The organism is Martinezella rhizogenes (assembly GCF_000799715.1).
Lineage (GTDB): Bacteria > Pseudomonadota > Alphaproteobacteria > Rhizobiales > Rhizobiaceae > Rhizobium > Rhizobium rhizogenes_C.
Genome location: NZ_JUHG01000013.1, coordinates 457221 through 572563 on the forward strand (window position 1 = coordinate 457221; position 115343 = coordinate 572563).

Annotated in this window: 106 protein-coding genes and 1 pseudogene (2 of these 107 cut by a window edge); 43 read left to right on the forward strand and 64 right to left on the reverse strand. The window is 59.4% G+C overall.

What is annotated here, in order from left to right:
- Positions 1 to 382, reverse strand: the 5' portion of a protein-coding gene (locus EX00_RS14055) for a GlcG/HbpS family heme-binding protein (RefSeq protein ID WP_047458707.1). 38 nt of this gene lie to the left of the window's left edge; only the first 382 of its 420 coding nucleotides appear in the window; it begins with the start codon at positions 380 to 382; its stop codon lies beyond the left edge, outside the window.
- A 78-nt stretch (positions 383 to 460) separates the two neighbouring features.
- On the opposite strand from EX00_RS14055, the gene EX00_RS14060 reads away from it, so the two are divergent.
- A complete protein-coding gene (locus tag EX00_RS14060) occupies positions 461 to 1351 on the forward strand; it encodes an SMP-30/gluconolactonase/LRE family protein (RefSeq protein ID WP_047458709.1) in 891 nt (296 codons plus the stop codon).
- Positions 1352 to 1407: 56 nt separating this feature from the next.
- Here the strand turns inward: EX00_RS14060 and EX00_RS14065 are convergent, their stop codons facing one another.
- The 6 genes from EX00_RS14065 to EX00_RS14090 all read right to left on the reverse strand — a co-directional run bounded on the left by EX00_RS14065 (position 1408) and on the right by EX00_RS14090 (position 8917).
- A complete protein-coding gene (locus EX00_RS14065) occupies positions 1408 to 2322 on the reverse strand; it encodes a homocysteine S-methyltransferase family protein (protein ID WP_047458711.1) in 915 nt (304 codons plus the stop codon).
- Between the two features lie 42 nt (positions 2323 to 2364).
- Positions 2365 to 3975: an ABC transporter ATP-binding protein gene (locus EX00_RS14070; RefSeq protein WP_047458713.1), complete on the reverse strand. Its 1611-nt coding sequence runs from the start codon at positions 3973 to 3975 to the stop codon at positions 2365 to 2367.
- Entirely contained in the window at positions 3968 to 4798 is an 831-nt protein-coding gene (locus tag EX00_RS14075) for an ABC transporter permease (protein WP_047458715.1), read from the reverse strand. The genes EX00_RS14070 and EX00_RS14075 overlap by 8 nt, the downstream gene beginning before the upstream one ends.
- Positions 4795 to 5775 (reverse strand): ABC transporter permease, encoded by a 981-nt coding sequence (locus tag EX00_RS14080; protein WP_047460307.1) that lies wholly within the window; start codon positions 5773 to 5775, stop codon positions 4795 to 4797. The genes EX00_RS14075 and EX00_RS14080 overlap by 4 nt, the downstream gene beginning before the upstream one ends.
- Positions 5776 to 5963: 188 nt before the next feature.
- Complete coding sequence (locus EX00_RS14085) at positions 5964 to 7547, reverse strand: ABC transporter substrate-binding protein (RefSeq protein WP_047458717.1); 1584 nt, start codon at positions 7545 to 7547, stop codon at positions 5964 to 5966.
- Positions 7548 to 7732: 185 nt separating this feature from the next.
- On the reverse strand, positions 7733 to 8917 hold the full coding sequence (locus EX00_RS14090; RefSeq protein WP_047458719.1) for a M20 metallopeptidase family protein: 1185 nt from the start codon (positions 8915 to 8917) through the stop codon (positions 7733 to 7735).
- Between the two features lie 290 nt (positions 8918 to 9207).
- Here EX00_RS14090 and EX00_RS31985 point away from each other — a divergent pair, with 290 nt between their 5' ends.
- Positions 9208 to 9384, forward strand: a complete 177-nt coding sequence (locus EX00_RS31985) for a siderophore-interacting protein (RefSeq protein ID WP_309546368.1) — start codon at positions 9208 to 9210, stop codon at positions 9382 to 9384.
- Positions 9302 to 9709 (forward strand): siderophore-interacting protein, encoded by a 408-nt coding sequence (locus EX00_RS14095; RefSeq protein ID WP_309546364.1) that lies wholly within the window; start codon positions 9302 to 9304, stop codon positions 9707 to 9709. Before EX00_RS31985 ends, EX00_RS14095 begins: the two co-directional genes overlap by 83 nt.
- Here the strand turns inward: EX00_RS14095 and EX00_RS14100 are convergent.
- A complete protein-coding gene (locus EX00_RS14100; RefSeq protein ID WP_155294067.1) occupies positions 9691 to 9960 on the reverse strand; it encodes a hypothetical protein in 270 nt (89 codons plus the stop codon). The two genes, EX00_RS14095 and EX00_RS14100, sit on opposite strands and share 19 nt — an antisense overlap.
- 291 nt (positions 9961 to 10251) lie before the next feature.
- On the opposite strand from EX00_RS14100, the gene EX00_RS31070 reads away from it, so the two are divergent.
- Positions 10252 to 10560: an ArsR/SmtB family transcription factor gene (locus EX00_RS31070; protein ID WP_080761244.1), complete on the forward strand. Its 309-nt coding sequence runs from the start codon at positions 10252 to 10254 to the stop codon at positions 10558 to 10560.
- A 69-nt stretch (positions 10561 to 10629) separates the two neighbouring features.
- On the opposite strand, the gene EX00_RS14105 is transcribed toward EX00_RS31070, so the two are convergent.
- The 3 genes from EX00_RS14105 to EX00_RS14115 all read right to left on the reverse strand — a co-directional run bounded on the left by EX00_RS14105 (position 10630) and on the right by EX00_RS14115 (position 13601).
- Positions 10630 to 11289: a DUF3313 domain-containing protein gene (locus EX00_RS14105; protein ID WP_047458723.1), complete on the reverse strand. Its 660-nt coding sequence runs from the start codon at positions 11287 to 11289 to the stop codon at positions 10630 to 10632.
- A gap of 210 nt (positions 11290 to 11499) precedes the next feature.
- Positions 11500 to 12882: an ATP-binding protein gene (locus EX00_RS14110; RefSeq protein ID WP_047458725.1), complete on the reverse strand. Its 1383-nt coding sequence runs from the start codon at positions 12880 to 12882 to the stop codon at positions 11500 to 11502.
- A complete protein-coding gene (locus EX00_RS14115; RefSeq protein ID WP_202903713.1) occupies positions 12879 to 13601 on the reverse strand; it encodes a response regulator in 723 nt (240 codons plus the stop codon). Before EX00_RS14115 ends, EX00_RS14110 begins: the two co-directional genes overlap by 4 nt.
- 282 nt (positions 13602 to 13883) lie before the next feature.
- Between EX00_RS14115 and EX00_RS14120 the strand changes: the two genes are divergently transcribed.
- Positions 13884 to 14234 (forward strand): GFA family protein, encoded by a 351-nt coding sequence (locus EX00_RS14120; protein ID WP_047458730.1) that lies wholly within the window; start codon positions 13884 to 13886, stop codon positions 14232 to 14234.
- 34 nt (positions 14235 to 14268) lie between these two features.
- On the opposite strand, the gene EX00_RS14125 is transcribed toward EX00_RS14120, so the two are convergent.
- The 5 genes from EX00_RS14125 to EX00_RS14145 are packed head-to-tail and all read right to left on the reverse strand — an operon-like array spanning position 14269 to position 19378.
- Positions 14269 to 15006 (reverse strand): ABC transporter ATP-binding protein, encoded by a 738-nt coding sequence (locus tag EX00_RS14125; RefSeq protein ID WP_047458732.1) that lies wholly within the window; start codon positions 15004 to 15006, stop codon positions 14269 to 14271.
- Positions 15003 to 15848 carry an ABC transporter ATP-binding protein gene (locus EX00_RS14130; RefSeq protein ID WP_047458734.1) on the reverse strand — a complete coding sequence of 282 codons (846 nt, stop codon included), beginning with the start codon at positions 15846 to 15848 and terminating at the stop codon, positions 15003 to 15005. The genes EX00_RS14125 and EX00_RS14130 overlap by 4 nt, the downstream gene beginning before the upstream one ends.
- On the reverse strand, positions 15835 to 16737 hold the full coding sequence (locus tag EX00_RS14135; protein ID WP_047458735.1) for an ABC transporter permease: 903 nt from the start codon (positions 16735 to 16737) through the stop codon (positions 15835 to 15837). The genes EX00_RS14130 and EX00_RS14135 overlap by 14 nt, the downstream gene beginning before the upstream one ends.
- A complete protein-coding gene (locus tag EX00_RS14140) occupies positions 16734 to 17762 on the reverse strand; it encodes an ABC transporter permease (RefSeq protein WP_047458738.1) in 1029 nt (342 codons plus the stop codon). The genes EX00_RS14135 and EX00_RS14140 overlap by 4 nt, the downstream gene beginning before the upstream one ends.
- A gap of 20 nt (positions 17763 to 17782) precedes the next feature.
- Complete coding sequence (locus EX00_RS14145) at positions 17783 to 19378, reverse strand: ABC transporter substrate-binding protein (RefSeq protein ID WP_047458741.1); 1596 nt, start codon at positions 19376 to 19378, stop codon at positions 17783 to 17785.
- Positions 19379 to 19509: 131 nt separating this feature from the next.
- On the opposite strand from EX00_RS14145, the gene EX00_RS14150 reads away from it, so the two are divergent.
- The 4 genes from EX00_RS14150 (at position 19510) to EX00_RS14165 (ending at position 23453) form a co-directional block, all read left to right on the forward strand.
- On the forward strand, positions 19510 to 20220 hold the full coding sequence (locus EX00_RS14150) for a FadR/GntR family transcriptional regulator (protein WP_047458744.1): 711 nt from the start codon (positions 19510 to 19512) through the stop codon (positions 20218 to 20220).
- Between the two features lie 68 nt (positions 20221 to 20288).
- The gene (locus EX00_RS14155; RefSeq protein WP_047458748.1) at positions 20289 to 21263 is read left to right on the forward strand and encodes a mannonate dehydratase; all 975 of its coding nucleotides are present in this window, start codon (positions 20289 to 20291) and stop codon (positions 21261 to 21263) included.
- 38 nt (positions 21264 to 21301) lie between these two features.
- Positions 21302 to 22210 carry a 5-dehydro-4-deoxyglucarate dehydratase gene (gene kdgD / locus EX00_RS14160; RefSeq protein WP_047458750.1) on the forward strand — a complete coding sequence of 303 codons (909 nt, stop codon included), beginning with the start codon at positions 21302 to 21304 and terminating at the stop codon, positions 22208 to 22210.
- 70 nt (positions 22211 to 22280) lie between these two features.
- Positions 22281 to 23453: a lactonase family protein gene (locus EX00_RS14165; RefSeq protein ID WP_047458753.1), complete on the forward strand. Its 1173-nt coding sequence runs from the start codon at positions 22281 to 22283 to the stop codon at positions 23451 to 23453.
- A 57-nt stretch (positions 23454 to 23510) separates the two neighbouring features.
- Here the strand turns inward: EX00_RS14165 and EX00_RS14170 are convergent, their stop codons facing one another.
- The 21 genes from EX00_RS14170 to queC form a co-directional block, all read right to left on the reverse strand.
- Entirely contained in the window at positions 23511 to 24758 is a 1248-nt protein-coding gene (locus EX00_RS14170) for an SfnB family sulfur acquisition oxidoreductase (protein ID WP_047458756.1), read from the reverse strand.
- 29 nt (positions 24759 to 24787) lie between these two features.
- Complete coding sequence (locus EX00_RS14175; RefSeq protein WP_047458759.1) at positions 24788 to 25582, reverse strand: ABC transporter ATP-binding protein; 795 nt, start codon at positions 25580 to 25582, stop codon at positions 24788 to 24790.
- 90 nt (positions 25583 to 25672) lie between these two features.
- Positions 25673 to 27007: an ABC transporter substrate-binding protein gene (locus tag EX00_RS14180; RefSeq protein WP_047458762.1), complete on the reverse strand. Its 1335-nt coding sequence runs from the start codon at positions 27005 to 27007 to the stop codon at positions 25673 to 25675.
- A gap of 86 nt (positions 27008 to 27093) precedes the next feature.
- A complete protein-coding gene (locus EX00_RS14185) occupies positions 27094 to 28137 on the reverse strand; it encodes a branched-chain amino acid ABC transporter permease (protein ID WP_047458765.1) in 1044 nt (347 codons plus the stop codon).
- 2 nt (positions 28138 to 28139) lie between these two features.
- Complete coding sequence (locus EX00_RS14190; RefSeq protein WP_047458768.1) at positions 28140 to 29036, reverse strand: branched-chain amino acid ABC transporter permease; 897 nt, start codon at positions 29034 to 29036, stop codon at positions 28140 to 28142.
- Positions 29036 to 29953, reverse strand: a complete 918-nt coding sequence (locus EX00_RS14195) for an ABC transporter ATP-binding protein (protein WP_047458771.1) — start codon at positions 29951 to 29953, stop codon at positions 29036 to 29038. Before EX00_RS14195 ends, EX00_RS14190 begins: the two co-directional genes overlap by 1 nt.
- Before the next feature lie 125 nt (positions 29954 to 30078).
- Positions 30079 to 31188: a dimethylsulfone monooxygenase SfnG gene (gene sfnG / locus EX00_RS14200; RefSeq protein WP_047458774.1), complete on the reverse strand. Its 1110-nt coding sequence runs from the start codon at positions 31186 to 31188 to the stop codon at positions 30079 to 30081.
- 270 nt (positions 31189 to 31458) lie between these two features.
- Positions 31459 to 32538, reverse strand: a complete 1080-nt coding sequence (locus EX00_RS14205; RefSeq protein WP_047458776.1) for an ABC transporter ATP-binding protein — start codon at positions 32536 to 32538, stop codon at positions 31459 to 31461.
- Positions 32535 to 33335, reverse strand: coding sequence for an ABC transporter permease (locus EX00_RS14210; protein ID WP_047458779.1), 801 nt, complete (start codon positions 33333 to 33335; stop codon positions 32535 to 32537). The genes EX00_RS14205 and EX00_RS14210 overlap by 4 nt, the downstream gene beginning before the upstream one ends.
- Before the next feature lies 1 nt (position 33336).
- A complete protein-coding gene (locus tag EX00_RS14215) occupies positions 33337 to 34209 on the reverse strand; it encodes an ABC transporter permease (RefSeq protein WP_047458782.1) in 873 nt (290 codons plus the stop codon).
- A gap of 114 nt (positions 34210 to 34323) precedes the next feature.
- Complete coding sequence (locus EX00_RS14220) at positions 34324 to 35334, reverse strand: ABC transporter substrate-binding protein (protein ID WP_047458783.1); 1011 nt, start codon at positions 35332 to 35334, stop codon at positions 34324 to 34326.
- A gap of 40 nt (positions 35335 to 35374) precedes the next feature.
- Positions 35375 to 35707, reverse strand: a complete 333-nt coding sequence (locus EX00_RS14225) for an NIPSNAP family protein (protein ID WP_047458786.1) — start codon at positions 35705 to 35707, stop codon at positions 35375 to 35377.
- Positions 35708 to 35712: 5 nt separating this feature from the next.
- A complete protein-coding gene (locus EX00_RS14230) occupies positions 35713 to 37176 on the reverse strand; it encodes an aldehyde dehydrogenase (RefSeq protein WP_047458788.1) in 1464 nt (487 codons plus the stop codon).
- Between the two features lie 5 nt (positions 37177 to 37181).
- Positions 37182 to 38222, reverse strand: coding sequence for an LLM class flavin-dependent oxidoreductase (locus EX00_RS14235; protein ID WP_047458791.1), 1041 nt, complete (start codon positions 38220 to 38222; stop codon positions 37182 to 37184).
- The gene (locus tag EX00_RS14240) at positions 38219 to 39154 is read right to left on the reverse strand and encodes a flavin reductase (protein WP_047458794.1); all 936 of its coding nucleotides are present in this window, start codon (positions 39152 to 39154) and stop codon (positions 38219 to 38221) included. Before EX00_RS14240 ends, EX00_RS14235 begins: the two co-directional genes overlap by 4 nt.
- Positions 39151 to 39996, reverse strand: coding sequence for an alpha/beta fold hydrolase (locus EX00_RS14245; protein WP_047460310.1), 846 nt, complete (start codon positions 39994 to 39996; stop codon positions 39151 to 39153). Before EX00_RS14245 ends, EX00_RS14240 begins: the two co-directional genes overlap by 4 nt.
- A 17-nt stretch (positions 39997 to 40013) precedes the next feature.
- Positions 40014 to 40616: an amino acid synthesis family protein gene (locus EX00_RS14250; protein WP_047458797.1), complete on the reverse strand. Its 603-nt coding sequence runs from the start codon at positions 40614 to 40616 to the stop codon at positions 40014 to 40016.
- Positions 40617 to 40979: 363 nt separating this feature from the next.
- Complete coding sequence (locus tag EX00_RS14255; protein WP_047458799.1) at positions 40980 to 41675, reverse strand: GntR family transcriptional regulator; 696 nt, start codon at positions 41673 to 41675, stop codon at positions 40980 to 40982.
- Between the two features lie 173 nt (positions 41676 to 41848).
- Entirely contained in the window at positions 41849 to 42586 is a 738-nt protein-coding gene (queE, locus tag EX00_RS14260) for a 7-carboxy-7-deazaguanine synthase QueE (RefSeq protein ID WP_047458803.1), read from the reverse strand.
- A complete protein-coding gene (gene queD, locus EX00_RS14265) occupies positions 42583 to 42939 on the reverse strand; it encodes a 6-carboxytetrahydropterin synthase QueD (RefSeq protein WP_047458806.1) in 357 nt (118 codons plus the stop codon). The genes queE and queD overlap by 4 nt, the downstream gene beginning before the upstream one ends.
- Positions 42939 to 43649: a 7-cyano-7-deazaguanine synthase QueC gene (queC, locus tag EX00_RS14270; protein WP_047458810.1), complete on the reverse strand. Its 711-nt coding sequence runs from the start codon at positions 43647 to 43649 to the stop codon at positions 42939 to 42941. Before queC ends, queD begins: the two co-directional genes overlap by 1 nt.
- 474 nt (positions 43650 to 44123) lie before the next feature.
- Here queC and EX00_RS14275 point away from each other — a divergent pair, with 474 nt between their 5' ends.
- The gene (locus EX00_RS14275; protein ID WP_047458812.1) at positions 44124 to 45221 is read left to right on the forward strand and encodes a branched-chain amino acid aminotransferase; all 1098 of its coding nucleotides are present in this window, start codon (positions 44124 to 44126) and stop codon (positions 45219 to 45221) included.
- 243 nt (positions 45222 to 45464) lie between these two features.
- Positions 45465 to 45791, forward strand: coding sequence for a hypothetical protein (locus EX00_RS14280; protein WP_047458814.1), 327 nt, complete (start codon positions 45465 to 45467; stop codon positions 45789 to 45791).
- Positions 45792 to 45926: 135 nt separating this feature from the next.
- Here the strand turns inward: EX00_RS14280 and EX00_RS14285 are convergent, their stop codons facing one another.
- Both EX00_RS14285 and EX00_RS14290 read right to left on the reverse strand, forming a co-directional pair.
- Positions 45927 to 48383 carry a beta-glucosidase gene (locus EX00_RS14285; RefSeq protein ID WP_047458815.1) on the reverse strand — a complete coding sequence of 819 codons (2457 nt, stop codon included), beginning with the start codon at positions 48381 to 48383 and terminating at the stop codon, positions 45927 to 45929.
- A 73-nt stretch (positions 48384 to 48456) separates the two neighbouring features.
- Positions 48457 to 49746, reverse strand: a complete 1290-nt coding sequence (locus EX00_RS14290; RefSeq protein ID WP_047458817.1) for an MFS transporter — start codon at positions 49744 to 49746, stop codon at positions 48457 to 48459.
- A 124-nt stretch (positions 49747 to 49870) separates the two neighbouring features.
- On the opposite strand from EX00_RS14290, the gene EX00_RS14295 reads away from it, so the two are divergent.
- Positions 49871 to 50521, forward strand: coding sequence for a TetR/AcrR family transcriptional regulator (locus EX00_RS14295; RefSeq protein WP_047458820.1), 651 nt, complete (start codon positions 49871 to 49873; stop codon positions 50519 to 50521).
- A gap of 13 nt (positions 50522 to 50534) precedes the next feature.
- Here the strand turns inward: EX00_RS14295 and EX00_RS14300 are convergent, their stop codons facing one another.
- Positions 50535 to 51590: an AraC family transcriptional regulator gene (locus EX00_RS14300; RefSeq protein WP_047458824.1), complete on the reverse strand. Its 1056-nt coding sequence runs from the start codon at positions 51588 to 51590 to the stop codon at positions 50535 to 50537.
- Between the two features lie 120 nt (positions 51591 to 51710).
- Here EX00_RS14300 and EX00_RS14305 point away from each other — a divergent pair, with 120 nt between their 5' ends.
- From EX00_RS14305 to EX00_RS14320, 4 genes are all read left to right on the forward strand, one after another.
- The gene (locus EX00_RS14305) at positions 51711 to 53156 is read left to right on the forward strand and encodes an APC family permease (protein WP_047458827.1); all 1446 of its coding nucleotides are present in this window, start codon (positions 51711 to 51713) and stop codon (positions 53154 to 53156) included.
- Positions 53153 to 53338: a hypothetical protein gene (locus tag EX00_RS14310; RefSeq protein ID WP_047458830.1), complete on the forward strand. Its 186-nt coding sequence runs from the start codon at positions 53153 to 53155 to the stop codon at positions 53336 to 53338. Before EX00_RS14305 ends, EX00_RS14310 begins: the two co-directional genes overlap by 4 nt.
- Before the next feature lie 75 nt (positions 53339 to 53413).
- The gene (locus EX00_RS14315; protein ID WP_047458832.1) at positions 53414 to 55399 is read left to right on the forward strand and encodes a primary-amine oxidase; all 1986 of its coding nucleotides are present in this window, start codon (positions 53414 to 53416) and stop codon (positions 55397 to 55399) included.
- A gap of 765 nt (positions 55400 to 56164) precedes the next feature.
- Complete coding sequence (locus tag EX00_RS14320) at positions 56165 to 57040, forward strand: glycosyltransferase family 4 protein (RefSeq protein ID WP_234709016.1); 876 nt, start codon at positions 56165 to 56167, stop codon at positions 57038 to 57040.
- A 154-nt stretch (positions 57041 to 57194) separates the two neighbouring features.
- Here the strand turns inward: EX00_RS14320 and EX00_RS14325 are convergent, their stop codons facing one another.
- The 5 genes from EX00_RS14325 to asnB are packed head-to-tail and all read right to left on the reverse strand — an operon-like array spanning position 57195 to position 63042.
- Positions 57195 to 58199 carry a thioesterase domain-containing protein gene (locus EX00_RS14325; RefSeq protein ID WP_047458835.1) on the reverse strand — a complete coding sequence of 335 codons (1005 nt, stop codon included), beginning with the start codon at positions 58197 to 58199 and terminating at the stop codon, positions 57195 to 57197.
- A 21-nt stretch (positions 58200 to 58220) separates the two neighbouring features.
- Positions 58221 to 59219 (reverse strand): NAD(+) synthase, encoded by a 999-nt coding sequence (gene nadE, locus EX00_RS14330; protein WP_047458838.1) that lies wholly within the window; start codon positions 59217 to 59219, stop codon positions 58221 to 58223.
- Positions 59216 to 60769: a class I adenylate-forming enzyme family protein gene (locus EX00_RS14335; protein WP_047458841.1), complete on the reverse strand. Its 1554-nt coding sequence runs from the start codon at positions 60767 to 60769 to the stop codon at positions 59216 to 59218. Before EX00_RS14335 ends, nadE begins: the two co-directional genes overlap by 4 nt.
- 21 nt (positions 60770 to 60790) lie before the next feature.
- Positions 60791 to 61066, reverse strand: coding sequence for an acyl carrier protein (locus EX00_RS14340; RefSeq protein ID WP_007690557.1), 276 nt, complete (start codon positions 61064 to 61066; stop codon positions 60791 to 60793).
- Between the two features lie 14 nt (positions 61067 to 61080).
- Complete coding sequence (gene asnB / locus EX00_RS14345; protein WP_047458845.1) at positions 61081 to 63042, reverse strand: asparagine synthase (glutamine-hydrolyzing); 1962 nt, start codon at positions 63040 to 63042, stop codon at positions 61081 to 61083.
- A 281-nt stretch (positions 63043 to 63323) separates the two neighbouring features.
- On the opposite strand from asnB, the gene EX00_RS14350 reads away from it, so the two are divergent.
- Positions 63324 to 64067: a N5-glutamine methyltransferase family protein gene (locus tag EX00_RS14350; RefSeq protein WP_047458847.1), complete on the forward strand. Its 744-nt coding sequence runs from the start codon at positions 63324 to 63326 to the stop codon at positions 64065 to 64067.
- 80 nt (positions 64068 to 64147) lie between these two features.
- On the opposite strand, the gene EX00_RS14355 is transcribed toward EX00_RS14350, so the two are convergent.
- Positions 64148 to 64882: a response regulator transcription factor gene (locus tag EX00_RS14355; RefSeq protein WP_234709017.1), complete on the reverse strand. Its 735-nt coding sequence runs from the start codon at positions 64880 to 64882 to the stop codon at positions 64148 to 64150.
- Between the two features lie 477 nt (positions 64883 to 65359).
- Here EX00_RS14355 and EX00_RS14360 point away from each other — a divergent pair, with 477 nt between their 5' ends.
- The 7 genes from EX00_RS14360 (at position 65360) to EX00_RS14390 (ending at position 75957) form a co-directional block, all read left to right on the forward strand.
- Positions 65360 to 66052: a sugar transferase gene (locus tag EX00_RS14360; RefSeq protein ID WP_080761245.1), complete on the forward strand. Its 693-nt coding sequence runs from the start codon at positions 65360 to 65362 to the stop codon at positions 66050 to 66052.
- Positions 66053 to 66054: 2 nt separating this feature from the next.
- Complete coding sequence (locus EX00_RS14365; protein ID WP_047458854.1) at positions 66055 to 66933, forward strand: glycosyltransferase; 879 nt, start codon at positions 66055 to 66057, stop codon at positions 66931 to 66933.
- Positions 66934 to 66960: 27 nt separating this feature from the next.
- Entirely contained in the window at positions 66961 to 68424 is a 1464-nt protein-coding gene (locus EX00_RS14370; RefSeq protein WP_047458855.1) for a GumC family protein, read from the forward strand.
- Positions 68425 to 68525: 101 nt separating this feature from the next.
- Positions 68526 to 69854 (forward strand): O-antigen ligase family protein, encoded by a 1329-nt coding sequence (locus EX00_RS14375; RefSeq protein ID WP_234709018.1) that lies wholly within the window; start codon positions 68526 to 68528, stop codon positions 69852 to 69854.
- 79 nt (positions 69855 to 69933) lie between these two features.
- A complete protein-coding gene (locus tag EX00_RS30810) occupies positions 69934 to 72159 on the forward strand; it encodes a family 16 glycosylhydrolase (RefSeq protein ID WP_162184543.1) in 2226 nt (741 codons plus the stop codon).
- Positions 72156 to 73379 (forward strand): polysaccharide biosynthesis/export family protein, encoded by a 1224-nt coding sequence (locus tag EX00_RS14385; RefSeq protein ID WP_047458861.1) that lies wholly within the window; start codon positions 72156 to 72158, stop codon positions 73377 to 73379. The genes EX00_RS30810 and EX00_RS14385 overlap by 4 nt, the downstream gene beginning before the upstream one ends.
- A gap of 517 nt (positions 73380 to 73896) precedes the next feature.
- A complete protein-coding gene (locus EX00_RS14390) occupies positions 73897 to 75957 on the forward strand; it encodes a hypothetical protein (RefSeq protein ID WP_047458864.1) in 2061 nt (686 codons plus the stop codon).
- A gap of 149 nt (positions 75958 to 76106) precedes the next feature.
- Here the strand turns inward: EX00_RS14390 and EX00_RS14395 are convergent, their stop codons facing one another.
- From EX00_RS14395 to EX00_RS14420, 6 genes are all read right to left on the reverse strand, one after another.
- On the reverse strand, positions 76107 to 77381 hold the full coding sequence (locus tag EX00_RS14395; protein ID WP_047458867.1) for an MGH1-like glycoside hydrolase domain-containing protein: 1275 nt from the start codon (positions 77379 to 77381) through the stop codon (positions 76107 to 76109).
- Positions 77382 to 77406: 25 nt separating this feature from the next.
- Complete coding sequence (locus EX00_RS14400; RefSeq protein WP_047458870.1) at positions 77407 to 78462, reverse strand: ABC transporter ATP-binding protein; 1056 nt, start codon at positions 78460 to 78462, stop codon at positions 77407 to 77409.
- A 13-nt stretch (positions 78463 to 78475) separates the two neighbouring features.
- Complete coding sequence (locus EX00_RS14405; protein ID WP_047458873.1) at positions 78476 to 79306, reverse strand: carbohydrate ABC transporter permease; 831 nt, start codon at positions 79304 to 79306, stop codon at positions 78476 to 78478.
- Complete coding sequence (locus EX00_RS14410) at positions 79303 to 80154, reverse strand: carbohydrate ABC transporter permease (RefSeq protein WP_047458875.1); 852 nt, start codon at positions 80152 to 80154, stop codon at positions 79303 to 79305. The genes EX00_RS14405 and EX00_RS14410 overlap by 4 nt, the downstream gene beginning before the upstream one ends.
- A 63-nt stretch (positions 80155 to 80217) precedes the next feature.
- Positions 80218 to 81495 carry an ABC transporter substrate-binding protein gene (locus EX00_RS14415; protein WP_047458877.1) on the reverse strand — a complete coding sequence of 426 codons (1278 nt, stop codon included), beginning with the start codon at positions 81493 to 81495 and terminating at the stop codon, positions 80218 to 80220.
- A 54-nt stretch (positions 81496 to 81549) separates the two neighbouring features.
- Positions 81550 to 82551 (reverse strand): LacI family DNA-binding transcriptional regulator, encoded by a 1002-nt coding sequence (locus EX00_RS14420; protein ID WP_047458879.1) that lies wholly within the window; start codon positions 82549 to 82551, stop codon positions 81550 to 81552.
- A gap of 245 nt (positions 82552 to 82796) precedes the next feature.
- Here EX00_RS14420 and EX00_RS14425 point away from each other — a divergent pair, with 245 nt between their 5' ends.
- The 8 genes from EX00_RS14425 (at position 82797) to EX00_RS14460 (ending at position 90536) form a co-directional block, all read left to right on the forward strand.
- Complete coding sequence (locus EX00_RS14425) at positions 82797 to 83513, forward strand: FadR/GntR family transcriptional regulator (RefSeq protein ID WP_047458882.1); 717 nt, start codon at positions 82797 to 82799, stop codon at positions 83511 to 83513.
- Positions 83510 to 85096 carry an ABC transporter substrate-binding protein gene (locus EX00_RS14430; protein WP_047458884.1) on the forward strand — a complete coding sequence of 529 codons (1587 nt, stop codon included), beginning with the start codon at positions 83510 to 83512 and terminating at the stop codon, positions 85094 to 85096. Before EX00_RS14425 ends, EX00_RS14430 begins: the two co-directional genes overlap by 4 nt.
- Before the next feature lie 66 nt (positions 85097 to 85162).
- The gene (locus tag EX00_RS14435; protein WP_047458887.1) at positions 85163 to 86122 is read left to right on the forward strand and encodes an ABC transporter permease; all 960 of its coding nucleotides are present in this window, start codon (positions 85163 to 85165) and stop codon (positions 86120 to 86122) included.
- Between the two features lie 3 nt (positions 86123 to 86125).
- Complete coding sequence (locus EX00_RS14440) at positions 86126 to 87001, forward strand: ABC transporter permease (protein ID WP_047458889.1); 876 nt, start codon at positions 86126 to 86128, stop codon at positions 86999 to 87001.
- A 19-nt stretch (positions 87002 to 87020) separates the two neighbouring features.
- A complete protein-coding gene (locus EX00_RS14445) occupies positions 87021 to 87938 on the forward strand; it encodes a dihydrodipicolinate synthase family protein (RefSeq protein WP_047458893.1) in 918 nt (305 codons plus the stop codon).
- Positions 87938 to 88963, forward strand: coding sequence for an ABC transporter ATP-binding protein (locus EX00_RS14450; protein WP_404944019.1), 1026 nt, complete (start codon positions 87938 to 87940; stop codon positions 88961 to 88963). Before EX00_RS14445 ends, EX00_RS14450 begins: the two co-directional genes overlap by 1 nt.
- Positions 88964 to 89920 carry an ABC transporter ATP-binding protein gene (locus EX00_RS14455; protein ID WP_047458896.1) on the forward strand — a complete coding sequence of 319 codons (957 nt, stop codon included), beginning with the start codon at positions 88964 to 88966 and terminating at the stop codon, positions 89918 to 89920.
- Positions 89921 to 89981: 61 nt separating this feature from the next.
- Entirely contained in the window at positions 89982 to 90536 is a 555-nt protein-coding gene (locus EX00_RS14460) for a GNAT family N-acetyltransferase (RefSeq protein ID WP_052210740.1), read from the forward strand.
- Positions 90537 to 90604: 68 nt separating this feature from the next.
- Here the strand turns inward: EX00_RS14460 and EX00_RS14465 are convergent, their stop codons facing one another.
- Positions 90605 to 92020: a dipeptidase gene (locus tag EX00_RS14465; protein WP_047458899.1), complete on the reverse strand. Its 1416-nt coding sequence runs from the start codon at positions 92018 to 92020 to the stop codon at positions 90605 to 90607.
- 244 nt (positions 92021 to 92264) lie between these two features.
- Here EX00_RS14465 and EX00_RS14470 point away from each other — a divergent pair, with 244 nt between their 5' ends.
- From EX00_RS14470 to EX00_RS14500, 7 genes are read left to right on the forward strand one after another with little or no spacing between them, the layout of a single operon-like run.
- The gene (locus tag EX00_RS14470) at positions 92265 to 93149 is read left to right on the forward strand and encodes a dihydrodipicolinate synthase family protein (RefSeq protein ID WP_047458902.1); all 885 of its coding nucleotides are present in this window, start codon (positions 92265 to 92267) and stop codon (positions 93147 to 93149) included.
- Positions 93150 to 93173: 24 nt separating this feature from the next.
- Positions 93174 to 93833, forward strand: a complete 660-nt coding sequence (locus EX00_RS14475) for a GntR family transcriptional regulator (protein WP_047458905.1) — start codon at positions 93174 to 93176, stop codon at positions 93831 to 93833.
- A 54-nt stretch (positions 93834 to 93887) separates the two neighbouring features.
- Positions 93888 to 95219, forward strand: a complete 1332-nt coding sequence (locus tag EX00_RS14480) for an ABC transporter substrate-binding protein (protein WP_047458908.1) — start codon at positions 93888 to 93890, stop codon at positions 95217 to 95219.
- Complete coding sequence (locus EX00_RS14485) at positions 95219 to 96154, forward strand: carbohydrate ABC transporter permease (RefSeq protein WP_047458911.1); 936 nt, start codon at positions 95219 to 95221, stop codon at positions 96152 to 96154. The genes EX00_RS14480 and EX00_RS14485 overlap by 1 nt, the downstream gene beginning before the upstream one ends.
- Positions 96154 to 96975 carry a carbohydrate ABC transporter permease gene (locus tag EX00_RS14490; RefSeq protein WP_047458914.1) on the forward strand — a complete coding sequence of 274 codons (822 nt, stop codon included), beginning with the start codon at positions 96154 to 96156 and terminating at the stop codon, positions 96973 to 96975. The genes EX00_RS14485 and EX00_RS14490 overlap by 1 nt, the downstream gene beginning before the upstream one ends.
- Positions 96976 to 97000: 25 nt before the next feature.
- Positions 97001 to 98059: an ABC transporter ATP-binding protein gene (locus tag EX00_RS14495; RefSeq protein WP_047458918.1), complete on the forward strand. Its 1059-nt coding sequence runs from the start codon at positions 97001 to 97003 to the stop codon at positions 98057 to 98059.
- Positions 98059 to 99003 (forward strand): sugar kinase, encoded by a 945-nt coding sequence (locus tag EX00_RS14500; protein ID WP_047458921.1) that lies wholly within the window; start codon positions 98059 to 98061, stop codon positions 99001 to 99003. Before EX00_RS14495 ends, EX00_RS14500 begins: the two co-directional genes overlap by 1 nt.
- On the opposite strand, the gene EX00_RS14505 is transcribed toward EX00_RS14500, so the two are convergent.
- From EX00_RS14505 to EX00_RS31075, 11 genes are all read right to left on the reverse strand, one after another.
- Positions 98996 to 100237, reverse strand: a complete 1242-nt coding sequence (locus tag EX00_RS14505) for a Zn-dependent hydrolase (protein ID WP_047458923.1) — start codon at positions 100235 to 100237, stop codon at positions 98996 to 98998. The genes EX00_RS14500 and EX00_RS14505 overlap by 8 nt on opposite strands.
- Positions 100234 to 101076, reverse strand: a complete 843-nt coding sequence (locus EX00_RS14510; protein WP_047458926.1) for a BtpA family protein — start codon at positions 101074 to 101076, stop codon at positions 100234 to 100236. The genes EX00_RS14505 and EX00_RS14510 overlap by 4 nt, the downstream gene beginning before the upstream one ends.
- Positions 101073 to 101978 carry a ribokinase gene (locus tag EX00_RS14515; RefSeq protein WP_047458931.1) on the reverse strand — a complete coding sequence of 302 codons (906 nt, stop codon included), beginning with the start codon at positions 101976 to 101978 and terminating at the stop codon, positions 101073 to 101075. The genes EX00_RS14510 and EX00_RS14515 overlap by 4 nt, the downstream gene beginning before the upstream one ends.
- Positions 101979 to 101984: 6 nt before the next feature.
- Positions 101985 to 102755, reverse strand: coding sequence for a glutamine amidotransferase (locus EX00_RS14520; RefSeq protein ID WP_047458934.1), 771 nt, complete (start codon positions 102753 to 102755; stop codon positions 101985 to 101987).
- Positions 102756 to 102800: 45 nt separating this feature from the next.
- Positions 102801 to 103886: a phosphotriesterase family protein gene (locus tag EX00_RS14525; protein ID WP_047458937.1), complete on the reverse strand. Its 1086-nt coding sequence runs from the start codon at positions 103884 to 103886 to the stop codon at positions 102801 to 102803.
- Positions 103887 to 103889: 3 nt separating this feature from the next.
- On the reverse strand, positions 103890 to 104915 hold the full coding sequence (locus EX00_RS14530; RefSeq protein ID WP_047458940.1) for an ABC transporter permease: 1026 nt from the start codon (positions 104913 to 104915) through the stop codon (positions 103890 to 103892).
- Positions 104912 to 105706, reverse strand: coding sequence for an ATP-binding cassette domain-containing protein (locus tag EX00_RS14535; RefSeq protein WP_047458943.1), 795 nt, complete (start codon positions 105704 to 105706; stop codon positions 104912 to 104914). The genes EX00_RS14530 and EX00_RS14535 overlap by 4 nt, the downstream gene beginning before the upstream one ends.
- Before the next feature lie 93 nt (positions 105707 to 105799).
- On the reverse strand, positions 105800 to 106741 hold the full coding sequence (locus tag EX00_RS14540; protein WP_047458946.1) for an ABC transporter substrate-binding protein: 942 nt from the start codon (positions 106739 to 106741) through the stop codon (positions 105800 to 105802).
- A 159-nt stretch (positions 106742 to 106900) separates the two neighbouring features.
- Positions 106901 to 107518 carry a cupin domain-containing protein gene (locus EX00_RS14545; RefSeq protein WP_047458948.1) on the reverse strand — a complete coding sequence of 206 codons (618 nt, stop codon included), beginning with the start codon at positions 107516 to 107518 and terminating at the stop codon, positions 106901 to 106903.
- A gap of 262 nt (positions 107519 to 107780) precedes the next feature.
- On the reverse strand, positions 107781 to 108575 hold the full coding sequence (locus EX00_RS14550; protein ID WP_155294068.1) for a methyltransferase domain-containing protein: 795 nt from the start codon (positions 108573 to 108575) through the stop codon (positions 107781 to 107783).
- A gap of 471 nt (positions 108576 to 109046) precedes the next feature.
- Positions 109047 to 110462: a BNR-4 repeat-containing protein gene (locus tag EX00_RS31075; protein WP_080761246.1), complete on the reverse strand. Its 1416-nt coding sequence runs from the start codon at positions 110460 to 110462 to the stop codon at positions 109047 to 109049.
- Positions 110463 to 111002: 540 nt separating this feature from the next.
- Here EX00_RS31075 and EX00_RS14560 point away from each other — a divergent pair.
- The 4 genes and pseudogenes from EX00_RS14560 to EX00_RS14585 all read left to right on the forward strand — a co-directional run.
- Positions 111003 to 111746: an ABC transporter permease gene (locus tag EX00_RS14560; RefSeq protein ID WP_052210741.1), complete on the forward strand. Its 744-nt coding sequence runs from the start codon at positions 111003 to 111005 to the stop codon at positions 111744 to 111746.
- A 452-nt stretch (positions 111747 to 112198) separates the two neighbouring features.
- The gene (locus EX00_RS31470) at positions 112199 to 112858 is read left to right on the forward strand and encodes a class I SAM-dependent methyltransferase (protein ID WP_155294069.1); all 660 of its coding nucleotides are present in this window, start codon (positions 112199 to 112201) and stop codon (positions 112856 to 112858) included.
- Positions 112859 to 112945: 87 nt separating this feature from the next.
- Positions 112946 to 114088 (forward strand): annotated as a pseudogene (locus tag EX00_RS14580) (IS3 family transposase).
- Between the two features lie 252 nt (positions 114089 to 114340).
- On the forward strand, positions 114341 to 115343 hold the start of the coding sequence (locus EX00_RS14585) for a glycosyltransferase (RefSeq protein WP_052210742.1). 1970 nt of this gene lie beyond the right edge of the window; only the first 1003 of its 2973 coding nucleotides appear in the window; it begins with the start codon at positions 114341 to 114343; its stop codon lies beyond the right edge, outside the window.

Genomic DNA, 115343 nt, shown 5'->3' on the forward strand with positions numbered 1-115343 from the left:
GGGCAACCGCTTCGTCTTGCTCTCCCGAGCCAGACCCGACGCCGATCCCGCCGACAAGCACGCCGGCAATGCGGATGGGAAGCCCACCTCGAAGACCCGTTGCCTCGCCTTGCGTGGCGGCCGCCAGCAAGAGCTTAGCGTGCTCGGGAACGGAATGGCTTGGAGCGCCCATGGATGCCGCCGTCCGCGCCTTGGCAAGCGCGCTTTTGAGCGACAGGAAACGTGATCCGCGCATGCGGAAAGACGTCAGCGTTACGCCGCTCGCATCGACAATGACGATGCATTGCGGCTGCCCCATCGCGGTCGCCTCGCCGATCGCTGCGCTCAGCAGCGTCATCACACCCTCGTCGCTCAAGACACTCGACGCCACACTATGGCTCATGCAATATCCTCCCGCTTGCGGACGCATCCGATTATGTTATCGATAACAGAATGCAACATTATGGGAGGTAATGTCAAAATGTCGTTCTTCGAAATCGTCGATCCGGCTTTCGGCCAATTCGTCCTCGGCAACGCACCCGTGAAGCAGATTGCCACCGGCTTCGATTGGGTCGAGGGACCTGTCTGGTTCGGCGACCAGAATTGCCTGCTGTTTTCCGACATCCCCAACAATCGCATCATGCGCTGGATACCCGGCCTCGGCACCAGCATCTTTCGCGAACCGTCGAATTTCTCCAACGGCCATACACGCGACCGGCAGGGGCGCCTTATCAGCTGCGAGCATGGCGGACGACGCGTGAGCCGCACGGAATATGATGGTTCGATCACGGTGATCGCCGACAGCTATCAGGGCAAGCGGCTGAATTCACCCAACGATGTCATCGTCGCCTCCGATGGCGCCATCTGGTTCACCGACCCGCATTACGGCATTGCCACGGATTACGAAGGCTATAAAAGCGAGCAGGAATTGCCCTGCAATGTCTATCGTGTCGATGCTTCGGGTTCGATGTCAGCCGTGCTGACCGACTTCAATTGCCCGAACGGGCTTGCCTTCAGCCCGGATGAGAAGAAGCTTTATGTCGCCGATACCGGCCGCATGCACAGCAACGACCCCCAGCATATCCGCGTCTTCAACGTCGGAGAAAACTGGCGACTGACCGGCGGCGAGGTGTTTCATGTGATCACGCCGGGCTGCGCCGACGGAATGCGGCTGGATAGCGACGGCAACCTTTGGTCATCCGCGCGCGACGGCGTCCATTGCATCGCGCCGGATGGCCATCTCATGGGCAAGCTGCTGGTTCCCGAGACCGTGTCCAATATCTGCTTCGGCGGACGCGGCAAGCACAAGCTCTTCATCACCGCGACCACGAGCGTCTATTCGATTTCGCTCAACAGAAGCGGAGCGCTTTAAGGCTTGGCCGGCTAGACCGGCCTTGCCTCATCGCGCCCGCTTAAAAGATCGACTGCTCAGACGCAGCGATAGCGGCCCGACAGCGCGTGGATATGATCCACGCCGATGCCGCAGCAGCCGCCGATGATGCTTGCGCCGGAGGCGGCCCAGCGTCCGGCCCATTGGCCGTAGCTATCAGGATCGAGATCGTTGCGGATTTCGCTCAGTGTAGCATTGGCCTCTTCGTCGTCCTGCTGCGAAGGGAAGGCATTGGCGTAGACGCCGACCTGAATGTCCGCGCCCAGGGCGACAAAGGTAGCGCGCGCCGTTTCGATGGCTGCTTCCATGACTTCCGGCATGCTGCAATTGAAAAGCATGGCCGCGCCACCGAAGGAGGCAACGAGTTCGGCGGCGGCCTTGACGGTCTCGTTCGAGCGCAGCAGCGGTTCCGGCATGTCCGAGGGGGCGAGATCGTCGCGCAAGGTGAAGGAGACCCAGAGAGGCTTGCCGGTCGAAAGCGTCGCCGCGCGGACGGCACGCGCTTCTGCCAGGCTGCTCTGGGTTTCGGCGAGCCACAAATCCACGTAAGGCGTCATGCCGCCGACCAGTGTATCGAGATAATGCCCTGCCCGCTTGGGGTCGAAAAGATCCGGCTGGTAGGAACCGAAAACCGGTGGCAGCGAACCGGCAACGAGGATCTTGCGATCCGTCGATGCGTTCGCCGCCTCGCGTGCGATCCGGCCGGCGCGTGCGGCCAGCATGGCACCATCGGCCTCGAAACGCTCGTCACCGATATGGAAGGGCACCACGGCGTAGCTGTTGGTGGTGATGACGTCGGTGCCGGCCTCGATGTAATTGTCATGGACCTTGCGGACGAATTCAGGCGCTTCCATCAAGGCCAGCGCCGACCATTCCGGCTGACGGAAAGGCGCGCCGATCCGTTCGAGTTCGCGGCCGGTGCCGCCATCCAGGATAAGTCCGCGCTTTGTCATCGTGTCATTCCTTGTTCTACTATCTCGTAATTTCGGCAGGGCTCAGCGAGCCGCTTTTCCGGGCGTCCGCCTGGCGATTGCCTCGTCCAGCCAGCCAGGGCGCATTTCCGGGACCGATGCGATCAGCTTTTCCGTATAGGGGTCAAACGGCGGCGCCAGGACATCCTCCTTGCGGCCATAGCGCACCACTTTGCCGTCCAGCATGACCGCGACAGTATCCGCTATGGCGCGCACGATGGCGAGATCGTGCGTGATGAACAGATAGGATGTGCCGCTCTCGTTTTGTAGGCGTGCCAGCAGACCGAGAATGCCCTCGGCCACCAGCGGGTCGAGCGCCGATGTTGGTTCGTCGCAGATGATCAGCTTCGGCGCGGCAGCAAGCGCGCGCGCTATACAGATACGCTGCTTCTGGCCTCCGGAGAGCTCCGAGGGATAGCGCCCACGCATGGTCTGCGCCAGCTCGACATGATCGAGCAATGCCGTCACACGACGTTCGAGCTCCACGCCGCCCAGACCGAAATAGAAGGCAAGCGGACGGGCGAGGATCGCCTCGACGGTCTGGCGTGGATTGAGCGCCAGATCGGGGATCTGGTTGATGATCTGGATATCGCGCAGGATTTCGCGTCCGCGTGAAGCAAGATCGATCGGCAAGGTCTGTCCGTCGAAGCGCAGGCTACCTTTGGCGGCCGGCAGCAGGCCGGTGACGACGCGCGCCAGCGTCGATTTTCCCGAGCCGGACTCGCCCACCACCGCCAGCGTTTCGCCGCGACCGATATCCAGGCTGATGCCCTTGAGCACGGTCGTGCCGGGCGTGTATCCGGCCTCTATGTCCTTGATGCTGAGCAGAGCTTCCGCATCCGCCACCGGCTTGGCCGGCTTCTCAGACTGGCGCATCGAGACGAGCTGCTTCGTGTAGTCTTCCTGTGGTGCGTTGAAGATGCGATCAACCGGCCCCTGCTCGACCATTCGGCCATGGCGCAGTACCAGGATCTCGTCGGCCACCTGCGCCACCACGGCAAGGTCATGGGAGATGTAGAGCGCGGAAGTCCCGGTCTTCTCGATCGCCTGCTTGATGGCAGCGAGAACTTCGATCTGGGTGGTCACGTCAAGCGCGGTCGTCGGCTCGTCGAAAACGATCAGTTCAGGATGCGGGCACAGCGCCATGGCCGTCATCGCACGCTGCAACTGGCCACCCGATGCCTGATGCGGATAGCGATCGCCGAAATTCTGCGGATCGGGCAGGCCGAGCAGGGCAAAGAGTTCCTTTGCCCGCGCTATGGCGTCGCTACGGTTCATGAGACCGTGCCAAAGCGTGGCTTCGATCACCTGCTCGATCAACGGATAGGCCGGATTGAAGGCGGCTGCGGCCGACTGCGCGACATAGGTCACCGCCGCGCCGCGCAGGCGTCTGGAGTCGCGACCACGCAGCGCCAATATGTCGGTACCGTTCAGGTCGGCGCGCCCGCCGGTGATGCGCAAGCCGTCGCGGCTATAGCCGAGCGAGGCAAGCCCGATCGTGGATTTTCCTGCTCCGGATTCACCGATCAGGCCCAGTACGCGCCCTTTTTCCAGCGTGAACGACACCTTATCGACGATGATCTGATCGCCGGCCTTGATCTCTAGATCCGTGACTTTGAGCAATGCTTCAGCCATGGCGGCGAACGCCTTTCAGGCTGGTCGTCTTCTGGAGCATCCAGTCGACGACGAGATTGACGCAGATGACGAGGATCGCGATCGCAGCACCCGGAATGAGGGCGGCGAAGACGCCGAACACCAGCCCGTCCTTGTTCTCCTTGACCAGGCTGCCCCAATCGGCAATCGGCGGCTGGACGCCGAGGCCAAGGAAGGAGAGCGTCGACAGGAAGAGAATGGCGAAAGCGAATCGCAGGCCGAATTCGGCAAGAAGCGGCGACAGCGCATTCGGCAGGATTTCCCGGAAGATGATCCAGCCCCAGCCCTCGCCGCGGAGGCGCGCCACCTCGACATAATCCAGGGTGACGAGATCGCTGGCAAGCGCCCGGCTGACGCGGAAGACCCGCGTCGCGTCGAGCGCGGCCATGACGAGGATGAGCACGATCATGGTTTTCGGCAGAACGGCGAGCACGACCAGCGCCAGGATCAGCGTCGGGATCGCCATCGCCAGATCGTTCAACCGCGACAGCACCTGATCGATGATCCCGCGCCGGACAGCAGCGTAGAAACCGAGCGATACGCCGATGACAAAGGCAAGGAGGGTGGCCAGGGCCGCGATGATGAAGGTGATGCGCGCGCCCCAGAGCAGCCGCGAAAAGAGGTCGCGGCCGATATTATCCGTGCCGAGCAACGCGTTGGCGGACGGCATGTCCCATACACCGCCGACCACCTGCGAGACCGGATGCGGTGCGATCCACGGCGCCAGCACCGCCATGACGAGAAAGATCAAGACACCGGCGAGGCCGATCACCGCCAGGGGCGTCAAACGCGGCAGACTTCTCATCGCGGATGCCTCAATCGGGGATTGGCAAGGATCGCGACCATGTCAGCAACGATATTCAGCAGGATATAGACGGCGGCGAAGATCAGGCCGGCGGCCTGTACGACCGGCACGTCGCGTTTGGCAACGTGGTCCACCAAATATTGGCCCATGCCGGGATAGACGAAGATCACCTCGACCACGACGACGCCGACGATGAGATAGGCGAGATTGAGGGCCACGACATTGACGATCGGCGACACCGCATTCGGCAGCGCATGTTTCCAGATGATGCGCCAGCCCGGCAGCCCCTTCAGGAACGCCGTCTCGATATAGGGAGACGCCATGACGTTCAGAAGCGCTACCCGCGTCATCCGCATCATATGCCCGACGACCGCCAGAACCAGTGTCAGGCAGGGAAGCAGCATGGTGACAAGGCGTTGCCCGAGCGGCATGGCGTCGGAGACAGTGGCGCTGCTTGGAAGCCAGAAATGGCTGACCGAGAAATAGGCGATCAGCAGGTAGCCCGCGAAAAACTCCGGCAGCGATATGGCGCTGAGCGTGACGATGCCGATGGTCCGGTCGACCCAGGTTCCGACGTAAAGCACACAGAGGATTCCGAGCAGGATGGACAAAGGCACGGCAATGATCGCTGCCATCGCCGCCAGATAAAGCGTGTTCTTCAGGCGGGGCGCGATACTCTTGGCAATATCCTGGCGGTTACTGTAGCTGCGCCCAAAATCGCCGCGCACGGCGCCACCCAGCCATTCGACGTAACGTTGTGGCGCGGGTTTCTCCAGGCCAAGCTCCTTGCGGATGCTGGCGACCGCCTCCGGCGTTGCCTGCTGGCCGAGCATCGCGGTTGCGACATCGCCGGGGAGAATCTGGGTGCCGGCAAAGATGACCAGCGAGACCGCCCACAGCAGCACGAGACCAAGAGCCAGACGCTTGATGAGCAGGCGCAAGAGATGACCGCCGGCCGATTTGCGTGCCGGTGGCATCACTGCCTGCGTTTCGAGCTGGATCTCCTCAGCCAGAGGCTGGTTGTTCATCTGTCTGTTCCGAAAAATTCCACGCATGGCCGCTATCGCGAATGACAGCCTAGCGCAACGGTTTAGCGGCCCTATCTGGAAAAAAGAGCCCCCGGATGGCAATCCGGGGACCGATGGGCATTCTGTTGCAGGGTATGTTAGGCCTTGAGCCAGGCGCGCTCGGCGATACGGTAGCCGCTGAGATCGCCACCGCCCGGCACCGGCACATAGCCGCCAACCTTGTCGCTGGCGGCCGCCAGATTGTCGACGAAGAGCGGAATGATCTCGCCACCCTCGTCCACCAGCTTCACCTGCAGGTCATGATAGATCTGCTTGCGCTTGGCCTCGTCCAGCTCGACACGCGCCGCTGCCAGCAGCTTGTCGAAGGACTCGTCGCGCCAGGCCGTTTCGTTCCACGGTGCGTCGGACTGGAGGATCAGCGACAGCATGGCGTCCGCCGTCGGGCGTACCGACCAGTTGGAGGCGACGAACGGCTTCTTCAGCCAGACCTCGTCCCAATATCCGTCGGAGGGCACACGGTCGACATCGATGGTGATGCCGGCCTTGGCGGCGGAAGCCTGATAGAGCTGTGCCGCGTCGACCGAGCCGGGGAAACCGTTGTCGGAGGCGCTGATCTGGATGCCGCTTGGCGAGCCCGCCTTCTTGAAGTGGAAGGAGGCCTTCTCGGGATCGTAGGCGCGCTGCGGAATATCCTTGGCGAAGTAGGGGTTCCAGGAGGCAATCGGATTATCGTTGCCGATGGCGCCGGTGCCGACGAGAAGGCTCTTCTGCAACTCCTCGCGGTCGATCGCGTATTTCAGCGCCAGCCGCAGGTCGAGATTGTTGTAGGGAGCAGTGTCGACCCGCATCGGGAAGCAATACATCGTGTTTTCCTGCGAGCGCAGGATCTGCACGCCCGGCCGTGCCGTGAGCCGGCTGACCGCACGCGGTTCGACACGATTGATGATGTGCACCTGTCCGCTCAACAGCGCCGCCATGCGGGCCGTCGCATCGCTCATGGCAATAGTTTCGACGGAATCGACGAAGGCGCGGTCCGAAGCCCAGTAATGCGGGTTGCGCTTGGTCAGCGCGCGAACGCCCGGCTGGAAGTCCTCAAGTATGAAGGCGCCGGTGCCGACGCCCTTATCGAAATCGCCGCCATCGGGGCCGATGCCGAGGTGGTAGTCGACCAGCGCCGCCGGAAAATCGGCATTGCCCGAATTCAGCGTTACCGTGACTTCATGCGTGTCGGAGGCACTGATATCGGTGACCGCCAGAAGCTGGCCCTTGCCGCCGGAATTGCTCTTTTCGCCACGATGATGGTTGAGCGAGTAGACGACGTCCTGCGCGGTCAGTTCCTTGCCATTGTGGAACTGGATGCCCTTCTTCAGCTTGAAAACCCACTTGCTGCCATCGGGCGTTGCCGGCTCCCAGCTTTCGGCGAGCGCGCCGATCAGCTTGCCGTCGGGGCCAAGCTCGACGACGGTGTTGAAGAGCTGGAAGCCGACCGTATACATATAGGCTTCGGTATAGAAGGCAGGGTCGAGCCTGTCCGAGCTCGAGGCTGTATCCAGCCCCAAGACAAGATGCCCGCCACGGACCGGCGTTTCCGCTTGCGCCGCAGCGCTGCCGGGAAGCAACAGCCCGCCCGCCGAAAGCGTCGCCGACAGGGCGCCCGCGGTTTGCAGGAATCGGCGCCGTGTCGGCTGTAGGATGTTCGAAATCGTCTTTTCGCCCGGCATTAAAATCTGTTCCTCTTCATCTGATGGCTTTTGGCTCCGCATCGCGGCGACCGCGTGGCACATTTCCTATGGTATCGGCTCACATCAAGCGCGCAATTTCCTCCTAAAAATCAACGGTCAGGAAGAAACAAAATGCAAAACCGGCTTAACAGCCGGTCCCGTGTCGTAAACGGAGGCCGTCCCGGCTATGCCAGGAGCTTTACGGCCGCCAGCGACAGCGCCACGACGCCGTTAGCAATGCTGCGCTCATCGGGCTGGTAGTCGGAATTATGAAGGCGATCGTCGCGGCCTTCCTGGGATGCGCCAACGCCAAGCTGGAAAGCCGGGACCTTCGCGCCGACCAGGGCGAAATCTTCCGCACCGAGACCTGCCTCGCGTTCCAGAATGACGTCGCCATAGTGCTCGCGAACGGCCGCCATGGTCGTCGTCAAAAGATGCTCGTCATTGATCAGCGACGGCACGCCCCGCACATAATTGATCTCACAGCGCACGCGCATGGATGCCTCCAGCCCCTCGCAGACGCGCCGGATGGCGGCCTCGATCACGTCCCGGGATTGTGCGTCCTGGCAACGAACGGTTCCCATGAGGACAACGGAGTCCGGAATGATGTTGTGGGTATTGCCGCCGTGGATGGAGCCTATCGTCAGCACAGCCGGACGCATCGGATCGACCTCGCGTGAAACGATCGCCTGCAACTGCGTAATGAGATGCGCCGTGGCAACAACCGGATCGACCGCCATATGCGGGCGCGCGGCATGTCCGGACTTGGCATGAATGGTGATGTCGAACTCGTCCGACGAACCCGTCGATATGCCGCCGACGAAACTGAAGGTCCCGACCGGCTCGTCCGGGTGATTGTGGAAACCGAGCGCATAGTCAACGCCATCCAGCACGCCGTCGACGATCATCGCCGCGGCACCACTCTCCTGTGTTTCCTCGGCTGGCTGGAACATCAGCTTGATGTTGCCGCTGAGACGCGGCGCGATGTCCTTGAGGACCGCTCCGACGCCGATCAGCGTCGCCGTGTGCAGGTCATGGCCGCAGGCATGCATCTTGCCCTCGATCTGGCTGGCAAACGGCAGGCCGGTCTGCTCCTGGATCGGCAGGGCGTCCATATCCGCGCGAATGAGAAGTGTCGGGCCGGGGCGCCCGCCTTTGATGAAGCCGACGACGCCGGTGCGACCAACGCCGGTCTGATGTTCGATCCCGAGGCTCGCGAGTTCGCGGGCAACCACGCCGCTTGTCCTGACCACATCGAAGCCGGTCTCGGGATGGGCATGGATATCACGGCGAACCTCGATCAGATGCCGCTCCTGCCGCGATGAAAGCTCTTCCACGAGCGCATTGAGGTCATTGACGTGCGAATTCATCTTGCTGATATCCCCGGAGATCCTGTGGAGAAGAACGCTTTGCCTTCATTTGGTGCGGCAAGCGGCCTGATGGACATTGAGTATTTCAACGATTAGCGTTGTGCCGCCCGCAGAGCAACATTCTCAAGCCTTCGCCCATCAATTCCGCTTGATCGCAGATGGCCGCAAGGCCACGATAGCGGCATTATGGCCCCTTCCCCACTTTTTTCGCGGTGTCGTTCTTAAAACTGTTGCCGGATACCAGCCGAACGGCTGGGAAAGTCTCCTCACGGCATAGCTATGTCGATTTTGTGCTGCACGGCGACCAGGGCGTGGCGAGCGTCTGGGCCGAGGCGGCGTGTCCCGGTGACGTCATCGGCATGATAGGCCCCCGGCGGTGGCCGCATGCCGGCGATGGATTGGTGTCTGCTGGCCGGCGACGAGACGGCCATCCCGGCGATTGCCCGCATGCTCGAGGCCCTGCCTGAGACGGCACAGGGCATTGTCCTGATCGAGGTGGCCGACAAGAGTGAAGAACAGACACTTCCAGGCCCGGCCGGCATCGACATCAGATGGCTGCATCGCGACGGCGTGGCCGCCGGGCGCTCGCGGCTGCTTGAAGATGCCGTGAAGACAATCCGGCCGCCGAGCGACGTATCGTTCGGCCTGTGGGCCGGGGCGGAATCAGCGACGGCGCGGGCGCTCAGAACCTATTGGCGTAGGGATCTCGGCCTGTCGCGCGCAAACACGCGCGCCGTCAGTTTTTGGAAGCTGGGCTTCAGCGAAAGCGATCATCAACGGCCACACGATTGATGTGGCCGCCACGTATCATTGAGAGCAGCGGTGGCCATTACTGAGTTCAAGCCACCCTGCAAGCCGATCTCCGCCTTGCCGCGCAATGTCTTTGCGCTCTTCAGCCTATGCGCTGCTTCCTGCAGCAGGTTCGTCATTCCTGTCACGGATACCCGATCCGCGCGCATTACTTGCCGGATCAACGGATCGTTGAGAACATCGGCTATCGTCAATTCTTTAAAAGTCATGGCTACCTCCTGTTCGCTGGACATAGAGATAACCGGTCTAGTTAGCGGCGTGATGTCAAAAGCCGGACCAAAACAAGGCAATCGGTTCGTTTTTGTTACAGTTTGTCGCGAACGGCCTTCGTGGCGATACATCGATACATTCAGTCGACGGTTTGGCGCACCTTCCGTCAGGGTTGCTCAAGCCGGTAAGGTCGCCTCGCAAGACGCAATATATCGCAACAAATCAGAATAAAACTCTACATCTAATGCGTGTATTCAGACAGGATTACGGACTCCCGCAAGTCCATCAGATTCACCTCAGCAATCGACCGTTCCATGTATTCAGATCACGCAACACGAGACCAACGCCTATCATGGCATGTAGATCTTCTCAGCCAGCTCGCCAATCCGAGCAGGCTGCAGGTTTGCATTCTCCTGTCGAATCGAGAAGAGGACGTAAATAGCCTTGCTCGGAAGATCGGCATATCCCAGCCGGCCCTAAGCCGGCATCTAGCGCGTCTTCATCGATCGGGAATCGTGAAATTTCGCAACCACGCACAATTCAGATATTATTCCTGCGATCATCCGGACGTACTCGAACTCCTGAAGACCCTGACGGAGATTTATAGTCCCGACCCGAGCTAGGACAAGGCCCCGCGCAGTCAACCTACGCGTGGCCAATTCCGTTATCTGATGCAGGCTAAGCCGCCTAGCTTACCGCAGATCCGCAAGCAGAGCATCGGCACCCTTTTCGATCCCGATCTTGGAGCCCTTCAAACGAGAGAAGGTCGCGCCGGCATTCATTGCATTCGGATATTGCTTGGCGACGTAAGCGGAGAGCAGGCGATTGCTCGGCGCATCGTAGATTTCCACCGCATAGTTCACCGAGCCCGCCATCGTCCCTTCGCGACCGCGCACGGCCTGAACGGCGTTAATGGCGTTGCCGCCGACATCAAGATGCGAGAATGGGCCGAGAACCGGAGTGGTATCCTTGGCGCCTGTCAGCGTCAGATGGAGCCGAAGTGTACCGGGGCTAGGATTGTTGACGACGGCGAAGCGCGTCCGCAGCTTTTGCGTGAATTGGTCCTGCATGTAGCTCGCAAGGACCAATTTATCTTCGTCGGCGATCTTCACGAACTGGTTGTCCGGACCGTTGTAGACAGTGACGGGATCGACGATGATCTTGTTGTACTGCCTCCAGTCGACATTGCCTTTGTACCGATACGGCACGCGACCGCCCTTGTCATCCGGGTTCGGTTGAAGCTGCGGTGCCGAGGCCAGGCCAGCGTAAACGGTGGGGTCGGCGGTGGTGCATCCCGCGACGGTCGCGCACAGGGCGATCAGCGCGACACTGATGGTGAGTGATCTCAGCAAAGATTTGGCTCCTGGGAAATAAGGCAGAGTGTTGCCGGAGCCAGTTCTATTGAATCGGTGTGTTGCGGTGTTTTCTTTAATATATGGAAATGTTCGCGAAGATGGCGGCGGGACTTAAAGGGTCTGTCACCGCCTGATGAAGAGCATAAAAAGCCGCAACGGCCAATCCGGACATTGGGCAGCCTTCGACGATTCGCAAAGAGTGGAAGCTCAGTTTGCCGACGGAACCTTCTTCGGATCGCCCGCAAGGCGTCCGGTCGACTCGTCCTGGACAGGTGGCAGGGTGATTTCGATGATCAGGCCGTTGGGCTTGCGGTCGAGCAGCTTGAGCGTTCCGCCGTGTCCCTTTCTGACGATACCTTCCGCGGTTGGAAGGCCAAGGCCGAAGCCGCCGCCCACGCCCGTCGTCCGGGCTTTATCCGCTTTGAAGAAGGGTTCCAGAGCCCGCACTTTGAGCGCATCCGTCAAGCCGGGACCATTGTCGCTCACCCTGATCAAAACGCCGCCATTGCTGGCGCTTTGCAACTCGATCTCAATCTCGGTCGCATAGCGGGAGGCGTTTTCGACGACATTGGTAATCGCTCTGGTAATGGCTTGCGGCTTGCATATGCAGGTAAGCCGGCGAGGACCCTTGAAGCTCACCTCGATGCCAGTGTCGGAAAAGTCGGTCGCGATCGTCTGGAGCAAGCTTGAAATATCCACCTTCCGCGAAGGCACGCTATGGGAGGCATTTGTGAGGAACGTCAGGCTCTCGTCGATCATCGAGCCCAAGGTGGCGATATCGGCCAGCATCTGACGTTGAAGCTCGGGCTGTTCGCAGCGCTCGGCGCGCATCCGCAGACGGGTGAGCGGCGTTCTGAGGTCATGGCTGATGGAGCTGAGCATGCGCGTGCGACTGTCGACCATCTCCAATATTCGGCTTCGCATCACGTTGAGCGAGGCAGCCAGGCTTCTCATTTCCGAAGCACCGTCAGCCACGAACGACTTTTCCAGACTGTCGTCCATGCTCGCGTGCTCGGCGGCGGCGGCAAACCGGACCACCGGCCGGGTAATGAGCCAGCTACTGAAATAAGCCATAAGCGCCAGCGGAATGACGATCTTCAAAATGCCGCTCGCCATGGCGGGGAAAAGCCACAGATAGTTGGGGAAGACGGGCAAGTGGAAAACCAGCGCACGATCGGCATCGACTTTGACGATCAGGATATTCCCCGCCGACCGATCTTCGAACGCGTTTTCGACCGACTTGAAAACGTTGGTTTCGAGCAGTGCTCTTACCCGCTCAACGATGTCACTCGATGCAGCCGCTTCCTCGTTTTGCGACGAGATCTGACTTGCCGATATTCTCTCCGCCGAGATCCCGAGCGTTGCGGCGAAGTTCAAGGCGGCATCCTCCTCGGCGGGCGAGCGAGCGCGTCGATACTGGTCCAGCACTCTCTCAATTCTGCCCGCCAGCAAGCCGATCGCAACGCCCTTGTCATGCCGGCCGTAGATAAAGGGCTCGGAGAGCGTCGCCACGACGGAAACAAGGACGATGAGCAACGTCGCCAGTACGAGTATCTGTGTGCGTATGGAGGCGGTGCGAAGGCTCTTCACGGCAAACGCTCCACCTTGGAGGCAAACAGATAGCCTCCCAGACGCACCGTCTTGATGAAGGTCGGATCCTTGAGGTTGGGTTCGATCTTCTGGCGGACGCGGCTAATGTGGGCGTCGATGCTGCGCTCGACCGGGCCTGCCGATCCGGCATGCGTCATGGACAGAAGCTGTTCGCGCGTCAGCACCTTGTTCGGATTGCTGCAAAACGCCCAAAGCAGGTCGAATTCCGCCGTTGTCATGGAAACCTCGGCACCTTCGGCGTCGAAGAGCTGCCGGCTTTTCGGATCGATACGCCAGCCCGCGAACGTCATCGGCGCGACATCTTCCTCCGGCTGTTGGGAAAACGCTGCCCGCCGCAGGATGCTTTTGATACGCGCCATCAGCTCACGGGAATTGAATGGCTTGGTGACGTAATCGTCGGCGCCGAGTTCGAGGCCCAGGATGCGATCGACATCCTCCCGCAACGCAGTCAGCATCAGGATCGGAATAGATCGGGAGGAGCGAAGCCGCCGGCAGATGCTGAAGCCGTCCTCGCCCGGAAGCATGCCGTCCAGAACGATCAGATCGAACTTGTGGCGCAACAGCAAGCGATCCATCTCGCCGCCGCCGGCCGCCGACATGGCCTCAAAGCCATTGCTCTTCACCAGTTCGACCAGCATATGCGCTATGTCGGTGTCGTCCTCGACGATCAGAATGTGGGGTTGGTCGAACATTGCCATTTCGGAGGCCATCGCCTTCGTTTGAGTGCCCGTCGCACGATCTATCGCGCGCGAAATTATCTCACCTGAGTGTTGATATGTCACGCGGCGGCTTTCGTGGGCAGGCAGAGCAGGACCCGCGTCCCGTCATCGGATTTTTGTGACACGATCATATTCCAGAGATTGATGCTCCCCTAGAATAGCAAGTACGAGTGTAATGCTGTGTTCGATAATGTTGAGATATGTTGCGATGGGATATTACAGAATACCCGCGCAATGATTCGAAAATCGGGAGGCTAGAAAATGACATTCCATGGAAGTTGTCACTGCGGAAAAGTGGCGTTCACGGTCGACGCCGAGCTGCCGGGCCAGGCGCTTAGCTGCAACTGCTCGTATTGCCGGCGCAAAGGCATGTTGCTTGCCTTCTTCCCGACGGAGAAATTCACGCTGGATAGCGGCGAGGATTTACTGCGCAGCTACAAGTTCAACACCCACAGGATCGATCATCAATTTTGTGCTGATTGCGGTACCCAGCCATTCTCGATGGCCACGAGCCCCGATGGCACACCCACGCGGGCGGTCAACCTGCGCTGCGTCCCAGCTATTGAATTGAACTCCCTGGAAATCCAGTACTATAACGGCGCCGATAAGTAGCTGGCCGATACCGCCTGCTGCCTCCTAGGTCGCCTTACAGGAAGCTCGCCTCGAACAGCTCGCGCGTATAGGCGTCGTGCGTTATTCCTGCTTGCAGGTCGGCCTTGGTCAGCTCATCGACGAAGATACCGCCCTTCATGATCAGCACCCGGTCGCACATATGCGCGATGACAGCCAGATCGTGGCTGACGAGGACATAGGTCAGGGAACGCTCGTCGCGCTGGTCGGCCAGGAGATTGAGGACTTCGGCCTGGATCGACACGTCGAGCGCCGATGTCGGCTCGTCGAGCAGCAGGATCGGCGGTGACAGGATCAGCGCGCGGGCGATTGCCACACGCTGGCGCTGACCACCGGAAAGCTCATGTGGGTAGCGGTTGGCGAAGGCTGGCGGCAGGCCGACTTGGCGCAATGCCTTGTCCACCTTCGTCCAGACGTCGGCATGCCCCATGGCGCGCAATGGCTCGGAGAGCGCCGTGCCGATACGATGCCGGGGATGCAGCGAACCATAGGGGTCCTGAAACACCATCTGGGCATGCCGTAGTTCATCTCGCGTCCGGATCTTGCCGACAGCTTTGCCGGCCAGCCCGATGTCACCGGACCAGCCTTTTTCCATGCCGGAAAGGCAACGCAGCACCGTCGATTTTCCGCATCCGGATTCGCCGACAATCCCAAGCGTCTCGCCCTTGCCGACATCGAAGCTCACCCGCCGGACGACATGGTTTTCCGTCTTGCCAGAGGTAAAGACGACATCAAGATCACGCACGCTAATCATCGGCTGGTCTCCAGATCAAGCTTTGCCCTGTCGAGCACGGCAAGGCGCCGCACCGGATTGTGCGGGTCCGGCAAGGCGGACATCAGGCCGCGCGTATAGGGATGCTGGGCATCCTCCAGGCGCGTCAGCGTTTCGACGATCCGGCCGGAATACATGACGATGATGCGCTCGCAGAAGGCCGCGACCATGCGGATGTCATGGCTGATGAGCAGCAGACCGGAATTGTTCTCACGGACCAGTTCGTCGAGCAGGGTGAGCACGTCCCTGCGGACGCTGACATCGAGCGCGGACGTCGGCTCGTCGGCGATCACCAGCTTCGGCTTGGCCAAGAGCATCATCGCAATCATGACGCGCTGGCCCATGCCGCCCGAGATCTGATGCGGGTAAAGCGCCATGACGCGCTCCGGATCGCTGATGCGGACACGTTCGAGCATGGCTTGCGCAGCATCCCGCGCCTTGCCGCCGCGCAATCCCATATGCAGACGCGCCGCCTCGGCAATCTGCTTGCCAACCGTCAGGACCGGATTGAGGGAGTAGCGCGGGTCCTGCATGATCAGCGCGATATCCTTGCCGCGCAAACCACCCATCTGGCGTTCCGTCCTGTCGAGCAGGGAGACGCCATCCAGATCCATTCGTTCGGCCGTGACGCTCGCAATCGGCGGCAGCAGGCGCATGATCGCCCGCCCTGTCGTCGATTTGCCGGAGCCGGATTCACCGACGATCCCGACGCGTTCGCGCCCGACATCGAAGCTGACATTGGAGACAGCCGCCAGGGAATTGCGTCCGAACCGGACGTTCAGCCCTTTGACCGAGAGGACGGGATGGAGATCACGATCTTGCATGGCGGGGATCCAGAATATCGCGCAGGGTGTCGCCGACGATGTTGAAGGCGAGGCTTGCCAGAAGGATCGCGACGCCGGGCATGACGGCGACCCACCAGAAATCGAGCATGTATTTGCGCCCGTTGGAAATCATCGCACCCCATTCCGGCGCAGGCGGCTGGGCGCCGAGCCCGAGGAAGCCGAGCGATGCTGCCGTCAGGATGATGCCTGCCATATTGAGCGTCAGGCGCACGATGACCGAGGGAATGCACATCGGCGCGATATAGAAGAACAGGATACGCAGCCGGGAGGCGCCATAGAGTCTAGCGGCGGCGACATAGTCGGTGTTCCTGACGACGAGCGCCTCGGCGCGCGCCAATCTTGCGATCGGCGGCCAGGCCGTCAGCGAGATGGCGATGATCGCCGTGTTCAGGCCGGCACCAAGCGCCGCGGCAAAAGCCAGTGCCAGGATCAGCGACGGAAAGGACAGCACGATATCGGTGGCGCGCATCAGGAGCGCATCCACGCGACCGCCGAAGAAGCCGGCGACGACGCCGATCAAAAGGCCGATCGGCCCGACGATCACGGAAATAGACAGCACGGTCTGGATGGTGATGCGCGTGCCGAAGATCAGCCGGCTGAGGATATCGCGGCCGAACTCGTCCGTGCCGGCCGGATGCGCGAGGCTCGGCGGTTGCAGCGCGTTGGAGAGTACCTGCACGTTCGGATCATAGGGCGCGAGCAGCGGCGCGAAAATCGCGATCAAGCATAAGAGACCGAGGATGATAAAGCCGATCAAGCCAAGCGGCTCTTGCGCCAGCTTGCCACCAGCCTGTCTGAGCGAGGTTGCGACACGGCTTATCATATTCGGCGGGCGGACGGTGACGTCCGCATGGATCGCATCGCTCATCGGGCGGCCTCCCTGGTGCGCGGATCGAAGACCGCATAGGCGATATCCGCGAGGAAATTCAAAAGCATGAAGAAGAATCCGACGATAATGGTCGCGGCAAGGATGGCATTCATATCGCCGATCATCAGAGCATTCGTCATGTACTGACCGATACCCGGCCAGGAGAAGACGATTTCGGTTACCACCGCGCCCTCAAGGAGCCCGCCATAGGAAATGGCGAGAATGGTGATCAGCTGCACGGCGATGTTCGGCAAGACATGGCCGATGATCGTGCCTGCCGGGCTGACGCCCTTGGCGCGGGCGGCGATCACATAATCCTGGCTCAGCTGCTCCAGGGTGAAACTGCGGGTCATGCGCGTGATATAGGCGACGGCCGCATAGGCCAGAATGAAGGCTGGCAGGATGATGTGGCTCAGCGCGTTCCAGAAAATATCCGTCTCGCCCTGCAGGAGGCTGTCCACCAGCAGCAGCCCGGTTCGCGGCGTGACGATGCCCTCATAATAGACATCGACGCGGCCGGGGCCGCCGACCCAGTTCAGGCCCGCATAAAAGACGACAAGCCCGACGATCCCGAACCAGAAGACCGGAATGGAATGACCGACAAGAGAGACGACGCGGGCGATCTTGTCGATGAGCCTGTCACGAAACAGCGCCGCGACCAGGCCGAGCGGTACGCCGACGAAGGTCGAGATGATGACGGCGAATGTTGCAAGCTCGAATGTCGCGGGAAAAGCCTGCGCGAGATCGGCGGAGACGGGATTTCCCGTCAGGATCGCCGTGCCGAAATCGCCATGGACGAGGCCCTTCAGGTAGAGGAAGAATTGCTCGTAAAGGGGAAGATCCAATCCGAGCCGCTGGCGCATCGCCGCATAGGCGGCGGGATCGGCCAGTTCGCCGACGATCGCCCCCACCGGATCGGCCGGCAGGACGCGGCCGATCACGAAGGTGATACATAGGAGGATGAACAGGCTGACGATCAGATGCGCGATGCGTCGGCCGAATTCGGCTACGGATAGTTCCTTCATGATCGGCTGCCTTCGATTGCTTATTCGGCCTCAGCCTTGGTCACGTTTTCAAGGCGGGTCATCTGGTTGGGATGCCCGAGATAGCCCTTGACCCTGCCGGAGAGAACGAGCGGTTCGAACCGTTCGAAGAGCGGCAGAAGCGCCGGTTTCAAGTCGACGAACATCTGCTGCATCTGCGCATAGAGTTCGGCTCGCTTCTTGGCATCGGGCTCGACGGAGGTTTTCTGGGCGAGTGCCGTGAGCTCTGGAATATCCCAGGCCGAGCGCCAGGCGAAATTGCCGGCATTGTTGGCTTCAAGCCTGTTGTCGGGATTATTGGCAAAATCGTCCATGGAGCCGAGCACGTTCGGCATCAGCGCGCTCGTCTGCGGCAGCAACAGGTCGAAGTTGCGCGAGCGATGGGCGGCGATGATTTCGGAGCCATTGCCCTGCTGGATCTCGACCTTGATGCCGATCTGGCCAAGCGAAGCCTGAATGGCAGTCGCCAGGTCGATGCGCGGCGTCTGCGAAATCGTCTTCAGCGTCAGCGAAAAACCGTCCTTGAAACCTGCTTCGGCGAGCAATTGCTTTGCCTTGTCGACATCCAGATGCCAATCCGGATTCGGCAGCGCATATTCGAAATTCTCCGGCACGGGAATGTTCCTTGCCCGCCCGTAAGGCCCCATGATGGTCTTCTCGATGCCCTTGTAGTCAATGCCATAGGCAACGGCCTCACGAACCTTGGGGTTGGCGAGATATTGATTGCCGGCATTCATCGCCAGCACATAGAAACCGCCCGTCGGCACGCGCTGGATGACGAAATTGCTCTTGGTCTCGAAGGTTTCGAGATCGGACTTGGAGAGCGCATTGCCGATATCGATATCGCCGCGGTCCAGCATCAGCCGTTCGACCTGGCTTTCCGGCACATGGCGGATGATGACGCGGCGCATCTTCGGCGCACCGCCGACATAGGCCTTATTGGCATCCAGGAGGACGATCTCGTTCGGGGTCCATTTGTTGAGTGTGAACGGCCCGGAACCGGCCGAATGGGTACGCAGCCAGGCATTTCCAGAATCGCCGTCTACAACATGCTTCTGCACCTCGACGCTATCGACGATGCTCGAAACGCCCAGAGCCAGCCGATAAAGCAGCCCTTCGGTCGTCACCTTGTCCGTCAGGTCGATACGCACCGTCTTTGGATCGACCGCATGGATTTGTTCGGCGATCGTCTCGGTGGAATAGCCGATACGCTTGAAATAGGAGGAGCCGGACTGATTGAGCTTCAGCAGCCGGGTGAGCGAGAAGACGACGTCGTTGGCAGTGACCGGATTGCCGGAAACAAAGGAGGCATCGCGCAATTTTAGAGTCAGCGACTTGCCGTCATCCGTCCAACTCTCGGCCAGCTGCGGCACGATCTTGCCGTCCGCCGTCGTCGCGACAAGGCGATCATAGAGATTGGCAAGGATTTCGAGCGCCTTGGGTTCAGTCGCCTGCTGTGGATCGAGGGAAAGCACCTGCGCCAGCGACGTGCCGATCACCAATTGATCTTTAGGCGTGGCGGCCTGAAGCCGCGGCGCCGTCAGTGTCAACATGCCGATTGCAGCACCAATAAACATGGCCTTCGAAAAGTGCTTCATTATACCTCCTCCCTCGATTAGTATAGAATACATATGATGTCGTCCGTATGTCGTATTATGATTTATCGAAGATCGATAGGGTTTGCAAGACCGCACGGATGGCTTGATGCAAATGAACCGGGGGACCAGGAATGACAACACTCAGCCGGGGCCGGCAAAGACTGGCACAACAAGTCATCGATCAGCTGCGCTCTCAGATCGAGACCGGCAAGCTTCGCACGGGCGATCAACTGCCGACGGAGCCGCAACTTGAGGCGACATTCGGCGTCAGCCGCACTGTCGTGCGCGAGGCGATCGCCGATCTTCGCGCCGCGGGCCTCGTCAAGCCGATCCAGGGCAAGGGCGTGTTTGTCGCCGATCTCGCTGAACGTCCTGGATTGTCGCTGACCCCGGTCGAAATCAAAAGCATCCCGGAAACCCTGGAATTGCTGGAGTTTCGCATGGCGGCCGAAGGCGAAGCGGCCGCAATCGCCGCCTATCGCCGCACCGCCGAGCAGGAGGCGGCGATTCGCACCGCCAACCGGAAAATGGCTGCTCTCATCGAATTGGGCCAGCCGACCGTCGAGGCGGATTACGAATTCCATATGGCAATCGCAGCGGCCACGAACAACCGGTTCTACGTCGACGTTCTCAGGCATTTCGGCGCGCGAACCATTCCACGCAGACAGTTTCCAAACCTGCCGGAGGCCAACGATCCCGCCTATCTCGCCAAGGTCCACGCCGAGCACGGCGAGATCCTGGCGGCGATCGCCGAACAGGATCCGGAACGCGCGCGTCAGGCAATGCGGGCGCATATGCTCGCGAGCCAAAGACGCTATCGGATGCTCGCCGAGCAGCAATAGCTCTCGACACCCCATGAGATTCATATTATGTCATATGACATCTATCAATCTCATGGGAGAGACGCTCGGTGTATGTAGGAACACAGGTCGGCGCGCGGGACGATGATGACTACCGAATTTTCGCGCAATTGGGGCTGAAGCATATTTGTGCGGATCCGCCCGGAAAGCCCGAGAGCTGGACGCTCTCCGATCTGGAACGTCTCCGCGACAAGGTCGAAAGCTTCGGGCTCATCCTGGACATGATCCAATTGCCCCTGCCTTCCAACCCGATCGAGCAGGCCTCCTATCCCGACATCCTTCTGGCAGGTCCTAATCGCGACCGGCAGATCGATGCCGTCTGCAAGCTGATCGAGGATGTCGCGACCGCCGGCATTCCGGCCGCGAAATACAATCTCAACCTGATCGGCATCCCCCGCACGCCGGAGGAACTTGGACGCGGCGGTTCGCTCAATGCCAGCTTCCGCTGGGATAAGGCGGATCACCAGGCCGCGCCCGGCCTTGCTGGCATCCTGTCGGAAGACGAGAACTGGGAGCGGATCGACTATTTCCTTGAGCGCGTCGTGCCCGTCGCGGAGAGCAATCGCGTCCGCCTCGCCTGCCATCCGCATGACCCCTACACGCCGCCGGGCTACCGTGGCATCACCCGTGTCCTCGGCACGGTGGAAGGCCTGAAGAAATTCGTGCTGATGCGTGAAAGCCCTTATCACGGCCTGAACTTCTGCCAGGGCTCGATCGGCGAGATGCTCGACAATCCGCGCGAGGAAATCGACGACATCATCCGCTGGTTCGGCACGCGCGGTAAGATCTTCAACGTCCACTTCCGCAATATCCGCGGCGGCAAGCTGTCCTTCATGGAAACCTTCCCAGATGAGGGTGACATGGACATGATCCGCTCTACCCGGATCTACAAGGAGGTCGGCTATCAATACATGCTGATGCCCGATCACGTACCGACCATCAGCGGCCGCGATCCGACCGGCGTCGCCTTCGCCTATTGCTACGGCTACATCGCCGCCCTCGTTCAGTCGCTCGAAGGCGCCTGAGAACCATTGCCCATACCAATCGACAACAGGATTCCAAGATGAACCCGATTGAACTGAAAAAGGCCGTAGGCAGTGGTCTACTGTCCTTCCCCGTCACCCATTTCGATAGCGACCTCAAATTCGACGAGGCGAAATATCGCCGCCATGTCGAATGGCTCTCCGGCTATGATGCAGCCGCGCTGTTCGCGGCCGGCGGCACCGGGGAGTTCTTCTCCCTCAATCCCGCCGAGGTCCCGCAGGTCGTCCACGCTGCAAAGGCCGTCGCCGGCAATACGCCGATCATTTCGGGAACCGGCTACGGAACCTCGATTGCCATCGAGATCGCCAAGGCGGCCGAAAAAGCCGGCGCTGACGGCCTGCTGCTGCTGCCGCCTTACCTGATGTTTGCGGAACAGGAAGGCCTGATCGCCCACGTCAAGGCGGTCTGCCAGTCCGTCGGCATCGGCGTCATCGTCTACAATCGCGACAATGCGGTTCTCAACGCCGACAGCATCGCGCGGCTTGCCGACGAGTGCCCGAATCTCATCGGCTTCAAGGACGGCGTTGGCGACGTCGACAAGGTGATCGAGATCACCACCAAGCTCCAGGATCGTCTGGTCTATGTCGGCGGCATGCCGACGCATGAGGTCTACGCACAGGCCTATTTCGCCGCCGGCGTCACGACCTACTCCTCCGCCGTCTTCAACTTCGTGCCGGCGCTCGCCCAGCGCTTCTATGGCGCACTGCGGACCGGCGACCAGGCAACCGTCGATGAAATCCTCAAGGGCTTCTTCTTCCCGTTCGTTGCCCTGCGCAACCGGAAGAAGGGCTATGCGGTCTCGATCATCAAGGCCGGCCTGCGCGTGCTTGGACAGGAGCCCGGCCCCGTGCGCCCGCCATTGACCGACCTGACGCCGGAGGAGCTGGCAGCACTCGCAAAGATCATCGAGACAGCCAAGGCCGCGTAGATCATAGTCGCGTAGAAAATGATCGTCGGCAAAGCCGGCGATCAGTCTTTTGGAAGGAGGAGGAACAGTCGTGGTTAGATTATCATCTGGAATTTTTGCCTCGGTCATCGCCGCCTCGGCGATACTGACGGCGACCGACAGCGCACTTGCGAGGACATTCGTCTATGTCTCGGCGGCAACGGACGGAAAGATCGACAGCTACAGCATGGACGAGAAGGCCGGCACCCTGACGCCGATCGAGACGGTCGATGCGGGCAAGATGGTCATGCCGATGACGGTCAGCCCCGATAAAAAGCATCTCTACGCAGTCGTGCGCTCGCAGCCCTACCGAGTGCTGACGCTGGCGATCGATCCTAGGACCGGCAAGCTCACGCAAGAAGCGGTCGCGGCCCTGCCGGACAGCATGCCCTATGTGTCCACCGATCCGTCAGGCCGTCTGCTTTTCACCTCGTCCTATGGCGGGAACAAGATCGCCGTGCTGCCGATCGGCGCGGATGGCCGCGTGACGGATGGCGCTCGCCAGATGATCCTGACCGGCCGCAATGCTCACTCGATCGTCAGCGACCCCTCCGGCAAATATGTCTTCGCGACCAATCTCGGCTCCGACGCAGTGCTTCAGTTCGTGCTCAATCCCGAGACCGGCATGCTGGAGCCGAACAATCCGGCGCAGATCGCCACCAAGCCGGGCTTCGGGCCTCGCCACATTATTTTCTCGCCGGATGGAAAATCGGTCTATGTCCTTACCGAACTCACCGGCCATGTCATCCACTATGCACTCGACCCGGCCAAGGGGACACTGAGCGAAGTCGAAAGCGTCGCCTCGGTTCCGGACGATGCGGGATTGTCTCCGGGCATTGCCCCGCCGGCCCCACCCCCGTTCAATGCCACGACACCAGTTGCCGCACCTGTTGATGATGGCAAGCCGAAGGTCTGGGCAGGCGATATCGGCATCACCCCGAATGGCAAATTCCTCTACACGACCGAACGAACCACCAACAAGATAGCCCTCTTCCATGTCGCGGATGGGAGCGGAAACCTGCGCTACGTGACCAACTATCCAACAGAGAAGCAGCCGCGCGGCATCCGCATCGATCCATCGGGCCGTTTCCTGGTCGCGACCGGCGAAAAATCCGACAAGATCGCGGTCTATGTCATCGACCAGGTCAACGGCGCGCTTACGCCGATCGAGCGTTATCCGGTCGCCGCCGGCGCGAACTGGGTCGAAATCGTCACCCTGCCCTGAGGGAAGGAATGGTACCGGCCACTCCGCCTCGCGATGAGGCGGAGTGGCTTTTCCGCATCAGCTCCAGGCGTGGAGCGGCGGTTTCTCGCCATTGAGAAAGAACTTGCCGAGGATCGAATATTTCCACCGCACTGGATCGTGCAGTGTGTGCGTGCGAGCATTGCGCCAATGGCGGTCGAGATTGTGTTCGGCGAGCGTCGAGCGGGTGCCCGCCAGCTCGAATAGCTTGTTGGTGGCCGCTATCGCGATTTCGGTCGACAGCACCTTGGCTTCCGCTGTCGCGATCTGCGCTTCGGCAACAGTGTCGGCCGTCGGGTTCAGCACGGCCCGGTCGATGGCATAACCGGCCTTTTCCAGAAGCGCTTGCGCTGCGTGCAGCCGCAGCGTCAGATCTCCGACGGCCTGGATCGTATAGGGGTCGTCCCAGGCATTCTCGACACCGCTATCCACCCAGGCGCGGCTCTTGGTGCGCACGAAGGAGACCGTCTCGTCGATAGCTGCCTGCGCGATACCGGTGTCGACTGCGACCTGGATGATCTGGAAGATCGCGCCATCGGCCGTCGGCACCTCGTACCCCTTGTATCCCGGCACAAGATGCGTCTTCGGCACCTTGACGTTATCGAGCAGCACGGTGCCGGAGAGCGTCGTGCGCTGGCCGAAGGAGGACCAGTCGTCGATGACGGTAAGGCCGGGCGCATCGCGCTGCGCAATCGCATACCAGGCCCGGCCCTCGTCATCGAGCGCCACGATCGGCACGAGATGGGCAAGCAGAGCGCCGGAGGAATAGAACTTGCGTCCGTTGACGACGACATGATCGCCGGCATCGGTGAAGCGGGTTTCGAAATCGACCGCCCGCTTTGAGCCGAACTCCGAGAAGGCGTTGCCGAAGCGCGTACCCTTCAGAACCTCGGCGAAAAGAAGCTTCTGCTGCTCTGGATCCGACACGGTCCGTATCGCAGCCACCACGCCCAGATGGTTCTGGGCGATCTGACCGATCGAGGAGTCCGCCGCCGATATGATTTCGATCACCTTGGCAAGCGTGGCGTAGGAGACCTCCGGGCCGCCGAACGCCTTGGGCACATTGATGGACCAGAGGCCACTTTGCGAGAAGGCATCCAGCTCGGCAACCGGCCAGATCCGTTCGCGGTCGCGCTTGGCCGACTCCTTGACGAACTCGGTAGCAAGCTGCTTGGCAACGGCGATTGCCTCGGCATCATCCTTGATGATGTGGGCAGGCGCGGTCGGGCGGGGCACCGCCGGCACGGCCTGAACGGCGTTTTCTGTATTAACCTGTGAAAGCGTCATGCTGATTTCTCCTCGTTGAAGATGGTCGGTCAGGCTAGTGGAGGACTTATTGTCGTGACGGCAGGTACCGGAGCGGATTTCTGGCCCAGATAGAACGCCTTGACATCATCGCGCTGGCGCAGCTCGGCTGCCTCTCCCGAAAGCACGGCGACGCCGTTTTCGAGGACGGTCGCCCGGTCGGCATAGCGCAGCGCAATCGCGGAATTCTGTTCCGCGACCAGAATGGAGAGACCGGTCTTGGCATTCAGCCGCCGCAGCGTCTTGAAAATATCCTGTACGACGATCGGCGCGAGCCCCATGGAAGGCTCGTCGAGGACCAGCAGGGCCGGACGCGACATCAGCGCGCGGCCAATCGCCGTCATCTGCTGTTCGCCGCCGGAGGTGAGGCCCGCCAGAGCGCGGCGCTTTTCCTTTAGTCGAGGGAAAAGCGCGTAGATTTTTTCCAGGTCGAAGGCGATTTCGGCACACGAACCGCTACGGCCGAGACCGCCGGAAACAAGGTTCTCCTCGATGGTCAGATTGCGGAAGCAGTGCCGACCTTCCAGCACTTGTACCAGACCGGCGCGCACGAGCTGGGCTGGCGTTGCCGTCGTGACATCCCGGCCTTCATAGCGGATGCTGCCGGCGGTGATTCCACCGCGTTCGGCTGGAAGCAGGTTTGAAATGGCTTTCAGCGTCGTCGTCTTGCCCGCACCATTGGCGCCGAGCAGAGCGAGGATCTCACCGCGGTGCAGCGTGAAGCTGACGCCGTGGAGCGCGGTGATCGCTCCATTATAAGTCGCCTTGATGCCATCGACGCTCAACAGGACGTCTTTTCCAGCCATGGTCCACCCGATCTCTGTGTGGTTTGCGGGGAAGCCGGGCACCGACAAGGAACGGGAGCACCGCCGCTTGCCAATACCCGGCCACTAGGCTCAGTTCGTCACGGCCTGCGCATCTTCAGACGTGCGCAACTTGATGCCCTTTTCCTTGGCATAGGCCTCAGAGGACTTTTCGATGATCGGACGCAGCAGCGCCCAGTCCGGCGCGATCCAGTCGGAGACGACATTCCATTTCTTGCCGTCCCACTGCTGGAAGGTCACGTAGCCGTTGCCCTCGTGATTGTCCCAGGTGACGTTGATCGAGTGGAAGAGTCCCTTGGCGCCAAGCGCTTCGACGCGAGCCGGATCGAGCTGCAGATGCTCGAAGCCCCAGCGGACTTCATCGCCGGTCAGCGTGCGGTGTCCGAACTTGCCCTGAGCGATGCGGATCGCCTCGACGTTCAGGATGCCGTTGACGATACCGAGATTGTGGTAGACCGAGCCGATACGCTTCTTGTCCTCGAGATTACCGTTGCCGTTGTCATAAAGCGTCTTCACGATCTCCTGGACGATCGGATATTCCGTGCCGGAAGCCTGTGTGGTGATTGCGGTGTATCCCTTGGCCGCATCGCCCGCCGGGATCGCGTCTTCTTCCGAGTTCGACCAGACATTGCCGATGATGTGATCAACGGGGAAGCCGGTCTTGGCCGCTGTCTTCAGGGCAACCGGGTTCATGACGCCCCAACCGCGCAACACCACGTAGTCGGGTTTGGCACGGCGGATCGTCAGCCATTGCGCCTGCTGCTCGTTGCCGGGATGCGGTACTTCAATCTGCTGCAGCTCAAAGCCGTATTTCTGCGACAGCAGCTCGTAGATCGGGATGGTTTCCTTGCCGTACGGCGAGCCGTGATAGAGCACGACGATTTTCTTGCCCTTCAGCTTATCAACGCCGCCGAGCTTCGAGGCGATGTAGTTCACGATGCCCGAGGTCTCGCTATAGGGGTTGAGGAGCAGCGGAAAGACATAGGGAAAGACGCGACCGTCGGTGGAATCCGTGCGGCCGTGATTGATGGTGATCAGCGGCACCTTGTCCTGGGTGATACGGTCGATCATGGCATAGGCGATGCCGACGGAAAGCGGGTTCCAGGCGGCGATGTTCGGATTGCTCTTCAGGCGCTCATAGGCCTCGACACCGCGTTCGACTTCATACTGGGTCTCGGCCTCCGACCAGGTGAGCTTGACGCCATTGACGCCGCCGTCACGCGTGTTGATGAGGTTGAGGTAGTCGATGAAGCCGCCGAAGAAGCCGGTACCGCCGGCCGCATAGGGTCCGACGCGGTAGCTTTGCAGCGGGAAATATTGTTCGTCCGCATGTGCCGCCGGTATGGCGGCCGAGACGGCCAGGCCGGCCGCGATGACTGCGGCTTTTAGTTTCGTAAGCATAGTCATGTCTGGATACACCCCCGGTGTTGTCCGGCGCGAAGACCGGATCTGGTTTGAATGAGCGAAGCATTTGTTGTCTTTGGAACTTGCCGTCAGGCTCGCCCGGTGACGGCCGAGCCGAGCCGCCTTCGGATCTTGCCCCAGAGCGAAGAAAGCCCGTCCGGTTCGAGGATCAGAAACAGGATGATGAGGGCGCCGAGCACGATGCGCTGGCTCATGTCGAGCACACCGGAATCGAACAGGTCGCCAAGCAGGAAGGAACCAAGGCGGGAGAGGACGAGCGGGAAGACGACGATCAGCGCTGCCCCGAAAAAGGCGCCCCGCGTCGAGGCGAGCCCGCCGATGATGATGATGAAAAGGATCTGGAAAGACCGGTCGAGATTGAAACCGGCCGGCTCGACTGTCCTCAGATAGGCGAAGGCCCAGAGAACACCCGCAACCGCTATGATGAAGGAGGAAATTGCAAAGGCCAGCAGCTTGGTCTTCAGCACGGGCACGCCGATGATCCGCGCCGCCGTCTCATTGTCTCTGACCGCGACGAAGTTGCGGCCGGTCTGCGAGGTCGCCAGCCGGTGGGCAAGGAAGGTCAACACGACGACGACCGTGAGCGAAAACAGATAGCGACCGACCGGACCGGTGAACTCCACGCCCACCAGCGTCAGCGGTGGCGCGTCGATGACACCTGAGGCCGAGTCGTTGGAAAACCAGCTGAACTTGGTCAGCGCCCATTGCACGAAGAACTGCGCTGCAAGCGTAGAGACCGCGAGGTAGAAGCCTCTCAACCGGAGGCTCGGCAGGCCAAAGACGATGCCGACCGCCGCCGCGCAGAGACCAGCCAGCAGAATGCTGACGATCAGCGGCAGGCCATCGACGCGCAGATTGAAATTATAGGCAGCAAAAGCACCAACCGCCATGAAGGCGGCACTTCCAAGCGAAACCTGGCCGGCATAGCCAGTGAGCAGGTTCAAGCCGACACCCGCCAGGCTGAGCGCCAGGAACGGTACGAGGATCGCCTCGTAGAGATAGGTCGAACCGATAAACGGGATGACGAGATAGGCAACCGCAATCACCGCTGCCGGCGCGAGCCAGCGATAGGACGGCTGCGTGGAATGAAGATCGGCGGCGACGACGGCCATGGTCAGACCCTTTCCACGAGCTTTTGTCCGAAAAGACCGGAGGGGCGGATGAGCAGGAAGGCGAGCGCCACGACATAGGCAAACCAGCTTTCGATGCCGCCGCCGAAATATTCGCCGATATAGACTTCCGCGAGCTTCTCGGTCGCCCCGATCAGCAGTCCGCCGACGATCGCGCCCAGAATGGAATCGAAGCCGCCGAGCACGAGAACGGGAAGCGCCTTCAGCACCACCAGCGACAGCGAGAACTGCACGCCGAGCCGGGCGCCCCACAGCAGGCCCGCGACGAGCGCCACTATCCCGGCCGCCGCCCAGACGGTCGCCCAAATCAAGGGTAGTTTCAGCCCGACGGCAAGGGCCGCGAACTGATCATCCGCCACGGCCCTGAATGCCAGGCCGATCCGCGTATAGCGGAAGAAGATCGACAGCAGCGCCACCATTCCGGCGGCAACGGCAGCCGCGAAAATATCGAACTGGCTGACAAGCACACCGCCAAAATCGAGAGGAAGATCCTCGATTCCGAGATCAAGTCCGTGGACTTGCGTGCCCCAGATCAATTGGGCGGCACCCTCGATGATGTAGGAGAGCCCGAGCGTCGCCATGAACAGCGTGATTGGCGGTTTGTTGGTCAGCGGGCGCAGTACTGTGCGTTCGATGGCGATGCCGATCAGCACCATCACCGCGAAGGTGATGACGAAGGCCAATGCGAAGGGCACACCGCGTTCAACGAGGCTGACGAAGGTCAGCGCCGCAAACAGCAGCATCGACCCCTGGGCAAAATTGAGTACGCCCGACGTCTTGTAGATCAGCACGAAGCCGATCGCGACCAGCGAATACATGACGCCGGACAGCAGGCCGCCAACCAGCACCTCGATCAGAAACGCCCAATCGAAATCCGCCATCAGATGCCCTCCCCGTCTTCGTTTTCAGGCGCTACCCCGAGATAGGCATCGATGACGCGCTGGTCGGCACGGATCTCGTCCGGCGTCCCGTCAGCGATCTTGCGGCCGTAATCCAGGACCGCGATCCGGTCGGAAAGCTGCATAACCACGCCGATATCGTGCTCGATGAGGATCACCGTCGTTTCGTATTGATCGCGGGCAGCGCGGATGAAGTCCGCCATGTCGTTCTTCTCTGTCGCCGTCATGCCCGCCATGGGTTCGTCTAGAAGCAATATCTTCGGCTCGGCCACGAGGGCGCGGGCAAGCTCGACTCGCTTTTGCAAGCCATAGGGTAGCGTCCCCGCCAACCGGTCGCCGACATGGTCGAGATGGAGGAACTCTAGGATGCGGATTGCACGCTCACGCGTATCCGCCTCTTCCCATCGCGCGCGGGGAAGACCGAGAACCTGTTCGGCAAAGGTCGAGCGCACCCGATGCGCCAGACCGGCGACAACATTGTCGATGACGCTCAAGCCTTTGAACAAGGCAAGGTTCTGGAAGGTTCGGCTCACGCCGAGGGATGCCAGTCTTTCGGTCGGCACATGCCGATACGAGGTAGGCCCAATGCGCGCATGACCGCGGTCCGAACGATAGACGCCGCTGATGACGTTGATCAGCGAGCTCTTGCCGGCCCCGTTCGGCCCAATGATCGCGCGAATTTCACCGGGCTTGACCGACAGATCGACGTCAACGAGAGCCGCAACGCCGCCAAACGACAGGCTGATCCCGTGCAATGCGAGACCATTCACATCCTCGGACGCATCCGGCACGCTCTTTTCGTCCACGGGCGATAAAGAGCTGCGGCCAATCTGTTCTACAGCATCCTGTAGTAACGCACCGGTTGCCAGTGCGTCGAAGGAATAACTTGCAGCGGGCATTTGCTGTCCTCCATACAGCGTCCGGGTCGGCGCGAATGCGGCGCGCACTTTCCCCGTTGCGTGGACCGCTTCCGGTCCACGCTCTAGTGATCGGTCTCTTGCGAGATATGAGGGTCTAACCGGCCTTATTCGGCCGCGACGGCCTGCGCGCTAGCGGTCTCTTCGAGTTCGCGAACCAACGGGATCACATGCTTGCCGAAATATTCGACCTCTTCCTGGAAGTGCAGGAAGCCGAGCAGGATCAGATCCGCTCCAGCGCGCTTCAGGTCGACGACCCGTTCCGCGACCTGTTGCGGCGTGCCGATGAGGTTCGAACGGAAACCGTCATTGTACTGAACGAGATCCTCGAAGGAGGATTTTGCCCAATTGCCCTCGCCTTCCGGCGACGCCTTGCCGGCATTCTTCACCTCATGCCCGAAGGCCTTCACCGCATCCGGATTGGCTTTCTCGATGATTTCGGCAAGAACAGCCTTGGCTTCCTCTTCCGTCTCCCGGACGATGGCGAAGGCATTAACGCCGACGCGAACGGAATGACCGTTTTCCCTGGCCTTCGACTTGAGGTCGTCAACCTGCTTGCGGATTTCGGCCGGCGTATTGCCGTTGGTGAAGTACCAGTCGGATACGCGCGCCGCCATGTCGCGGGCCGCCCGCGAAGAACCGCCCTGGAAGATTTCCGGCTGCGGATCGATCGGCTTCGGCTTTAGCGAATATTCGTTGAAGCGATAGAAGTCGCCGCGGAAGGTGAAGCTCTCCTCGGTCCAGATGCCGCGAAGCGCCCGGATGAATTCTTCCGACCGGCGATAGCGTTCGTCGTGGTCGAGCCAGTGCTCGCCGATTGCCGCGAACTCGCCGCGGAACCAGCCGCTGACGATATTGACGGCAACGCGCCCGTTGGTCAGGTGATTGATGGTCGCGATCTGCTTGGCCGCAAGGGCCGGGTTCCACGGTCCGGGAAGGAGCGCCGCGATGACTTTGAGTGTGGTCGTCGATTCCAGAAGCGCATGGCTGAAGGCAACGGATTCATGCTGGAATTCCGCACCGTAGCCGGCGGTAAAGCGGATCTGGCTCAGGGCATATTCGAAGCCGCTGGCTTCGGCGATCTGCGCGAGTTTCCTGTTGTACTCGATCGTCCAGCTCGTGCGCTGCTCGATATTCGAAATCACCAGGCCGCCCGAAACATTCGGCACCCAATAAGCGAATTTGACCGCTTCGTTCACGGTGTTGGACAATGTCATTTCTGTCTCCTGCTCTCCACATTATTCCAATACCCTATAGATTTAGTGGTATTTTGAAAGGCAAAGACATACCAATGTTGGGCGTAGGGAAGATCGATCGAACGCATTGAAGGCGGTTTCAGCGGAAGAATTTACTCTCTGAGGGGAGATGCATGCTTATAATGATCAGCTAAAGCGACGTTTCTTGTCTTTCTGACGACGCAGAAAAGCTATCCTCTACCTGATCTTCGGCGGAAGCAGAAAAACCCCGCCGCGCCTCAATCGCGACCATCAGCAAAACACATGTGCGGCATCCGGATCGAACTCGAGATGCACGCGGTCGCCACGACTGAGACCCGAGATTGCTTCGTGGCCGAACGGCAATCGCACGGACAGCGCTTCGCCGGCCGCCGTTTGCGTTGCCACATGGACATTGTTGCCAAGGAAAGTGATGTCGCTGACCGTCGCGCTAAAACCGTCGCTCGCGCCGTTGCCGCGCCCCAGCCGGATGCGTTCCGGCCGCAGCATCAAGGCCGCCTTGCCCGCTGACGTCGCTTTGCCATGGACGGGGATCCGTTCAAACACCGTCTTGCCGCCGAGCGAGATCGTCGCCTGACCATTGTTGGATGACAGGAGATCGCAGGAGATGAAGTCGCTGTCGCCGATGAACTCGGCGACGAAGCGGGTGCGCGGATTGGCGTAGAGTTCCGGCCCGGTGCCGATCTGGTCGATGATACCCTTGGAGAAAACGGCGATGCGATCGGAAAGCCGCAATGCCTCTTCCTGGTCATGGGTCACATAGAGGATCGTCACCTCCGTCTGCTGGTGGATGCGCCGTATCTCGTGCTGGATTTCCTCGCGCAGCTTCTTGTCGAGCGCCGAAAGCGGCTCGTCCATCAGAAGCACCGGCGGATCGTAGGACAATGCCCTGGCGAGCGCGACGCGCTGCTGCTGGCCGCCCGACATCTGCGAAGGCTTGCGATCCTCGAAGCCTTCGAGCCTGACGAGCCGCAGCATCTCCTTCACCTTGGCATCGACCTCGGCCTTGGACTTGCGCCGCACCTTCAGGGGAAAGGCAATATTCTCGCCGACAGTCAGATGCGGAAACAGGGTGTAGCGCTGGAAGACCATGCCGATATTGCGCTTGTGCGACGGCGTCGACAGCAGGGTCTGCCCATCGAGGGTGATGTCACCCCTGGTCGGATTTTCGAAGCCCGCCAATATATAGAGCGTCGTGCTCTTGCCCGAGCCGGACGGACCGAGAAAGGTCAGGAACTCGCCGCGCCGAACCTCGAGATTGACATCGTGCACGGCAACGACAGGACCGTACTCCTTGCGGATGCCTCTGATTTTCAGGAATGGTTCGCTCATGATTTCAGTACCTTGCGTGCGATCGCGACAAGCGCCATCAACGTGATCGTCAAAAGGATGAGAAGGGACGAGGCAGCCGCCACCACCGGTGTCAGATCTTGCCGCAGCGTCGCCCATACCTTCACAGGCAGCGTCTGCAGCGTCGGGCTCGCCATGAAGATCGCCACCACCACCTCATCCCAGGAGGTGAGGAACGAGAAGACCGCGGCCGAGAACAATCCGTGGCTGATCGCCGGCAGGGTTACCCTGATCTTCGCCTCAAGCGGTGAAGCACCGCACAGCACCGCCGCATCCTCGATGGATTTATCGAAGCCTTCGAGCGCATTGGAAATGGAGAGGATGGAAAAGGGCAGCGCCAAAACCAGATGCGAGATGACAAACCCCACCAGAGTTCCGCCGAGGCCAATTCTTAGAAAAAAGGCATAGAGCGCCACCGCGAGAACCACGACGGGCAGGATCATCGGCGTCAGGAAAAGCGCTTTCAGCGTATTGCGAAACAGGAAAGTGCCGCGCACCAGCCCGAAGGAAGTCACAAGCCCGAGCAACACGGACAGAACCGTGACGATCGACGCGATCTTGAAGCTCGTCCAGGCCGATGCCAGCCATTGGGGATCGGAGAAAAGCTCGCCATACCATTTCAGCGTCCAGCCCGGAGGCGGAAAGATCAACCATTGCGACGACCCGAAGGACAGTGCTGCAATGAAGAGGATCGGCAGCAGCAGAAAGGCCGCCGTCAGAAGCGTTATCGCCAGGAGGAGATATTTCCACCAGCCGAGACGGTCGAAATTGAGCAGCATGTCAGCGTCCTCCCGTGTTCTGGGTACCGAACAGCCGCAACTGCACCGCATAGAGCGAAAGCGTAACGACGAGGAGAACAAGGGCCGCGGCCCCTCCCATGCCCCAGTTGACGAGGGATTGCACGAACTGGGCGATCAGTTCCGCCAGCATCATGTTCGCCGTACCGCCGAGAAGAGACGGGGTGACGTAGTAGCCAAGCGACATGACGAAGACCATCAGCGCCCCCGCCACCATGCCCGGCGCGGCCAAGGGCAAGAGAACGCGGGTCAGGCATTGCCAGCGGCTGGCGCCGCAAAGTGCTGCCGCCTGCAGGATGGCCGGATCGATCTTGCGGATGACGCCGTAGAGCGGCAGGATGATGAAGGGCAGCATGATATAGGTCATGCCGATCGTCACACCGGTCAGGTTGTTGACAAGCGCCAGCGGCTTGTCGACCAGCCCCGTTGCCATCAGCATCTTGTTGATCAGCCCGGTGCGCTGCAGCAGCACCATCCAGGCATAGGTCCGGGCAAGCAGGTTGGTCCACATTGACAGAAGCAAGACAGCGAAAATCAACGAGGCCAGCCTTGATGGTATGATCGCCAGCGTCCAGGCGACGGGAAAGCCGACCAGCAGCGAAATCACGGTGACGAGGCCGGAGACGATGAAGGTATTGGCGAATATTTTGAGATAGGTCGCCGAGCCCAGCAGTTCGGCATAGTTGCCGAAGCCCGGAGCCGGCTCCATCACGCTGCGCAGCAGAAGGGCGATGACCGGAACGACAAAGAAGATTGCAACGAAGATCAGCGCCGGCATGACCCCGCCGAAGCCATTGGGCCGGGTCGCCCTCGACGCAGGCGCTGTCTCGCTGGCGACGTCAATATATGTCGACATGGCATTCCTTTCCCGCCTTAGGCGCAGATGAACGGCCGGCCCCTGCAGGCGCCGGACCCGCTCTTCTGCTCCGCGGGCAAGATGCCCGCGGCGCTCCTTCGGATGTCCTTCGGCCTATTGGGCCTGCCAGGCATACCACCGCTTGCCAATGGCATCACGGTTCTCGGCCCAATATGACATGTCAGCATTGACCTGGCTGGCGGTCTGCTGGTCCGGCAGGGTCTTGGCCGTTGCCGGATCCATCAGCTTTGCCGACTCGATGTTGATGGGTGCATAGCCGGTCGCCTTTGCCAGATCGGCCTGTGGCTGGGCGGAGGCCGCCAGAGCGATGAACTTCATCGCTGCTTCCAGGTTCGGCGCGCCTTTGGGCACGACGAGGGAATCGGCGGCCGTGATGTTCTGGCTCCAGGACGTGTCCGTCTTGACGCCGCTGGCGGCAAGCGCGGTCATGCGGCCGTTCCAGAGGCTCCCGAACGGAGCTTCGGCGGATGCGAGAAGCTGCTGCGACTGCGCACCGCTCGACCACCAGACGATGTCCGACTTGATCGTATCCAGCTTCTTGAACGCCCGGTCGAGATCGAGCGGATAGAGCTTGTCCGCGGGAACACCGTCGGCAAGCAGAGCCGCCTCGATCACACCCGGCGCCGACCATTTATAGAAGGTGCGCTTGCCGGGAAATTTCGCCGTGTCGAACAGATCAGCCCATGTCTTCGGGCAGGCGCTGACGGCATCCGCATTGCAGCCGATAACGAAGGAATAATAGAAGCTGCCGACCGAATAGTCCGTGACGAAACGCGGATCGAGCTTGGACTTGTCGATGACGGAGAAATCGAGCTTTTCCAGCAGCCCGGTCTTGCCCGCCTGCGCCGCATAATCACCCTCGACGTCGACAACGTCCCAATTCACCTGACCTGCCTCAACCATGGCTTTCAGCTTGCCGTAGTCGGTCGGACCATCCTGCGCAACGGCAATACCAGTCTTGTCGGTGAACGGGTTCACCCAGGCGGCTTTCTGCGCGTCCTGTGTCGTTCCTCCCCAGCTCGTGAAGACGAGCGTCTCGGCCTTGGCGGCCCCGGACACTGCCATTATTGCGGCAAAGGCCGCGAGTGCAATTCTTGCTTTCATGTTCCCTTGTCCTTATTTTTTGATGTCTTACAGGCATGCCTTATGCGGCGGGCAGGCTTCCCCCTTGAGGAGAGAAGCTCGCCGGCTTCATAATCTTGTTCTCGGCCACTTCGATCAGGTCGCGAATTCTAGGCAGGAAGGCCTGCCATTGCGGATCGGCAGCCAGTCTCTGCCGCCGCGCCTCGCGATCATCGAGGCTCGTAAAGGCCCAGATATGAACGATCTCGTTGATGGTCCCGATCTCGGAAAAGAAATAGCCGACCAGATTGCCGAGATGGGCTTTCTGGATGGCGATCCCCTCCTCCTCGACCACCTTCAGATATTGCGGGATCGTGCCGTTCTTCAGCCGATAGGTCCGGATTTCGTAAAACATCGGCGTCACCTCATCACGAACGGATCGGGGATCGGATCATCCGAGGTCCTCAGCCAGATCGTCTTCGTGCGGGTATAGTCGAGGGCGGCCGCCAGGCCGCCTTCGCGACCATGGCCGGACAAACCAAAGCCGCCGAAAGGCGCGATCGGCGACACCGCGCGATAGGTGTTGACCCAGACGATACCGGCGCGCAGCCCCTTCATCAGACGGTGAGCGCGCGTGAGGTTCTGGGTGAAGACGCCAGATGCAAGGCCATAACCGGTGTCGTTGGCGAGCCTCAGCGCTTCAGCTTCGGTTTCGAATGAAACGACGGATAGGACAGGGCCGAAAAACTCTTCGGCGAGCGACGGCGAGGCAACGCCGTCGCAGTCAAGAATTGTCGGCGGGAAGTAGAAGCCGTCGCCGTCCGGCCGCCGGCCGCCCGTGACAAGACGGGCGCCGCTTTCAACGGACCTGTCGACGAGGGCCGCGACGTGATCCTGCTGGCGCTTCGTTGCTAGCGGACCGACTTCGGTTGCCATGTCCGAGGGGATACCGACACGGATCGCCTCGGCCTTTGCCTTCAGCATGGCTAAAAACTTGTCCTTGACGCTCCGCTCGACAATCAGCCGCGAGCCGGCGACACAGCTCTGGCCGGTGGCGGCGAAGATGCCAGCAACCTGCGCGTTAGCCGCACTTTCGAGATCGGCATCGGCAAAGACGATGAAGGGTGACTTACCGCCGAGTTCGAGCGAGGTGGAGGCAAGATTTTCCGCGGAATTGCGCACGACATGACGCGCCGTTTCCGGCCCGCCGGTGAAAGCGATATGCGCAACCTTCGGATGCCGGCTGAGAGCGGAACCGCAGGAGGGACCAAAGCCGGTGATGATGTTGACGACGCCGGCCGGAAAGCCTGCTTCGTGAACGAGACGGGCGAATTCCAGAAGCGGCGCCGGCCCATCCTCGGACGCCTTGACCACCATCGCGCAGCCGGCCGCCAGTGCCGGACCGATCTTGACGGCCGAGAGAAACAACTGGCTGTTCCAGGGCACGACCATGGCGACGACGCCGATTGGCTCGCGCCGCAGCCAGACATCCATGTCCTGCTTGTCGATCGGCAGATAAGCCCCTTCGATCTTGTCAGCAAGGCCGGCATAATAGCGATAATAGTCGGCGACATAGGCGATCTGCGCCGATGTCTCGCGGATGATCTTGCCGGTGTCGCGGGTCTCCAGCTCGGCAAGCTTTTGCGCATTGGCCGCAACCAGATCCGCAAGCTTATAAAGCAGTTTGCCGCGTTGCGTGGCCGTCAACTTCGACCAGGGGCCATCATAGAGCGCCGTTTCAGCGGCGCTGACCGCACGATCGACGTCGCTCTCGCGCGCTTCCGGCATCTCCGCCCAGATCTTGCCCGTCGCCGGATCGATGCTCTGGAAGCGAGCCTCGCCGTCGACAAATTCGCCGTCGATGTAAGACTGGAAACGCTGCATGGGCTTTACTCCGCAAATGCCGGCATGACCTCGGCGATGAAGCGCTCGAGCGAGGCTTTCTTTCGCTCGAAGGACATGCCCGTATCGATCCAGAAGGAATATTCGTCATACCCCAGGGCTTCATAAGCCTTGAGGCGGGCTATGACGGTCTCGGCATTGCCGACGACGTTGTTGCTGCGCATGACCGCGTCGGACAGCATCGCGTTTGCGTTGATCTCCTCCTCGGGTATCCGCTCGATCAGGCCCTGCTTGACCGGCTTCTCGTTTTTGAACCAGGCGAAGAAGTAATTGTAGTAGACGCTCAGCTCATGCGCGGCCTGCGCGATGTCTGCTTCTGTTGAGCCGACATAGGTGTGGCGCAGCAGCATGATTTTCGGACGCTCGATCTGCGGATGCTTGGCGCAGGCATCGTTGAAGCGGCCCATCAGCCCTTCGACCTCGTCATCACCCTGCCAGAGCGGCGTCACCTGGACATTGCAGCCATTGGCGACGGCGAACTCATGCGAATTCGGATCGCGCGCGGCCACCCAGATCGGCGGGTTCGGCTCCTGCAGCGGCTTCGGTGCCGATGTGGTCGAGGGAAACTTGAAGAACTCGCCATCATGGACGTAGTCGCCCTTCCAGATACCCTTGACCGCCGGGATGAGCTCGCGCATCCGCTGGCCGGCGCCCCAGGCATCGAGCCCCGGCAGTAGGCGTTCGTATTCGAAGGAATAGGCTCCGCGCGCAATGCCGATGTCGAGCCTGCCATCGCAGATGATATCGGCCATGGCCGCTTCGCCTGCGAGCTTGATCGGATGCCAAAATGGCGCGATCACCGTCCCCGTCCCGAGCCTTGCCCGCGATGTCCGGCGCGCCAGATCGGCGATGGTCACGAAGGGATTAGGCGCGATGGTAAAATCCATGCCGTGGTGCTCGCCCGTCCAAATCGCATGCATACCGCCCTTGTCGGCAATCTCGCACAGCGCGATGAACTCCTCATAGAGGCTCTTGTGGCTTTGGCTGGCGTCGAGACGTTCCATGTGGACAAAGAGAGAGAATTTCATGCGCGTGCCGCCTTTGCTGGAACGGGGCGGACCGTGCCGACGGTCTCGTCGCCGAAATAAACGCCGAAATTGCCGATCTGGCTCTCGACCGCGAAACGCGCGACGATATCGGCTGTCGAACTCGTCTTGAAACGAGCCTTGGTCAATGTATCGGGCTTCAGGAACCGGCCATTGCGCGGTTCGCCTTCCGAGGCGAAGGCACGATAGACGATGTGCTGTTTTCCGTCGCTCTTGCCCTCATAGACCGAGTAGAGGAAGCCGATCGTCACTGAGAGACCGGTGAGCTCTTCCAAATAATCCCGCAGAATGTCAGCCGGGCTGCCGTCCTTGCCGTCACAGCCCGGCAGCGAAAGAACATCATCGCCGAGGAGAAGAACCTCACCATGGCGCTCCAGAACGGCCCCGAGATCGATATCGCCCTCCGCCGCCGCTGAAACGGCCTTGCTGGCGAGGATCGGCGTGAAGTAACCGCCGCGGGCATAGCCCAATCCGTTGCGGCCGCTGTTTTCGAAAGAGGCAATCCGCCCCATCAGGATGACATGATCACCGGCTTCGATGACCTGCTCGAGGCTGCATTCGAACCAGGCCGCGACATCGGCCAATATCGGACAGCCGGCAGCACCCGACGCCCATTCCACGGTCGCGAACCTATCCTCGACTGGCCGTGCGAAGGTGTTGGATATATGCTTTTGCGTCTCCGACAGCACATTGATCGCAAAGGAAGTGGCGCTCGTCATGGCCGTGAAATTGCGCGATGTCTTTGCCAGGCAAACCAGCAGAAGCGGCGGATCGAGCGACACCGAGGTAAACGAGTTCGCCGTAAAGCCGATCGGCACTCCGGCCTGATCGCGCGTCGTCACGACCGTGACCCCTGTCGGAAAAGCACCGAAGGCATCGCGCAGCGCCCTGGGATCCAACTGCTCTGTCGTCATCCTGCATCCTCCCCGCATGCGAGCCACTCGGCGAGCAACCCGTTGACGATCTCCGGCGCCGTCAAATTCACCATATGACGATGACCATCGACGATCCTGGCCCAGCCTTTCGGCGTAATGGAAGCCATCTGCTCGGCCATTTGCGGCGTCGAGTTGGGATCATCAGACCCGGTCAGGAACAGTGCCGGCACATGCACGTCCAGCCAGCGATCCGCATAGGTTTCGTCGCCGCCGGCAAAGGCGGCATAGGCCGTCGCGTAGCCTTGCGGATTGACAAGGCTCAGCCAGTTACGTGTCAAGTCGCGCGCGACCGCACTTTGCCTGTCATCGCCGAACCACCTCAAGAGCGGCCCCTCCTTGTCGACGCCCGAAAGCGGGATTGCCGCCGCACGCGCCAGAACCGCCGCCTTCGCGTCGGGATCGCGACGATAGACGCCGTTCAGATAGGCAACGCGCTTTATCCGACGGCCGAATGTGGCAGCACTTCCGCCGGCCACCAGCGCGCCCATCGAATGCCCCGCGACATTTGCGCTATCGAGCGCCATTTCATCCAGAAAGCTGCCGAACCAGTCTACAAACGCCTCGAGGGGACTGGCGGCCGGCAGTTTGCTGCTTTCGCCGTGGCCAGGCATATCGACGGCGATGACGCGATGCGTCCGCCCAAAGGCCGATATTTGCGGCGCCCAGGCTTCAAGACGCATGCCGACGCCATGGATGAGGACGAGCGGCTCGCCCCTGCCGACCTCATGATAGGCCGTGCCACTTGCCGTCCTGCTACGGGGCAGACCTCTTGCCGTAGCTTTGTCGGCACCGTGTTGCACTATGGTTTCCACTGTCGACATCCCAGCGCCCGAACCCATCAAACGCCAGCGGGATTGGCGACGTCCTGCCCCAAATCCCTCAGGTCCTGATAGCGGTCGCCAATGCGGTGATGCGGCCGGCCTCCGACCGAGGCGCCGAGAGCCACGACGATTTCGTCGGCGGCCGGAGCATCGGGAATGGACGTCTGGATCGTCAGGTAATGCGAGCGACGGCCCTCGTCGTTCTTGTCCATCAGCGGGATCATGATCGGCGCACTGGCCGGGCCGCGCGTATTGCTGAAGGCGAGGTATGACTTGGCGCCGACCGCCTGGCGATAATGATTGCCGAAGCGGAGCGTATGGATCAGCGCCGAGGCATGCTCGATCTCGCCGTCGACACCGACGACCGCCGCCTTGCCATAGGCTTCGACCGCTTCACCGGAGCCAACCGCCTCGATGATCATCTTGGTCAGCAGTTCGCCGAGAACCGGGGCGACCGCATGGATCTCGGGCTTCAGATCCTCGACAAAACCGCGCCCTGCCCAGGGATTTTTGACGACCGCCAATGCGGAAAACAGCTTGAGCGGAACGGCCGCCGCCTTCCCGCCCTCAATCAGCGTCGTTTCGATCTGCAGCAGGGTCTTTCGGACTTGAAGGGTCATCAATCGTCTCGCTTTTAAGATTTTGTATGATGGTATGCCATCATACAAAACTGTCAAGCTGGTTTCTGCGGATCGCGAAAAATCCGCGACAGCCTTCCGATAAAGACAACAATAGCAATGAGTTGACACCTAAACGGCCTTGGTCGCCCGCGCTCAAGCGAGGGCGCGGCCCATAAAGACATCACAGTTCATTGACGTTCCATTTTGGTATTCTTGATTATGGCATACCGTCACATTGAACAAAGTGCGGTGTCAAGCTGGCTGCGCGTTTTCAGGCGCAATTCGCGCGACAAAAGCCGGCTCGTGAAGCCGACCCACTTTTCGTATTCAAGGAAGTGTCTTGCGGGAATAGCCCGCGACCGATCAGTCGATCGATTGCTGCCCGGACAGAACCGCCTCGGCAATGGCGCTGGCGCTGGCGACATGATCCATTGCCGCCTGATAGGCCCCAGGCCCATCGCCGCGGCGGATGGCATCGACGATCCGGGCCATTTGCGCCGGACCCTGGACGCCACGGTTCTCCGTCTTGATCGTCATCGAACGCAGATGATTGATGCGGACGGTCAGGAGATTGACGATCCCCCAGGCAACATGACGGTCGACCATGCTGAACAGCGTCTGGTAGAAAGACGAGGTATGTGCGAGCACGCCCGGCATATCCTTGTCTTGATAGCTTTTGCGGATGTCCTGCAGCGATTTGTCCAGGGCATCAGCAATTGCCGGATTGCCCTGTTCGGCGCAAAGGCGCGCGGCCATGCCTTCGAGCGCACCCCGGATCTCATAGATCTGCTTCGCCTCGCCAAGGTCAAGCAGAGCGACGATCGGCCCCTTGTTCGGCAAATTGGCAACTAGGCCTTCCGACTCGAGATGACGCAGGACTTCGCGCACGATCGTGCGGCTGACGCCGAGTTGAGCACAGAGATCGCGCTCGACCAGACGGTGGCCGGGGAGAAAATATCCGTTTACGATCGCTTCGCGCACCTTGTCGAGCGCCAGCTCGCGCAAGGTTTTCGCTGGACGCTCCACCCGAATTGCCGCGCCCCGCAAATCATCATTCATCCCTGCACCCCGGTCTCGAAGACATCACCTTTGTCACGATCATTGGCCATCATCATGAAACCGCTGCTCGTGAGCCGTATTATGGCGTACCAAGATACTTAACCGTGAGATGCCGCCAATGCAACTATGGCCCTCGCCGACGCGATCAGAGGCCTGCAAGCGGGACATCGACGCTAGACGCCGCGTTTGTTGCCCCAGAGCAGGACGTGCAACTGCGGTAGAACACGCGCCTCGAACCATCGGTCGGCAGTCACCTTGTCCACGAGCCAAAGCATCCTATCCATGATCCCGTCGATGTCGATCCTCGCATCGTCCGCATCGGGCGGCGGCGGCGTATGGTTTCCCGGCTGGAGATAAACCGGCAGATGCGGGTAGCGGCTGGCGGCATCGCGCGCATAGGCATAGTCGCGGTCGTCGAAAACGACGATCTTCAGCGCGATCTGCGGCTTGTCCGCCGCCAAGCGCAGACAGTCGTCGAATGCGGCCCAATCCGTCACCATACCGCTCGACGGCGGCTTCGGGCTCAGTACGAGAGTATCGAGATCGGCGAACCAGTCCTTGGCGACGCTCCCCTGTGTTTCCAGCGCGAAGCCGTAGCCCTCATCATGTCCGCGCGCGATCAGCGAACCGAGGGGCTGAATCGCCGGATTGCCGCCGGACAGCGAGACCGTCAGCGGCTTACCGCCGGAAAGCCGGGTTACGTCTTGCCAGATCTCATCGACCGACATCGGCTGCCATTGATCGCGATAATCGCTATCGACGGCGTGCAGCGTATCGCACCAGGAACAGCGGTAGTCGCAGCCACCGGTGCGCACGAACACGGTCGGCAGGCCGATCAGTATCCCCTCGCCCTGGATCGTCGGCCCGAATATCTCGCTGATGCGGATCCGGGCCTCGCGTGCCTCGCTCATGGCCGATATTCCGCCCATGTCTTCGGCGTTTCGCTGACGCGCACCGCGGATGTCTCGGGCAGCATCGCCTTGCACCAGTCGTAGAAATGCTTGGCAAGACATTCCGACGTCACGCAGCCATGTCCGAGCACGTCGTTGAGATGACGGTGGTCGAAATTGTCGTCGATATAGCGCTTCAGGGGGCCAAGCTCGTGATAGTCGCGCACGAAACCATTGGCATCGAGCTCGGCGGCCGATAGCTCGACCTCGACGATATAATTGTGCCCATGCATCCGGGCGCATTGATGATCGTCGGCGAGATGCGTGAGCTGATGCGAGGCGGAGAAGTGGAATTCCTTGGTGATGCGGAACATCACTTCACCTCTTGGGCAGAAAAGCCAGCCGTCGCCGTTACCCAGAAATCCGGATCCTCGTAATCCGTCGGGTCCTGAACACCGGCAAGATAAAAGGCTTCGCGCCGTTCGACGCAGGTGCCGCAACGGCCGCAATGGCGCACGCCGCCCTTGTAGCAGGACCATGTCTCGGCGAAGGGCGTCTTGTGGCGGACGCCATCCGTCACGATGTCGGCCTTGGACGTCATGACGAAGGGCGCATAGAGCGAAACGCTGGCATAGCCGTCCAGCGCCTGGTTCTGCATCTGCTGAAAGGCGTCGATGAAGCCGGGCCGGCAATCCGGGTAGATGAAATGGTCGCCGCCATGAACGGCGACGGCAACTGCATCGGCCTTCTGCGCCGCAGCCAGACCAAAAGCGATCGCCAGCATGATCGCATTGCGGTTGGGAACGACGGTCGCCTTCATCGTTTCCTCGGCATAGTGCCCATCCGGCACATCGACATCGTCGGTGAGCGCCGATCCGGTCAGGTGCTTGCCGATGGTGGTAATGTCGATGATCTCATGCGGCACGCCGAGACGCTTGGCGCAGGCGGCGGCGAAATCCAGCTCCTTGCGGTGCCGTTGGCCGTAGTCGAACGAGACGAGGCCGATAAGCTGATGTTCCGCGGCAACCTTATGGGCGAGCGAAACGGAGTCCAGTCCGCCGGAGCAGACAACGATAGTCTTCATAATCTATGATCCCTTGTTTTGACCGGGTGGGCTGCGACCGGATACCTGAGCTTTTCAAAGGCTGCGGGTGCGCTCACTACCAGCAGAATCCCCGCGAGGCAAGCAGATCGGCAATTCCGGAAGAAGGTGTGCTGTTGCCCAGTGAGGCCCGTGCCCGGTCCTTCGCGACTGTCCGACGGTTTGGGAGACCATAGTTCAGCGTTTGCTGACCGCACCTGGTCGGCATCGACAGACTTATTGAAGCGCCCACGGATTTCGACGATCAGTTATGCCCTGTTCGTTGGCGGGCAGCCCAATCGACACTCGCACGAGCAGAAAATACTAGAAATATCGAAAAATGGGATGAAGAACGCCAAAACTTTCATCTGAGCAAATATAAAAGCAAACAAATGCCACTCGATTTAGGCTAAACCAGCCTGCAGGAGCGAGCGGGGAATCGACCCGCCACGAATGAGGAATAGACAGGAATAGACGATGAGTGACAGCGGCCCGCAGACCCTGGTATTTGAGAGAAATTCGAACCCCGTTCCGGCCAGCGAGCGCGAAGCGCTGCTCCAGAACCCCGGTTTCGGTCGTGTCTTCACCGATCACATGGCGACCATCCGCTATTCGGAGGGACGCGGCTGGTATGACGGGAAGATCGAAGCGCGCAAGGCTTTCAATCTCGACCCGGCCACCCTCGTGCTCCACTATGCTCAGGAAATCTTCGAGGGCATGAAAGCCTATCGTCTGCCCGATGGCGGCGCCACGCTCTTCCGTCCCGATGCCAATGCGCGGCGTTTCCGCAATTCCGCAACGCGGCTGGCGATGGCGCCGCTGCCGGAAGAGCTCTTCCGTGAGTCCGTGCGCGAACTGGTCAAGATCGACCGGGACTGGATACCGGCGACCGACGGCGCTGCGCTCTATCTGCGCCCGTTCATGATCGCCACCGAAAGCCTGCTCGGCGTCAAGCCTTCGGCCGACTATCTTTACTGTGTCATCGCCTCCTCCGTCGGCGCCTACTTCAAGGGCGGAGCATCGGCCGTGACGATCTGGCTGTCCGAGAATTATACGCGCGCCGCCCCCGGCGGTACCGGCGAGGCCAAATGCGGCGGCAACTATGCCGCAAGCCTTTCCGCGCAGGCGGAAGCGACCCGCGAAGGCTGCGACCAGGTCGTCTTCCTCGATGCGGTGGAACGTCGTTTCGTCGAAGAGCTCGGCGGCATGAACGTCTTCTTCGTCTTCGATGACGGCTCGCTTCAGACGCCGCCGCTGACCGGCACGATCCTGCCGGGCATCACCCGTGATTCCCTGATCATACTGGCGCGAGAGCTCGGGCTTACCGTGCGCGAGGAGCCCTATGCGATCGACCAATGGCAGGCGGATGCCGCCAGCGGCCGGCTACGCGAAGCCTTCGCCTGCGGCACCGCTGCAGTGGTGACACCGATCGGCAAGCTCAAGGGCCGCAAGCACAACTTCACCATCGGTGATGGCGGTGCGGGACCCGTGACGACGCGCCTGAAGACGGCGCTGCTCGACATTCAAAACGGACGTGCGCCCGACAAGCACGGCTGGCTGGAGCGGCTGTTCTAGCACCGGCTTGACGCTATCGTCAGCAGCGGCACTAACCTTTTTGGAATTTGACAGGCGGCGGGCCAATCAGTCAGCCGCCTGTCGGCGTTTTGGTGCTGCTATGCCCTGAGCCTGGCTCGCATAGAAGATGTGCATTAACGTATCGGCATCCTGGATTCTCATTCGTGACGGATGCCCGTCAGGAACCGAATTGTAGAGGGTTGCTCGATGTCACAGCCTCCACGGAAAAAGATAATTTACAACATGCTCGCATGGCCTGTTGTCGCGCTGGCTGGATTGTGCCTGCCAACGGTAGCGGCTGCCGATGAGCTGTTTGCGGGGATATGGGCACGTTCATGCGCCCATTTGTCGGGAGAGACGCTCATTTTTCATGACCACGACCGGCTCAGAATCGTGGACCTTGAATGCAAGATCCTTGGCTGGAAGAGGCGTCTAAACGTCTTCAGCACGGACATGCAATGCACTTTGGATGGCGTCGAGCGGCCCGAACAGATCACGGTTGCCAAGGAAGGCGACAAGCTACGCGTCACGATCGGAGATCGCACCCAGTTACTGCAACATTGTCCTTAAAGCGTCGATGCAGTCGTGCCGAAGCAATCCGCGCGGAAAGGAGTTGAGTTGCTAGGCGACTACGCGACCCGTCGCCGCACGGGATCACATCGCCCGCGAACTGGCAGACGACGCGATCCCTATGACATACCGGCTTTATGGTTCCATCACATGATCGACCGGCAAGTCAATACTTACGCTTGCCCGGATATCGGTGGCGCTGGCGGCAACGATCAGCTCGTATTCTCCGGCGTCCGCCCGGAAGCGCCCTACCTCGACATCGAAGTATGCCAGGTCGCGGGGCGTGACCTTCAGCACCGCCGTACCGGTCGAGCGCGGATCCAGCTTGAGCTTTGCAAAGGCACGCAGTTCCTTGAACGGCCGCTCGACCCTGGCGTTGGGAGAGCGAACATAAAGCTGCACCACGTCCGACCCCGTCCTGTCGCCGATATTGGTGACATCGATCGTCACTGTGAGACCATCCGGACCCATCTCCGTTCCCGATAGTTGCGGGGCAGCCCACGCAAAGCGGGTGTAGCCGAGACCGAAGCCGAAGGGGAAGAGCGGTTCGATCTCTCTGGTATCATGATGGCGATAGCCGACGAAAATCCCTTCTGCGTAGCGTACATGGCCGTCTCGGCCGGGATAGATCGACGGATCGCCGGTGATGGCGGAATTATCAGTGAGCGCCTTCGGGAAGGTCTGCGGCAAGCGGCCAGCAGGTTCGACGTCACCAAAGAGAACATCCGCGAGCGCGTTGCCAAGCTCCTGACCGGGATACCATATCTGCAGCACCGCACGCACCCTGCCAAGCCATGGCATTTCGATGGGGCCACCCGTCTGCAATACCACGACCACGTTGGGATTGGCTTCGCTGACCTTCTCAATCAGTTCTTCCTGGCGACCCGGCAGGCGCATGTCGGGCAGATCCAGACCTTCGGTATCCCACTCGCCCTCGCGGCCGACGAGGAGCAGCACGATATCGGACTTGCGGGCGGTCTCGACCGCCTCCGCGATACCGGCATCGCCAAGCGGCTTTTCGACGCCGAAACGGAGCGCGCATATGTTGATGCCGTCCAGACTTGCCTTTGGTGCCTCATACTCCACCACGACCCTATAGCGGCGTCCGGCCTCAAGTGTCGCCACCCGACGCTGCTCGCTGTTTGCGGTGCCAAAGAAGTTCTCGCCCTTCGTCCAGCCGTCATAACCGTCGACCACCAGTTCACCGTCTACATACAAGCGGGCAAGCCCGGCGTTGGTCATGCCGAAAACATGTTCGCCAGTCTCGTGTGGCACGAACGTCGCCGTCATGCGGGCCGAGAAATCAGCGATGTCAAGATCGCCGGACGGAAGATCGAACCAGAAGAATTCGCCCTTTTCGACGGTCTCGACATGGACCGGACGGCTCTCGAAACCGCGCCCCTTGAAATATTCCACCGTCATCTCGCCGCTGAAAGCGTCGATCAACCGGTTGTTGTTGCAGCCAGCCGCATGGCGGAGGCTGTTGGCGTTGGACAGGGCGGTGCGAATGCCCTCAAGCGGGCTTACCGTATAATGCGCGGCAATCCGTGCGCTTCCCCCGCCCATCACGCGCGCGGACGCGGCATTGGGGCCAATGACGGCGATCTGGTCGAAGGACGACTTGGCAAGCGGCAGTACGCCGTCATTCTTCAGAAGCACGGCGCCCTCCGTGCCGAGCTGGCGGATGAGCGCGCGATCCTCCGGCAGGTCAAGCGCGTGTTCGGTGAGATCAGGCGCCTTCTCAAAGGCGCCGACGCGCTCGAGAAGGAGGAGGATGCGGCGTGCGGACGCACGCACCGTCTCCGCCTTTACCTTGCCTTCCCTGACAGCCGCGACCAGCTTTTCGCCGCGATCCCTCGCAGGCCCGGGCATTTCCAAATCGAGCCCGGCGTTGATGGTCTCGGCCGTCGAGTGCGAACCGAACCAGTCGGACATGACGATGCCGTCGAAGCCCCATTCCTCGCGAAGGACTTTCGTCAGCAGCCAAGGGTTTTCGCTCGTATAGGTGCCGTTCAGTCTGTTGTAGGAAGACATGACAGCTTTTACACCGGCCTTCTTCACCGCTTCCTCGAAGGGCGGCAGATAGATTTCGCGCAGCGTCCGCTCGTCGACATCGGAGGACATCGTCTGCCGCTCGATCTCGGACTCGTTGGCAACGAAATGCTTGATCGTGGCCGCGACGCCCTGGCTCTGCACGCCATTGATATAGGCGACGGCGCAGGCGGCCGTCAGCGTCGGATCCTCCGAATAGCATTCGAAGTTGCGGCCGTTGAGGCCAGAGCGGTGAATGTTGACGGTCGGGGCCAGAAGCACCGATGCGCCCTTGCTCTTGGCCTGTCCGCCCAGCGCTACGCCAGCGCGCTCGATGAGCGCCGGGTTCCAGGTCGCCCCGAGCGCGATCGCAACCGGGAAGCAGGCGGATTGGACGCCGCCGACCAGCGACCCACCGCCACGGGCACCGTTCGGTCCGTCAGTGACCTTGATCTTCGGCACGCCCAGCCGCTCGATGGCTACGGTCGTCCAAAAATCCGCGCCCGAGAGCAGCGACACCTGCTCCTCCAGTGTCATCTTGTCGAGAATATCGTCGATCATAGGGGATCCTCCCATGTTAAACGGTCCGATCGGGACCATCAGGCAGGCGTTGCCGCCCGAGAAATTGATCTTGTCAACGCGCGCCGCGAACCGGCACGATCGCCAGTGCACCGAAGAAGGCACTGACCGCCGCCAAGGCATAGAGCAACGTGTAATTCTGTCCCGATCCGGAGCCAATGGCGAGCACGATCGGCGCAATGGCCGGAGCGATCGATTGCGGAACCGCATTGGCGATGTTGAGCACGCCCAGGTTCTTTGCCGCATTCGTCTCACGGTCCGGCAGGATGTCGACGACGAGCGCCTGGTCGACGGCATAATAGACACCAAAGCCGACCGAGGAGATAGCGACGCCGACGAAAAACATATTGAGGTCGGGCGCCATCATAATCACGGCGATACCGAGCGCATAGGTGGCAGCAGCGGCGAAGACGAAGGGTTTGCGGCGGCCTGTCCGGTCGGAAAGGTAACCGGAGATGATCGAGGAGGCGACGACGCAGCAGGTGGTGATCAGGATCGAGAAGAACATGGTCTGGCCGATACCGGCCTCGGCGACGCCGAGCTGGTCGGTGAGATAATAGACCTGATAGGAGGTCAGCACCGCAAAGCCGAAGAACACCAGAAAGCGACTGAGCCAAGCATAGCCGAAATCACGATACTTGACCGGATTGACCCAGAAGCTCGCCGCCAATTCACCCAATAGGTTGCCCGCAGGCGCAGGCTCATTGTCGGTAGGGCGATCGTCAAGCAGCAGGGCGAAGCCGATAATCGTGACGAGGCCGATTGCCGTCGGCACCAGGAACATCGCGTTGCTGCCCGTTCCCGTCAGCGATACCACGGCGCTGCCGATGAGCAAGGCGACATAGACCGACATGCCCGCAAGCGCGGAGATCATGCCCCGCTGCTGTTCCGGCACTTGATCGGGCACCACGGCGACCAGAGCCGCAAGCATCGCGTTATAGGCCACCTGCACGGCGCACCAGGCAATGCCGATCATCAGGAGGCTCGATGAATAGGCGATCACAAGCTGGGCGAGACTGCCGACGATGACGCCGCCGATGAGCCACGGCCTGCGGCGGCCAAAGCGGGAGCGCGTTCGGTCGGAAAGCTGCCCGAATATCGGATTAGCAAACAGCGCGAACAATGCACCGCTGCCGAGAATTGCGCCGAGGCTGCCGCCCTTGCCGACCGGATCGATCACACTCACGCGAATGGCAAGGGTGACGGCAATCGGCGTCATCACGGCAATGAAGAAGCCGAGATTGGCGAGTGCAAAGCCGACGATAAACGGAATGCTGACAGCCCTGGTCGGAGCGCCCGGTTGATGGGCATCCGCATTGCCGAGGCTGGCATGTACGATGGTCATGAGATATCCTCCACTCTTAAACCTACTGAGTACTCGGTCTTTTTAAAGAGTCAAGGGATGTGCACTGACAGGTTGGCCTGGGCATGCAAATCGCGCTAGAACCAAGTGAAATTGGGGGAAGAGAATGATCGTTGGACCGGGCGCGGAAACTCAAAGCGAAGGCAAGCGGCGGCGAATCTCCACCAAAGGCGCTTCGCGGCGTGAGGCAATCCTCGCTGCCGCCATGCATCGCTTCTCCAGAGAAGGCTACCAGAGCGCCGCCATTGCGGATGTCGCCAAGGATGTCGGCCTGTCCCTTCCCGGCCTGCTGCATCATTTTCCGACCAAGGTCGACCTGCTGTTGGCCATCCTCGACAAGCGGGATCTCGAGAGTTCGACCGCAATCGACATCGATCAGGCGAATTGGCGCGCCTTTCTGCTGGGGCTGATCCAGATTGCAAAATACAACACCAGCATTCCTGAAGTCGTCCGTGCCTTCGCAATCCTCAATGCCGAAAGCCTGACGCAGAATCATCCGGCAAAGGACTGGTTCAGCAATCGCGCGCGGCAGTTACAGACGAATATCGCGGCAAAGCTCGAAGATGGCATATTGCGGGGAGAAGTGAAGCGAGACGTCGACTGTCCGGCGATCGCCGCTGAGGTGATCGCTATGATGGACGGCCTGCAAATGCTATGGCTGCGCGATCCCAAATCATTCGACATGGTCGACGCCGTCGCCAACTACATAGAGCGCCTGATACTAGACCTGCAAGTTGCGCCGCCGATACAGGTCTAGCTGACGCTGGCGATCAGGACGACCGCATGTGCTCGTCTTCCGCCGCCACCATCGATGGCGACAGGCCGGTCCAGCCCTTGAACGCCCTCCAGAATACCGTGCTGTCCGCATAGCCCAAGGTGTCGGCAAGGCGGGAATAGCCCGATGTGCCGGCCCTGAGATAAAGCTGCGCGATCCCGGCGCGATATTCCCGCACCAGGGCGCGGACCGACGTATTCTCGTCGCCGAGGCGTCGCTGCAGGGTCCTGACCGAAAGTTTCAGCTCGGCGGCAACGGCTGCGATGGTGATCGGCTTGTGGCCGAGATAGATGGCGATGACCGACAGCACCTTTTCCCGCACGCCGTCCTGATCGCTATTACCGGAAGAGAGATCGCCGATATGACGCTCGAGGATGGCCGTCAGATCGCGATCCTCGTTGCGATAATGGCGGTCTGCGTCCGTCTTCAGCATGACGATCCGGTTGCTGGATTGCGAGAAAAGAAGCGGAGCCCGGAAGATCCTTTGCAACGGCTCCCGGTCGCGGGGGGCCGCATGTTCGAAGTGAATTTCCACAGGACGCCAGGATGCGCTGAAGGAACTGCGCACGAGCTGGCAGGATGCGGCAAGGGAATATTCCGTATCCTGATGGCGCGGCCACAGTTGCGGATCCTCGAGCTTATAACTCCAGAGCAGATGATCGCCTTCTTCGATCAGGCCGGCACGCGTGACGCCCTGTAGCGCGACGACGTGTTTCGAGATGCGCTGAAAGGCGGACCGGATGGTCGAGGAAGCGGAAAACAATATGCCCAGCGGACCGATATCGGCCGGCTTGAACGAGATGCCGAGCCGGGCGCCGAGCGTCGGCTCGCGCAGGATTTCGGCTGCCTCTTCGAAGATGGCCACATAGCGCGCCAGAGGCACGAAGGCGTAGGGATCGTCGAGTTGCGACCGCAAAATCCCGTGACAGGCAAGAAGAACGTCGGTTTTGCCGTGTTTCTTGTCCAATTCCTGCACCAGAGGGACAAGCACGGAGGCGCGAATTGCGGCAATCGCGGGAGGGCGCCTGCTGAAATCGGATGCACCTGCCATTCAATTCACCTTCACGGCGCCGCGTGGCGCGGTTTATCGAAACTATGGCGTATCCTGCAATTCTTGGACCAGACCGAAGCCCCTAGCCTGAGCTGATAAAAGCTAAAAGCAGGGGTTCTCATGTCTGTCGAAACGAGCATGCCCAATCAACCATCAGGCCGGCTTCAGAAGAATTCGATCGGTCTTCTTCACATCGTCTTCTTCGTCGTCGCGGCGGCAGCACCGCTGACGGCGGTGGTCGGTGCGTCGCCCGCTGCCTTCGCATTCGGCAACGGCGCGGGCGTCCCCGGCGCCTTCGTGCTGTCCGGATTGCTCTACCTGATCTTCAGCGTCGGCTTTACGGCCATGAGCCGCTATGTCGGCGGTGCGGGCGCCTTCTACACTTATATCGCCCAGGGCATCGGCAAACCGGCCGGCGTCGGCGGAGCGATGATGGCGATCGTCACCTATAGCGCCGTCCAGATCGCGATCTACGCGCTGTTCGGCGTCTTTGTCGGCGGCGCTCTCGCGCCGCTCGGCTTGACGCTGCCATGGTGGGTCTATTCCTTTGCGGCGATCGTCATCGTGACCCTATGCGGGCAGCGAAACATCGCCTTCAGCGGTCATATTCTCGGCGTCTGCATGATCGCCGAGATCGCCATCCTGCTGCTGCTCGATATCGGCATCGTCTTTTCCGGCGGCGGCCCGGAAGGCATGGGGTTGACCTCCTTTGCACCCTCCACGGTGCTTGGACCAGGCCTCGGCGTGGCGCTTGTCTTCGTCATCGGCTCCTTTATCGGTTTTGAGGCAACGGCGATCTTCGCCGAAGAGGCCGAGACGCCGGAAAAGACCATCCCGCGCGCGACCTATGTCGCGGTGTTGCTGATCACCGTCTTCTACGCATTCTCCACCTGGGCGATCGTGCAATATTACGGGCCATCAAAGGTTTCGGGAGCAGCCCAAGCCGGCCTCGATACCTTCTTCTTCAACGCTGCCGGCGCCGTGCTGGGCAGTTGGTCCGTGCAGGTGATGAACATCCTGCTGATCACCAGCCTGTTTGCCTGCGTGCTGTCGTTCCACAATACGATTAACCGCTATTTCTTCGCACTCGGTCGTGAGGGGATCGTGCTCCAAGTCCTCGGCACGGTGCACGCCAAGCATGGGTCGCCCTATATTGCCGGCCTCGTTCAAAGCGCCATTGCCGCGGTCATCCTAGCGGGCTTTGTCATCGGCGATCAGGACCCCTATGCGGTGGTCTTCTCCTGGATGGCGGCCTTGGGGACGATCGGCATTCTCGCGGTGCAAGTGCTTGTCTGCGTGGCCGTCATCCTCTTCTTCCGCAAGGCGAAGAGTGGTCTCAGCCTCTGGAAGACCCTGATTGCGCCGGCGATCAGCCTGCTTGGCCTTCTCGGTGCACTGTGTCTGGTCAGCGCCAACCTGTCGCTCCTCTCCGGCTCGGAAAGCCTGATCGTCGCATCCTTCCCCTACTTCATTGCGCTTGTCGGCCTGTTGGGCGCGGCCTTCGCAGTATGGCTGAAATCCAGCCGCCCTACCCTCTACGCTTCACTCGGGAAGGTCTTCGAATGATGCAGGCTCTTCTTCCCTCCTTCGATGATCGCGGGTTTTTCGCGGTCATCGCCACCATCGTGATCGCGATGCTCTTTGCAGCTTCCGTTCATTTCCACCTCCTCTGCGGCATTGTCTGCCTTCACGGCGAAGACGCGATGATGCCGGCCGATATCTGCCACGCCGCCACGGCTGGCCGTTGAGCGTAGCCCTCTGGGGCAGCCATCATCCCGACACCAAGGCCGTCATCGCCGCGTTTATTCAGAAAGGACAGTTTCATGGACGCTCAGGTTTCCGTCACCCATCCGCTCGATCCCTTGAGCCTCGTCGAAATCGAGGAAGCAGTGCTGATCGCCAGGGAGGGCCGCAAGCTCGGTCCGCAATGCCGCTTCCCGATCATCCGGTTGGAGGAGCCGACGAAGGCTGATATCTCCGCCTGGAAATCCGGCGCGGCACTCCCACGCCTCGCTTTCGTGCTGGTGCTCGATACCCTGTCCGGCGAGGTCACCGAGGCGATCGTCGATCTCAGCCGCAAGCAGGTGCACAGCTTCGAGCGCCTGCCACTCGATCAGGCGCCCTATGGTCAACCGCCTGTCATGATCGAGGAATTCATGCGCTGCGAGGAGATCGTCAAGAACGATCCGGCCTGGCGCGCGGCGGTCAAGCGCCGCGGCATTACCGAAGAGGATATCCCTCTCGTCCAGATCGATCCCTTTTCCTCGGGCTATTTCGGCCGCGATTTCGAGAAGGGCAAGCGCATCGTGCGCGCCGTCAGCTACTGGCGCGAGGATATCCGCGACAACGGCTATGCCCATCCGATCGAAGGCGTGGTGGCTGTGGTCGATCTGATCAGCAACAAGGTCGTCGACCTCGTCGATGATGAAAAGGCGCCGCCGGTTCCGAAGAAAAAACGAAATTATGGTCGCGAAGCCTTTCCCGAGACGCGCAAGGACGTCAAGCCGCTCAACATCGTCCAGCCGGATGGTCCGAGCTTCAGTGTCGATGGCTGGAAGGTCGAATGGCAGAACTGGAGTTTCCGCGTCGGCTTCACACCGCGCGAGGGGCTGGTGCTGCACGAACTGGCGATCAACGACAAGGGCCGGCTGCGGCCGATCATCTTTCGCGCCAGTGTCACCGAAATGGTCGTTCCCTATGCCGATCCGACAGCGAATCATTATTGGAAGAGCGCTTTCGACGCCGGTGAATACGGCCTCGGCCGACTGGCGAACTCGCTGGAACTCGGCTGCGACTGCCTGGGCCAGATCCATTATTTCGACATTCCGGCCGCCGACGACCTCGGCCAGCCATTCGTGATGAAGAATGCGGTCTGCATGCACGAGGAGGATTACGGCATCCTCTGGAAGCACTACGAGTTCCGCAACGACATTTTCGAAGTGCGCCGCTCGCGCCGCCTGGTGATCAGCTTCTTCGCAACCGTCGGCAATTACGACTATGGCTTCTACTGGCATCTCTATCAGGACGGCACCATCCAGCTCGAGGCCAAGCTGACCGGCATTATCCAGACGGCGGCCGTCGCGCCCGGCGAGACTTATCCATGGGGCGGCATGGTGGACGAGAACCTTGGCGGACCAACCCATCAGCATTTCTTCAACGCGCGCCTGCACATGGATGTCGATGGCGGCGGCAATACGGTAACCGAGCACGAATTCGTGCCGCGTCCCTGGGGCAAGGATAATCCTTACGGCAATGTCTTCGACACGACGACGAAGGTACTCGCACGCGAACTGGATTCGCCTGCCGTCGCCGACGGCATCACCGGCAAATACTGGAAGGTCAGCAATCCAAACGAGAAAAACAGCGTCGGCCGCGCGCCCGGCTACAAGATCGCCGTCATGCCGAGCCCGTTGATGCTGGCACAGGAAGGCTCGACCGTGCGTGACCGGGGCGGCTTTGCGACCAAGCACATCTGGGTCACGGCCTTCGATCCCAAGGAGAAGTATGCAAGCGGCGACTATCCAAACGTCCATGCCGGCGGTGATGGGCTGCCGAACTATGTGAAGCAGAACCGGCCGATTGAAAACGCGGATGTCGTTCTGTGGCATTCCTTCGGCCACACACATGTCTGCAAGCCCGAGGACTTCCCCATCATGCCCGTCGAATATGCCGGCTTTACGCTAAAGCCGAACGGCTTCTTTGGCGAGAACATCGCGATGAACCTGCCGGCCGATACGAACCGGCACAGCATCGACAACCGGCAACCATCATCTTCAGAAGGAGGACAGACCTGTTGCCACGGAAAATGAACGGCCTTGAACTTCCTGCGGGATTCTGACCAGCGACGGTCGCCCCACCCGAAAACATTATCTCGTTCACCCAGTCGCCAGCTCGTCTGCGCACGGATGGGAAAAGGGATAAGCATGGATAAGGAATTATCGGGCGCCGATTGCGGGTGCGTTCCTTCCCCGCTCAGCTGACAGAGGCTGCGATCGGCGTCGCCATTTTGAACCGGATGCTCGCCTGAGCCCCCCGAAATCCATTTGATGCGAAGCAGCAGAGGGGATCCTTGTCGCTGGCGACCGACGATTTCATGCCATGGCCGATTATGGTCCAACTGTTAGATTCAGAATATCATGACGGCATCTTGATAATTTTATCAGTGTAGCGCTAAATTCTTCTCGGATTGTTCTCTATATCGAAAACGTATTTATTGGACTTGAAGAATAGCTATGAGTTGGATTGCTGTGTCTTTAGGATCATCAGCGGGATTTCTCGCTCGAATTCGCAAGATTTTCAACAGATCTTCGCGTGGCCGCCGAATTCATTCTTTACCGGAACGGTTACAATTTGATGATGTTCTTCATGCAGAGCGCCGTCTCCTTTATATCTGCGGCTTTGCGCCACATCCCAATTCAAGCTCCTCGGGACAGAAGATTGCCTTTGCGAAAATCGAGGAATTTTCCAAATCCTTCACCAGGATCGATGTTTTATATTTTATCAATGAGCTGGAAGAACTTGACGCTGGCCGCGCTTTGCCCCCGTGGCCCGCCAACGTTGGCGACAAGATCCCGATGCACATCACGAGGGGTATGCGGATCGCAGCCGGTCTGCTGATGCCGCATCTGCCGATGTTCGTCTCGGTTCGCCGGCTTGCAGCAAGACGGGAAATCGCACAGCGCGTTTCCGATCCCGCCTATACAGATTTCTACAGCGATTTCTCTCAAGGCTCGGCCGTGCTGTCGCGCCGACAGTTGGCGCGGTTCACCGTTCGGCAGCATGATGTGGTGTCGAAGCTCTATGGACGGCAGGCCGACAATGCCGGCGGACTGAAGAAACTCTTCTACCGGATGGAAAAGCTGAAGACCCAAGCATGGGAGCGCGGTGTGTGGTCCAGCGCCGCAGGGATTGAAACTCTCTCCGAGGACGATGCAACGCTCATCCGCTCTGCGCACCCGTCCACGCCGGTGAGGTGCGTACCGCCGACGACGACCGTGGCGCTGAACCCTCAAATGCGCACCGAGGCCACGATCGTGCCCGGACGTATGATCTTCTTCGGAAACATGTCACGGCAGGAAAACATCGACGCCGTCGTCTGGATGGCACGCGATATCCTACCGCAAATTCACCAGCGCAATCCGGAAGCCCATCTCTGGATCATCGGGGCGCATCCGTCGGACGAGGTATTGGCCCTGTCAGGGCCATCGATTCATGTGACAGGGTTCGTCGAATCTCCGATGGAGCTATTTGCCCAGGCGGAGATTGCGGTCGTTCCCCTGCGGCTCGGCTCAGGCGTCAAGATCAAGGTGATCGAGACGATCGCAGCCGGTATTCCCACCATTACGACACCGGTTGGCGCAGAGGGCATCCCCTCGCATAGCTTACTGACGATTGCCGGATCGGCAATGGAGTTCGCAGAGAGTGTCTGTCGTGCTTTCGCCAGAGAGTGAGGACGCGCATTCGTCGTCACGTAACAGATAGCGGACGGCATTATGCGTTCTCAGCGCCGATATGCATTGTAACAGCAAAACAAACTGCATCGCTGGCATGGACGCAATGACGGCGATGCAGCGTCAGTATTTGCCACACTATCCCAGATCGAAATTACGTTCGGTGGACGACAGTGAGCTTCAGTCTATCCTTATACGCCGGTATTTGTGACGAAACACACAATGGACCCTGCAGAACCCTAGCCAGATTTGCAGCCAATTCGCTGGCATGCTCCGACAGACATGTCAGATGATGGCCCGACAGCTGGATATGGCGAAAGCTGCTGGCCAGGAGTGACCACTGGATTCCGTCATAAAGCCCGCAGCGCCGCCCACCGTGATCGAGCCCCGTCGAAAGAACAACGATCGGAGTTGTCGTCGGTGGAGGTAGATAGGATGCAGTGGCCGCCAGATAAACACTGCGCAGCGCCGCGTTCGTCTCCCGGATACGACGCTCCTCGGTTTCCGCCAAATCCGCGGTCTTGGCGGCATGCTTCAAGTGGTGTGCCGCGAGATTGTGCAGGAGCCGCACGATATCGCCCGGCGGCAGGCGGACGGTTCGGCCGATATTCCAAAACGCGTTCATCAGGTGGCCGAACGATTTTTGCACCCTCAGTGAGCGCCTTTCCACCGTGGTAAGGGTCGCGGCAACGGCTCCATGCAAACGCCTGTAGTAGGGCCACGTATTCAGCGATGGCGGCTCGATCATCAAGATGAGCTCGACCTCACGGCCTTGCTCCTTGAGCAATCTGGCGCATTCGTAGGCGACCAGTGCACCGTTGCAATAGCCGCCAAGCCTGTAGGGTCCGGCAGGGCAGAAGGCGAGAATATCTTTCAGACGCTCCTTTGCCATCCATTCGATACTTGGGCGTAAGCTTGGATCCTCAAGTCCGTGCGGCGCAAGGGCCGCAATGGGATAGCCGCACTCGGCAGCCAGACGGCGAACATAGAATCCGCCCATCTCGAAATCACCATGCAGGAAGATGAGCGGGTTGCCCGCCATTTCGGTATTGTAGAGTTTGAGCGTTTCGCTTTCCTCCGCACACGCCCTGCGCCAAAACCTCAGCTTTTCAAGACGACGGCCTCTGATGTCGTCTTTTACTCTGTTTTCGTCATTCATGACTCCCCCCAATCACCCACCTTAGAACACTGGCTGCACCAGCAGCGGCGCCAGATGCAGCGGCCGCGTGGCCTTTCTCTTGGAATGGATATCCTGCCACACTCGCTCCACCTGATCGGTCGTCAACTGCGTGGCTTTAGCTGTTTCCTCTAACCCAAGCCCCTCGTTCAGGGCATGGAGACACAGATCCATGCGGTCGTAGGGCAATGCGAAGTAAAACTCCTCCTGGGTTTGAGCGAGCGACCATGTATCGGTTGTCGGAGGTCTGCGACAGACCTCTTCCGGCACACCAAGATATTCGGCGAGCTGATAGACCTGCGACTTATACAGATGCGCGATCGGCTTCAGATCGGCTGCCCCATCGCCATTCTTCACGAAGAAGCCCTGATCGTATTCGAGCCGGTTCGGCGTTCCCAAGACTGCATAGTTCAGGCGATCCGCATGGTAGTATTCCATCTGCTTGCGGGTTCGCTGTTTCATGTTGGTGGCAGCGACAATGCCGAGATAGACGGAAGCCGGCATGCGGTGTCGCGTCTGCGACCCATCCGGAGCCTGAAGCACCAGCGTCGAGATGGCATATCCTTCGCTGGCCAGCGGACTGGAGATCGCCACCTTGCACGACCATCCCGCACCATAGGCGGGTTCGACTTGCCGGATAAAGTCGTCGCGCCGCTCGTAGCAGCCCATCGCCGCAAGAGCAGAACCAATATCCTCGATCGCTCCTTCAAGCGAAAAGGCCTTGGCGACCTCTTGTCCAAGCGAGAGACTTTCCGGGTCGGAATCGTTTTCCGGCATGAAGATAGCAAAGACGTTGCGCGCGCCGAGCGCATGGGCGGCAAGAGCCGCGCAGACACTGGAATCCACGCCTCCGGACAAACCTATGACAAGTCCTCGTCGACGCATCTTGTTGCGCACCTGATCGCGCATGGCCTCAGCGATACGATCGACCTCTGCCGCGGCGTCTATGCGCAAAGCATCCGAGGACAGTACGCTATGGATGGAGAGAGGACTTGGGTTCATTCTGCCAGCTCCATTGAATGCTCGAATTCTTCTGCAGCGAGCCTGCGGCTCACCTTTCCAGTATCGGTCTTGGGCAACTCCGTGCGGAAAGAGACGGAACGCGGCACCATGAAATCCTCAAGATTTCTCTGACAGTGGCGAATGACCATCTGCTCGTTGAGAGAGGGATCGTAGGCAACGATGACGGCATGAATCGCCTGCCCCAGAATCGGATCCCGCCTGCCGAAGACGACGACTTCCGCCACACCCGGACAGGAGTGAATGGCAGCCTCGACTTCTTTTGGCGCTACTTTCTCGCCGCGTGTCTTGATGATGTCGTCCTTGCGGCCGACGAAATAGAGGAAACCATCGGCATCGGCTCGAAACAGGTCGCCAGTGTAGAGGACACGCTCCCATGGATTTGGCCCGCGTCGCAACACCTTCGCGGTTGCCTCTTCATTCTCCCAATAGCCCTGCATGACGTGCGGACCGCGAATGACGAGCTCCCCTACGACACCGTGCGCGACCTTTCGGCCTTGATCGTCCACCACATAGGCCTGTGTATTCGGTATGGCGATGCCGACCGAACCGGGACGAACATCGAGTTGCGACGGCGGCAGCCAGGTGCAACGCTTGCATTCGGTCAAACCGTACATCGAAAATACCATCACATCCGGAAACAGTGCCCGCAGACGTTCGATGTGCTCGGGCGGAAGCGCGGCAGCGGTGTTGGTGATATAGCGAAGCGCCGGCAAAGGGCCGGGAACCATATCCCGCATGTTCAGAATCAACGCGGCCATGGTTGGAACCAGTGGGAATCCCGTGACCCTTTCTCGACGCATGGTATCGAAAATGGCTTGAGGGAAGGCGAAGGATTTCTCCAGAACGATCGTCGCGCCGACCTTCGTCGCCATCAGGATCTGATAAAGCCCATAGTCGAAGGCGATCGGCAGAACATTCAGGATCACATCGTCGGCGGTATTCCTCAGATAGGCGGTGATCGATGTCGCTGCCGCTTCGATATTTCGATGCGTCATCATCACACCCTTCGGCCGTCCCGTCGAACCCGAGGTGTAAATCAGCATTGCCAGATCAATGTCGATCCCGCCATGGCCAACCGGTCGTGCCGAACCGGCGATGCTGTCTGAGAAGCGCGAGGCGCCGGGCAGAAGCGATCCGGGATCTCCTGATATGATCGCCACCTCCACATTGGTTTCCTCCGCTAGAGCCTGTTCGAGAACGCCGGCCAGCCTTGCCTGCGTGATCACCGCGCGAGCACGGCAATTGCGCAATACGAAGGCCAGCTTGTCCGCCTTGGTCGAAGGATTGACCGGACTGAAGACACCCCCTGCTTTCAGAACGGCAAAGATGGAAACAACCGCTTCCCAGCAGTTATCCATGAATATGATCGTACGATCACCCGGTCGCAGGCCCTTGATCTGCAGGTCCGCCGCCAGATGATCCGAAAGCGCGTCAAGATCGGTGAAACTCAGGCTCATGTCCCTTGTCACAAGAGCCAACTTGTCTCCCCATCGTCTGGCGCTGTATCGCAGGAAATTCTCGACGCGCATTGTCTCCTCCCATCCGTGTTTTCAGGCTACCGCTGCAATTGGACCGGTTGCCGATCTCTTGCTGGCGATGAAAGCTGCGACCTTGGAAATCGAGTCGAAGTTCGCTGGTAGGATTTCCGCATCGCCGACGGTGATGCCAAAGCTATCTTCGACGAAAGTGACCAGCTCGAGAATGCCGGTGGAATCGATGATGTCGTTCTCGATCAACGACGCGTCGTCGGCGATCGTCCTTGTCGTGTCTCCAAACAGAAAGCTCTCGACGACAAAGGCCCTGATTTGCTCTTTCAGCGGAATCATAGTGTTTTCTCCCTTCAGATCACGGCTGCCATTTCACGATTGCCCCTATCCCCGGCCGATCGCGTTACGAATGTTTCATTCCATAGCTGCGTCGACAGGATGCCGACGAAGGCCGTATTGTCCCGAAAGCCGTCGGTTTGCCGCCTGCATTTCGCGAGCAGCTTTTCGGCGGCCGCCGGATTGAACAAACCCGTTTCTTGCAGCGCCCGCGGCGAAAACAGGCGTTCGACATAGGCCGGTTCCTGCCCGGCAAAGAACGAACGGCTGTCGGGTGCGCGGTAAGGCTGCTTGGTCCGGTTTCCGATCGATGGCGGCAAAAGGCCGGCCGTTGCTCTGCGCAGGATATGCTTCTCGACGAAACCTTTAAGTTTCATTCCCGGAGAAATCCGCGACGCAAACTCCACCAGGCGATGATCCAGGAACGGAAACCGCCCTTCGACGCCATGGGCCATCGACATGCGGTCGCCCTGGCTGGACAGAATATAGTCGGGGAGCAGGAACTTCGTTTCCAGGTACTGCGCCCGGTGCTGCGGATGCCAACGGGCAAAATCCTTAGGCAGCCGTGAAAGCACCTCGTCGGTCGCATCATAGCCCGCAAGCGTTGCCCTGAGGTCGGAGGAAAAGAAGATTTTCGCTGCCGCCGTGCTGCGATATCGCGGACGATGCGAGAACAACGGATCGTCCGCATCGGTACTGCCTGCCCCAAAGAAGGCAGCAAGTGCTTCCGGTGTCTGCTGGCTCAGGCCGGGTAAATAAGGATAAAGCCGCCGGAACAAAGGCGGCCGGCGGGGCGAGGCCGGTTGCCTGGCGCAGAAGCTGCGAACGCGGGCTTCCTTGAAAATATCGTAACCCGCGAAAACCTCATCCGCACCTTCACCTGTCAGTACGACCTTCATGCCTTCGTCGCGCACATGACGTGACAGGAGATGGAGAGGCGCTGGTGCCGTGCGAATGACAGGTTTTTCCGTTTGGGCGATTACCGAAGGAAAGATGCCGGCTATCTGATCTGGCCCACAGGCAACAGCCGAATGGCGCGTGCCAAGTGCCTGGACCATCTCGTTCTGAAAATGGCTCTCGTCATGCTCAGCGGTGTCGAAGGTTACCGAAAACGTCCTCAGACCCGCTGTTGCATAGGGCTTGGCCAGAGCGCAAATGATCGATGAATCGAGGCCTCCGGACAGGTAAGCGCCCACTGGAACATCCGCTCTCATGCGGATCGCAGTCGCATCGTCGAGCAAAGCAAGCAGTTCTTCCGCGATATCGGCTTCATCGCGCTCATCCGTCATGTCGCCGGCATCCGGAAACGAAACATCCCAGTATTGGCGTATCGAAATGCCGTTGGTGTCGACGATCATGAGATGACCCGCCGGCAATTCCGAGACACCTTTGAACATGGTGCGGGGAGGTACCGGCGCCCACATGGTGAACACCTGATCCAACGCGAAAGGATCGATCTCTGCATCAACCCCCGGCACCTTCAGTAGCGCCTTGACCTCGGAGGCGAAAAACAGCATCCGCGAATGTTCGACGTAGAAAACCGGACGCACACCCATGCGATCGCGCGCGATCAGCATGCGCTGCCTAGTGGCGTCCCAAATCGCAAAAGCGAAATCGCCGTTCAGCAGATGAACGCAATCGGGGCCTATATCCTGATAGAGATGAATGATGACTTCGGTGTCAGACGCAGTCCGGAAGACATATCCCTTGGCTTCCAGGGATTGGCGTAGTTCGACGTGGTTAAAAATCTCACCGTTGAAACTGATTGAAATGGAGCCGTCGACATTCGACATCGGCTGCTGGCCGTCAACCAAACCGACAATGGAGAGGCGACGATGTCCAAACCCAACGCCGACGCTGGTGAATACGCCATCTTCGTCGGGCCCACGGTGCTGGAGAGATCCCGCCATCCGCTCTAGCAGGCCTACGGCATCAGCCGGTACCATGCCATTTCCGAAATATCCCAGAATGCCGCACATACAAACTCCCCGCTGGAACGAAGGCATTGCAAGCGCCTCTGCAACGTTCCCGTCGTCTATAAGCTTGTCGGTGCAGACGGGGGGAAGCAATGGAGCAATCGGACTACCCCGACTGGAAGGAGTAGACATAAGCGCCCTCAGCCGAAGGTAGGTAGTCCGCATGCCCCAGTTCCGTTGCCTTTACGCACCCCGCCTCCAATGGGAACATCCGCTCAGCCAAAGGCTGGTGAAACAGGCGGCAGATACCTTGGGCTACCTGCCAGAGGAGAGGGATCAAGATAGTGACAGACAATGCGAGAGCGAACGATACGCAGACGGCAAGCGTCAAACCCCATTTCACGCGACAGACCGAGGACTTTCCCATCATGTCCACAGAGAAAAAGGCCACCGCAACCTTCATGAATCTCGACTTTGAGCTGGGGCCGAACGTTCTTGTGCCGCGCAAGGAGACGGAATTGCTGGGAACGGTATGCATCGACCGTCTCAGTCAGGGCACCGTCACCCCAATCGTCGTCGACATGTGTTGCGGCTGCGGCAATCTGGGAATTGCTATCGCAATGAAGATTACTGACGCCCAGGTCTGGTCGTGCGACCTGACGCCAGAGACGGTCGATGTGGCTTGGCGCAATGTCATACGGTTTGGCCTACAGGACAGGATGAGTGTCGTTCAGGGTGACATGTTCGAAAATATCAGAAGCATCGGGCTGGAAGGTCGCGTCGACCTCATCGTTTGCAACCCGCCTTATATTTCGACCGGCCGCCTTGAGGCGGATCGCGCGCATCTCCTGGAGAATGAACCTCGTGAAGCCTTCGACGGCGGTCCATACGGGATTTCGATCCAGCAGCGCCTTATCCGGGAGGCATTCGAATTTCTGAAGCCTGGCGGCTGGCTGGCTTTCGAATTCGGCGAAGGACAGGAGCGGCAGGCCGCCGCGCTGCTCGCGCGGACACGCGCCTACGCGCCTGTCCAGTTCATTCTCGATCCATCGGGTATTCCGCGCGTCGCGCTTGCTGTGAAACTTTAAAGCGATCAGCAGAGCTGCCGGATGGATGGCCGAGAGATTGCGGCATGCATAAACTGACCGCTTGAGAGCATGCATGCCGTTTACGTGTGCTGGCGGGGTCCAAGAAAATCGGGATCCGCCATCGCCCATATTGCCGCCTGAGTGCGGTTCCTGACGTCAATCTTGCGCAGTATGGTCTTGATATGGACCTTGACGGTGCTTTCGGTGATTTCCAGCCTGCGCGCGATCTGCTTGTTCGATTCTCCACCCATGACCAGCTTTAGGATTGATTTTTCCCTTGGGGAGAGATTGCGAACGCCGTTGACGATCCTTGTTGTCTGAACTGGCGCCGCAGCCATGCGCGCGTCATGTTCGTGAACGTCAAAAACATCCGAGCCGGCATCCGGGCAGATGATCGCGTCACCCAGCGCAAGTTGTTTTTGCGCAAATGATTTCGCATCGTCGAGCGCCAGAAGTCGCAAGTCGGGCTTGTCAGCCGGTAACGCGGGCGTCCGCGGATCGTCCCGGCCGCCCGCGTTCGAAACGGACCAGCCCGAGATCACCGAACATTCCTCAGAGATCAGCTGCAAAGCTTTTACAAAACTCTCCGACGAGAGGCCTTTGTGGAGATAGCCTTTCGCACCGCGGTCAAGGATGGCAGTCGCCTCGTCGTGGTTATAAGCATCGGCAAGTACGACGACGCGCACCTTTGGATTGATCGACAGCACGGCCGTCACAAAATCCAGGACAGCCACATTGGCAACCGTGCCGATCACGCACACCGCAAGAGACTCCATCCTCGGCAATTCATGGAGGTCCTCCAGGGTTTCTCCCATTCCGACCACCTCAAAAGACGACGACCCGAGAATAAGCCGAGTACCCTCCCGGAATAAACGACTAGAATCAAATATATAAGCCGGGCTGAGCATAAAAATACCCCCCTTTCCCGACGAGAAAGATGCAAAACCCCAATTTTCGATCTTATTTGCGTTCGTCTTACAACGATGGCGCGCATATAAATTAATAAATACTTTATTTATGTTGTCAAATACTTTCGCAATGCATAAATATGCATTTCTACTCATATTGGCCATCGTGACATCGAATAAAGTGTCATTATATTGTAATTATACTTCTTTTTTCGAGAAATAATATTCACGTTATAACTCGTATTAGTTCATATGAGCGATATTCATTAGGATTACCTCCTCTGTTTCCTTGCAAACCTTGCGCCACAAATGATGTGCTCTGCCTGAGGAAACACGGATCGGCCGACAATCTCTGCCGTAACCAGACCCATAGAGGAGCATCCCGTGAACCAGCCGCCGAAACTCAGCCAAGACATCAGATCGCTTCGGCCAATGCCGGCAGTGAGATATGTGCGGCAACAAGGAGCGTTCAACGCATATGTTAAGCGGGCATTTGATATCTGCGCCTCGCTTGTCCTGCTCTTAGTCACCGCCCCGCTATTCGCCGTTATCGGCCTGCTGGTCGCGCTTGATGGTGGTCCGATCATCTATAGGCATGCGCGCATCGGCAAGGACATCACGCCGTTCGATTGTCTGAAGTTCCGCACGATGATGCTCGATGCAGACGGCTGCCTGCAGGAATATTTGTCGTACCACCCGCAGGCCAAGGCTGAATGGGTTCGCAACCAAAAACTTTTATTCGATCCACGCGTCACGCCAACGGGGAAATTCCTGCGCGCGACCAGCCTTGATGAACTTCCACAACTGATCAATGTCCTACGGGGAGACATGAGCCTTGTCGGACCACGCCCCGTTACCGGTGCGGAGCTCAGCCATTACAACCGGCATGTCAGCGAATACGCCAGCGTGCTGCCTGGCATTACCGGCCTATGGCAGGTCAGCGGGCGCAATGATCTCAGCTATGAGCGACGTGTCGAACTCGATTGCGAGTATGTGCTACAGCATACACTCTTCATGGACTTCAAAATTCTCATGCGGACTGTAGGTGTTCTTCTGTCCCGCAAGGGAGCGCGATAGCCATGAAGAACGTCGTTATGTCCGATGCTGCTGCCTTCGATGGTGGCAACCGTTCAGAAATAGCCGGCGTATCGATTCTCATGGCAACCTATGCGCGGGAAGAGGCCAGCAATCTCTATGCGAGCCTTGAAAGCCTGCGTATCCAGACGCGCCCGGCGGATCAGATCGTACTCGTCATCGACGGTGCGATCGACGAGGCTCAGGAAAAAGTAATCGCGACTTTTGCCGCGTTGGATGCGCCATGGGAATTCACGGTGTTGCGGCTGCAACAGAATGGGGGGCTCGCCCGCGCACTTAATGCCGGGCTTGGCGTCTGCACCCGGTCAGTGATCATGCGCATGGACAGCGATGATATCTGTCTTATGGACAGGATCGAGGTTGAGGTCGAATTCCTTGAAACCCACCCGGAAATCGGCCTCGTCGCAAGCTGGGCCGAGGAGTTCTATCACGAGAACCCCAAATCGACGCGCTTGCGTGTGGCACCGACGGCTCATGATGCTGTCGTGCAAGCTCTGCGCTGGCGCAACATCATCGTTCATCCATCCGTGGCAATCAGAGCGCACTTCCTGCGCTCCGTCGACGGCTACAATTCAAAATTCGGCCTTCTGGAAGATTATGACCTCTGGATACGACTGGTCCTGGCCGGGGTACGTTTTCACGTCATTCCAAAGGTCCTGATCAAGTCGCGAACAGGAATGGGATTGAACGAACGCCGTGGTGGTTGGCGCTACGTCACCAACGAAGTGCGCTTCAGGCTACATTTCCTGAAGGCGGGCTTTCTGTCCTTCAACCAGTTTCTAGTGGTCACGACACTCTACACCGGCTTCCGCATGATCTCCGGATCCCTGCGCGGCAGAATGTATGCCTTTGTTCGCAACTGAGACAACTGAAGGAGGCAATGAAACGCAATGACAAAACAAAATGCAGCCGATTCTGTTTCGCCGATCACGCTTGTCGCTCCTGCGACGGAGAACCATGCGCTCAGCCCCGATACGACCCAGGACGCGCCGGGAAACCCGGCCCCCGGTTATTCGCTTCGTCGGTTTCTCCTCGGAGGAACGGCCGTCATTGCAATCGCGCTGTTTGCCTGGCCGATGCTGCCGCGCGTCTATGAATCGACGGCAACCCTGGTGCTACGCCCGACCGATAACGAGGGCCAAACCGACTATGCTCAGGCCATGCGGCAGCCTCTGGACGAGAGTTCCATCATCTCCGCTCTCGACGCCTTCAATTCCGTAGCCCTTGCCCAAAACGTGATCGACGCCAACCAACTCGCCATGGACGACGAGTTCAAGGTGAAGCAGGGACTGGCCAGCAAGATTCATAGCGCTGTGATCAGCATGCTGGACAGTATTCTGCCGCAAACCTTGGCACGCAATACGCCTTCGCCCTCTGCGAAGGACGTCATGGCAGGTAACGTGTCCTCCGCTGATACGCCGGAGGCTTCCAAGCTGAGGAATAATCTATGGGCCAAGCTGGTCGTCAATCGCAACCGTTTGTCCTACACGGTCAACGTCGGCTTTCGCTCAAATGACCCGCTGAAGGCGGCCATGCTAACCAAGTCGCTCATATCCGCCTATCTTGACGCCCAGGTTAAGCGCAAGGTCGAAAACGTCGACGGCATGAACAAGCTTCTCGAGGACCATGTGCGCCAGGCCCGCGACCGGGCGAACACATCGGCTGCAGAGATGGAGGCATTCCTTGAGACGTCGGGCCTCATCGACCAGGGCGCCGAAATCTCGCTCGAGGCTCAATTGAGCGCCCTCAGCACAGAGCTTGCAACCGCACGGGCGCGCAGTATCGACTCACGGACCCGTGCGGATAGTCTCGAAGTCATGAAATCGAAGGGCACCTTGGACAGTGCACCGGAGGTTCTGGCATCGCCAACCATACAGCGCCTGAACCAAAGCCTCACTGAAAGCATGTCTCGGCTTGCGGTGATGTCGACGGAATCGCGCAACATTCTCGAGCAGGCTCAGGGTGAGCGCGACCGGATCGTCGCCAGCGTTCGCGTGGAGGCCAACAATTGGGCTGAGCGTGAACAACTTCTCTCTGTAGAGATCGACAAGATCCGGCAGGATATGGTCGAGCGACGCAAGGCAGGCCTGCGTCTCGATCAGTTGCGTCGCGAAGCCGACAACGATGCCCAAGTTCTGGCAGACGCACAAACCCGGCTGAAGACCCGGGCGCCGACGCTGGAGGCCCTGAAACCCGATGCGGAGGTCCTCTCGCCGGCAACGGTGCCCGTCAGGCCGGTCTTTCCGATCCTACCCCTCTATGCCGCAGGCTCTCTTGGTATGGCGTTTCTCGCAGGCGCCGGCATGAATGCGTCCGCGATCCGTCGCGATGCAAAACGGCTGTTGAAAATATGACTGTACCCGCCCACAGTTCAGCAGTCCGTTGGGCTGAGCCGGGCCTGGTTTTTGCCATCCCCCTTGCGATTGGCTTTGCCTGGCTCGGCTTATGCTTCACAATGCCTCAAAATCCGGCTGCAGCTCTGGCACCGTTCGGCATCATCGGCGCAGTGGGTTTTGCTCTGGTTCTCATCGCCGCCGCCCTTGGCAGACGGTGGGCCGTGGCCTCATTGCTTGTCTTCGTCATCTTCGGCCTGAGCCTCAGCCTGCGCCAGCGCGCATCAGGTGAGACGGGACTGGATTGGCAGAACGGGCTAAAGCTTGCCACCTGGATGCTGATACCGCTCGTTTGCCTTGCGAACTTTCAGCGTCTGCTTCCCTATATCCGCGAGCCGACTATCGCTCTTGGTGCCCTCTACGGCCTGCTGGCGATTGCTTCGGGCGCCTGGTCGCTGACACCTGCCTATACCGTGGCCAATGCGTTGGGGTTTGTCGCCTATCTGATGCTGGCGTGCCTCAGCGTCTCGGTCCTCGGGCTTCAGGCGACATTGCGTTTGGCCACGTTCACCCTTTTGGCTTTCGTCGTGTCGGGACTGGTGGCCGCAATCATCTTTCCCGATGCGGCGTGGCTGCCGCCATCGGCTTTCGAGGCAGATTTCCGTCTCCGTGGTCTTTCCGGACATCCCAACGTTTTGGGTGAGCAGGCAGCGGTGCTGGTGACCTTCGCAATCATCTGCTACCGCCGTGGAATCCTCAACCGCTGGGTTTTTATCGCGGCGCTGATCGCAGGCTTTGGAGCATTGATCGCGGCCGAAAGCCGTACAAGTGCCGCCGCCGCCATGGCAGCTTGCATCGTCATTGAACTGCGTGAGAGGCACTATCTCCGGCCAATGGCCGGCATCGCTCTCGTGAGCGGAGCCATCGCACTGCCGTTTATTGCGATTGGCGGGCTCCCGAGCCTGTCCCCGTTCCTGGGCTTCCTGGCACGTTCCGGCTCCGCGACAGAGATTGTAACGCTGACCGGACGCACGGAACTTTGGGCCGTGGCATCCGATCTCATCGCGCGCAAGCCGTTGTTTGGTTGGGGTTTCAACGGCACAGAGGCACTCATGATGGGCAGCGTAGGGCGCAACTTTGCCGGCGACCCTGTCAATGCCCACAACATGTATGTTCAGACGCTCCTCTGCATGGGCGTCCTCGGATCACTGCCGGCATTCGCCTTACTCGGCATAGCGATCAAACGAATGGTGACGAGGCCCGACGCCGTCCGCGATCAGGTCGTCCTGCTCGTAATGATCATCGGCATCGCTGAAGTCAGCCTGTTTGCCACTCCCGGCCTTCTGACGCTTGCCTTTTTCATCGTGCTCGCCGGCAAGCTCCATTCTTCATCGCAGCCAACCACGGTTCACAGTGATATTCCCGCTCCTCAGGAGAACAGCAGCTCATGATTTTCGTGTTCGCGCGTATTTATGGATTGTTTTGCGCTGTCGAGGTGGGAACCGGCTCCTTATGCAACCCGGTGGCATCATGACGACAGCCTTCGACACAGACGCCACGCCGGATATCTCCGGCTTCGCCACCAGCCATGTGCCGGCCGTGTTTCACCGGTTACGAATGTCGCCTCATCTCGCCTGGTTCGGTTGGCCGATTACATACGCCGTCGGTACTTTACTGCTGACCATGCTCGGCAGCGGCACAACCCTGATGGCAGCTCGCTTGCTCGATCCTGCCCAGTTCGGGACTTTCGCCCTTCTCACCAGCCTGTTTACCTATGCCAGCCGCGCCGATCTCGGAATGTCGCAACTGGCCGACAAGCGAATTCCGGGAAGGTCGAATGCAATTGCCGCGCACGCCGGTCTTGAGATCCTCGTCACGCTCTGGCTCGTCGGAGGGGTCGCCTTGGTGGCCAGTATTTCCATTGTGCTGTTCATCGACGGGCTTGGGGTGGATCTGCCAGTTCTCGGAGCGATATTCGCCATCACCGGCGGCGTCATGGGCATGATCGCCAATGGGCCGGCAACTCTATTTCGCGCCGCGTCGAGGGTCTGGGAATTCACCGTCTTGGCGCTCATTCTGCAGATCGCCATGACCGTGCCGCGTCTGGCGGGTCTGGTCCTGGGTGGGGTCGACGGTTCGTTTGCCGCAGTCGCGATCTATTACACGCTCTGTGCGGTGCTGCTGGCCCGTCCGCTGCCGCACCTGAAGAAACGTCCGCCCCTTGCCTCGATGGCACGAGCCGCCCTGCCGCTTTTCGCCTTCAACGCGTCATGGACCTTCTATCTCAGCGCCAACAGATGGATATCGTCGGTTCTGTCTTCACCGCACGATCTCGGGCTGCTGTCCTTTGGAGCGAGTCTAGCCATGATCGGCCTAGGCGTTATGGCGGCCATCGCACAGGTCCGTTATCCGAAGATGCTGGCGCACATGAGTGGCCAATCCCTCCAAAAAGATTCAGCTGTCGTCGAGAGGGAGGTTTTCGTCGTCACACTCGCGCTCAGTCTTGTCGCCCTCTGCGCGGTCTTCGTCAGCGATCGTGTGATTGCCGCGATCTTCCCCGCCTATACGGAAGCCGTGCCTGCAACGATCGCTCTCGCGGTTTCCTGCGTATCGTTGGGGGCCATGGTCTGGATCGTGCCTATGATCATCGTGCGGTCTCAATCACCGGGCCTTGATTCCATGAAACTGTTCGCCGTCGGTTTCGGCACACTGTTGGTCACGATGACAATCGGCAACAGTCTGGCGGGCATTGATGGACAGGCCTGGGGCAATGTCGCAGCCAGTCTGTTGATGCTGGCCGCAATGGTCGCGCTGATGTGCCGGCTGGGCATGCTGACGGTGATTGCGTCATGGCGGATCGTCAGCTTACAGGGAATCATGGCAGCCACACTGGCGTTTCTTGCCTTCTTCGGCTCGGCACAGGCGGCTGCCGTCAAGCAGGAACCTGCCCAGACCTCGGTCGCCGGCTGGAAGACGATCTTCAAGGACGATTTTTCGACGCTGGACTTTCGGGCTGGCGGCAAGGGAACATGGAAACCTCTCTATCCCTGGGGGGCGCGCAGCAATGCCAGCAACAGGGAAATGCAATATTATGTCGATCCGCGACCGAATGGCGACAATGCCGCCGTGCAGGCGCTGGCGCCATTCACGATCGACAATGGCATTCTGGCTATACGCGCGTCGAAAATTCCCGAAAGCCTTCGTATTCACACGGCAGGATTTGAATATGCCTCGGGCATGCTAACGACGGCTGGCCGCTTTTCGTTCACTTACGGCCGCGTGGAGATTCGCGCCCGGATGCCAAGTGGAAAGGGCTTGTGGCCGGCATTCTGGCTGCTTCCCGCAGACAAGACGTGGCCGCCGGAAATCGACGTTTTCGAGGTGCTTGGTCACGATACACGCAGGCTGCATGTGACCGCCCACAGCAGCCTTAACATCCCAGCCGGTGCGCGATCGGCACAAAAGGGCACGGAGCTTGTCACCGCCGATCTGTCCGACAATTTCCACGTCTATGGCATCACCTGGACGAAGGACAACCTTGTCTGGTCTCTGGACGACCAGATCGTCTTCTCGACCCCGACGCCGCCAGACATGCACAAGCCGATGTACCTTCTCGTCAATCTGGCCGTCGGCGGTTCGTGGCCCGGATCGCCGGACGCATCGACGCACCTGCCAGCAAATCTTCTCGTCGACTGGATACAAGTGAAACAGCCCGAGGTTGATAACGCAGTTCAAGAAAAGGGGATCACACAATGAAGATCATCAGTCTTTCGGCGCTCGGCATTGTCGCCGCGCTTTCGCTATTGCCTCAAAAAGGCTTTTCTGACGAGCGAGATGCCTACAAGCTCGGTCCCGGCGACATTCTGCAGCTCAGCGTATTTGGTGTCGCCGACTTCGCGCGTCGCGTGACCGTCAATATCGATGGCAATATTTCCGTCCCGTTCCTAGGCGAACTCCATGGCGAAGGTCTAACGATCCACGACCTGCGCGTGGCGCTGACCGACGGCCTGACGAAAGACGGGCGGATCCAGTCGGCTGATGTTTCCGTGGAAATAGTCGAGCTCCGGCCCTTCTATATTTCAGGCGACGTGTCGCGCCCTGGCGCCGTGCCCTACCGGCCGGGATTGACCGTCAGGCATGCTATCGCGCTTGCCGGCGGTTATGACGCCTTGCGCTTCCGAACCGAAAACCCCCTGATGACCGCTCCGGATCTGAAGAGTGAAAACGAGAGCCTCTGGATCGACCTCGCCCGGCAGAAGGCTCGCGCCATCAGCCTGAGGGCGGAACTGAACAGAGCGCCTGACATCGACCTCACGAGTATTTATTCCGCGCCGCTGCAGCGCAAGACGCTGGACGAAATCGCCTCCTTCGAAGAAAGCGACCTGCAGATGCGCCTCTCCAATTATGCAAAACAGCGCACATTCCTCCAGATTTCCCTGAAAAATGCTGAAGGCACCATAAAGGCGCTTCAGGATAGGCGGCAGCGGAATGAGGAAAGCATCAACCTTCAGCAGGATGCCGTCGACCGGATGAATGTATCCGCATCCAAAGGCCTTGTCATGGCCAACCGGGTCGATGACGAACGTCGGTCGCTCGCCGAAATTCGCAGCCAGCAGGGCGACACCGAGGCAAGGCTCGTGCAGGCTGAGCACGACAGGGACGAGCTCGCCCGCAACATCGAGGTTCAGGACGAACAACACAACACGCAGCTGAACGACGCCTTGCGCGACACCTCGATCGAGATCGCGAAACTTGCCGGCAGGATTCGCGCCTCAAGTGAGAAGCTGCTCTATACAGGCGCGGTCAAGGCGCAGATGCGCGGCGGTGAGGGCGGCCCATCGCTTGTCATCTACCGCAAGAACGGTGAGCAAACGATGCAGATTGCCGCTCAGGAAGACACACCGCTCCGGCCCGACGATGTTCTCGAAGTCTCGATCCGGCCCGAACAGATGGTGATATCCCCAAACAGCCAGTAGAGAAAGCAACGGATATCACCATGAATTGCACCGAAGCGAATAAAGCGGTGCGCTCCAGTGTCCTTGCCTAATACGCCGCCGCACTTATCACAACCCACGCGCAGCCCTCGTTGGTATATCCCCTCTCCTGCAGGGAAATTGTATGCTCTTGCTGGAAACACAGGTGTTGCGCTTGACTATAAACAGTATTATTCTTGCTATATTATTGCCTTAATATTACGTTCTCTTTCGTTGATATTTGGAGCTCATCGTGGAATTCGTTCCAAAGCGCATGCTAAGTTTCGCATCGAAATAGCCCTTAGTTCCTCGACATCCCGTAATTGTGGACGGTTTTCGTCCGATTTCGCCTCACAGCACGACTTGTCCATGACGTGACCAATTCATCGATCGATAGCTTTCTGATTTCGACAAACTATCGGCTAGCGTTAAGTTTTGGAACAGATTCCGCGATGAGCCCAGATTTGGCTTTTCTTGCCGGCGTTCAAGGTGCGCCTGACGCATGGGGGAGATTATGCGGATGGAAAATACAGAGGCGATGATGACGGGGCCGGGTCCGGGAGAGACACGGAGTGGAACCGTGCAGTTCAGTTTTGACGTCTTTGATACAGCCGTCTGTCGCCTCCTCCATTCTCCGGAACATATCCACCTCATCGTCGGAAGAAAACTTCGTAGTCGCGGCATTTTCAACCTAAGCGATACCGAATGGATGCATGCTCGCGCCGTGGCCGAGTATCAGCAGCGTCTCGCCGTGCCTCACAGGGAAGTCACGCTTGACGACATCTATGGCCGTTTGTCCCGCTTGCTCAACCTAAGACCGGAAGATGCGCGCATCGCATTGGAGACCGAGCTAAACGAGGAACTACGCCTCATTCGACCGATCGCCTCGACACGGCGACGGGTCTGCGAGCTCATCAAGGAAAATAGTTCCCCTATCTTTCTCTCAGACACATATTTCACCTCCGCGCAGGTCGAGGCACTTCTCACGCAATGCGGATATACCAAGCCGCTCGACATTGTCGCGTCCAGTGAGGAGCTTAAGAGCAAGTTTGCTGGCACCATCTTCGATCATGTTGCCCACCAAAGAGGCTTCCAAAACTCACACTTCCAACATTTGGGAGACAATGCCGTCGGTGATTTGCAGAATGCGCGCGCGAGCGGATGGAACGCACAGATCTTCGTCGATTCCCACTGGACGACCCGTGAGCGCGTTCTGTTCGCGTCCGGAAAGGGAGATTTTTTGTCTTCTGCCATTGCCGGCTCGGCGCGTGCGGCGCGCTTGGGCCAGGAGACCCCTGTAAAGGAAGGGATATTGACTGCGGCCGCAAGCGTGGTCGGACCATTGTTCGCCGCTTACGTCCTTTGGATTTTACTCGATGTGCTGGCTCGTGGCGGCCGCAAAATTCACTTTCTCGCACGCGACGGCCAGCTCATGGTTCCGATCTGCCAACGCCTCGCGCATTGGCTTGGCGCCGATATTGACGCACGCTACACCTACGCCTCGCGCCAGGCATTTCTGTTGCCGGCACTGCCCGAAAATGACGGCGAAATGGTCGCTCAGGCACTGATACTAGCCTACTACGATCACATAACGCTGTCCGAGGCCCTGACCTCGCTAAAATATTCTGATGATGAAATCAAAATGGTCTCGCACAATGCGGGGATCAAAGCCGACGAAGCATTCAAGTCACTGAATGAAAGCCAGAAGCTTGCATTGCAAGACGCATTGCTCCGCGCAGATGTTCTTGATCCTTTGCGTGCCCGCGTACAGATCGCCCGCGCCGCAACGCTGTCCTATCTTCGATCCGAGGGGATGTTGTCATTTGCAGAGACTTACATCGTTGATCTGGGATGGCGAGGCAATACGCAATTGCGTCTGCAACGGGTTGTCGGCGATCGTGTCAAACTGGTGGGTTACTACATGGGGATGAGCAATTCCGTCCTCGGCCCCGAGGACAAAACGCGCATTTGGACAACGACAACCCCCTGGAAGACCGCTTTGTTGGAAGTCATGGCCTCCGCCGATCACACAAGCGTCAAAGGATTCGGTTTCGATGAAAACGACAAGCCAGTTTGCGCGCCTCCGATCACGGAAGACACCGTCCTGGTCTCATGGGGCGCCCGTGAACAGCAAGCGATTGCACTTCGATTTGTCGAATATATCACAGATGCCATCGAACTTGATCACTACAGCCCCCAGGAGGTCTATGCGGCGCTGAAGAACGCGGCATTGGATGCTTATCGCCACTTTCGCCTGTCGCCGACCTGGGCGGAGGCCGAAGCCTATGGCGGAATCCTGCATCAGGAGGATGTCAACCACCTAAGGTATCGAGAACTCGCCCAACCTGTCACGAGCATGGACATTGCGCTGTTCGCCTTGAAGAAGAAGTCCAAAGGCGCGGTCACAAGTTGGTATATGGGCTCTCTTGCGCGGTCAAAGGGACACTTGGTGCCGACGCTCATTTCCACGAGCATAGACCGAAGCATCAAGTTCATGGCGCGCCTCGATACGAAACGAAAGAAACGCGCCGCGCGTCGACTGGCACAAGCTTCTTTGAAAGACCGTTGGGAAAAGGATTAGGATTTCGAAGGGACTCTAGCCCAGGATGCCGCAGACATGCTTGGTAAGCGTCAGGAAAAGCCCGTGGTTCCGCGCGCCAATGAGAGAGGCTACGTCCGCAATCCGTGCGTCGGACTGCGGACATGCCATCGACTTGGCGCCAAGCTTGCTTACGCCGCCTTCCGGGTCATCTCTATGTAGACCGCGGCCGTCCATGAGAAATCCAGGCCGCCGCAGCCTTCGCCGGTCAGTGGATCGAAATATTCGGCAAACCCCTGCCGCTCGACCGCCTGAACCGTCGCGGCGCGAAGCCTTTCGGCAAGATCGGGGCGACCGTTGCGGCGAAGACCCGCGATCAACAGCCAGTTTATGACGCCCCATACCGGACCGCGCCAGTAGCGCTTGGCTTCGAACCCGGCAAAGGCTTGCGGCGTCGAGGGGAAAGCCACGGCCAGACCATTGGCCCAGCTTTCCATCTCCACGCAGGCCGCATCCAGAATGGCGGGCTCGAGGTCGAGTGCCAACAGCGGAATGAACCCCGCCTGCGTCGGCGCCTCCACATCCTCCCGAGATATGAGATCGTACGAGACGAAGCGGCGCAAATGTGGACGCCACTGAGCCAACAATGCCTTCCTCGACAGGATATTCATCTGCTGCAGTTCGGCGGCCTCCTCAATTCGGCCAAGCGCAACGGCAAGTTGCTCCAGCTCCTCGCCGGACTTCAGGAGAATGGCCGTCGTCTGCACCTCAGCGATCTTGAACGGCGCGGCCTTCCACTGGCGCTCAGGATCCCAACCGCAGGCCGCATAGGTATCGACAAGGTGGATGAACCGCCGATAGTCCTCGTCGCGCGGGCGCATGGCCTGATCCACATGGCCGGTATCCTTGCGCGCAACGATGGTCTCGGTCGTGGTGGGCACGCGCGCCAGCGCGATATCCCAGGCTGGTGAGTTGTCGCTGCCGCTTTCCCAGGGGTGCAGCAGGGCGACAAGTCCGGTTTGCTCGGGGTCGCGGGCCGCATACCACCATCGATGCCAGCGCAGCGCCGCCTCAAAGAGCGGCGCGGACCGGTCGGCGGCATTCGCAAGGCCGCTGTCGACCGCGGCGTCGTGAACGCGTTTTAGCGCCATGCCGAAGACGGGTGGCTGGGTGATGCCGGACGTCGCGGTAGTATGCGATGTCCGCCAGACGTCCGGGCCGGGGAAATAGCTGTCACTCGGGGCGTGGAAAACGATATGGGGTATCATGCCATCAGCCCATTGCCCTTCCACGAGGCGTTCGAGCTCGCGATAGGCGCGGGGTACATCATAGGCCGCAAACCCCATGGCGACAAAGGCGGAATCCCAGTTCCACTGGAAGGGATAGAGCCGGTCGGTCGGCACTGTGTAGCCGCCGCGATCATTCGTCTTCAGGATGGCGCGGGCCTGGGCGATAAAATCCGTCATGTCATGGTCCTATGTGGAATTCTGGTCAGTTGGCGGCAGTGTTGAGTGCAATGCCGGTGTCCGGCGAGAGCCAGGTCAGGCGGCTTGGATCTGGCCTCAGTCCGATCCTGTCGCCGGCTCTGACCTTTTCCCCCGGCGGCAGGATTACCCGGACGGGTTGACCGGCGATCGTTCCGGTCAGCAACAGGTGCGAGCCCATCGGTTCGGAAACGCGCACGTCGAGCGGCAGGCCTTCGGACAGAGGCGCAAGCGCCACGTCTTCGCCACGCAGGCCAAGCACGATATCGCCGCTTGCCTGCGGCACGGCCTGCGCCTGACTGCCAAGCTTCACCGTCCCGCCTTCGACCGGCAGCCGGATGAAGTTCATCGGCGGATTTCCGATAAAGCCGCCGACGAAGCGGGTTGCCGGATGGCTGTAGATCTCGATGGGTGACCCCACCTGCTCGATACGGCCGTTGTACATGACCGCGATGCGATCGGAGAGACCCATGGCTTCCGTCTGATCATGCGTGACATAGACGGTGGTCGTTCCCGATGCCTGCAATACGGCCTTGAGCTCGGTACGCATCTCAAGGCGCAAAAGCGCGTCGAGGTTCGACAGCGGCTCATCCATCAGCAGCACCTGCGGCTCAACCGCCAATGCGCGGGCCACGGCAACACGCTGGCGCTGGCCGCCGGACAATTTGTTCGGATAGCGGTCGAGATAGGGTTCGATGTGAAGGAGAGCGGCGGCCTTCTCCACCTGCGCTTTGACCCTACTGTTGTCGGCCTTCTGCATGCGCAAGCCGAAGGCGACATTCTCGAAGACCGTCATATGCGGAAAGACAGCGTAGTTCTGAAACACCATAGCAAGGCCTCGATCCTTGGGGGCGAGGCCGTTTACGGCTTTGCCGCCGATCAGGATGTCGCCCGAGGTCTCGGTTTCCAGCCCTGCTATGATGCGCAGCAAGGTCGTCTTGCCGCATCCCGACGGACCGAGCAGCGACACGAATTCACCATCACCGATCTCCAGCGAGATTTCCTTCAGCGCATCGAAGGAGCCGAAACTCTTCTTGATGCGATCGATTTTGATATTTGCCATGGTCAGATCCCGCTCATTTGCTGGAGATGCCCCAGATCGCGAACAGATAGCGCCTGACCGCAAAGATGAAGACGACGGAGGGAAGGATGAGAAGCAGCCCTCCCGCGAAACGATAGTGCAATGGACTTTCCGCAAGCACGGTCAGGAGGTAGGCCGTCAATGTCCGGTTTCGCACGGTCAGCACGGATGCCGCAAAGACCTCGTTCCAGGAGATGACGAAGGCAAAGACGGCTGTTGCCGCAAGTCCCGGAAGCGCAATCGGCGCGACGACGCGAAAGAAGGCCTCGATGCGCGAGCAACCGAATACCCAGGCAGCCTCTTCCAACTCCCGTGGCACGCCCATGAAGATGCCCTGAGTGACGAGCGCGGCAAAGGGTAGCGCCAGTACCGTATGCACCAGACCAACGCCGACAACGGTGTCGTAAAGCCCCATGCGGATGAAGGAGACGGTGAGAGGCAAGGCGAGGATCGCCAGCGGAAAGGCGCGTGTCAGCAACACCAGCAGCCGGAAACTATCCTTGCCCCGGAACTGATAGCGCGCAAGCGCGTAGCCAGCCGGCGCGCCGATCAGGATCGACAGCACCACGGTGATCGCCGCAGCGCCGAGCGAGTTCAAGAAGGCGGTCGCCACTCCCTCCGTCTTTAGGAAGAGCAGGAAGGGATCGATCGAGATACTGGATGGCAGGATCGACTTCGGCCATTTGTAGACGCCCGTCTTGCCTCCAAGCGCGCCGAGCGCGACCAGATAGATCGGCACCAGAACCCAGGCACAGAGCACGACGATACCGCTCCAGAACAGGAGGGTACGCGCGCCGATGAAGCTCGCTGTTCGTGACGCGCTCATGGCAGACGCTCCGGATCGACCTTGACGGCTTTGAGATAGACGACAGTGGCCGCAAGCGAGATGATCATGATCAGCACCGCATAGGCTGCGGCAACGCCATAATTCTGGTTCTGGTTCTGCCAGGTGTAAGCTTCACCGACGAGAACGGGCATGTTGGTTCCTCCAAGCGCGTAGACGACGGCGAATACTTCGAAGGCGAGTACCGTGCGCAGGATCAGTGCCGACTGAAGCGCCGGCCGGATCAGCGGCAGCGTGATCCGGCAGAACCGCGTCCAGCGGCTGGCGCCGAAGATTTCGGCCGCCTCGCGGAACTCCTTGGGCACCTGGTTGAGACCGGCAACGATGATGACCATGACGATCGCGGTGCCGCGCCAGATCTCGGCAATGGCGATCCCGATGAACAGGGCGACCGGCGTCTGGTAGGTCAGCCAGTTCGCCTGCCGCGAGATGATGCCAAGCTCGAAGAGCAGGCTATTGAGATAGCCACTGTTTTGCAGGATCGAGAGCCAGACCAGGCCGGCGGCCAGATCGGAAATGCCAAGCGGGATCGTCCAGATCCACAGGATCGTTTCCCGCCCGCCCCCGACCTTGGCGACCATGCTGCCCATGACGAGCGCCATGGCGACCTGGATCGGGACCACGACGAGTGTCAGAAGGAACGTATTGCGGATGGCCGAGACGAAATTCAGATCGCCCGTCAGCGTCTGGAAATTGGCCACCGAAAAGCGTCCGTCCTGCGAAACGGCAAGCCAGATCGTCTGCACAAGCGGAACGATGAACAGCAGCGCCAGGAAGAGAACTGCCGGCGCAATCAGCAGGTAGGGAACCAAGGAACGGTTTGCAGTCATAAGGATTACTCGCGTTGTATCATGGGCTCCGGCGACAGCCGGAACCCACGGCGACGGGGCGGCTTATTCGACCGGGCAAGCGCCATCGCTGGCCTTGTCGGGCGCCCAGCACGGCGCCTTGGTGTCGGTCATGATCTTGGAAAGAGTAGCAGCCTGCTCGTTCAGCACCTGATCGATCGGCTCGTTGCGGATGACGATCCGCTGGAACGTGTCCATGTAGACCTTGTTGAACTCGCCGCCCTTGTCGCCAAGACCGACCGGAAGTAACGAAACGATGGCGTCCTTGGCGTTCTGCGTCGCATCGACACCCTTAGCCAACAGGGCGATACCCGGATCGATATTCTCAGGCAGCTTCGCGTCCACCGTCGGGAAGAAGCCGACCTTTTCGGCCGCCGTGAGCTGGACGTCCGGCTGGATGAGATGCTCGATCACGGCGCGCGCACCCGCTTCATCAGGTGCCCCCTGCGGGATGGCGAGACCGGCGACAACAGGCATATAGCCCCGTCCCTTCGGGCCGGCAGGCGCCGGGAAGACGACATATTGGTCGGGATTGCTGCTGACGGCCTCTTTCAGACGCGCCAGGTGATCCCAGGCGACCCAGACTTCCTCGGACAACAGCGGTTCCTGCATGAAATTGTAGTTGGTCGAGTTCGGATTGACGACCGACCAGAGCTCCTTGAAGCTCTCCCAGGCCTTGGCCGCATCGGCGGACTTGAACGGCCGCACGACGCCGCCGGTGAAGGACGGGTAGAAATAGCCCTGGAAGAACCGCGGCATCAGACCCTTGGGACCGGCGGGAAAGCCGATGCGCGGCTGGCCGGTCGCCTCCTGCATCTTCTTGCCCCAAGCGATGAGCTGGTCGTAGGTCAGCGCATTGATATCGGCGCCTTCCGGAAGATATTGCAGCGCCTCCTTATTTGCGGCCATCACATAGGTTGCCTGCATCCAGGGAACATACTGCTGCTTGTCCGTCCCCAATTTACCGAGATCGATCACGCTCTTCGGCATGCCAGCCGCCGCTAGCTTGGCAGCCATATCGTCGAGCGGCACGAAGCCACCCTTGGCGGCGATCGGGGACAGCTCTCCATGAAGGGCTCCGACCAGGCTGATCGTATGTTTTCCAGCCTGGCGCTCGGCTTCCATGCGGACAGCAAATTGCGGCGGCTCCTCGACCACATATTCGACGGGGGTCTTCACATCCTTCAAAAGCTGTTCGCGCACCACGGTCGCCTCTTCGATCGGCCGCAACTGCGTGGACAGGAAAATCGTGTCTGCGTAAGCAAGCGAGGTGGTCGCAAGACTTGCGGCAACGACCAGGCCGTATAGATATGAGCGCTTCATTGGTTTCCTCCTCTTTGAAACGTCGGCCGCTTTGGCCGGGCATGCATTCGGCTGTCAGGGGCGGCGGCGGTGGCTTTGTCTCGCAACGAATTCCACCGGATAGATTTCCTGAAGTGTCGCGGGGTCCTCGCCGGCGATCGCACGCAAAAGCAATGACGCCAGTCGCTCGCCGACGTTTGCTCCGGTCATGTGCATGGTCGACAGCGGCGGGTCGCTATAGGCGCCCATCGGCACATCGTCGTGCCCGATGAGGCTGACCGCCTCCCCACCCTCGATCTCGCGAAGAGCACTAAGAGCCCCGATCGCCATTTCATCCGTGCAGCACAGGATGGCCGTAGGCTTGCGAGCGCCCGACATCAGCGCCTTTGCAGCCTGATATCCGCCGCGCTCGGTCGGATCGCCGACCGCGGAAAGATCCGCGTCCAGACCGACTTCGGAAAGCCCAGCCTCCCAGCCCGTTCGCCGCAAATGTGCGAAATTATAGTCGCCCGGTCCGGCAAGATGACCGATGCGGACATGGCCCTCTTTTGCAAAGCGAAGTGTGGCCTCGCGAAACCCGGCATGACCGTCACCGTCTATGAAGGCATGCGGCGTCCCCGCCTCCGTCCGGCCATGGGTGACGAAAGGAATGCCGCGCGATTGCAGAAACTCGACGCGCTCGTCGTGCCGCTTCGTGCGGACAAGAACCATGGCATCGACGCGGTGGCCATCGACGAAGCGACGGCACATATCCAGCTCGCTCTTGCCCCTTGGCACCGGTGCAATCACCAGATTGAGGCCCGCGACGGCGAGATGCTCGGCACAATCGGACAGCATGTCGATGAAGTATGGCGGGCTGATCTGGCCCGGAGCGCTCGGCAGCGGCACGGCGACCAGTTCGGCACGCTGGCGCCGCAATCGTCGCGCGGAAGCGTTCGGTTGGTACCCCGCCAGTCGCGCCGCCTCTTGCACCCGCAAGCGCGTTGCCGGCGAAACATCCGCATAGCCATCCAGCGCCCGCGAGACGGTCGTGATCGACAGGCCAAGAGAATTGGCAAGCTGTTTGAGGTTTGACATCGCTTCTCCCAAAACGTTTTGGAAATGAACTCCAAAACGTTTTGGGAGTCAAGACTTCGGATTGGTGCGAAGGGTCTGCGGACCGTCCTCCACAGCGCAGAAACCGTCGGTGCAGGAAACAGATGAGCGAGTGGTTCCGGGACAGTAGCTGCCATGAGGCACATATCCATTTGACAGATATCCTACAAGTGAATATCTAACTTCCACATAATGATGAAGTGAGACCCCGCACGACACTCAAGACGATGAAGCCCCTGACCCGCGCGCCCCTGCTGCATGTGTCCGTGCAGGAGAGCCTCAGAGCCTACGTCGCCGATAACACGCTTCAGCCCGGCGCCATGCTGCCAGCCGAAGGGGAGCTTGCCCATCAGCTTGGGGTCAGCCGCAATTCACTGCGCGAAGGCATCAAGGCGCTGGAATCGCTCGGCGTGCTGGAATCGCGGCGTGGCGTCGGCATCTTCGTCAAAGCCTTCTCCTTCGAGCCGCTGCTCGACAACCTCGCCTATGGGCTTGGCGGCGCGCTCCGCCAGATCGAGGAGGTCCTGGAGATCCGCCGCACGCTGGAAGTCGGCCTCATCGGCAAAACCCTGGAGATCATCGGCGAGGAGGATATTGCCGAGCTCAGGGCCACCGTGAACCGCATGCGCGTACATGCCGAGAAGGGAGAGGCCTTCGCCGAGGACGACCAGCTTTTCCACCGCCTGCTCTTTCGTTGCCAGGGTAACGAGACGCTCGTCCGGCTCATCGATGTCTTCTGGATGGCCTTCTACAAGGCCTCCGACTTCGTCAACCTCGACAACCTCGATCCGGTCGGCACCTGGAAGGATCACGCGGCAATCGTCGACGCGGTGGAGGCGCGGGACCTTGAGGAGGCCAAGCTAAGGCTGGACCGCCATTACCAGGGCATTTCCCGGGTGATCGCCAATAACAAGACGAATTCAAATGTGGGAGGAACACAATGAATCGACTGTCCAGACTGTCATCGTCCATTGCACTTGCCGCGATGGCGGCAACCGTGAGCATCCCGGCTATTTCCGCTCCGGCGTGGGCGGCAACGCTCTCCGGCGGGTTCGATGTCGGACCCGGCGGTTTCCAGGGTAACTTCAATCCGCTGGCGGCCACCGGCGGCTTCACCTGGCTCAGCGTCTACTACGAGCCGCTGGTAAGCTATGACGAGAAACTGCAGAAAGTCGTCGGCGTGCTCGCCTCGTCCTACGAGGTCAGCGCCGATCAGCGCAGCTACACCTTCAAGCTCACTGACGCGAAATGGCACGACGGAAAGGCATTCACGGCAAAGGATGCGAAGTTCACCATGGAGCTCGCAAAGAACCCCAAGACCGGCTCCGTTCTCGCCGCCCGGCTGACGGCCGTCTCCTCGATCGAGACACCGGACGTCAAAACGTTGGTCGTCAAGCTCAGCACGCCATCAGCCAGCCTGATCGACACGATGACCAAGATCATGATGCTGCCAGAGCATGCGCTATCGCAGATCCCCGCCGACCAGCTCGCCAAGAATAGCTGGTGGTCCACCGCGCCGATCGGCACTGGCCCCTTCAAATTCATTCGCTACGTGGCGGACCAATATGTCGAGCTTTCGGCCAATGCCGACTATCGCGGCGGCAAGCCGGCGCTGGAAAAGCTGATCGACCGATACTTTGCCAATCCGGCGGCGGCGATCTCGGCGCTCCGAGCCGGCGAAATCCAGTTCACCTATGTCGATTCCAACGATGTGCCGACCTTCAAGGGCAATGCCGATTTTCGGGTGATCGAGGGTGAGTCCTTCGTGGTGAACTATCTCGGTTTCAACCATGATTCACCGATCTGGAAGGATCTGCGCATCCGGCAGGCAGTCATGTATGCCATCAACCGACCCGCCATCGTCCAAAGCCTTTATGGCGGTGCCGCCAAACAGGCCAATTGCGCCTATGTCGCCGACCAGCTCGTGTCGAAAGACGTCGAGCCCTATGGCTATGACCCGGAAAAGGCCAAGCAATTGCTGAAAGAGGCCGGCTGGGACAAGATCAATGGCGACAAGCCGATTACCTTGCTGACCTATTACACCACGCCGCTTGCGGCCAATGTCATGGCGGCCCTGCAGGCCATGCTTGCCCAGGTCGGCATCAACGTGACGCCGCGCGCGGTCGATACGCCAACCTTCAACAGCATCGTGCTTAATCCGAAACCGGATGTCGCGCAGTTCCAGATGATCTATGCCGGCCTGCAAAACGGCCCCGATCCGAGTAGCATCAATGCCGGCCTTAATGAAAAACAGATCCCACCGGCCGGCGCCAATGTGGTGCGCGCCCGCATGCCGGATCTGACCACAGCGCTCGACGCTGCGCTCGGCGAAACGGACCTCACCAAGCGCAACACCCGCTATCAGGATGTCTGCAAGGTGATGAATGGCGAGCTTCCCTGGGCAACGCTCTGGGTGGCGAACCGTTATGGCGTCGTCTCCTCCAAGGTAAAAGACTTCGTCTGGACGCCGGCGCCGGGTGGCGGACCTTACCAGGCCCATCCGGAAAAATGGTCGCTCGCCGAATAGGCGCGGCACTCCCGCAGCGTGAGGGTGGCGCGTTCAACTGCGCCATCCCAACAGGGGACGGTTTTCATGCTCCAGTATAGTGCTCGGCGCCTTTTGATTGGATTGGGAATGCTGCTCGCCGTGAGCCTGCTGACCTTCATCCTCCTGCGTCTCACGCCCGGCGATCCGATCGATGCCTATGTCGATCCGAACGTGCCAATGTCGCCGGCCGATCTTGTGGAATTGCGGACCCGGCTCGGCCTCGATCGCCCATTGCCGGTGCAATATCTCGCGTGGCTGAAGGAGGCGCTTGCCGGCAATCTCGGCTACTCGATCAAGAGGTTCGACCAGCCAGTGCTCGATCTTGTGCTGTCGCGCATCGGCCCGACGCTGCTCCTGATGGGATCGGCGATCGTGATCGCGGTCGTGGCCGGCGTGGCAATCGGGGTTGTCAGCGCCGTGCGCCGCAACTCACTGCTCGATGTCTCCTTCTCCGTCTTCGCGCTCGCCGGGATTTCGAGCCCCGCCTTCCTCAGTGCCCTGATCGGACTCTACATCTTCTCCGTCAGGCTCCATTGGATGCCGTCCGGCGGCATGCTGACACCGGGGGCGGATTTCTCCGTCACCGATCTGCTGCGTCACCTCATTCTGCCTGCCTCGCTTCTCGCCATCGCGCAGGCAGCTCTCATCACCCGCTACATGCGCGCCTCGCTGCTTGAAGTGCTCAATCAGGATTATGTGCGCACCGCCCGCGCCAAAGGCGTCTATGAATTCTGGGTCATCGCCAAGCACGCGCTGCGCAACGCGCTGCTTCCCGTCGTGACACTCATCGGCTCGACCATCGGCCTTGCGATCGGCGGCGCCATCTTCATCGAGAGTGTTTTCAACTGGCCGGGCATGGGGCTGCTGCTGGTGGACGCCGTCGGCGCGCGCGACTATCCGGTCATCATGGGCGCGACACTGGTGATCGGCGCCTGCGTCATCGTCGTCAACCTCCTGACGGACATCACCTATGCGGTGATCGATCCGCGCATCAAGGTGGGTTGAGCGATGCTGGCTCGATCCCCCACCCGCAGCCCCGGCCCGCTCGCCCGTGCCTTCGAGCGCTTCCTGTTCAATCGGCTTGCCCTCTTCGGCGTTTGCTTGATTATCCCGATGCTCGCGCTGATCCTCTCCTATCCGCTATGGTGGAGCTTCAAGCCGAACGACATCGACCTGCTTGCCATGAACAGCGGGCCGACCGCCAAACACTGGTTCGGCACCGACGGCGTCGGCCGCGACGTCTTTGCCCGCGTCCTTGAGGGCGGCCGCATCTCGCTGCTCGTCGCCATCGGATCGACAGCGATCTCCGCCGCCATCGGCTTCCTGGTCGGCGCCATCTCAGCGCTTGCCGGCCGCTTCGCGGATGCGATCACCATGCGTTTCGTCGATCTGGTCATGACGCTGCCGCCGGTGATCTTCCTTCTGGTGCTCGCCTCGATCGCCGGCACCGGCATCTGGCCGACGGTCCTCGTCATCTCGCTGCTCTCCTGGCCGCTGCTGGCGCGCATGATCCGCTCGCGCCTCCTCGAATTGCGCGAGCGCGACTTTGTGATCGCGGCGCGCGGCATGGGCGCCGGTCTCCCGCACCTGCTTCTGCGCCACGGTCTGCCGAACTCGATCGACATTCTCGTCGTCTTCGCGACGCTGCAGATCGCCAATTCCATCCTGCTCGAAGCCGGCCTTTCCTTCCTCGGGCTGGGTATCGCCCCGCCCGCCGCAAGCTGGGGCAACATGCTGAATGCCGCCCGCTCGACGGCCGTGTTCGAGCAATATCCCTGGCAATGGCTCTTTCCCGGCGGCGCACTCGTCCTTGCCGTCCTTGCCATCAACTTCATCGGCGATGGCCTTCGCGATGCCTTCGACCCCCGTACTGAGCGAAACTAACCACTGAGAGAAAGCCAACATGAGCAAATTCAAGGGTGTTGTCCCCCCCGTCGTTACGCCGCTCAAGGCGGATTTCACCGTCGATTACGCCTCCTATACGCGGGTGCTGGAGCATCTGATCGACGCTGGCTGCCACGGCCTCTTCGTGCTCGGCTCGACGAGCGAGGTGGTCTTCCACGACGAAAAGACCCGGCAGGAGATCATCGAGCACTCGGCCAAGGTGATCAACGGCCGTGTACCGCTGATCGTCGGCGTGATCGACCCCACGACCGACCGGGTCATTAATCACGCGAAGATCGCCAAGGCAGCAGGCGCCGATGCGGTCGTCGTCACCGCCCCCTTCTACACCGTCACCAGCCAGCCGGAGATCCTCGATCATTTTCGCTATATCCGCGATGCGGTCGACGTGCCGCTGATCGCCTATGACATCCCAGTCTGCGTGCATGTGAAGCTGCAACGACAGACGACCGTAACCCTCGCCCGCGAAGGCACGATCATCGGGGTCAAGGATTCCAGCGGCGATGATGGCAATTTCCGTTACTTGCTGCTCGATCTCGCAGATCGGAAAGACATTTTCCTGATGACCGGCTCGGAAATCGTCGTCGACAACGCGCTGTTGATGGGCGCGCATGGTGTCGTGCCCGGCATCGCCAATGTCGATCCGCATGGCTATGTCCGCCTCTGGGATGCCGCCCAACGCGGCGACTGGGCGGCCGCTCGCAAGGAGCAGGAACGCCTCTGCCGGCTGTTCGAGATCGTCTGGGTGGCGCAAGGCCGTGTCAGCGGTGGCGCGTCCGGCATCGGCGCCTTCAAGGCGGCGATGAAGAGCCTGGGGATCATCGACACCGCGCTGATGCCCAGACCACGCGCCGCCCTCAACGACGCCGAGACCGGCAAAATCAACGATATTTTGCGCGCCACCGGCCTGCTTGACTGATGGTCATGATGCACGAGAGCACTGAGACCATACTCGACATCAGGGGGCTGCGGACGGTCTTCCGCATCCGCTCTGGCGCGGTGACGGCGGTCGATGATCTCAGTCTTTCTATCGCAGCCGGCGAGACGCTGGCGTTGGTCGGCGAATCCGGTTCCGGCAAATCGGTAACCAGCCTCTCGGTGATCCGCCTGCTGGCACGCGATATCGGCGCGATCGCGGCCGGCAGCATCCGGCTGAAACGAAAATCCGGTCAGGTGAGCGATCTCGTGCCGCTCGACGAGAAGGAGATGCGCTCAATTCGCGGCGACGATATCGGCATGATCTTTCAGGAGCCGATGTCGAGCCTCAATCCGGTCTTTACCATCGGCGACCAGATTTCGGAGCCGATCCGGGTTCATCGCGGGGTAAACCGTAAGGCTGCGATGGATGCGGCCATCGACCTTCTTGACAGCGTCGGCATTCCCGATGCTAAGCGTCGCGCCGGCCAATATCCGCATGAGCTGTCGGGCGGCATGCGCCAGCGCGCGACGATCGCCATGGCGCTCGCCTGCAATCCGACGCTGCTGATCGCCGACGAACCGACGACAGCGCTCGACGTCACCATCCAGGCGCAGATCCTCGACCTCCTACGGAAGCTGCAGCGCGAGCGCGGTATGGCCATGCTGTTCGTGACCCACAATCTCGGTGTGGTCGCCGAGATCGCCCATCGGGTGGCGGTCATGTATGCCGGCCGGATTGTCGAGACCGGGCCGGTGGGCGAGGTTTTCCGCGATCCGAGACATCCTTATACCATGGGGCTTCTCGCCTCGATGCCAAGGCTCGGCGACGCCAGCCGCATGAAGCAGGCAGGCGAAAAACTCGCCGCCATTCCAGGCGTGGTACCCGGTCTTATGAACATGCCGGCCGGCTGCGCCTTCGCGCCGCGCTGCACGTTCGCGATCAACGCCTGTCGCGCCGCCGTGCCGCCGCTTGCCGAGGTCAATTCAAGTCATCAAAGCCGCTGCATTCGCTGGCAGGAGATCTAGATGAACGAGCCCCTGCTTTCCGTTCGCAATCTCGCGAAGCATTATACGACCCGCGGCACCAAGACCTCCGTTCTGCAGGATATCTCCTTCGACATCGGCAAGGGCGAGGTGGTCGGCCTCGTCGGTGAATCCGGCAGCGGCAAGACGACGATCGGCCGCTCGGTCCTGCGCCTCGTCGAACCCTCGGCAGGCAGCGTCCGTTTCGATGGCATGGACCTCACCACCCTCTCAGCATCGGCGATGCGGCGGGTCCGTCCGCGCATGCAATACATTTTCCAGGATCCGTTCGCGAGCCTCTCGCCCCGCATGACGATCGGCGAGATCCTCACCGAGGGCCTGACGATACAGGGCATCGGCACCGCGAAGGACCGGTTGGACCGCGCCCGCACCGCACTCGAGCAAGTGGACCTGCCGGCCGACGCCATCCATCGCTACGCCCATGAATTTTCCGGCGGCCAGCGCCAGCGCATCGGCATTGCAAGGGCGCTGACGCTCACACCGGATTTCCTGGTGGCCGATGAGCCGGTGTCGGCCCTCGACGTATCGATCCAGGCACAGGTCATCAACCTGTTGCGCGACCTGCAGCAGCGCCTCGGCCTTACCATGCTCTTTATCTCGCATGACCTCGCCGTGGTCGAATATATCTGCGACCGGATCATCGTGCTCTATCTCGGACGCATCATGGAGATCGCGCCGAGTAGCGAGCTCTATATGTCGCCACAGCATCCCTATACGCGGGCTCTGCTTTCGGCGATCCCCTCGCCCGATCCGGACGCGCGGCGTGACCGACAGATCCTGAAGGGCGACATTCCGAGCCCCGCCAATCCGCCCAGCGGCTGTGTCTTTCGCACCCGCTGTCCCAACGCGCTGCCGGCCTGCGCCGAAGCCGTTCCGGAGCTGCGGGAAATCTCGCCCGGTCATTTCAAGGCCTGCATCCGCGATAACCTCTCGAATTGAGGCGTTGCCTGCTCCCATTTCTGCCATCTATGATGACGGAAGCAGCATCGGGGGGGCGGCATTGAGTGGAAACGAGATAACGATCAGGCACATTAGCGTCGACGAATTCGACATTTTTCGACGGATTCGCCTGGAGGCCCTTCATGCCGAGCCGTCTTCCTTTGCGAGTAGCGCGGAGGACTGGGAAGTCTTGTCCGACGAGGAATGGCGGCAGCGGCTGAGCGATCCCGTTTTCGTGGCGTTTCGAGATGATCAGCCCGTCGGCGTGATGGGCTTGCTGCGGCAACGATCAAGCAAGATGGCACATCGCGCCACGCTGATCATGGTCTATGTGCGCAAAGATCTGCGAGGCGTGGGTCTTGCGAAGGATCTCTTGGACACAGTGATCACCTACGCGCTGAGCGAGGGCATCGTGCAGCTCGAACTGATCGTCAGCTCGGAAAATCCGAGGACGGTAAACTTCTATCGCCGGGAAGGCTTCTCCGAAATCGGCAGAATTCCCGGTGGAGTCCGACATAGCGGCCGGGAAATCGACGACATCATGATGGCGCGGCGGCTCATGGACCTTCGGCGAGTGCGCACCTGCGACAGCGAAAGCGGTCGCGACGGAGATTGATCGCGACGCGATGGATCCAGGTACCGAAGCGTGCATCGCGCCGCCGGGTTTATGAGGCGCCGCCGACATCAAGACGCCGCTTGTTCGATCTCGCAAAAGGACGCGAGGATGCGGACCCAGGAGCGAATGCCCTTATGAAAGCTCGAAAGATCGTATTTCTCGTTTGGGCTGTGGATGCGATTGTCGAAGCGGGCAAAGCCGACCAGAAGGGCGTCACAGCCGAGGCGGCGCTTGAACTCACCGATGATCGGGATGGAGCCGCCGGTTCCGGCAAGGGCTGCCTCGCGCTGCCATTCGACGGTCAGCGATTCCAACGTCTTGCGCAGGAACGGGCTATCGAGCGGCATGGTGGTGGCCGGCGCCAGACCATACTCCTTGAAGCTGACCGAGCAGTCCGACGGAACACGCGCCCGCACATGCGCCTGGAATGCGTCTCGGATGGCATCGGGATCCTGTCCCTCGACCAGACGGAAGGAGATCTTGGCGCTCGCCTTTGCCGGAATGACCGTCTTGAAGCCATCGCCGGTATAGCCGCCGCTCATGCCGTTGATCTCGCAACTCGGCCTTGCCCATACCTGTTCGAGGATGGAGCGGCCTTTCTCTCCCGCAGGCACAGAAAGGCCGATATCGCGCAGGAAGCCGTCCTCATCGAAGGGCAGGCTTTTCCACTGTGCCTTCACGGCCTCGGGTAATTCTCGGACACCATCATAAAAGCCGGCGATCGCCACGCCGCCGTCCAGCGTGCGCAGGCTGGCAACGATCTCCGAGAGTACCTGTAGCGCATTGCGGGCGGCATTGCCGAACATGCCGGAATGGAGGTCGCGATCGGCACAGGTGATTTCGATTTCCTGGCTGACGAGGCCACGTAGCATGGTGGTGACGGCCGGCGTATCGTGATCCCACATGTCGGTATCGCAGACCAGCACCGTATCGGCGGCAAGCTCGGACGCGGTTCTATCAAGGAAGGGAGCGAGGCTGGGGCTGCCGGCCTCCTCCTCGCCTTCGAAGAGGATGCTGACCTGGATCGGCAGCGCTCCGGTCACGGATTTCCACGCGCGGCAAGCCTCGACGAAGGTCATCAACTGTCCCTTGTCGTCGGAGGCGCCGCGCGCGACGATCGCGGTGTCTCCATTGTCCATCGGCTGCAGCACCGGTTCGAAAGGGTCGGTCTTCCAGAGCGGCAGTGGATCGACCGGCTGGACGTCGTAATGGCCATAGAAGAGAACATGCGGCCCGCCGGCCTGTTTCTCATGGCCGACAACCATCGGATGGCCGGTGGTGTCGCGCACCGATGCATCAAAGCCAATGCTGGCCAGATCGCTCGAAAGCCATTCGGCTGCCCGGCGGCAATCATCGCGGTAGGCAGGATCGGTGGAGACGCTGGGGATGCGGATGAGATCGAAAAGCCGTTGCAGGCTCTGGTCTATCGTCTGATCGACGTGAGAAAGCACGGCTTCGATCTGATCGTTCGTGGGCTTGGGCATTTGGCATTCCTGGCTGCGGGAAAGCGGCATTTTCAGAGGCTGAAAGGACGTCGCCGCCGGCTACGATTTCGGGGCATCGTAACATCAACCCGCCTGCCATCAAGGTGCAGGATCACATCAGATTTGTCTTGGACGGGCTTTTTCCGCGACATTTTTTCGCTCTTCGACGCCGAGACAAAATTCAGGCTGTACAACTAACATGTTAGTCTGTATGTACTGACAACACATCTGGGAGGAATGGAACTTGTCGCAGAAATTTGGCCTATCGGTCGCGCTCACGACGCCCTTCGACAGCAACGGCGATATCGCCATTGACCCGATGATCAAGCAGGCCGAATTGAGCCTTGCCTCGGGATGTTCCAGCGTCACCCTGTTCGGCACCACTGGCGAGGGCTCTTCGATCGGAACGCAGGAGCGTGAGCATGTGCTCAACGCCTTCTTAAGCGCAGGGATAGCTGCAAACCACATCATCGTCGGCATCATGGCGGATTCTGTCGAGGATGCTGCCGCCCAAGCCGGATCGGCGCTGTCCAAGGGGGTGCGCAACATCCTGCTGGCACCACCTTTTTACTTCAAGAACGTCAGCGACGAGGGCCTGTATCGCTGGTTCTCGGCAGTCTTTGCGCGGCTCGCCGAAAAGGCGCGCGACATCATCGTCTACAACATCCCCTCCGTCACCATGGTGCCGCTCTCCGTGGCGCTGATCGGCAGGCTGCGCGCCGCGTTCCCTGGCATCGTCACCGGCGTCAAGGATTCCTCCGGCGATTGGCCCTTTACCGAGGCGCTGTTGAAGGCGCATGGCGATCTCATCATCCTGATCGGCGATGAGCGCCATTTGGCCAAGGGCGTTCGGCTCGGCGGTCAGGGCGCGATTTCGGGGATGGCGAATTTCGTGCCCCATGAAGTTCGGCTCATGGCCGAAGAAGGAAAAGATGATCCGCGCGTCGAGGGTTTTGTCCTCGAATTGCTGAAGTTTCCAGTGACGGCGGCGGTCAAGGTCATGGTGGCGCAACGCTCCGCAGATGAAATCTGGCTTGCAGTTCGCCCGCCGCTGGTTTCAATATCCGGCGAAGGACGGAATCACCTTGCGGGCGCGTTCAATGCGCTGTTCAGATCCAAAGCCGCTTAGGCGAACCGGACAGGGAGGGGACGAATGGACGGTGTCAACGAGCAGCCGACGTTGCGGGAAAAAGCCTATGCAAGCTTTACCCAGCATCTGCTTGCCCGTGATGTACGGCCCGGTGAATTCGTCTCGCAGCGCAGGCTCGTGGAACTGACCGGCCTGCCGCTCGGCGCCATCCGCGAATTGATCCCGCGGCTGGAGGCCGAAGGCCTGATCAAGACCGTGCCGCAACGTGGCCTCCAGATCGCCCATATCGATCTTAATCTGATCCGCGAGGCGTTCCAGCTCCGCATCTTTTTCGAAAAAGAAGCCGTCGCGCTCTTCACCCGTTCGGCTTCGGACGAAACCATTGCCGGGCTCTTGAAACAGCACCGCGATATCGCAGATGCCATCCAGGCCGGCGATACATCGCAGGAGCTCGAAGTCCATGCGCAATCGGTGGATTGGGGCATGCACGATGCCTTCATCGATGCCCTCGGCAACACCATTATTTCGAACGCCTACCGCGTCAATTCGATCAAGATGCGGCTGATCAGCCAGGATCGCTTCCGGATCAACGGACATGTCGGGCCGGTCATGAACGAGCACCTGCAGGTGCTTGAAGCGATCCAAAGACGATCCGCGGAAGATGCCGTCGCATCTCTTGTTTCGCACATCAACGGAGCCAGAGACCGCGCATTGAAGATTTGAACGAAACAGGCCGTGAATGAGGAGATTTTCGGCCAAAGGAGGAGGAACAACAGCATGTCATCGTCATTCATCAATCCCACACGCCGCCATTTCATGGCGGGTACGGCAGCTTTAGGGGCAGCAAGCCTGCTCGGTGTCCGCTCCGCATCGGCGGCCGTGGACTGGAAGCGTTTTTCCGGAACGACGCTGGAAGTCAACCTGGTCAAAAGCCCGCGCAGCGAAATCATCATCAAATACCTCAGCGAATTCGAGGCGCTGACGGGTATCAAGGTCAATGCCGAGGCAACGCCGGAACAACAGCAGCGCCAGAAGACGACGATTGAGCTCAGCTCCGGAAAGCCGAGCTTCGACGTTGTGCATCTGAGCTATCACGTCCAGAAGCGCCAGTTCGAAAAGGGCGGCTGGCTTGCCGACATCAGCGGCTTCTTGAAAGATCCGTCCCTTACCGACCCATCGCTGACGGAAGGTGATTTCGCCGAGGCCGGTATGAAGTTCGCCAAGGATTCCAATGGTGTCCTGCGCTCCCTGCCCTTCTCGGTCGATTACTGGATCGTCTATTGGAACAAGACCCTCTTCGAAAAGAAGGGGCTCACCTATCCCGAGACCTTCGAGGACATGGCTAAGGCCGCCGAAGCGCTGACGGACAAGTCGACCAATACCTATGGCTTCGTCGCGCGCGGCCTCAAGAATGCCAACACCCCGGTCTGGACAGCCTTCATGCTCGGCTATGGCATTACGCCGCTGTCTGCGGACGGCAAATTGCGGACCACCTCGCCGGAGGCGGTGGAAGCTGCCAAGCTCTATCAGCGCTTGATGACGAAGGCAGCACCTCCCGGCGTCTCGGGCTTCAACTGGGCCGAATCCCAATCGGCGTTCCTGCAGGGCAAGATCGGCATGTGGTTCGACGGCGTCGGCTTTGCGCCGCCGATCGAAAACCCGGAGAAGTCCCGCGTCGTCGGTCAGGTCGGCTATAGCGTCATCCCCAAGGGGCCTGCCGGACAAGCGGCCGCCACCTTCGGCGACGGTATCGGCGTGACGGCGGCAAGCCAAAAGAAGGAAGCCGCCTATCTCTTCTGCCAGTGGGTGATTTCGCACGAGATGGGCGCACGGCTGCTCCAGGCCGGCGCCGGCGTGCCGTTCCGCCAGTCCGTCCTTGAAGACAAGAAAGTCCGCGAAGGCGTCAAGATGCCTGGTGCCTGGCTGGATGCCGTCGTCGGCTCCGGCAAGGTGTCGGCGCTCGGCCTGCCCGTCATCATTCCGGTCACCGAGTTCCGCGACATCTACGGCGTGGCACTTACCAACATGATCGGTGGTGCTGATCCGGCAAGCGAGCTGAAGAACGCAACCGCACAGTTCGAGCCGGTGCTGGCGCGAAGCGAGGGGTGATGGCGTCCGTGAGCATCGAGAATAGCACGGCGGCCGCCGCCAAGAAGAGGAGCAAGCCCAGAGGGCTTGTTCCCAACTATTGGCCTTTCGTCATTCCCGCCCTGGTGGTCATCGCGGCTGTCATCGTTTTTCCATGGGTCTTCACCCTATGGATGAGCGTGAACAGCTGGACGCTCGGGCAATCCCAGAGCTTTGCTGGCTTTGCGAACTATGCTCGTCTGGCAACGGACATGCGGTTCTGGGAGGCGCTATGGCATACGGTGCTCTATACGGGTCTCTCCGTTATCGCGCCGGTTTTCTTAGGGACCCTCGCCGCCCTGATCTTCGATGCGCAATTCCCCCTACGCGGCTTTCTGCGCGGTATTTTCGTCATGCCGATGATGGCAACGCCAGTCGCCATCGCGCTCGTCTGGACGATGATGCTTCACCCCCAGCTCGGCGTGCTTAACTATCTCCTGTCCTTCGTCGGCATCGGCCCGCAGGAGTGGATCTACAATCAGGTGAGCGTCATCCCGTCTCTGGTCCTGGTCGAGACATGGCAATGGACACCACTTGTCATGCTGATCGTGCTCGGTGGCCTCGCCGCCGTCCCGCGCGAGCCCTATGAAAGTGCGGAGATCGACGGCGCCAATGTCTGGCAGAAGTTCCGCTATCTCACTCTGCCGATGATCGCGCCCTTCCTGATGATTGCCGTCATCATTCGCAGCATCGATGCGGTCAAGAGCTTCGACATTATCTATGCGATGACGCAGGGCGGCCCGGGAACGGCCTCCGAGACGATCAACATCTATCTCTATAACACCGCCTTTTCCTACTACGACATCGGCTACGGTTCGGCCATGGCGGTCGTCTTCTTTATCCTCATCGTCGCGCTCTCCTTCGTCCTGCTGATGGCGAGACAGCGCGCGAACTGGTCGGACACGGAGACACGGTGATGAAACGCAAGACGCTCGACAAGATCGGTCTTTTCTTCGTGGCGCTGGTGATGATTTCGCCGGTGGTCCTGTTCTTCCTGTGGATGATCTCGCTCTCCTTGAAATACGAAATCGATAACGGCGCCTATCCGCCGATCTTCATTCCCGAACGCTTCGCCTGGTCGAACTACGTCAAGGTTTTTGAGGAGAACAACTTCTTCCTCTATTTCTGGAACTCGATCCTGGTGACCGGAGCCGCGACCTTGCTTGCGCTTTTGATCGGCGTTCCCGCCGGCTACGGCATTGCGCGGCTGAAGGCGGAAAAATCGGCCGTCGTCATCATGATTGCCCGCATGACGCCCGGCCTCTCCTTCCTGATCCCGCTGTTCCTGCTATTCCAATGGCTGAACCTTCTGGGGACGCTCTGGCCGCAGATCATCATCCATCTCGTCGTGACGGTCCCGATCGTCGTCTGGATCATGATCGGCTATTTCGAGACGACGCCGATGGAACTGGAAGAGGCCGCCAGCATCGACGGTGCCACACCCTGGCAGGTCTTCCGGCTGGTGGCGCTGCCGATCGCCAAGCCGGGGATCGTCGTTGCCTTCATCCTCTCAGTCATCTTCTCGTGGAACAATTTCGTCTTCGGCATCGTGCTTGCCAGCCGCGAGACGCGCACCTTGCCGGTTGCCGTCTACAACATGCTGTCCTTCGAGCAGGTGAGCTGGGGGCCGCTGGCGGCGGCTGCGCTGATCGTCACACTGCCGGTGCTGGTTCTCACAATATTTGCCCAGAAGCAGATCGTTGCTGGCCTCACCGCTGGCGCCGTCAAGGGCGGCTGAACTCCCTTTCGAACAGGATCCAATCATGGCACCCGTGAACATACAAAACATCCAGAAGCGCTTCGGCCAGGTCAAGGTCATCCATGATATCAGCGTCGATATCGCCGATGGCGAATTCGTCGTCCTCGTCGGCCCATCGGGCTGCGGTAAGTCCACATTGCTGCGCATGATCGCCGGGCTGGAAGAGGTCAGCGACGGCGAAATCCGTATCGGTACGCGCGAGGTCAGCAATCTGCCGGCACGCGATCGCGACATCGCCATGGTCTTCCAGAACTATGCCCTCTATCCGCATATGACGGTTGCCGAAAACCTCGGCTTTGCATTGAAGCTGAGGAAAGCCAGCCCTTCGGAGATCTCGGCGAAAGTGGAGAAGGCGGCCGGCATTCTCGGCCTTGAAGCGCTGCTCGACCGCTTTCCGCGCCAGCTTTCCGGCGGACAACGCCAGCGCGTGGCGATGGGCCGTGCCCTGGTGCGCGATCCCCAGGTCTTCCTGTTCGACGAGCCGCTCTCCAACCTTGATGCCAAGCTTCGCGTCCAGATGCGCGCCGAGATCAAATCCATGCATCAGCGCGTCGGCACGACGACGATCTACGTGACGCATGATCAGGTCGAGGCGATGACGATGGCCGACAAGATCGTCGTGCTTCACGGCGGTCTGATCGAGCAGATAGGCGCACCACTCGACCTTTATGACCGCCCGGCCAATCTCTTCGTTGCCGGCTTCATCGGCTCGCCGGCGATGAACTTCATCGACGGCAAGATCGAAGAAGGCGTATTCCGCAGCGACAAGGGCCTTATCCTGCCTCTGCCTGAAGGTCTGCCCATCTCGCAATATGGCGGGCAACCGCTGGTCTACGGCATCCGGCCCGAACATATTCGCGCGGCGAACGGCAGCATTTCGGGACGTGTCGAGATTGTCGAGGGCACGGGCTCGGAAATCTACGCCAAGCTCGATTGCAGCGGCCAGGAAATATCCTGCCTCTTCCGCGAACGGCTCGACATTCGCTTCGGCGATACGGTCGGTATCGCGATCGATGCAAGCAGCGTACATCTGTTCGCCAAGGCGAGCGGCAAGCGACTTTGATGTCTTCTTCGATCTTCGATCCGCCGGCAGGCACGCCAAGGCACGTCCTCTGTGTCGGTGCCGCCGTTCTCGACACGCTGTTTCGCGTCCACACACTGCCGTCAGGTCAGGGGAAAGTCCTGCCTTATGAAATGCTGCAGATCGCCGAGGGCATGGCCTCAAGTGCGGCCTATGCGGTCGCGCGTCTTGGCGGCAGAGCAAGCCTGTGGGGTGCTGTGGGTGACGACGAGACCGGCGAGCGGATTGTCCGCGATCTCAGCGCCGACGGGATCATCACCGATGGCATGCTGCGCGTTGAGGGAGCGCGCTCGGCGTTGTCGACGATCCTGGTTGATGACGACGGCGAACGACTGATCGTCCCCTTTTACGATCCCAAACTGCATGAGACGGTGAAAACGGTCACAGCGGACGATATCGCGACGGTTGACACCGTGCTGGTCGATGTGCGCTGGCCGGCGCTTGCACTGAAGGTCCTGCAAGCGGCAAGGGATGCCGGCAAGCCCGCCATTCTCGACGGCGATGTCGCGCCCGACGGCGTTATCGAACGCCTGGCGCCCGCGGCAAGCCATATCGTGTTTTCCGAACCGGCAGCACATCGGCTGACTGGTACCAACGATGTCACCGAGATGGTCCGGCGTCTGAAACAGAGGTTCAACCATGCCTTCATCAGCGTAACCGCCGGCTCTGCCGGAAGCTACTGGTTTGACGATGAAAGTGGCGAGATCGAGCATTGGCCGGCCCTTGCCATCAAGGCCGTCGATACGCTTGCGGCCGGCGATATCTTCCACGGCGCATTTGCCCTTGCCATCGCGGAAGGCAAGACGCCTAAGGATACGATCCGGCTTTCATCGATTGCCGCTGCACTCAAATGCGAGGTGTTCGGCGGCCGTTCAGGCGCGCCGACACGATCGCAGGTGATTGCTCGAGGAGGTCACTCTAGCTGACGCTTTCCATTGTCGCTTCCAGAAGCAGCCGGGCGCCATTGATGGCGTCAGCCGGCTCGACATGTTCGGCCTCATTGTGGCTGATACCGTCACGACAGGGAACGAAGATCATCGCCGCGGGCGCCACCCGGGCGACGAACAGGGCATCATGGAATGCGCCGGAAATCATCCGCTTATAGGGCAATTCAAGCGCCATTGCCGCGGCCTCGATCCGGTCCGTCATGACCTTCGAAAACGAGCCGGGCGGCATATCGAAGGATGTTGATATCTCAACGCTGCATCGCTGTGATATCGCCGCTTCTTCGCAGGCCGAACGAACCCTTGCTTCGATGGCAGTCAGCGTCGTCGCATCCGGATGCCGGATATCGACGGTAAAAGTCACCCGATCCGGAATGGCATTGATCGAACCCGGATGGGCTGAAAACCGCCCGACGGTCAGCCGTGCATCGTCATCCTCCGGCATGACGGACATCTGCAGCCGGTTCAGCGCCGCGGTCGCCGCCACCATCGGATCGCGACGATAGGCAAGCGACGTGGTGCCCGCATGGCCGGCGCTGCCCGAGAAGGTTACGGTCAGCCATCGCGTGCCCTGAACGGCGGTTACGACACCGGCGGCCAGACCTTCGCGCTCAAGCGAAGGCCCCTGCTCGATATGCAGTTCGAGATAGGCGGAGATCGGCGTGCCAAAGGGGCGCATCTCGGCGTCCGGCAAGGTCGCGAGCGTTGCTGCGAGTTCCTGGCTGAAGCCCGCACCGTCGCTGGCGATCACAGACTGAAAATCATCCGGATGCGCAGCACCGACAAAGGCCATGGACCCCATGACGCCGGGCGCAAAGCGGCTACCCTCTTCATTTGTCCAGGCGACGACTTCGATAGCAGCTTCCGTCTCATGGCCCGCATCCTCCAAAGCTTCCAATACTTCGAAGGCAGCGAGTGTTCCCAGCGCGCCGTCGAAGCGACCGCCCGTCGGCTGGCTGTCGAGATGACTGCCGATCAGCATTGGCGGCAGCGCCGGATTGCGGCCCTCTCGACGGATGAACAGATTGGCGATCGCATCCTGAAAGACCTTGAAGCCACGCGCTATCGCAAGATCGGCGAGAAGACGCCGCGCTGCCCGGTCTTCACTGCTCAATGCCTGCCGGTTGACCCCACCGGCATTTGTCTTGCCGATTTCGGCGAATTCACTCAAACGGCGAAGCAAGCGCTCGCCGTTAACCTTAGGCCTGCCTGTCATCGGCGCAATCCAGCGATGAAGGCTTCGACCCTTTTCAGATCGACGGCATTCCACCAGACGCCGTCATGCTTGAGCGAGCTTGCGACGATGACGCCATCGACGATATCGAGAATGTCATTGGCATTTTCCGGCGTGACACCGCTGCCGACAAGCGTCGGCAAACCTGCCGCTTCCTTGATCATCCGGATATAGCCGAGATCGGCGGCATGGCCGGTGCGCTGGCCGGTGGCAATCACGGCATCGGCATCGAAGAAGACGAGGTCCTTCACCTGCTCTTCGACCGGCCTGTCGGCAACAATGGCGTGCGCCCCGTGCTTGACATGGGCATCGGCGAAAATCTTGATGCCGTTTGCCCGCAACTTGGCGCGAAAGCGCATCGCGCGCGCCGCCTCGCCTTCGATGAAACCTTCATTGGCGACATAGGCATTGGCCCATTGGTTGACACGCACGAAGCCCGCGCCGGATGCGCTGGCGATGGACAAGGCAGGAATGGCGGCATTGGCCAGAACATTGATGCCGATCGGGCGACCGAGCTCCCGGCGGATACGATCGGACACGACCGACATATAGGCTGCGGTCTCTGGTCCAATATCGTCGGGCTTCGCGAAAGGGATATCGCCGTGATTTTCGACGATAATGCCGTCGCAGCCGCCATGCAGATAGGCTTTGGCGTCGTCGAGGCCGCGTTGATAGATCGTCTCGATGGCTTCGCCGTCATAGCGTGGCGCGCCGGGCAAAGGTGCCAGATGGACGACGCCAATCACGACCTTCGTCCTGCCGAAAAGCGAGATAAGTGCATCGCCGGCTGCCTGGCCGACGGGCTTTTGGGTGGATGTCATAGGCTTTCCGCCTCCATTGTGTTCATGAGTGTCATTAGCTCCACCCGGCTGGGACAAGCTTCCAAGGTTCCAGGACGGCCGACCGCCAAAGCGGCAGCCGCAACCGCCAGCCGCGCCGATCGCGCGAGCGTCCACCCCTTCATTAGGCATCCGGCGAGACATCCGCAAAAGACGTCGCCAGCACCGCTGGTGTCGACCACGGCTACCTTGACCGCGGGGATCAGATCGACAATGTCACCCTCCAGCAACAGACAACCCTCAGCACCCAGCGTGACGATCACAGCCTTAGCGCCGCGACGAAGAAGATCTCGTGCGGCCCGCTCGGGATCGGGCTCCCCGGTGATCTCAAACGCCTCGCCCTGATTGACGATGACGATATCGACCGTCTTGAGATCGGGTGCTTCGCCCGACACGGGGCTCGGATTGAGGATGGTGGTCGCGCCCGCAGTCTTCGCAGCCCGGAGGCACATATCAGTGACCGTTGCCCTGAGATTGCCCTGCATGACGAGAATGTCACCGCTGGTGATCAGCGCAGCAAGACCGGTCTCCCGCAAGGGGTCGAAATCAGCGGCGCAGGCAACGCCGCTGACGATCAGGTTTTCACCGTCCCGGTTGACGACGATCGTCGACCTGTCGCTCGGCAAGGGCTTTTCCGACAACCCGCCCAGATCGAACTCGCCTCTCAGCCGCTCCTTGATGAAAGCGGCGGCGGGATCGGTTCCGAGTGCTGCAAAAAACCGGATATCGACACCAGTCCTTACGGCCGCAACGGCCTGGTTCACGCCCTTGCCGCCGACACCGTCCGAATGATCTCTCGCATTGAGCGTCTCACCCGGCAGCGGAAAGCGATCGACCCGAAACGTGGTGTCGATGCAGACATTGCCGACGACATGGACCGGCATGACACATCAATCCTTGGCGGTGGCGAAGGCGAGCATCTGTTCAAACAGCGTCTTATAGCCACTCCAGGCAATAAAGCCCGGCGGCAGCCAGTGCGGCCCGACGTCCGATGTCCAGGCGATGGTACGCCCCTTGCCATAGCGCCCCGTGACCAGCAATGGCAGAGAGCCGTAATCGGAGGAAACCGTCGCCAGCACTTCCGCGTCGTCCTTGACGACAACTTCGTTGAAACCGAGTAGAACCGGCCAGTCCTTGCCGAGCCCTTCCAGAATCGGGTGGCTCTCGTCGCCAGTAACGACGGGTGCAAACCCTTCCGGCACCTCGACGCGGTCGTCGACGGACAGGCATTCCACCGGCAGGACATCTTCGACCGGCGTCTTGCGATACCGCGCGCCGCCATTGATGCCCTGGAAGCTGTAATAGCCACCGAACATCAAGAGGCCACCGCCACCTCGCACATAATCGCGCAGGAGGCGCAGACGGTTCGGCGTTGTCTTGGAATGGATCCAGGTATCGGGATGCAGCAGCAGCGTGTTGGCGCCGATATCCGACAGGACAACCGCATCATAGGCCGACAGGGCCTCGATGGTCTGCGGGAAATCGCGCTGCGCCTCGTGCGCCGGCATGAAGGTGACATCGAAGTCGCTGTTCTTCAGCGCGGCGAGCAGCTCGTCGGCGCCGGTGTGATAAGTCACGGTCGGAAACTGATCGAAACCCTTGATGTGGGTTGCCGTCGATACCCAGGATTCCCCGGCGAGAAGGATCTTCTTCTTGGACATGTATGCTCCTTGCAATGCAGATTTCTTGGCAGATTTCTTGGCCGGTCAAGCGGCGGAAAAAACGGATTTCGGATTGTCGGTGAGCATGCGGTCGATGGCCGCCTGCTCGACACCATGACGCAGCAGCCGTGGCACGAAATGCTTGAGGATGTAGCCATAGCCAAAGCCGCCATAGCGCGTCAGCATGATCTTCAGGAAGACATCCTGCGACAGCAGCAGCCGGTCGACAAAGCCCATATCGACCAGCGACCGGATGGCACGAGCATTCTCCTCGTCCGACGGCGATTGTGCGTCCTGATCGGCATAATAATAATCCATGCCGATCATGTCGTATTCGAGAAAGGCACCCCGCTCGGCCAGGCTCTTCTGATAGGTGAGATCGTTATGGCTCGGGTTCATGTGGCAAAGGACGGTGTGCCTGAGATCGGCCCCCTCCTCCTCGACGACATCAAGCACCTTATGCGCCAGCCTCTCCCAACCGGGAAGATGGATCGTAAGCGGCACACCAGTGATGCGGGACGCGCGGGCGGAGGCGCGGAGTGACTTCAGCTCCTCGGCAGTAAAATCCTTGCTGACGCCCACCTCGCCGATGATGCCGGCCATGATGTCGGGCTGTTCGGCACCACCACCGACATCACTGACGATGAACTCCGTGACGGAGTCGAGGTCCATGTCTTTAAGCCATTCCGGATGGGTATGTTCCAGATAGAACCCCGTCCCCATGATGATCTTCATGCCGGACATGCGCGAAATACGCGCCAGCTTTTCCGGATCGCGGCCGATGCCGATATTGGTGGCTTCAATGACCGTATGGCCACCGAGCGCCTGGAATTTCTTCAGCTCGGCGAGCGCCAGATCGCTATCATCCAGCGAGACATTGTCGCGGTTCATATAGGGATTCATCCGCAACTCGCCGACGATCTCGATATTGACCTTCTGTTCGGCAATCAGCCTTTCATCGGGATGGCAGGGGCATTTCCAGGTCCGCGCACCGTCAAGCAGGATATGCTCGTGCATGAGCGTGACGCCGAGCTCGTCAACCGAGACCGGTCCCAGGACCGTCATCGCGGTGCCGGATGCAATGCCGATCGGTGCCCGCTCCGGCGGTGAGGTTTCAAACAGATGATCCATGCTTCATCGGCTCCTGACGGCACCCTTGAAGATCCGGAAGTTCAGCCAGATCGCAATCAGGATGATGGCGCCGGTAACGATCGGCGTGAGAAACGGCGACATATGCGCAAGGATCAGCCCGTTGGCGATGACCGCAACGGTCAGCGCACCGAGAACCGTGCCGAGGATCGTGCCACGCCCGCCAAACAGGCTGGTGCCGCCGAGAACCACCGCGGCGATGACGTCGAGCTCGAAACCCTGTCCGGAATTGGAGGATCCCGAGCCGAGGCGAGCCGCGAGAATGATGCCCGCAAGCGCCGCCGCCGTACCGGACAGCATATAGACACAAAGGGTGACGAAGCGGGTGTTGACACCGGCGCGGCGCACCGCCTCGGCATTGGCGCCGACGCCGGTCACATAACGGCCGAAAGGCGTCTGATTGAACACGATATAGGCAAGGACCAGGACAAGGAGCGCGATCAACGCCGGCACGGGCACGCCGAAAAACCAGGCCCTGCCGATAGCCGTAAACGGGCTTTCCGCATCCACGGGGATAGAATAGCCAGCGGTAATCAGCAGTGCCAGACCGCGCACGACCGAAAGCCCCGCAAGCGTGACGATGAAGGCCGGAATGCGCTCATAAGCGATGAAGAAGCCCTGCAAGGCACCAACGGCTGCGCCAAGAAGCAGCATCAGCACGACGACCAGCGGCCAGGCGATGCCCGCCTGCAGCGCTGCCGCCGAAAGGGTGGCGGCCAAGGCAAGTACCGACCCGACGGAAAGATCTATTCCGCCTGTGGTGATGACGAATGTCATGGCGGCGGCAACGATCAGCAATGGCGCCGACTGTCGAACGACATTCAACAGATTGGGCGCCGTCAGGAAGGCGCTGGTATAGATGGAAAAGAACACGCAGACGACAAGGAAGAACAGGGCGATCGAAATGATGCTGCCATTGCTCATGACCTTGTCTCGCCATCTGCTTTTATGGATGCGCGAGTGCGGTGCCGCCGCAACGGGCGCAGGCGCGGTGGAAGAGGACGTCGTCATGCCTGAGCTCCCTGGTTTTCACGATGGCCAGCCGAGCGTGCCTGGAATTTGCGACCGACGATCAGATTGACGACCTCCTCGATACTGGTGTCTTCAATCCTGCGCTCGGCGACATTGCGCCCTTCATACATGACCTGGATGCGATCGCAGACGAGGAACAGATCCTGGAGCCGGTGGGTGATGAGAATGACGCTGACGCCGCGGGCGCTAACCGTCTTGATGAGATCAAGCACGGCCTCGACTTCGGCGACGGCAAGCGCCGCCGTCGGCTCATCCATGATCAGAACGGAAGGATTGAACGACGCCGCCCGGCCGATCGCGATCGATTGACGCTGGCCGCCGGACAGGTTTTCCACCTTCAGCCGCGTATCGGCAATCACGATGCCGAGCCGGTCGAGCATGTCGCGCGCCTCGTCATGCATCTTCCTGTTGTCAAGGAATGGAAGCCCGAGCAGGTGGCGCCGGGGCTCGCGGCCGAGAAAGATATTGCCGGCCACATCGACGCTGTCGCAGAGCGAGAGGTCCTGATAGACCATTTCGATGCGCGCCGCGCGTGAATCGGCAGGAGATGCGAAGCTCACCGTCTTGCCATCGATTTCGATGGATCCGGAATCGGGAATGACCGCCCCGGACAGGACCTTGCTCAAGGTCGACTTGCCAGCGCCATTGTCACCGACGAGACCGAGAACCTCGCCGGGCTTCAGGGTCAGCGATACATTGTCGAGTGTCTGGATCGTCTGGTAGCGTTTGGAGATACCGGTCATCTTGACGCGGTAGATATCGTCGTTCATGGCGTTTCCACCTGAGAAAGAGTCTCTGCTGTGCGGATGTCGCGAGAACCGTGGCCGCTCAATGGCCACGGCTGCGCATTCGGGTCGGGCTGCTTACTTGAACATGTCCTTGAACTTATCGACATTGTCCTTGGTGACGATCGTCACCGGAACATTGATGATCTTGTCGATCGTCCCACCCTTTTTGACCTTGTCAAGCGCTTCGACGGCAGCCTTGCCTTCGCCGGCTGGATCCTGCTGGATGACCGCGGTAACCCAACCCTGGTCGATACCTTCGATCGCCTGCTTGGTCAGATCCCAGCCGAATACCTTGATGTCGCCGGTACGGCCCTGGCTTGTCACGGCCGAAACCGCGCCAAGCAGTGCCGGCTCGCCGGTTGCATAGAGCGTCGTCATGTCGGGATTGGCCGTCATCAGGTTTTCGGCGGCGCTGAGCGCGACGTCCTGAACGTTCTGGCCGTCGACGGTATCGAGAAAAGTCACCTTCTCGCCGCTGTCGGAAACGGCCTTCTTGAAGCCGTCGAGACGCTGGTTCTGGATGAAGGAGTTAAGCGCGCCGACGACGCCGATTTTGGCCGAACCGCCCATCTTGCTCTTGACGTAATCAGCATAAAACTTGCCGATATCACCGCCGGCCTTGGTGTTATCGACGCCGACGAAGGCGATGTTATCGCCATCGGGGATCTGCGCATCGATGGCAATGACCGGAATGCCGGCCTTCTTGGCCGCCGTGACAGCGGGCTTTACGCCGTTCACGTCGATCGCGACCAGAATGATGCCGTCGACCTTCTGGGTGATGTAATTCTCGATGGCGTCGTTTTGTGCGCTCGGCACATTGTTGGCGTTGAAAATGACGAGATCGGCACCGACAGCCTTGGCTGCGGCCTTCGCCCCGTCATTGATCTGATTGAAGAAGAGAGCCTGCTGGTTGATGGTCACCAGCGCGAAAGTTTCGGCAAAAGCAGATGCAGAGCCGAAAGCAAGCGTCAAAGCTGCGGCAGCGGCGCAGCCGGCTGCATATCTGGAAAGGCGCATATGTGTTCCCCTTGCGGAAAGGCCCGTGATCGGGCTCATTGGCATTATCAGCGAGGGCATAATTCAAGAGACTTGAATAGTTGTCAAGTCTCTTGAATTTGACTTGATATAGCGCATGTCGAAAAGGCGCGGAGACTCCGCATCGATCCCATCGGACGGTCAGAATGTCGCCGGCGTATTCACCCAAAAAATGCTGGCGCGTGTTGTTCCCACATTTTTGTACCAATGCGGCAGTTCGGACCTGAACACGAAGGAGTCGCCGATCGAAAGCTTAAAAGTCTTTTCGCCGACCATCAGTTCGATCGAACCCGCAAGCACATAACCGACCTCTTCGCCGGCATGCTGAATGGGCCCCGCACTTTCCCCACCCGGTTCGATGTGGTGAATGTTACACTGAAGCAGATGGCCCGGCGAATAAGGAATGATCCGCTCGAGCGAGATGCCCTCGCCGCGCCGCAACGGATCAAGTCCGATCAACGGGCGCGTTCCAGCGCGAAAGACGATCCCTTCCTCGCCATCCGCCTCTTCGAACATCCAGCCGATATTCGTGCCTAGTACCTCCACCAGCCGATGTAGCATCGGCAACGAGGGCGAAGCCTTCCCGTTTTCAATCTTCGACAGCAGACTCTCCGAACAATCCGCCGCCGTCGCCAACGCCTTCAACGTCATCCCAAGCATCTGCCTGGCAAGCCGCAACCGCGTACCGAGACGACCGTGATTGGCGCCCGAAGGACGATCATCGGCGCCTGGCTGACTTGGCTGGATGTCGATTTTCATTGGGGGTTTCATATGTCCGGGATGATTGTGGTCGGACGAGAGAGTACCGGAAACTGGGTGGGGCTGTCCAGAATTGGTATTTTGATAATCTTCCGTTCCTCTGAGCGCTCTTGCAGAGGTTTGGGAACGATATCGAAGCCAATAATATAATATTTCCGAATTTATCGACGATGCAGCTTATCGTGTCTCTCTCTGGATCCATCGAGCTTGCATTCAAAGAATGCTACTACAGCAACTCAGTCATCGTATCGACAGTTAGCGATTAAATGGCTTTCAACAAAACGCGAAACTCGTTCTCACCCTCTTTCACATCCTCAATGTACTCAATCCGCCAAGGTATCAAATCCGTATCTTCTAAATCAGAGATCAATGTTTGAAAGCTGTCGAAAGTGAAAATGGAGCAATGCACATCGGTATAATCTAGGGCAAGCGTTGAGGCCTGATCCATTGCGGCGGACATTGCAAGTCTGTGCAGATGCGTCGAGGGGACTCGGCCAGCCCATGCGGCTTCCTGCCGAAGATCGGCGTGATAGTATAAGTGACGAAGTATTTGATAGTAAGACGGTTTTGAAAGACGTTCATCATATGCGCGGAGCCAATCTACCGCATCTGTTACAGGCTTGAAGTAATCAAATGTGAATCGACGATCAGGAGCCGAGAGAAACAAGCCGGCGCCAACAGCAGAAAACGATCGAATATCTTGAAGCCATTGAATTGGATTCGGAATGTGCTCAATAACATGATTGGCAATTGTAATGTCTGGCCGAATTGTAATAGCTTCTCTGATGTTTTTTTCTCGCAAAATAAAATCAACATCTACTATTCTATCTACCGTATGAGCTGAATTGCCGATGTGTCTCGTAATAGATTCTTGCTGAGTGAAAAAATCGGCAAAATATACATCTCCCTCGTCTTTTAGGAAGGTGGGGTTATCGAGGGCACCAATCTCCAAAATAACCGAATAAACCTCTCCTAAATAGCGATTTAGAAACAAACGGCGTGCTTTGCTGCGGCGAGATACGTGTACTAGGTCCTTACCCCAGGTGAGATTCGGCATGTCAGTTTCGGCCCTTTTATAGAAAGTTATCCCTGCGATTAGTAAATTGGAGAATTCGAAATGCTAGGTGATAATCATCCTAGGGGCAATTGCATTTATCGTCAGAGATTTTGAGACAACTGGCAACCTCATTTAAAGCTGACCCGGGAAAACTGCACAGCCGGTATAAGTAGAATTTCTGCCTGACTTTGGCTTAAATGCCGGAAACAGCGCACTCGCTTTCATCCGCGGCAACAACGCAATCCGTTCCGTCAACGATAAAGAAACGTGTGAGCGAGACACCGCTGACGCTCTTACCACGGCGGAATTTAGTGCCAGCATGTGGAGCGATCCGAAGATGAACTGCGAGGATCGTGCAGGCGTCGATGCCTATCGAGCGTGGACGGTCAAGCGCAAACCTCGCAGCACCTACACCCTTGTCTTCAAATATTGCGACCATCTTGTCTCGCCAGAGCGCCTCCCGGAAGCCAGTTAATTCTGGCTTGATGGAACAAAGATAAGCGGCGCTGGAGGAGGATTGCACGCCTTGGGTTGCTGCGTTGTGCAAGGTCTGGCCTGGTCACGATTAAACCCTTGGCCGAAATAATAGATCGCTCCAACTGATCTGTTCCCTGCACTCACATCCCCAACTCTAACGGAGTGCACCATCATCTGGCCATCAACAAGATCAGTAGGGATTGAGATGGAAAGACGAGTGGGCGTCGGGGTCTTGGCGGGCATGGGCGATGGCGCATCAACGATGGCAAGAGTTTTCGCATCAAAATAGACGCGCTTCGCCGACTCTCCGGGAAAAGTGACGTTGATTGAGCCTCTTCCTTTATTGTCGAACACGGGCGAGTCAAAAAAACGTGCGGTTGGAAGCGTTCCTTCACCAGTTATTATCGTTTGCCTTGAAGCCTTTGCGACGATTGACCGTCGCCAGCCGGTTCCATCTGGCGAGGCAAGGATCACGATATTATGACCATCATCGCCATAGCGTGTATAAGCGATCACAGGCGTTCCGCCAGGCGCCAGCGATATACGTTGCCAATTGACAAGGCCTTTTTCCTCGCCGGTATATTCGATCATGTCGGCGTTGCCCGGATCTATCGGGAGATGAATAGGTTGGTCCAGATGGTCAATCCAATGAACGAAATCACACGTGCGAGCATACGTTATCGCATAATTTGCGCTAACATCTGGTGGGCGCCGCCAGACTATCGCCTGATAGACACAACCGTCCTGCGTAGTGCCGATTGGTGAAGGATAGGCGCTGGTTGGTCGACCGCGCCATTGACTTGTAAAGATCGGCGAATTGAGTAGACGCCTCCACTTCCCTCCGTCAGAAATGTTGACAATCCACTGACCATTTCCCGCTTCGCCTACGCGATAAATGAATAGCAGCTTACCACCTGTCACATTGACAAAATTAGGATAGGTAACTTGGTTCTCATCTTTCCCGATCATTGGACGCAATGTTATGCCTGATAGACTATCTGGAGTTGTTGCCGAAGCATAGACGAGAGGGCTAGCATGCATATTCCCGGCAATTTGAATCCGGCCAGCTTGATCAAAGGCCAAGGTAATAATGTTATGAGCATCCCATCCTTTGAACATCGATTTGAGCTGCAAGCGGCAGACCTCATGTGTCTTGAGATCGAGTTGCGCGATGCTCAGCCAGCGGTCGGCATTATAATAACCAAAATATGCCTTTCCTCCTCGGGAAATGGAATCAAAAGCAGCGACTGCGCCGGCCCATGTTTTATCAATCTCAAATCCAGACCGGCCGTTGCTTACAGGAATGGTCTTGGCTTGCTCACATACCGGCGCTGCGAAAACCGCACTACCTGCTATTAGCATCAGCCCAGATGTAAAGAGACAGAGTATCGCTGCTTTAGAAATGCTCATTTCTATCAATCCTTGAGCTGGTATATTACCTCGATGCAATTCCACGCTAAGCACAGAATGACGTCACGATTTGGACGAGCCAACATTCAACTAGGCTGCAACCGAGACGAATGGCAGTGACCGCAACATCACTCACCTAGGTCAACACGTCGCCCACAGTTAGGTGGTAACACTCCACCAATCAACAGAGTCAGATTTGCCATGCGGAGATACGGTCATTCGGCGGAGAATCGGTCGCCTGATCGATATTCACCTGCGAACCAAAATCCGCGGCCGGAACACTTAAATGAGGGGATGGGAGATCGTGTCCGGAGATTGATGGGGCCATTACACAACGCACCGCTTGCGCTGGAACTATGAGTGCAGGAGCAATCGGCATTACAGATACTCCGCCCCTTATCCATTGCGATTTTATTTTGATTTGCTATGAAGGCATTGCTATGAATAGCTCGCCAAGGAACTTTCTGAGTCATGGCTCGAACATCACTAGTCCGCCGGCGCACCCCTCTTATTCAAGCGATAATAGGGAAAAGAAATGTCATGATCGCAGTTATCCTCCGCGACATGCGCACGCGTTTCTTCAATCACGGATTAGGTTTTATGCTCGTGGCGCTTTGGCCTCTGGTTCATATGGGCGTATTGATCTCGATTCACACGGTTTCTAGCCACAGTGCACCGCTATATGGCGAAAGCGCGGCCCTATTTTATGCGACCGGTCTGGTTCCCACTCTTACGTTTATGTACGTCTCCCGTTTCATGGGCCTATCCGTTATTATGAACAGGCCGATGCTTGCTTTCCCTGAGGTCAAAGTGCTTGATGTAATGATGGGGCGAGCGCTTTTGGAAATCATCGCCTCCTGTATCACTCTCACTCTAATTATTACAATCCTGTGGGCACTTGGACAGAACCCGTTTCCCTATGACCTCAATCGCGCTGTAGGCGCCTATCTCGCGACTATACTTCTAGCCTACGGCTGTGGGACGCTGATTGGCGTCATTTCGCTGTTCATGCCATTTATCGTAACGCTGTATCAGCTCACGTTGATTACACTCTACGTTTCTTCTGGAACTATGTTCGTTGCATCAAATCTTCCGGATCCACTCTCTGGTCCGCTATCCTACAATCCTGTCTTGGTATGTGTTGAATGGATGCGCACTGCATTTTATGAGAGTTACAGTGACAAGCTGGTGAGCAAAGAATACGTACTTGCGTTCGGCGTTGTGACGCTTTGCCTTGGCCTCGGTGTCGAGCGTTTGTTCAGACGCCAATTGCTAGAGGCATAGGATCCGGTGCCAACAGAGGGGCATCAGGGGGAGCGATAAGCGCTCTCACGGACTACGCTTTTGCAGGTAGACAGATAGCTTTATAAATTGACTACGATTATCGAGTTCCGAAATTGAAACCGCGCAAGAGTTTATCGTCGGCAAGAGATGATCTATCGAAGCGCCATGACGGTATCCCATGGCGACGCTTGCAATCGTGCATCCCTGCAATTGTAAGCGACAAGCTGAGGCCGTTCAGAAGACGGCGTAATTCCACGGCATGAGAGCTTCGATTTCTGTGCTGGCCAGCCGTTGGCGATGCGCTCGAGGGTCTGAGCGAGCTAGGTAAGCTACAGTCTTCACTTGACCAATATTGATCGAGCAATTTATGTTTACATGTAGCCTTTTCGGCCTTAGCAGAGACGAGGTTTATAATGCAATGTAATATCTGTGGGGGCACGGAATTTGGTCCGATGCGATCCAGGCCAAATGTGCAGTGCTTGAGTTGCAACTCACTTGAGCGAACCCGGCTACTTTGGCTTTATCTCGATCGCCTTCAGCTTTCACCGACTGCCTCCATACTTCATTTCGCTCCGGAAAAGTCGATTTACAACCGCTTTCGCGAGCGATATCCGAATGCTAATTACGTCACTGCTGATGTTGATCCAAGGCCATACCCATTTGTTGAAAAGATTGAACATTTCGATCTTTGCGATTTGGATCACCACGAATCCGATCAGTGGGATCTTATTGTCCATAGCCACGTCTTGGAGCATACCCCTTGCAACATAGCTTATACACTCTATCACTTGCATCGCATTCTTAAGCCAATGGGGCAGCACATCTGTGTTATCCCCTTTTTGCCGGGCAAATTCGACGAGACATATCAGGATATACCGCTCAACGAACGGCTAAAGCGATTTGGGCAGCGTGACCATGTTAGAAGTTTCGGGAAAGAAGATATTGGGTCTCATGTTGGTGCTCTGCTTAATATTCCACAGCACTACGACGTAACCCAAAGTTTTTCTGCCGACGAACTGAGGGCGGCTAATATTCCCGAAACTGCTTGGCAAGGCTATACGATCAATACTGTTCTGACTCTTGGCAAATACGACATGAAATTCCTTACCTGACCTACGTGCTCTGATCCCCAAAAACTGGACCGTTTTTGATTGGAGTTTTCTGCGCTAGATTCCCGGCTGGGAACGGGAGCGGAAGCGATGAGGGAATCGAACTTTTCGGACGCCCAGAAGGCGTTCATTTTGAAGCAGGGTGACGATGGTGTGCCGGTGGCCGAGATTTGCCGGAAGGCGGGAATTCGCCAAGCGACCTATTTCAATTGGCGCAAGAAGTACGCGGGCCTGCTCCCCGACGAGATGCGACGTCTGAAGGCTTTGGAAGATGAGAACAGCCGCCTGAAGAAGATCGTCGCCGATCTGACGCTGGAGCGGGAGATGCTTCAGGACGTCATCCGCCGAAAGATTTGGGGCCTGCCCGCAAGCGCAAGCTGATCGACGGGATGCTGGTGGAATGGGGGATATCGATCCGACGGGCGTACAAGGTTCTGACGTTCGACACATCGACCTACCACTACAAGTCTCGAAGAACCGGTCAGGCCCCTCTCGAAAGACGGATCAAGGAGATTTGCGAGACGCGTGTCCGATATGGCTATCCCCTGGCCGTCAGGTGATTGCCTAGCAATCACCGAGAGGCGGCGCGTTCATGTCCACTTGTGTCGTGACGGACGGAAGATCAACATGAAGAAGACACGCAGGATTTACAGCGAATTAGGCCTTCAGTTGCGCAACAAGCACCCCAAGCGCTGGGTGAAGGCAAAGCTCAGGGATGGCCGCCAGGTTGCAGCCGGCCCGAACGATGTCTGGGCTATGGACTTTGTCCACGACCAGCTCGCAACCGGGAAGAAACTGCGCATCCTGACTGTGGCGGACACCCATTCCCGCTACTGCCCGGCCACCGAAGCAGGGTTCACCTATCGCAGCGAAGATGTCGTTCAGACGCTGGAACGTGTCTGTAAGAAGACCGGCTATCCCAACACGATCAGGGTCGGCAATGGCAGCGAATTTATCTCCCGCGATCTGGACCTTTGGGCCTATGCCAACAACGTCACCCTGGACTTCTCGCGGCCGGGGAAGCCGACCGACAACGGCTTCATCGAGGCGCTCAACAGCAAGCTGCGGGCAGAATGCCTGAATGCGCACTGGTTCTTGACCCTTGCGGATTCGCGTGAAAAGTTGGAGACTTGGCGTCGATACTACAACGAGGATCATCCTCACTCGGCAATCGGATATAACGTCCCGATTGCCATGCATAATCCCGGTGGCGCAACCAGCCCGTCATCGTGAAAAAAGCCCGGAAACTCCAATGTCCGGCGGTCCAAACTTCGGTCTCAGAGCAGTCCAGAAACCTGGGGCGGTTCACGCTCACCACTAATACGCTCCTCAGCATTTCATCTCCAGCCTGGGGGGTTCACTCCACCTGTCTATCAGTTCAATTAGAAATTTGAATCAATCGCTTGTTGATTGTATGGCATGCTGCTGTTTGATATCAGAAAAACCACTCTCAGGACTAGGTTGTCACTTCAAGGAAATGTCTGAATGGATGACAAGGAGCTCTTAATCAATTCTCCACTTTTCAACTCATCGTTCTACCGTGAGCAATATCGTGATGTTGATATGGTTGGAATGCATCCGATCGACCACTATCTTTGGATAGGCGCGCGGATGGGGCGTGACCCATCGCCCGAGTTTTCTACCGCGGCATACTTGCAGAATCACCACGATATAGCGCGACAAAGTATCAACCCGCTTGTGCACTATCTTCGATATGGCAAAGAAGAAGGCAGACTCGTAGAATATTCGCAACATTACACATCTGCCCTGGCGTCGCTGACAGCCGACGCCGAAGCAGATCAATCCGTTAAGGTCAGCGTTATCATGCCCGCCTACAATCGCAAATCGACGATTGGGCGTTCAATACAATCTGTTCTTGATCAAACTTATACGAATTTCGAACTAATAGTTGTAGATGACGGAAGCACAGATAACACGGTTGCCGTAATCCAGAGCTTCACTGACACGCGTATTAAACTGACCAACGGCCAACATGCTGGCGTAAGTGCCGCGCGCAACCTCGGTTTAGCTCGAGCGACTGGCAGCATTATTGCCTACCTCGATTCTGATAATGTCTGGCTTCCTTCTTACCTGGGTACAATGGTGGGCTATATCGCCAAAACAGGCGCAGATGTCGCTTACTCGCAGATCGAAATCGTCAACGACGCTGATCGACAGATCCGGGGGCAACCTTTTGATCGAGAACAATGCTTGAAGGGAAACTTCGTTGATCTGAACGTCTATTGCCACCACAGAGACCTTTACGACCGCTACGGCGGATTTGATGAGAGTCTGCGTAGGATGGTCGACTGGGATCTCATTCTTCGACAGACGGAGCGTGCCAAGCTGGTAGGCTATGTTCCATTTGTGGGGTGCGTATACACTAACACGGTACTCGATCAGAACAGAATATCTGTAAAAGAGTTCCGTGCCTTCAAGAAGGTCGTTATTGCCAAGGCTACTAACGGTTCTCGCTCATCGAGCGTTA

What these genes read in the sequence shown, in the direction of transcription:
- EX00_RS14060 (WP_047458709.1), top strand. Translation starts at nt 461, where the DNA reads ATGTCGTTCTTCGAAATCGTCGATCCGGCTTTCGGCCAATTCGTCCTC.
- EX00_RS14065 (WP_047458711.1), bottom strand. Translation starts at nt 2,322, where the DNA reads ATGACAAAGCGCGGACTTATCCTGGATGGCGGCACCGGCCGCGAACTC.
- EX00_RS14070 (WP_047458713.1), bottom strand. Translation starts at nt 3,975, where the DNA reads ATGGCTGAAGCATTGCTCAAAGTCACGGATCTAGAGATCAAGGCCGGC.
- EX00_RS14075 (WP_047458715.1), bottom strand. Translation starts at nt 4,798, where the DNA reads ATGAGAAGTCTGCCGCGTTTGACGCCCCTGGCGGTGATCGGCCTCGCC.
- EX00_RS14080 (WP_047460307.1), bottom strand. Translation starts at nt 5,775, where the DNA reads ATGCCACCGGCACGCAAATCGGCCGGCGGTCATCTCTTGCGCCTGCTC.
- EX00_RS14085 (WP_047458717.1), bottom strand. Translation starts at nt 7,547, where the DNA reads ATGCCGGGCGAAAAGACGATTTCGAACATCCTACAGCCGACACGGCGC.
- EX00_RS14090 (WP_047458719.1), bottom strand. Translation starts at nt 8,917, where the DNA reads ATGAATTCGCACGTCAATGACCTCAATGCGCTCGTGGAAGAGCTTTCA.
- EX00_RS14095 (WP_309546364.1), top strand. Translation starts at nt 9,302, where the DNA reads ATGCCGGCGATGGATTGGTGTCTGCTGGCCGGCGACGAGACGGCCATC.
- EX00_RS14100 (WP_155294067.1), bottom strand. Translation starts at nt 9,960, where the DNA reads ATGTCCAGCGAACAGGAGGTAGCCATGACTTTTAAAGAATTGACGATA.
- EX00_RS31070 (WP_080761244.1), top strand. Translation starts at nt 10,252, where the DNA reads ATGTATTCAGATCACGCAACACGAGACCAACGCCTATCATGGCATGTA.
- EX00_RS14115 (WP_202903713.1), bottom strand. Translation starts at nt 13,601, where the DNA reads ATGGCAATGTTCGACCAACCCCACATTCTGATCGTCGAGGACGACACC.
- EX00_RS14120 (WP_047458730.1), top strand. Translation starts at nt 13,884, where the DNA reads ATGACATTCCATGGAAGTTGTCACTGCGGAAAAGTGGCGTTCACGGTC.
- EX00_RS14125 (WP_047458732.1), bottom strand. Translation starts at nt 15,006, where the DNA reads ATGATTAGCGTGCGTGATCTTGATGTCGTCTTTACCTCTGGCAAGACG.
- EX00_RS14130 (WP_047458734.1), bottom strand. Translation starts at nt 15,848, where the DNA reads ATGCAAGATCGTGATCTCCATCCCGTCCTCTCGGTCAAAGGGCTGAAC.
- EX00_RS14135 (WP_047458735.1), bottom strand. Translation starts at nt 16,737, where the DNA reads ATGAGCGATGCGATCCATGCGGACGTCACCGTCCGCCCGCCGAATATG.
- EX00_RS14140 (WP_047458738.1), bottom strand. Translation starts at nt 17,762, where the DNA reads ATGAAGGAACTATCCGTAGCCGAATTCGGCCGACGCATCGCGCATCTG.
- EX00_RS14145 (WP_047458741.1), bottom strand. Translation starts at nt 19,378, where the DNA reads ATGAAGCACTTTTCGAAGGCCATGTTTATTGGTGCTGCAATCGGCATG.
- EX00_RS14150 (WP_047458744.1), top strand. Translation starts at nt 19,510, where the DNA reads ATGACAACACTCAGCCGGGGCCGGCAAAGACTGGCACAACAAGTCATC.
- kdgD (WP_047458750.1), top strand. Translation starts at nt 21,302, where the DNA reads ATGAACCCGATTGAACTGAAAAAGGCCGTAGGCAGTGGTCTACTGTCC.
- EX00_RS14170 (WP_047458756.1), bottom strand. Translation starts at nt 24,758, where the DNA reads ATGACGCTTTCACAGGTTAATACAGAAAACGCCGTTCAGGCCGTGCCG.
- EX00_RS14175 (WP_047458759.1), bottom strand. Translation starts at nt 25,582, where the DNA reads ATGGCTGGAAAAGACGTCCTGTTGAGCGTCGATGGCATCAAGGCGACT.
- EX00_RS14180 (WP_047458762.1), bottom strand. Translation starts at nt 27,007, where the DNA reads ATGACTATGCTTACGAAACTAAAAGCCGCAGTCATCGCGGCCGGCCTG.
- EX00_RS14185 (WP_047458765.1), bottom strand. Translation starts at nt 28,137, where the DNA reads ATGGCCGTCGTCGCCGCCGATCTTCATTCCACGCAGCCGTCCTATCGC.
- EX00_RS14190 (WP_047458768.1), bottom strand. Translation starts at nt 29,036, where the DNA reads ATGGCGGATTTCGATTGGGCGTTTCTGATCGAGGTGCTGGTTGGCGGC.
- EX00_RS14195 (WP_047458771.1), bottom strand. Translation starts at nt 29,953, where the DNA reads ATGCCCGCTGCAAGTTATTCCTTCGACGCACTGGCAACCGGTGCGTTA.
- sfnG (WP_047458774.1), bottom strand. Translation starts at nt 31,188, where the DNA reads ATGACATTGTCCAACACCGTGAACGAAGCGGTCAAATTCGCTTATTGG.
- EX00_RS14205 (WP_047458776.1), bottom strand. Translation starts at nt 32,538, where the DNA reads ATGAGCGAACCATTCCTGAAAATCAGAGGCATCCGCAAGGAGTACGGT.
- EX00_RS14210 (WP_047458779.1), bottom strand. Translation starts at nt 33,335, where the DNA reads ATGCTGCTCAATTTCGACCGTCTCGGCTGGTGGAAATATCTCCTCCTG.
- EX00_RS14215 (WP_047458782.1), bottom strand. Translation starts at nt 34,209, where the DNA reads ATGTCGACATATATTGACGTCGCCAGCGAGACAGCGCCTGCGTCGAGG.
- EX00_RS14220 (WP_047458783.1), bottom strand. Translation starts at nt 35,334, where the DNA reads ATGAAAGCAAGAATTGCACTCGCGGCCTTTGCCGCAATAATGGCAGTG.
- EX00_RS14225 (WP_047458786.1), bottom strand. Translation starts at nt 35,707, where the DNA reads ATGTTTTACGAAATCCGGACCTATCGGCTGAAGAACGGCACGATCCCG.
- EX00_RS14230 (WP_047458788.1), bottom strand. Translation starts at nt 37,176, where the DNA reads ATGCAGCGTTTCCAGTCTTACATCGACGGCGAATTTGTCGACGGCGAG.
- EX00_RS14235 (WP_047458791.1), bottom strand. Translation starts at nt 38,222, where the DNA reads ATGAAATTCTCTCTCTTTGTCCACATGGAACGTCTCGACGCCAGCCAA.
- EX00_RS14240 (WP_047458794.1), bottom strand. Translation starts at nt 39,154, where the DNA reads ATGACGACAGAGCAGTTGGATCCCAGGGCGCTGCGCGATGCCTTCGGT.
- EX00_RS14245 (WP_047460310.1), bottom strand. Translation starts at nt 39,996, where the DNA reads ATGTCGACAGTGGAAACCATAGTGCAACACGGTGCCGACAAAGCTACG.
- EX00_RS14250 (WP_047458797.1), bottom strand. Translation starts at nt 40,616, where the DNA reads ATGACCCTTCAAGTCCGAAAGACCCTGCTGCAGATCGAAACGACGCTG.
- EX00_RS14255 (WP_047458799.1), bottom strand. Translation starts at nt 41,675, where the DNA reads ATGAATGATGATTTGCGGGGCGCGGCAATTCGGGTGGAGCGTCCAGCG.
- queE (WP_047458803.1), bottom strand. Translation starts at nt 42,586, where the DNA reads ATGAGCGAGGCACGCGAGGCCCGGATCCGCATCAGCGAGATATTCGGG.
- queD (WP_047458806.1), bottom strand. Translation starts at nt 42,939, where the DNA reads ATGTTCCGCATCACCAAGGAATTCCACTTCTCCGCCTCGCATCAGCTC.
- queC (WP_047458810.1), bottom strand. Translation starts at nt 43,649, where the DNA reads ATGAAGACTATCGTTGTCTGCTCCGGCGGACTGGACTCCGTTTCGCTC.
- EX00_RS14275 (WP_047458812.1), top strand. Translation starts at nt 44,124, where the DNA reads ATGAGTGACAGCGGCCCGCAGACCCTGGTATTTGAGAGAAATTCGAAC.
- EX00_RS14280 (WP_047458814.1), top strand. Translation starts at nt 45,465, where the DNA reads ATGCTCGCATGGCCTGTTGTCGCGCTGGCTGGATTGTGCCTGCCAACG.
- EX00_RS14285 (WP_047458815.1), bottom strand. Translation starts at nt 48,383, where the DNA reads ATGATCGACGATATTCTCGACAAGATGACACTGGAGGAGCAGGTGTCG.
- EX00_RS14290 (WP_047458817.1), bottom strand. Translation starts at nt 49,746, where the DNA reads ATGACCATCGTACATGCCAGCCTCGGCAATGCGGATGCCCATCAACCG.
- EX00_RS14295 (WP_047458820.1), top strand. Translation starts at nt 49,871, where the DNA reads ATGATCGTTGGACCGGGCGCGGAAACTCAAAGCGAAGGCAAGCGGCGG.
- EX00_RS14300 (WP_047458824.1), bottom strand. Translation starts at nt 51,590, where the DNA reads ATGGCAGGTGCATCCGATTTCAGCAGGCGCCCTCCCGCGATTGCCGCA.
- EX00_RS14305 (WP_047458827.1), top strand. Translation starts at nt 51,711, where the DNA reads ATGTCTGTCGAAACGAGCATGCCCAATCAACCATCAGGCCGGCTTCAG.
- EX00_RS14310 (WP_047458830.1), top strand. Translation starts at nt 53,153, where the DNA reads ATGATGCAGGCTCTTCTTCCCTCCTTCGATGATCGCGGGTTTTTCGCG.
- EX00_RS14315 (WP_047458832.1), top strand. Translation starts at nt 53,414, where the DNA reads ATGGACGCTCAGGTTTCCGTCACCCATCCGCTCGATCCCTTGAGCCTC.
- EX00_RS14320 (WP_234709016.1), top strand. Translation starts at nt 56,165, where the DNA reads ATGCACATCACGAGGGGTATGCGGATCGCAGCCGGTCTGCTGATGCCG.
- EX00_RS14325 (WP_047458835.1), bottom strand. Translation starts at nt 58,199, where the DNA reads ATGAATGACGAAAACAGAGTAAAAGACGACATCAGAGGCCGTCGTCTT.
- nadE (WP_047458838.1), bottom strand. Translation starts at nt 59,219, where the DNA reads ATGAACCCAAGTCCTCTCTCCATCCATAGCGTACTGTCCTCGGATGCT.
- EX00_RS14335 (WP_047458841.1), bottom strand. Translation starts at nt 60,769, where the DNA reads ATGCGCGTCGAGAATTTCCTGCGATACAGCGCCAGACGATGGGGAGAC.
- EX00_RS14340 (WP_007690557.1), bottom strand. Translation starts at nt 61,066, where the DNA reads ATGATTCCGCTGAAAGAGCAAATCAGGGCCTTTGTCGTCGAGAGCTTT.
- asnB (WP_047458845.1), bottom strand. Translation starts at nt 63,042, where the DNA reads ATGTGCGGCATTCTGGGATATTTCGGAAATGGCATGGTACCGGCTGAT.
- EX00_RS14355 (WP_234709017.1), bottom strand. Translation starts at nt 64,882, where the DNA reads ATGGGAGAAACCCTGGAGGACCTCCATGAATTGCCGAGGATGGAGTCT.
- EX00_RS14365 (WP_047458854.1), top strand. Translation starts at nt 66,055, where the DNA reads ATGAAGAACGTCGTTATGTCCGATGCTGCTGCCTTCGATGGTGGCAAC.
- EX00_RS14370 (WP_047458855.1), top strand. Translation starts at nt 66,961, where the DNA reads ATGACAAAACAAAATGCAGCCGATTCTGTTTCGCCGATCACGCTTGTC.
- EX00_RS14375 (WP_234709018.1), top strand. Translation starts at nt 68,526, where the DNA reads ATGCCTCAAAATCCGGCTGCAGCTCTGGCACCGTTCGGCATCATCGGC.
- EX00_RS30810 (WP_162184543.1), top strand. Translation starts at nt 69,934, where the DNA reads ATGACGACAGCCTTCGACACAGACGCCACGCCGGATATCTCCGGCTTC.
- EX00_RS14385 (WP_047458861.1), top strand. Translation starts at nt 72,156, where the DNA reads ATGAAGATCATCAGTCTTTCGGCGCTCGGCATTGTCGCCGCGCTTTCG.
- EX00_RS14390 (WP_047458864.1), top strand. Translation starts at nt 73,897, where the DNA reads ATGGAAAATACAGAGGCGATGATGACGGGGCCGGGTCCGGGAGAGACA.
- EX00_RS14395 (WP_047458867.1), bottom strand. Translation starts at nt 77,381, where the DNA reads ATGACGGATTTTATCGCCCAGGCCCGCGCCATCCTGAAGACGAATGAT.
- EX00_RS14400 (WP_047458870.1), bottom strand. Translation starts at nt 78,462, where the DNA reads ATGGCAAATATCAAAATCGATCGCATCAAGAAGAGTTTCGGCTCCTTC.
- EX00_RS14405 (WP_047458873.1), bottom strand. Translation starts at nt 79,306, where the DNA reads ATGAGCGCGTCACGAACAGCGAGCTTCATCGGCGCGCGTACCCTCCTG.
- EX00_RS14410 (WP_047458875.1), bottom strand. Translation starts at nt 80,154, where the DNA reads ATGACTGCAAACCGTTCCTTGGTTCCCTACCTGCTGATTGCGCCGGCA.
- EX00_RS14415 (WP_047458877.1), bottom strand. Translation starts at nt 81,495, where the DNA reads ATGAAGCGCTCATATCTATACGGCCTGGTCGTTGCCGCAAGTCTTGCG.
- EX00_RS14420 (WP_047458879.1), bottom strand. Translation starts at nt 82,551, where the DNA reads ATGTCAAACCTCAAACAGCTTGCCAATTCTCTTGGCCTGTCGATCACG.
- EX00_RS14425 (WP_047458882.1), top strand. Translation starts at nt 82,797, where the DNA reads ATGAAGCCCCTGACCCGCGCGCCCCTGCTGCATGTGTCCGTGCAGGAG.
- EX00_RS14430 (WP_047458884.1), top strand. Translation starts at nt 83,510, where the DNA reads ATGAATCGACTGTCCAGACTGTCATCGTCCATTGCACTTGCCGCGATG.
- EX00_RS14435 (WP_047458887.1), top strand. Translation starts at nt 85,163, where the DNA reads ATGCTCCAGTATAGTGCTCGGCGCCTTTTGATTGGATTGGGAATGCTG.
- EX00_RS14440 (WP_047458889.1), top strand. Translation starts at nt 86,126, where the DNA reads ATGCTGGCTCGATCCCCCACCCGCAGCCCCGGCCCGCTCGCCCGTGCC.
- EX00_RS14445 (WP_047458893.1), top strand. Translation starts at nt 87,021, where the DNA reads ATGAGCAAATTCAAGGGTGTTGTCCCCCCCGTCGTTACGCCGCTCAAG.
- EX00_RS14450 (WP_404944019.1), top strand. Translation starts at nt 87,938, where the DNA reads ATGGTCATGATGCACGAGAGCACTGAGACCATACTCGACATCAGGGGG.
- EX00_RS14455 (WP_047458896.1), top strand. Translation starts at nt 88,964, where the DNA reads ATGAACGAGCCCCTGCTTTCCGTTCGCAATCTCGCGAAGCATTATACG.
- EX00_RS14465 (WP_047458899.1), bottom strand. Translation starts at nt 92,020, where the DNA reads ATGCCCAAGCCCACGAACGATCAGATCGAAGCCGTGCTTTCTCACGTC.
- EX00_RS14475 (WP_047458905.1), top strand. Translation starts at nt 93,174, where the DNA reads ATGGACGGTGTCAACGAGCAGCCGACGTTGCGGGAAAAAGCCTATGCA.
- EX00_RS14480 (WP_047458908.1), top strand. Translation starts at nt 93,888, where the DNA reads ATGTCATCGTCATTCATCAATCCCACACGCCGCCATTTCATGGCGGGT.
- EX00_RS14485 (WP_047458911.1), top strand. Translation starts at nt 95,219, where the DNA reads ATGGCGTCCGTGAGCATCGAGAATAGCACGGCGGCCGCCGCCAAGAAG.
- EX00_RS14490 (WP_047458914.1), top strand. Translation starts at nt 96,154, where the DNA reads ATGAAACGCAAGACGCTCGACAAGATCGGTCTTTTCTTCGTGGCGCTG.
- EX00_RS14495 (WP_047458918.1), top strand. Translation starts at nt 97,001, where the DNA reads ATGGCACCCGTGAACATACAAAACATCCAGAAGCGCTTCGGCCAGGTC.
- EX00_RS14500 (WP_047458921.1), top strand. Translation starts at nt 98,059, where the DNA reads ATGTCTTCTTCGATCTTCGATCCGCCGGCAGGCACGCCAAGGCACGTC.
- EX00_RS14505 (WP_047458923.1), bottom strand. Translation starts at nt 100,237, where the DNA reads ATGACAGGCAGGCCTAAGGTTAACGGCGAGCGCTTGCTTCGCCGTTTG.
- EX00_RS14510 (WP_047458926.1), bottom strand. Translation starts at nt 101,076, where the DNA reads ATGACATCCACCCAAAAGCCCGTCGGCCAGGCAGCCGGCGATGCACTT.
- EX00_RS14515 (WP_047458931.1), bottom strand. Translation starts at nt 101,978, where the DNA reads ATGCCGGTCCATGTCGTCGGCAATGTCTGCATCGACACCACGTTTCGG.
- EX00_RS14520 (WP_047458934.1), bottom strand. Translation starts at nt 102,755, where the DNA reads ATGTCCAAGAAGAAGATCCTTCTCGCCGGGGAATCCTGGGTATCGACG.
- EX00_RS14525 (WP_047458937.1), bottom strand. Translation starts at nt 103,886, where the DNA reads ATGGATCATCTGTTTGAAACCTCACCGCCGGAGCGGGCACCGATCGGC.
- EX00_RS14530 (WP_047458940.1), bottom strand. Translation starts at nt 104,915, where the DNA reads ATGACGACGTCCTCTTCCACCGCGCCTGCGCCCGTTGCGGCGGCACCG.
- EX00_RS14535 (WP_047458943.1), bottom strand. Translation starts at nt 105,706, where the DNA reads ATGAACGACGATATCTACCGCGTCAAGATGACCGGTATCTCCAAACGC.
- EX00_RS14540 (WP_047458946.1), bottom strand. Translation starts at nt 106,741, where the DNA reads ATGCGCCTTTCCAGATATGCAGCCGGCTGCGCCGCTGCCGCAGCTTTG.
- EX00_RS14545 (WP_047458948.1), bottom strand. Translation starts at nt 107,518, where the DNA reads ATGAAAATCGACATCCAGCCAAGTCAGCCAGGCGCCGATGATCGTCCT.
- EX00_RS14550 (WP_155294068.1), bottom strand. Translation starts at nt 108,575, where the DNA reads ATGCCGAATCTCACCTGGGGTAAGGACCTAGTACACGTATCTCGCCGC.
- EX00_RS31075 (WP_080761246.1), bottom strand. Translation starts at nt 110,462, where the DNA reads ATGAGCATTTCTAAAGCAGCGATACTCTGTCTCTTTACATCTGGGCTG.
- EX00_RS14560 (WP_052210741.1), top strand. Translation starts at nt 111,003, where the DNA reads ATGATCGCAGTTATCCTCCGCGACATGCGCACGCGTTTCTTCAATCAC.
- EX00_RS31470 (WP_155294069.1), top strand. Translation starts at nt 112,199, where the DNA reads ATGCGATCCAGGCCAAATGTGCAGTGCTTGAGTTGCAACTCACTTGAG.